The sequence below is a fragment of the Paractinoplanes hotanensis genome (assembly GCF_023717965.1).
Taxonomy (GTDB): Bacteria; Actinomycetota; Actinomycetes; order Mycobacteriales; family Micromonosporaceae; genus Actinoplanes; species Actinoplanes polyasparticus.
Map to the genome: position 1 here is coordinate 1 of NZ_JAMQOL010000029.1, position 111,154 is coordinate 111,154.

The 111,154-nt window shown below is 71.9% G+C and carries 114 protein-coding genes, 1 pseudogene and 1 riboswitch (1 of these 116 cut by a window edge); of the genes and pseudogenes, 51 read left to right on the top strand and 64 right to left on the bottom strand.

What is annotated here, in order from left to right:
• A partial coding sequence (locus LXN57_RS21025) for a TetR-like C-terminal domain-containing protein (RefSeq protein WP_251799873.1) occupies positions 1 to 471 on the top strand: 471 nt, incomplete at its 5' end.
• A gap of 213 nt (positions 472 to 684) precedes the next feature.
• On the opposite strand, the gene LXN57_RS21030 is transcribed toward LXN57_RS21025, so the two are convergent.
• The 3 genes from LXN57_RS21030 to LXN57_RS21040 all read right to left on the bottom strand — a co-directional run bounded on the left by LXN57_RS21030 (position 685) and on the right by LXN57_RS21040 (position 2,220).
• Complete coding sequence (locus LXN57_RS21030) at positions 685 to 864, bottom strand: hypothetical protein (protein ID WP_251799874.1); 180 nt, start codon at positions 862 to 864, stop codon at positions 685 to 687.
• Positions 865 to 1,020: 156 nt separating this feature from the next.
• Complete coding sequence (locus tag LXN57_RS21035) at positions 1,021 to 1,467, bottom strand: recombinase family protein (RefSeq protein WP_251799875.1); 447 nt, start codon at positions 1,465 to 1,467, stop codon at positions 1,021 to 1,023.
• Between the two features lie 60 nt (positions 1,468 to 1,527).
• The gene (locus LXN57_RS21040; RefSeq protein ID WP_251799876.1) at positions 1,528 to 2,220 is read right to left on the bottom strand and encodes a TetR/AcrR family transcriptional regulator; all 693 of its coding nucleotides are present in this window, start codon (positions 2,218 to 2,220) and stop codon (positions 1,528 to 1,530) included.
• Between the two features lie 207 nt (positions 2,221 to 2,427).
• Here LXN57_RS21040 and LXN57_RS21045 point away from each other — a divergent pair, with 207 nt between their 5' ends.
• Positions 2,428 to 3,111: an SDR family NAD(P)-dependent oxidoreductase gene (locus LXN57_RS21045; protein WP_251799877.1), complete on the top strand. Its 684-nt coding sequence runs from the start codon at positions 2,428 to 2,430 to the stop codon at positions 3,109 to 3,111.
• Between the two features lie 63 nt (positions 3,112 to 3,174).
• A complete protein-coding gene (locus LXN57_RS21050) occupies positions 3,175 to 3,378 on the top strand; it encodes a hypothetical protein (RefSeq protein ID WP_251799878.1) in 204 nt (67 codons plus the stop codon).
• Positions 3,379 to 3,664: 286 nt separating this feature from the next.
• Here LXN57_RS21050 and LXN57_RS21055 read toward each other — a convergent pair whose 3' ends face one another.
• The 3 genes from LXN57_RS21055 to LXN57_RS21065 are packed head-to-tail and all read right to left on the bottom strand — an operon-like array spanning position 3,665 to position 7,191.
• Positions 3,665 to 5,056: an aminotransferase class V-fold PLP-dependent enzyme gene (locus LXN57_RS21055; protein WP_251799879.1), complete on the bottom strand. Its 1,392-nt coding sequence runs from the start codon at positions 5,054 to 5,056 to the stop codon at positions 3,665 to 3,667.
• Positions 5,049 to 6,638, bottom strand: coding sequence for an ATP-binding cassette domain-containing protein (locus tag LXN57_RS21060; RefSeq protein WP_251799880.1), 1,590 nt, complete (start codon positions 6,636 to 6,638; stop codon positions 5,049 to 5,051). Before LXN57_RS21060 ends, LXN57_RS21055 begins: the two co-directional genes overlap by 8 nt.
• 40 nt (positions 6,639 to 6,678) lie before the next feature.
• The gene (locus LXN57_RS21065) at positions 6,679 to 7,191 is read right to left on the bottom strand and encodes a hypothetical protein (protein WP_251799881.1); all 513 of its coding nucleotides are present in this window, start codon (positions 7,189 to 7,191) and stop codon (positions 6,679 to 6,681) included.
• A gap of 43 nt (positions 7,192 to 7,234) precedes the next feature.
• On the opposite strand from LXN57_RS21065, the gene LXN57_RS21070 reads away from it, so the two are divergent.
• Positions 7,235 to 8,371 carry a winged helix-turn-helix domain-containing protein gene (locus LXN57_RS21070; protein ID WP_251799882.1) on the top strand — a complete coding sequence of 379 codons (1,137 nt, stop codon included), beginning with the start codon at positions 7,235 to 7,237 and terminating at the stop codon, positions 8,369 to 8,371.
• A gap of 14 nt (positions 8,372 to 8,385) precedes the next feature.
• Here the strand turns inward: LXN57_RS21070 and LXN57_RS21075 are convergent, their stop codons facing one another.
• On the bottom strand, positions 8,386 to 8,943 hold the full coding sequence (locus LXN57_RS21075) for a TetR/AcrR family transcriptional regulator (protein ID WP_251799883.1): 558 nt from the start codon (positions 8,941 to 8,943) through the stop codon (positions 8,386 to 8,388).
• Between the two features lie 289 nt (positions 8,944 to 9,232).
• On the opposite strand from LXN57_RS21075, the gene LXN57_RS21080 reads away from it, so the two are divergent.
• Genes LXN57_RS21080 through LXN57_RS21095 form a run of 4 tightly spaced genes read left to right on the top strand, consistent with a single transcriptional unit; the run spans position 9,233 to position 12,927 of the window.
• Positions 9,233 to 10,024 carry an alpha/beta hydrolase family protein gene (locus tag LXN57_RS21080; protein WP_251799884.1) on the top strand — a complete coding sequence of 264 codons (792 nt, stop codon included), beginning with the start codon at positions 9,233 to 9,235 and terminating at the stop codon, positions 10,022 to 10,024.
• Positions 10,021 to 10,878, top strand: coding sequence for an LLM class flavin-dependent oxidoreductase (locus LXN57_RS21085; protein ID WP_251799885.1), 858 nt, complete (start codon positions 10,021 to 10,023; stop codon positions 10,876 to 10,878). Before LXN57_RS21080 ends, LXN57_RS21085 begins: the two co-directional genes overlap by 4 nt.
• A gap of 32 nt (positions 10,879 to 10,910) precedes the next feature.
• The gene (locus LXN57_RS21090) at positions 10,911 to 12,482 is read left to right on the top strand and encodes a PP2C family protein-serine/threonine phosphatase (RefSeq protein WP_251799886.1); all 1,572 of its coding nucleotides are present in this window, start codon (positions 10,911 to 10,913) and stop codon (positions 12,480 to 12,482) included.
• Positions 12,475 to 12,927 carry a response regulator gene (locus LXN57_RS21095; protein WP_251799887.1) on the top strand — a complete coding sequence of 151 codons (453 nt, stop codon included), beginning with the start codon at positions 12,475 to 12,477 and terminating at the stop codon, positions 12,925 to 12,927. The genes LXN57_RS21090 and LXN57_RS21095 overlap by 8 nt, the downstream gene beginning before the upstream one ends.
• Here the strand turns inward: LXN57_RS21095 and LXN57_RS21100 are convergent.
• Complete coding sequence (locus tag LXN57_RS21100; RefSeq protein ID WP_251799888.1) at positions 12,852 to 15,008, bottom strand: ATP-binding protein; 2,157 nt, start codon at positions 15,006 to 15,008, stop codon at positions 12,852 to 12,854. The two genes, LXN57_RS21095 and LXN57_RS21100, sit on opposite strands and share 76 nt — an antisense overlap.
• A gap of 71 nt (positions 15,009 to 15,079) precedes the next feature.
• Here LXN57_RS21100 and LXN57_RS21105 point away from each other — a divergent pair, with 71 nt between their 5' ends.
• Positions 15,080 to 17,257 (top strand): MMPL family transporter, encoded by a 2,178-nt coding sequence (locus LXN57_RS21105; protein ID WP_251799889.1) that lies wholly within the window; start codon positions 15,080 to 15,082, stop codon positions 17,255 to 17,257.
• On the opposite strand, the gene LXN57_RS21110 is transcribed toward LXN57_RS21105, so the two are convergent.
• Entirely contained in the window at positions 17,228 to 17,752 is a 525-nt protein-coding gene (locus tag LXN57_RS21110) for a 2'-5' RNA ligase family protein (RefSeq protein WP_251799890.1), read from the bottom strand. The two genes, LXN57_RS21105 and LXN57_RS21110, sit on opposite strands and share 30 nt — an antisense overlap.
• A gap of 117 nt (positions 17,753 to 17,869) precedes the next feature.
• On the opposite strand from LXN57_RS21110, the gene LXN57_RS21115 reads away from it, so the two are divergent.
• The 5 genes from LXN57_RS21115 to LXN57_RS21135 all read left to right on the top strand — a co-directional run bounded on the left by LXN57_RS21115 (position 17,870) and on the right by LXN57_RS21135 (position 22,207).
• Positions 17,870 to 18,787 (top strand): ABC transporter ATP-binding protein, encoded by a 918-nt coding sequence (locus LXN57_RS21115; protein WP_251799891.1) that lies wholly within the window; start codon positions 17,870 to 17,872, stop codon positions 18,785 to 18,787.
• Positions 18,784 to 19,569 (top strand): ABC transporter permease, encoded by a 786-nt coding sequence (locus LXN57_RS21120; RefSeq protein ID WP_251799892.1) that lies wholly within the window; start codon positions 18,784 to 18,786, stop codon positions 19,567 to 19,569. Before LXN57_RS21115 ends, LXN57_RS21120 begins: the two co-directional genes overlap by 4 nt.
• 17 nt (positions 19,570 to 19,586) lie before the next feature.
• On the top strand, positions 19,587 to 20,651 hold the full coding sequence (locus tag LXN57_RS21125; protein ID WP_251799893.1) for a sensor histidine kinase: 1,065 nt from the start codon (positions 19,587 to 19,589) through the stop codon (positions 20,649 to 20,651).
• Positions 20,648 to 21,259 (top strand): response regulator transcription factor, encoded by a 612-nt coding sequence (locus LXN57_RS21130; RefSeq protein WP_251799894.1) that lies wholly within the window; start codon positions 20,648 to 20,650, stop codon positions 21,257 to 21,259. The genes LXN57_RS21125 and LXN57_RS21130 overlap by 4 nt, the downstream gene beginning before the upstream one ends.
• 105 nt (positions 21,260 to 21,364) lie before the next feature.
• A complete protein-coding gene (locus tag LXN57_RS21135) occupies positions 21,365 to 22,207 on the top strand; it encodes a sigma-70 family RNA polymerase sigma factor (RefSeq protein ID WP_251799895.1) in 843 nt (280 codons plus the stop codon).
• A 34-nt stretch (positions 22,208 to 22,241) separates the two neighbouring features.
• Here the strand turns inward: LXN57_RS21135 and LXN57_RS21140 are convergent, their stop codons facing one another.
• Complete coding sequence (locus tag LXN57_RS21140) at positions 22,242 to 22,988, bottom strand: alpha/beta fold hydrolase (protein WP_251799896.1); 747 nt, start codon at positions 22,986 to 22,988, stop codon at positions 22,242 to 22,244.
• 45 nt (positions 22,989 to 23,033) lie between these two features.
• Between LXN57_RS21140 and LXN57_RS21145 the strand changes: the two genes are divergently transcribed.
• Positions 23,034 to 23,984, top strand: coding sequence for a threonine ammonia-lyase (locus LXN57_RS21145; protein ID WP_251799897.1), 951 nt, complete (start codon positions 23,034 to 23,036; stop codon positions 23,982 to 23,984).
• On the opposite strand, the gene LXN57_RS21150 is transcribed toward LXN57_RS21145, so the two are convergent.
• Positions 23,973 to 24,932, bottom strand: coding sequence for an NAD-dependent epimerase/dehydratase family protein (locus LXN57_RS21150; RefSeq protein ID WP_251799898.1), 960 nt, complete (start codon positions 24,930 to 24,932; stop codon positions 23,973 to 23,975). The genes LXN57_RS21145 and LXN57_RS21150 overlap by 12 nt on opposite strands.
• 47 nt (positions 24,933 to 24,979) lie before the next feature.
• On the bottom strand, positions 24,980 to 25,441 hold the full coding sequence (locus tag LXN57_RS21155; RefSeq protein WP_251799899.1) for a heme-degrading domain-containing protein: 462 nt from the start codon (positions 25,439 to 25,441) through the stop codon (positions 24,980 to 24,982).
• 130 nt (positions 25,442 to 25,571) lie between these two features.
• On the opposite strand from LXN57_RS21155, the gene LXN57_RS21160 reads away from it, so the two are divergent.
• On the top strand, positions 25,572 to 26,348 hold the full coding sequence (locus LXN57_RS21160) for an endonuclease/exonuclease/phosphatase family protein (protein WP_251799900.1): 777 nt from the start codon (positions 25,572 to 25,574) through the stop codon (positions 26,346 to 26,348).
• On the opposite strand, the gene LXN57_RS21165 is transcribed toward LXN57_RS21160, so the two are convergent.
• The gene (locus tag LXN57_RS21165) at positions 26,330 to 26,830 is read right to left on the bottom strand and encodes a GNAT family N-acetyltransferase (RefSeq protein WP_251799901.1); all 501 of its coding nucleotides are present in this window, start codon (positions 26,828 to 26,830) and stop codon (positions 26,330 to 26,332) included. The genes LXN57_RS21160 and LXN57_RS21165 overlap by 19 nt on opposite strands.
• Before the next feature lie 80 nt (positions 26,831 to 26,910).
• On the opposite strand from LXN57_RS21165, the gene LXN57_RS21170 reads away from it, so the two are divergent.
• Together LXN57_RS21170 and LXN57_RS21175 are read left to right on the top strand one after the other, a co-directional pair.
• Positions 26,911 to 27,348: a MarR family winged helix-turn-helix transcriptional regulator gene (locus LXN57_RS21170; protein WP_251799902.1), complete on the top strand. Its 438-nt coding sequence runs from the start codon at positions 26,911 to 26,913 to the stop codon at positions 27,346 to 27,348.
• A complete protein-coding gene (locus LXN57_RS21175) occupies positions 27,345 to 27,770 on the top strand; it encodes an organic hydroperoxide resistance protein (protein WP_251799903.1) in 426 nt (141 codons plus the stop codon). Before LXN57_RS21170 ends, LXN57_RS21175 begins: the two co-directional genes overlap by 4 nt.
• Before the next feature lie 48 nt (positions 27,771 to 27,818).
• On the opposite strand, the gene LXN57_RS21180 is transcribed toward LXN57_RS21175, so the two are convergent.
• The gene (locus LXN57_RS21180; protein ID WP_251799904.1) at positions 27,819 to 30,425 is read right to left on the bottom strand and encodes an AfsR/SARP family transcriptional regulator; all 2,607 of its coding nucleotides are present in this window, start codon (positions 30,423 to 30,425) and stop codon (positions 27,819 to 27,821) included.
• A gap of 151 nt (positions 30,426 to 30,576) precedes the next feature.
• Between LXN57_RS21180 and LXN57_RS21185 the strand changes: the two genes are divergently transcribed.
• Entirely contained in the window at positions 30,577 to 31,125 is a 549-nt protein-coding gene (locus tag LXN57_RS21185) for a hypothetical protein (RefSeq protein ID WP_251799905.1), read from the top strand.
• Between the two features lie 119 nt (positions 31,126 to 31,244).
• On the opposite strand, the gene LXN57_RS21190 is transcribed toward LXN57_RS21185, so the two are convergent.
• Positions 31,245 to 32,201 (bottom strand): tyrosine-type recombinase/integrase, encoded by a 957-nt coding sequence (locus LXN57_RS21190; protein WP_251799906.1) that lies wholly within the window; start codon positions 32,199 to 32,201, stop codon positions 31,245 to 31,247.
• Positions 32,202 to 33,044: 843 nt separating this feature from the next.
• Positions 33,045 to 33,782 carry an SDR family oxidoreductase gene (locus LXN57_RS21195; RefSeq protein WP_251799907.1) on the bottom strand — a complete coding sequence of 246 codons (738 nt, stop codon included), beginning with the start codon at positions 33,780 to 33,782 and terminating at the stop codon, positions 33,045 to 33,047.
• 162 nt (positions 33,783 to 33,944) lie between these two features.
• Between LXN57_RS21195 and LXN57_RS21200 the strand changes: the two genes are divergently transcribed.
• Positions 33,945 to 34,493, top strand: a complete 549-nt coding sequence (locus LXN57_RS21200) for a TetR/AcrR family transcriptional regulator (protein ID WP_251799908.1) — start codon at positions 33,945 to 33,947, stop codon at positions 34,491 to 34,493.
• 25 nt (positions 34,494 to 34,518) lie between these two features.
• Here LXN57_RS21200 and LXN57_RS21205 read toward each other — a convergent pair whose 3' ends face one another.
• Together LXN57_RS21205 and LXN57_RS21210 are read right to left on the bottom strand one after the other, a co-directional pair.
• On the bottom strand, positions 34,519 to 34,839 hold the full coding sequence (locus LXN57_RS21205; protein ID WP_251799909.1) for a DMT family transporter: 321 nt from the start codon (positions 34,837 to 34,839) through the stop codon (positions 34,519 to 34,521).
• Positions 34,836 to 35,165, bottom strand: coding sequence for a DMT family transporter (locus LXN57_RS21210; protein ID WP_251799910.1), 330 nt, complete (start codon positions 35,163 to 35,165; stop codon positions 34,836 to 34,838). The genes LXN57_RS21205 and LXN57_RS21210 overlap by 4 nt, the downstream gene beginning before the upstream one ends.
• Positions 35,166 to 35,210: 45 nt before the next feature.
• Between LXN57_RS21210 and LXN57_RS21215 the strand changes: the two genes are divergently transcribed.
• From LXN57_RS21215 to LXN57_RS21225, 3 genes are all read left to right on the top strand, one after another.
• Complete coding sequence (locus LXN57_RS21215; RefSeq protein ID WP_251799911.1) at positions 35,211 to 35,927, top strand: VOC family protein; 717 nt, start codon at positions 35,211 to 35,213, stop codon at positions 35,925 to 35,927.
• A 92-nt stretch (positions 35,928 to 36,019) separates the two neighbouring features.
• Complete coding sequence (gene sugE, locus LXN57_RS21220) at positions 36,020 to 36,334, top strand: quaternary ammonium compound efflux SMR transporter SugE (protein WP_251799912.1); 315 nt, start codon at positions 36,020 to 36,022, stop codon at positions 36,332 to 36,334.
• Between the two features lie 245 nt (positions 36,335 to 36,579).
• Complete coding sequence (locus LXN57_RS21225; RefSeq protein WP_251799913.1) at positions 36,580 to 37,338, top strand: hypothetical protein; 759 nt, start codon at positions 36,580 to 36,582, stop codon at positions 37,336 to 37,338.
• A 49-nt stretch (positions 37,339 to 37,387) separates the two neighbouring features.
• Here LXN57_RS21225 and LXN57_RS21230 read toward each other — a convergent pair whose 3' ends face one another.
• The 3 genes from LXN57_RS21230 to LXN57_RS21240 are packed head-to-tail and all read right to left on the bottom strand — an operon-like array spanning position 37,388 to position 39,809.
• Complete coding sequence (locus LXN57_RS21230) at positions 37,388 to 38,236, bottom strand: lysophospholipid acyltransferase family protein (RefSeq protein ID WP_251799914.1); 849 nt, start codon at positions 38,234 to 38,236, stop codon at positions 37,388 to 37,390.
• Positions 38,236 to 39,129 carry a phosphotransferase enzyme family protein gene (locus LXN57_RS21235; protein ID WP_251799915.1) on the bottom strand — a complete coding sequence of 298 codons (894 nt, stop codon included), beginning with the start codon at positions 39,127 to 39,129 and terminating at the stop codon, positions 38,236 to 38,238. The genes LXN57_RS21230 and LXN57_RS21235 overlap by 1 nt, the downstream gene beginning before the upstream one ends.
• A 53-nt stretch (positions 39,130 to 39,182) precedes the next feature.
• On the bottom strand, positions 39,183 to 39,809 hold the full coding sequence (locus LXN57_RS21240; RefSeq protein WP_251799916.1) for a shikimate kinase: 627 nt from the start codon (positions 39,807 to 39,809) through the stop codon (positions 39,183 to 39,185).
• Between the two features lie 36 nt (positions 39,810 to 39,845).
• On the opposite strand from LXN57_RS21240, the gene LXN57_RS21245 reads away from it, so the two are divergent.
• A complete protein-coding gene (locus LXN57_RS21245) occupies positions 39,846 to 40,280 on the top strand; it encodes a VOC family protein (RefSeq protein ID WP_251799917.1) in 435 nt (144 codons plus the stop codon).
• 324 nt (positions 40,281 to 40,604) lie between these two features.
• Here the strand turns inward: LXN57_RS21245 and LXN57_RS21250 are convergent, their stop codons facing one another.
• Positions 40,605 to 41,591 (bottom strand): TerC family protein, encoded by a 987-nt coding sequence (locus LXN57_RS21250; RefSeq protein ID WP_251799918.1) that lies wholly within the window; start codon positions 41,589 to 41,591, stop codon positions 40,605 to 40,607.
• A gap of 304 nt (positions 41,592 to 41,895) precedes the next feature.
• On the opposite strand from LXN57_RS21250, the gene LXN57_RS21255 reads away from it, so the two are divergent.
• Entirely contained in the window at positions 41,896 to 42,216 is a 321-nt protein-coding gene (locus tag LXN57_RS21255; protein WP_251799919.1) for a helix-turn-helix transcriptional regulator, read from the top strand.
• A gap of 56 nt (positions 42,217 to 42,272) precedes the next feature.
• Here the strand turns inward: LXN57_RS21255 and LXN57_RS21260 are convergent, their stop codons facing one another.
• Both LXN57_RS21260 and LXN57_RS21265 read right to left on the bottom strand, forming a co-directional pair.
• Positions 42,273 to 42,833 (bottom strand): histidine phosphatase family protein, encoded by a 561-nt coding sequence (locus tag LXN57_RS21260; protein ID WP_251799920.1) that lies wholly within the window; start codon positions 42,831 to 42,833, stop codon positions 42,273 to 42,275.
• Between the two features lie 3 nt (positions 42,834 to 42,836).
• On the bottom strand, positions 42,837 to 43,601 hold the full coding sequence (locus LXN57_RS21265) for a maleylpyruvate isomerase family mycothiol-dependent enzyme (protein WP_251799921.1): 765 nt from the start codon (positions 43,599 to 43,601) through the stop codon (positions 42,837 to 42,839).
• 61 nt (positions 43,602 to 43,662) lie between these two features.
• Here LXN57_RS21265 and LXN57_RS21270 point away from each other — a divergent pair, with 61 nt between their 5' ends.
• Both LXN57_RS21270 and LXN57_RS21275 read left to right on the top strand, forming a co-directional pair.
• Complete coding sequence (locus LXN57_RS21270; protein ID WP_251799922.1) at positions 43,663 to 44,469, top strand: class I SAM-dependent methyltransferase; 807 nt, start codon at positions 43,663 to 43,665, stop codon at positions 44,467 to 44,469.
• Between the two features lies 1 nt (position 44,470).
• The gene (locus tag LXN57_RS21275; protein ID WP_251799923.1) at positions 44,471 to 45,298 is read left to right on the top strand and encodes an arylamine N-acetyltransferase family protein; all 828 of its coding nucleotides are present in this window, start codon (positions 44,471 to 44,473) and stop codon (positions 45,296 to 45,298) included.
• 34 nt (positions 45,299 to 45,332) lie between these two features.
• Here the strand turns inward: LXN57_RS21275 and LXN57_RS21280 are convergent, their stop codons facing one another.
• Entirely contained in the window at positions 45,333 to 45,878 is a 546-nt protein-coding gene (locus LXN57_RS21280) for a LuxR family transcriptional regulator (RefSeq protein ID WP_221377468.1), read from the bottom strand.
• Complete coding sequence (locus LXN57_RS21285; RefSeq protein ID WP_438872896.1) at positions 45,875 to 48,880, bottom strand: LuxR C-terminal-related transcriptional regulator; 3,006 nt, start codon at positions 48,878 to 48,880, stop codon at positions 45,875 to 45,877. The genes LXN57_RS21280 and LXN57_RS21285 overlap by 4 nt, the downstream gene beginning before the upstream one ends.
• A 263-nt stretch (positions 48,881 to 49,143) precedes the next feature.
• Here LXN57_RS21285 and LXN57_RS21290 point away from each other — a divergent pair, with 263 nt between their 5' ends.
• From LXN57_RS21290 to LXN57_RS21310, 5 genes are all read left to right on the top strand, one after another.
• Positions 49,144 to 50,610: a dynamin family protein gene (locus LXN57_RS21290; RefSeq protein WP_251799925.1), complete on the top strand. Its 1,467-nt coding sequence runs from the start codon at positions 49,144 to 49,146 to the stop codon at positions 50,608 to 50,610.
• Positions 50,607 to 52,403: a dynamin family protein gene (locus LXN57_RS21295; RefSeq protein WP_251799926.1), complete on the top strand. Its 1,797-nt coding sequence runs from the start codon at positions 50,607 to 50,609 to the stop codon at positions 52,401 to 52,403. The genes LXN57_RS21290 and LXN57_RS21295 overlap by 4 nt, the downstream gene beginning before the upstream one ends.
• Complete coding sequence (locus LXN57_RS21300; protein ID WP_251799927.1) at positions 52,400 to 52,891, top strand: hypothetical protein; 492 nt, start codon at positions 52,400 to 52,402, stop codon at positions 52,889 to 52,891. Before LXN57_RS21295 ends, LXN57_RS21300 begins: the two co-directional genes overlap by 4 nt.
• 78 nt (positions 52,892 to 52,969) lie before the next feature.
• Positions 52,970 to 54,346, top strand: a complete 1,377-nt coding sequence (locus tag LXN57_RS21305; RefSeq protein WP_251799928.1) for an MFS transporter — start codon at positions 52,970 to 52,972, stop codon at positions 54,344 to 54,346.
• Positions 54,346 to 54,702 carry a GntR family transcriptional regulator gene (locus LXN57_RS21310; RefSeq protein WP_251799929.1) on the top strand — a complete coding sequence of 119 codons (357 nt, stop codon included), beginning with the start codon at positions 54,346 to 54,348 and terminating at the stop codon, positions 54,700 to 54,702. The genes LXN57_RS21305 and LXN57_RS21310 overlap by 1 nt, the downstream gene beginning before the upstream one ends.
• Positions 54,703 to 54,709: 7 nt before the next feature.
• Here LXN57_RS21310 and LXN57_RS21315 read toward each other — a convergent pair whose 3' ends face one another.
• Positions 54,710 to 55,069, bottom strand: coding sequence for a VOC family protein (locus LXN57_RS21315; protein WP_251799930.1), 360 nt, complete (start codon positions 55,067 to 55,069; stop codon positions 54,710 to 54,712).
• 67 nt (positions 55,070 to 55,136) lie between these two features.
• The gene (locus LXN57_RS21320) at positions 55,137 to 55,646 is read right to left on the bottom strand and encodes an NUDIX hydrolase (RefSeq protein WP_251799931.1); all 510 of its coding nucleotides are present in this window, start codon (positions 55,644 to 55,646) and stop codon (positions 55,137 to 55,139) included.
• Between the two features lie 87 nt (positions 55,647 to 55,733).
• Here LXN57_RS21320 and LXN57_RS21325 point away from each other — a divergent pair, with 87 nt between their 5' ends.
• Positions 55,734 to 56,903 carry a hypothetical protein gene (locus LXN57_RS21325; RefSeq protein WP_251799932.1) on the top strand — a complete coding sequence of 390 codons (1,170 nt, stop codon included), beginning with the start codon at positions 55,734 to 55,736 and terminating at the stop codon, positions 56,901 to 56,903.
• A gap of 45 nt (positions 56,904 to 56,948) precedes the next feature.
• Here the strand turns inward: LXN57_RS21325 and LXN57_RS21330 are convergent, their stop codons facing one another.
• From LXN57_RS21330 to LXN57_RS21345, 4 genes are read right to left on the bottom strand one after another with little or no spacing between them, the layout of a single operon-like run.
• Complete coding sequence (locus LXN57_RS21330) at positions 56,949 to 57,878, bottom strand: DUF3626 domain-containing protein (RefSeq protein WP_251799933.1); 930 nt, start codon at positions 57,876 to 57,878, stop codon at positions 56,949 to 56,951.
• Positions 57,875 to 58,711, bottom strand: a complete 837-nt coding sequence (locus tag LXN57_RS21335) for an undecaprenyl-diphosphate phosphatase (RefSeq protein WP_251799934.1) — start codon at positions 58,709 to 58,711, stop codon at positions 57,875 to 57,877. Before LXN57_RS21335 ends, LXN57_RS21330 begins: the two co-directional genes overlap by 4 nt.
• Before the next feature lie 56 nt (positions 58,712 to 58,767).
• Positions 58,768 to 59,697, bottom strand: coding sequence for a tyrosine-type recombinase/integrase (locus LXN57_RS21340; protein ID WP_251799935.1), 930 nt, complete (start codon positions 59,695 to 59,697; stop codon positions 58,768 to 58,770).
• Positions 59,698 to 59,709: 12 nt separating this feature from the next.
• Entirely contained in the window at positions 59,710 to 61,248 is a 1,539-nt protein-coding gene (locus tag LXN57_RS21345; protein WP_251799936.1) for an ABC-F family ATP-binding cassette domain-containing protein, read from the bottom strand.
• A 457-nt stretch (positions 61,249 to 61,705) separates the two neighbouring features.
• Here LXN57_RS21345 and LXN57_RS21350 point away from each other — a divergent pair, with 457 nt between their 5' ends.
• The 3 genes from LXN57_RS21350 to LXN57_RS21360 are packed head-to-tail and all read left to right on the top strand — an operon-like array spanning position 61,706 to position 66,010.
• Positions 61,706 to 63,427 (top strand): IucA/IucC family protein, encoded by a 1,722-nt coding sequence (locus LXN57_RS21350; RefSeq protein ID WP_251799937.1) that lies wholly within the window; start codon positions 61,706 to 61,708, stop codon positions 63,425 to 63,427.
• Positions 63,424 to 64,908 (top strand): IucA/IucC family protein, encoded by a 1,485-nt coding sequence (locus tag LXN57_RS21355; protein ID WP_251799938.1) that lies wholly within the window; start codon positions 63,424 to 63,426, stop codon positions 64,906 to 64,908. Before LXN57_RS21350 ends, LXN57_RS21355 begins: the two co-directional genes overlap by 4 nt.
• A complete protein-coding gene (locus LXN57_RS21360; protein WP_251799939.1) occupies positions 64,895 to 66,010 on the top strand; it encodes an alanine racemase in 1,116 nt (371 codons plus the stop codon). Before LXN57_RS21355 ends, LXN57_RS21360 begins: the two co-directional genes overlap by 14 nt.
• A gap of 51 nt (positions 66,011 to 66,061) precedes the next feature.
• Here LXN57_RS21360 and LXN57_RS21365 read toward each other — a convergent pair whose 3' ends face one another.
• Positions 66,062 to 66,565, bottom strand: coding sequence for a nucleoside deaminase (locus tag LXN57_RS21365; protein WP_251799940.1), 504 nt, complete (start codon positions 66,563 to 66,565; stop codon positions 66,062 to 66,064).
• Here LXN57_RS21365 and LXN57_RS21370 point away from each other — a divergent pair.
• Positions 66,564 to 67,304: a VOC family protein gene (locus tag LXN57_RS21370; RefSeq protein ID WP_251799941.1), complete on the top strand. Its 741-nt coding sequence runs from the start codon at positions 66,564 to 66,566 to the stop codon at positions 67,302 to 67,304. The genes LXN57_RS21365 and LXN57_RS21370 overlap by 2 nt on opposite strands.
• 49 nt (positions 67,305 to 67,353) lie before the next feature.
• Here LXN57_RS21370 and LXN57_RS21375 read toward each other — a convergent pair whose 3' ends face one another.
• From LXN57_RS21375 to alr, 5 genes are read right to left on the bottom strand one after another with little or no spacing between them, the layout of a single operon-like run.
• Positions 67,354 to 68,028, bottom strand: coding sequence for a response regulator (locus LXN57_RS21375; protein WP_251799942.1), 675 nt, complete (start codon positions 68,026 to 68,028; stop codon positions 67,354 to 67,356).
• The gene (locus LXN57_RS21380) at positions 68,025 to 69,263 is read right to left on the bottom strand and encodes a sensor histidine kinase (RefSeq protein WP_251799943.1); all 1,239 of its coding nucleotides are present in this window, start codon (positions 69,261 to 69,263) and stop codon (positions 68,025 to 68,027) included. The genes LXN57_RS21375 and LXN57_RS21380 overlap by 4 nt, the downstream gene beginning before the upstream one ends.
• 11 nt (positions 69,264 to 69,274) lie before the next feature.
• Positions 69,275 to 70,258 carry an acyltransferase family protein gene (locus LXN57_RS21385; protein ID WP_251799944.1) on the bottom strand — a complete coding sequence of 328 codons (984 nt, stop codon included), beginning with the start codon at positions 70,256 to 70,258 and terminating at the stop codon, positions 69,275 to 69,277.
• Entirely contained in the window at positions 70,255 to 71,208 is a 954-nt protein-coding gene (locus LXN57_RS21390) for a D-alanine--D-alanine ligase family protein (RefSeq protein ID WP_251799945.1), read from the bottom strand. The genes LXN57_RS21385 and LXN57_RS21390 overlap by 4 nt, the downstream gene beginning before the upstream one ends.
• Positions 71,202 to 72,344, bottom strand: a complete 1,143-nt coding sequence (gene alr / locus LXN57_RS21395; protein WP_251799946.1) for an alanine racemase — start codon at positions 72,342 to 72,344, stop codon at positions 71,202 to 71,204. Before alr ends, LXN57_RS21390 begins: the two co-directional genes overlap by 7 nt.
• Positions 72,345 to 72,471: 127 nt before the next feature.
• Between alr and LXN57_RS21400 the strand changes: the two genes are divergently transcribed.
• Positions 72,472 to 73,137 (top strand): DUF6518 family protein, encoded by a 666-nt coding sequence (locus LXN57_RS21400; protein ID WP_251799947.1) that lies wholly within the window; start codon positions 72,472 to 72,474, stop codon positions 73,135 to 73,137.
• Positions 73,138 to 73,345: 208 nt separating this feature from the next.
• Here LXN57_RS21400 and LXN57_RS21405 read toward each other — a convergent pair whose 3' ends face one another.
• From LXN57_RS21405 to LXN57_RS21425, 5 genes are all read right to left on the bottom strand, one after another.
• A complete protein-coding gene (locus LXN57_RS21405) occupies positions 73,346 to 73,888 on the bottom strand; it encodes a histidine phosphatase family protein (protein WP_251799948.1) in 543 nt (180 codons plus the stop codon).
• A gap of 144 nt (positions 73,889 to 74,032) precedes the next feature.
• Positions 74,033 to 74,719, bottom strand: coding sequence for a TetR family transcriptional regulator (locus tag LXN57_RS21410; protein ID WP_251799949.1), 687 nt, complete (start codon positions 74,717 to 74,719; stop codon positions 74,033 to 74,035).
• A gap of 127 nt (positions 74,720 to 74,846) precedes the next feature.
• Positions 74,847 to 75,347 carry a peptide deformylase gene (def, locus tag LXN57_RS21415; protein ID WP_251799950.1) on the bottom strand — a complete coding sequence of 167 codons (501 nt, stop codon included), beginning with the start codon at positions 75,345 to 75,347 and terminating at the stop codon, positions 74,847 to 74,849.
• 27 nt (positions 75,348 to 75,374) lie between these two features.
• Entirely contained in the window at positions 75,375 to 75,869 is a 495-nt protein-coding gene (locus LXN57_RS21420; RefSeq protein ID WP_251799951.1) for a sigma-70 family RNA polymerase sigma factor, read from the bottom strand.
• Positions 75,866 to 76,732 (bottom strand): hypothetical protein, encoded by an 867-nt coding sequence (locus LXN57_RS21425; RefSeq protein WP_251799952.1) that lies wholly within the window; start codon positions 76,730 to 76,732, stop codon positions 75,866 to 75,868. Before LXN57_RS21425 ends, LXN57_RS21420 begins: the two co-directional genes overlap by 4 nt.
• 169 nt (positions 76,733 to 76,901) lie before the next feature.
• Between LXN57_RS21425 and LXN57_RS21430 the strand changes: the two genes are divergently transcribed.
• On the top strand, positions 76,902 to 77,477 hold the full coding sequence (locus LXN57_RS21430; RefSeq protein ID WP_251799953.1) for a dihydrofolate reductase family protein: 576 nt from the start codon (positions 76,902 to 76,904) through the stop codon (positions 77,475 to 77,477).
• A 195-nt stretch (positions 77,478 to 77,672) separates the two neighbouring features.
• Positions 77,673 to 77,906, top strand: a complete 234-nt coding sequence (locus LXN57_RS48605) for a hypothetical protein (protein WP_438872897.1) — start codon at positions 77,673 to 77,675, stop codon at positions 77,904 to 77,906.
• On the opposite strand, the pseudogene LXN57_RS21440 reads toward LXN57_RS48605, so the two are convergent.
• The 3 genes and pseudogenes from LXN57_RS21440 to LXN57_RS21450 all read right to left on the bottom strand — a co-directional run.
• A pseudogene (locus LXN57_RS21440) lies at positions 77,822 to 78,349 on the bottom strand (GrpB family protein); the annotation flags it as partial. The gene LXN57_RS48605 and the pseudogene LXN57_RS21440 overlap by 85 nt on opposite strands.
• A gap of 165 nt (positions 78,350 to 78,514) precedes the next feature.
• Positions 78,515 to 78,724 (bottom strand): hypothetical protein, encoded by a 210-nt coding sequence (locus LXN57_RS21445; RefSeq protein WP_251799954.1) that lies wholly within the window; start codon positions 78,722 to 78,724, stop codon positions 78,515 to 78,517.
• A 291-nt stretch (positions 78,725 to 79,015) separates the two neighbouring features.
• Positions 79,016 to 79,912 carry a chorismate-binding protein gene (locus tag LXN57_RS21450; RefSeq protein ID WP_438872895.1) on the bottom strand — a complete coding sequence of 299 codons (897 nt, stop codon included), beginning with the start codon at positions 79,910 to 79,912 and terminating at the stop codon, positions 79,016 to 79,018.
• Positions 79,913 to 80,707: 795 nt separating this feature from the next.
• Here LXN57_RS21450 and LXN57_RS21455 point away from each other — a divergent pair.
• Positions 80,708 to 80,908, top strand: coding sequence for a DUF5999 family protein (locus tag LXN57_RS21455; protein ID WP_251799955.1), 201 nt, complete (start codon positions 80,708 to 80,710; stop codon positions 80,906 to 80,908).
• Between the two features lie 99 nt (positions 80,909 to 81,007).
• Here LXN57_RS21455 and gcvP read toward each other — a convergent pair whose 3' ends face one another.
• Positions 81,008 to 83,812, bottom strand: coding sequence for an aminomethyl-transferring glycine dehydrogenase (gene gcvP, locus LXN57_RS21460; RefSeq protein WP_251799956.1), 2,805 nt, complete (start codon positions 83,810 to 83,812; stop codon positions 81,008 to 81,010).
• 90 nt (positions 83,813 to 83,902) lie between these two features.
• Positions 83,903 to 83,994: riboswitch (glycine riboswitch) on the bottom strand.
• Between the two features lie 51 nt (positions 83,995 to 84,045).
• Here gcvP and mgrA point away from each other — a divergent pair.
• The 9 genes from mgrA to LXN57_RS21505 all read left to right on the top strand — a co-directional run bounded on the left by mgrA (position 84,046) and on the right by LXN57_RS21505 (position 93,266).
• A complete protein-coding gene (mgrA, locus tag LXN57_RS21465; protein ID WP_285904653.1) occupies positions 84,046 to 85,041 on the top strand; it encodes an L-glyceraldehyde 3-phosphate reductase in 996 nt (331 codons plus the stop codon).
• Positions 85,042 to 85,044: 3 nt separating this feature from the next.
• Positions 85,045 to 85,707 carry a nucleotidyltransferase domain-containing protein gene (locus LXN57_RS21470; protein WP_251799957.1) on the top strand — a complete coding sequence of 221 codons (663 nt, stop codon included), beginning with the start codon at positions 85,045 to 85,047 and terminating at the stop codon, positions 85,705 to 85,707.
• Positions 85,704 to 86,465, top strand: coding sequence for a nucleotidyltransferase domain-containing protein (locus tag LXN57_RS21475; RefSeq protein WP_251799958.1), 762 nt, complete (start codon positions 85,704 to 85,706; stop codon positions 86,463 to 86,465). Before LXN57_RS21470 ends, LXN57_RS21475 begins: the two co-directional genes overlap by 4 nt.
• 132 nt (positions 86,466 to 86,597) lie before the next feature.
• Positions 86,598 to 86,951 carry a hypothetical protein gene (locus LXN57_RS21480; RefSeq protein ID WP_251799959.1) on the top strand — a complete coding sequence of 118 codons (354 nt, stop codon included), beginning with the start codon at positions 86,598 to 86,600 and terminating at the stop codon, positions 86,949 to 86,951.
• A 23-nt stretch (positions 86,952 to 86,974) separates the two neighbouring features.
• A complete protein-coding gene (locus tag LXN57_RS21485) occupies positions 86,975 to 87,616 on the top strand; it encodes a nucleotidyl transferase AbiEii/AbiGii toxin family protein (RefSeq protein ID WP_251799960.1) in 642 nt (213 codons plus the stop codon).
• Between the two features lie 65 nt (positions 87,617 to 87,681).
• Positions 87,682 to 90,171, top strand: coding sequence for a DEAD/DEAH box helicase (locus tag LXN57_RS21490; protein WP_251799961.1), 2,490 nt, complete (start codon positions 87,682 to 87,684; stop codon positions 90,169 to 90,171).
• Positions 90,168 to 91,646 (top strand): sensor histidine kinase, encoded by a 1,479-nt coding sequence (locus LXN57_RS21495; RefSeq protein WP_308206643.1) that lies wholly within the window; start codon positions 90,168 to 90,170, stop codon positions 91,644 to 91,646. Before LXN57_RS21490 ends, LXN57_RS21495 begins: the two co-directional genes overlap by 4 nt.
• Complete coding sequence (locus LXN57_RS21500) at positions 91,643 to 92,311, top strand: response regulator (RefSeq protein WP_251799962.1); 669 nt, start codon at positions 91,643 to 91,645, stop codon at positions 92,309 to 92,311. The genes LXN57_RS21495 and LXN57_RS21500 overlap by 4 nt, the downstream gene beginning before the upstream one ends.
• A gap of 76 nt (positions 92,312 to 92,387) precedes the next feature.
• The gene (locus LXN57_RS21505) at positions 92,388 to 93,266 is read left to right on the top strand and encodes an alpha/beta fold hydrolase (RefSeq protein ID WP_251799963.1); all 879 of its coding nucleotides are present in this window, start codon (positions 92,388 to 92,390) and stop codon (positions 93,264 to 93,266) included.
• 100 nt (positions 93,267 to 93,366) lie between these two features.
• On the opposite strand, the gene fxsT is transcribed toward LXN57_RS21505, so the two are convergent.
• The 16 genes from fxsT to LXN57_RS21585 form a co-directional block, all read right to left on the bottom strand.
• On the bottom strand, positions 93,367 to 97,236 hold the full coding sequence (gene fxsT, locus LXN57_RS21510; RefSeq protein WP_251799964.1) for an FxSxx-COOH system tetratricopeptide repeat protein: 3,870 nt from the start codon (positions 97,234 to 97,236) through the stop codon (positions 93,367 to 93,369).
• Complete coding sequence (gene fsxC, locus LXN57_RS21515) at positions 97,233 to 98,411, bottom strand: FxsC protein (RefSeq protein WP_251799965.1); 1,179 nt, start codon at positions 98,409 to 98,411, stop codon at positions 97,233 to 97,235. Before fsxC ends, fxsT begins: the two co-directional genes overlap by 4 nt.
• Positions 98,408 to 99,076, bottom strand: coding sequence for a TIR-like protein FxsC (locus LXN57_RS21520; protein WP_251799966.1), 669 nt, complete (start codon positions 99,074 to 99,076; stop codon positions 98,408 to 98,410). The genes fsxC and LXN57_RS21520 overlap by 4 nt, the downstream gene beginning before the upstream one ends.
• A 70-nt stretch (positions 99,077 to 99,146) precedes the next feature.
• Positions 99,147 to 101,372: an FxsB family cyclophane-forming radical SAM/SPASM peptide maturase gene (locus tag LXN57_RS21525; RefSeq protein ID WP_251799967.1), complete on the bottom strand. Its 2,226-nt coding sequence runs from the start codon at positions 101,370 to 101,372 to the stop codon at positions 99,147 to 99,149.
• A gap of 251 nt (positions 101,373 to 101,623) precedes the next feature.
• Positions 101,624 to 101,833, bottom strand: a complete 210-nt coding sequence (locus LXN57_RS21530) for a hypothetical protein (RefSeq protein ID WP_251799968.1) — start codon at positions 101,831 to 101,833, stop codon at positions 101,624 to 101,626.
• Between the two features lie 11 nt (positions 101,834 to 101,844).
• Positions 101,845 to 102,465, bottom strand: a complete 621-nt coding sequence (locus LXN57_RS21535) for a class I SAM-dependent methyltransferase (RefSeq protein WP_251799969.1) — start codon at positions 102,463 to 102,465, stop codon at positions 101,845 to 101,847.
• Between the two features lie 58 nt (positions 102,466 to 102,523).
• Complete coding sequence (locus LXN57_RS21540) at positions 102,524 to 103,078, bottom strand: MerR family transcriptional regulator (protein ID WP_251799970.1); 555 nt, start codon at positions 103,076 to 103,078, stop codon at positions 102,524 to 102,526.
• A gap of 179 nt (positions 103,079 to 103,257) precedes the next feature.
• The gene (locus tag LXN57_RS21545) at positions 103,258 to 103,722 is read right to left on the bottom strand and encodes a bifunctional nuclease family protein (RefSeq protein WP_221377409.1); all 465 of its coding nucleotides are present in this window, start codon (positions 103,720 to 103,722) and stop codon (positions 103,258 to 103,260) included.
• Between the two features lie 103 nt (positions 103,723 to 103,825).
• On the bottom strand, positions 103,826 to 104,494 hold the full coding sequence (gene ftsR, locus LXN57_RS21550) for a transcriptional regulator FtsR (RefSeq protein ID WP_251799971.1): 669 nt from the start codon (positions 104,492 to 104,494) through the stop codon (positions 103,826 to 103,828).
• Positions 104,495 to 104,568: 74 nt separating this feature from the next.
• Complete coding sequence (gene odhI, locus LXN57_RS21555; RefSeq protein ID WP_203813631.1) at positions 104,569 to 105,015, bottom strand: oxoglutarate dehydrogenase inhibitor Odhl; 447 nt, start codon at positions 105,013 to 105,015, stop codon at positions 104,569 to 104,571.
• A gap of 169 nt (positions 105,016 to 105,184) precedes the next feature.
• Complete coding sequence (gene gcvH, locus LXN57_RS21560; protein ID WP_251799972.1) at positions 105,185 to 105,565, bottom strand: glycine cleavage system protein GcvH; 381 nt, start codon at positions 105,563 to 105,565, stop codon at positions 105,185 to 105,187.
• Positions 105,566 to 105,603: 38 nt separating this feature from the next.
• On the bottom strand, positions 105,604 to 106,770 hold the full coding sequence (locus LXN57_RS21565; protein WP_251799973.1) for a DUF881 domain-containing protein: 1,167 nt from the start codon (positions 106,768 to 106,770) through the stop codon (positions 105,604 to 105,606).
• A gap of 5 nt (positions 106,771 to 106,775) precedes the next feature.
• Entirely contained in the window at positions 106,776 to 107,108 is a 333-nt protein-coding gene (locus tag LXN57_RS21570) for a small basic family protein (protein WP_221377406.1), read from the bottom strand.
• Positions 107,105 to 108,058, bottom strand: coding sequence for a DUF881 domain-containing protein (locus LXN57_RS21575; RefSeq protein WP_251799974.1), 954 nt, complete (start codon positions 108,056 to 108,058; stop codon positions 107,105 to 107,107). The genes LXN57_RS21570 and LXN57_RS21575 overlap by 4 nt, the downstream gene beginning before the upstream one ends.
• Positions 108,058 to 108,663: a cardiolipin synthase ClsA gene (gene clsA / locus LXN57_RS21580; RefSeq protein WP_251799975.1), complete on the bottom strand. Its 606-nt coding sequence runs from the start codon at positions 108,661 to 108,663 to the stop codon at positions 108,058 to 108,060. Before clsA ends, LXN57_RS21575 begins: the two co-directional genes overlap by 1 nt.
• A gap of 199 nt (positions 108,664 to 108,862) precedes the next feature.
• Positions 108,863 to 109,540: a nucleoside/nucleotide kinase family protein gene (locus LXN57_RS21585; protein ID WP_251799976.1), complete on the bottom strand. Its 678-nt coding sequence runs from the start codon at positions 109,538 to 109,540 to the stop codon at positions 108,863 to 108,865.
• Positions 109,541 to 109,609: 69 nt separating this feature from the next.
• Between LXN57_RS21585 and LXN57_RS21590 the strand changes: the two genes are divergently transcribed.
• Complete coding sequence (locus LXN57_RS21590) at positions 109,610 to 110,527, top strand: SDR family oxidoreductase (protein ID WP_251799977.1); 918 nt, start codon at positions 109,610 to 109,612, stop codon at positions 110,525 to 110,527.
• Here the strand turns inward: LXN57_RS21590 and LXN57_RS21595 are convergent.
• A protein-coding gene (locus tag LXN57_RS21595; RefSeq protein WP_507185053.1) for a helix-turn-helix transcriptional regulator crosses the window boundary here: on the bottom strand, positions 110,518 to 111,154 show its 3' portion. The gene runs 293 nt beyond the window's last position; only the last 637 of its 930 coding nucleotides appear in the window; its start codon lies off the right edge, out of view; its stop codon occupies positions 110,518 to 110,520. The genes LXN57_RS21590 and LXN57_RS21595 overlap by 10 nt on opposite strands.

The window sequence follows — 111,154 nt, forward strand, 5'->3', positions numbered from 1 at the left end:
AGGCACACCATCTACCGCCGCTGGGAAGGCAAGGACGAGCTGATCCTGGCCGCCATCGCCTGCACCGACTCGGCCGATCTGGGCCCGGACGGCCTGCCGGACACCGGCACACTACGCTCAGACTTCCTGGCCTTGCTGGACCCGAACTGGATGGGCGGCAACGAGCGGCGCCTGCGCATCCTGAGCAGTGTCTCGGCCATGATCACCCGCACCCCCAGGGCCGTGGACGCCGTGACCAAGGCCATCGTTGACCCGTCGACCGCCGCCTACCGGTTCCTGATCCAGCGGGCCGTCGATCGGGGCGAATACGCCCCGCCGCGCGACCTCGACGCTCTGGCACAGGTGATCCCGTCGATGGCAGCCTACCGAGCGTTCTTCATGCAGCAGGTCGTCGACGAGGAGTTCATGCTCTCGATCATCGACGGCGTCGTGCTGGCCGCACTTCGCGAACCATCCGCTGCCAACCACTGAGGAGCCATGCTGATCCACAGCAACATCTGGCCTCGACATGGCTGCTTTACGCCGCACCGGCCGTGAGGTCGACGACGGACTGGGCCAGCTCGACTCCGACCGCCGGGCCGGTTTTCCTCGCCGACCGGCGCGCCGCGGCAGCGGGACGCCGCGCGCCGGCCTTGGGCGACATCTGCCTAGATCAACTGCTTTCCGTTGTTTTTGGTCTGGAAACTACGGGCGGCCCTTCACCGCGCCGTCGTCGATCGTCTGCCACGGGCTGTACGCCACCGACGAGGTGATGCCCCACGGCGTGAGAACCCTGTCGTGGGCGGCCATCGCCCGTCGTAAGGCGGCCTGGTCCGCCGTGTCGGTGTAGCCGGCAGCGAGCGTCTTGCCCCGGTTGGCCGCCACCCGCCCGCGCGGCACCCAGTCCGGCGGCCCGCGAGCGGTAGTCCAGCGGCAAGCATGAGCAGCCCTCGACGATCGATCGCTTCGCCTGAACGCCTTCTCTCAGGATTTTCTTGCCTTCACCGGTCACGACGGCGGCTCTCAGGAAAGCCTGGCGGATTACTGGATTCCAAATAACAGCAATCCGGTAATCCAAAAACACCCCAAAGCGGGGGACACCATAATCACTGCTATGTTGTAACCGGGGGTCGCCCGGCTTCGGCACGCTCGAGCCTGCTCGACGGCATCCGGACATGCCTGGGATTTCCCGTACACGGCGAGCGCGCGGTAGATGCTGGCGACGCTGGGGTTGCGGCCGGTGCGTTTGCCGGCGGGGATGAACAGGTCGGTCTCTCCGGCGGCGCGCCGGCGCAGCACGGTGTAGAGCATGCCGGCGGTGATGACGGCGGGCCGGACGCCGTTCTTGCCTTTGCGGGCCGCTGCGTCGAGGCCTTCGAGGGTGGCCTCGCGGATGTTCTCCCGCTCGGTCTCGCCCATGGCGGCAAAGAATGCGAACAGCATGCGCGCGGAGCGGCCGGGTCGTAGAGGCCAGATGCCGGCGAGCATTTCCAGGAGGCCGTGCGCGCTGAGGTGGTCGGCCGGCGACCGGCTCGGCGATCCGGGTTGTCAGTGGGTGCTGTCGTCCGTGCCGCCGAGGCGGAGCATGGCGCGGTAGAGCTGCTCGGGGGTGAGGGGCGGCTCGGGGAGTGGGTGGGCGCGTTCGGCGCGGAAGCCGTCGAGCATCAGGTACAGGTGGCGGCGCCAGGCGTGCGGGGCGATTCCGTCGGTCGCCTCGATGATCCGGCTGTGGGACCAGATGACGAAGGCGAGGTCCTCGGGTGCCAGGTCGGGTCGGAGGTGGCCCTGTTCTTGCGCCCGTTCGACGATGCGCACGCCGAGGTCATGGATGCGGGCCTGCTGGCCGGCCAGGCAGGCGTTCTCCGGTAGCCGGATCGAGGCGAAGTCGTTGAAGCCCCGGTCGCGGGCCTGCAGTTCGCACATGGTTTCCAGGAACAGGCACAGTCCTTCCCACGCGTCGTCCATGCTCAGGGCCTGCTCGGCGGCGGCGACCCAGATCGCGAGCTTGCCGGCGAAGACCTCCTGCACCAGGTCCAGCCGAACGGGGAAGTGGTTGTAGAGCGTGCCGATGGCCACCCCTGCACGCTTGGCGACCTGCTCCAGCGATGCCTGCATCCCGTGCTCGGCGAACACGGCCCGGGCGGCGGCCAGCAGCGCGTCGCGATTGCGCTGGGCGTCGCGGCGCAGCGGCCGAGCGGGAGCGGAGGCCGCGGTCGAGGCTGGTGCGCGTTCGGGGGACATATCCCACAGCCTAGCAACTTGAGGATTGCCTCAATTACGGTGCTACGCTTGCCAACAACATGAGGGTCGCCTCATATTGTGCGGCAGTGCTGCTCTGCCAGCTGTGCGCGGCACCCTGCATGCACTCGTACGCCTCACCAACTCCCAGCGGCGCTCGGTCCGGACCGGCCCGCTGCTCACCACGCTGTTGTCATCGAAGGAGAAGCCATGCCCACCATCGCCATCATGGGTGCCGGTCCCGGAATGGGGCTCGCCATCGCCCAGACCTTCGGCAGCCAAGGCCACCAAGTCGCACTGCTGTCGCGGACCCCGGCCAAACTCGAGGCGGTCATCGCCGAACTGACCGGCCAGGGCATCGAAGCGGGGGCCTTCGCCGCCGACGTGACCGACCGGCCCTCGATCGTCGCCGGCCTCGCCGCGGTCAAACAGCGATTCGGGCCGATCGACGTCTTCGAATACTCGCCGTCCAACCCGGCGCTGCCGATGGCCTCCTCCACCGAGCTGACCCACGACAACGTGCAGATCCAGCTCGACTTCTACGTGCACGGCGCCGTGGCGGCGGTCAACCAGGTGCTCCCGGAGATGCTCGCCCGAGGCTCAGGCACGATCCTGTTCACCACCGGCGCCTCATCAGTACGCCCGGAGATGGGCCATGACATGTTCGGCAACGTCGCCCCTGCCGCAGCGTGGCTGCGCAACTGGGCCTACGGACTGCACGCCGCCGCCGCTCCCCGAGGAGTGCAGGTCGGCCACGTCGCCATCGGTGCGTGGATCGCCCGCCAGCCGGGCGCCACCGCGCCCGAAGAGATCGCGCCGCTGTACTGGGACCTGCACACCCACCACGACCAGGTCGAAAAGGTCTTCTTCCCCAGCGAGCAACCCACCTCCTGAGTACATGCCGTTGAGCCGCGTACGCCCTTCGGCTGGGCGACGAAACTGCCCCAGGAAGAAGTAGTGCAGCCCCTGCACGATCAAGGCGCGATCCGTGGCTGCGATAACGACGGCCTGTGGATTGCCGCGCTGACCGAACGGGCCGGCACTCTGCTCACCATTGCCGGCCTGATCAGCCCTCAGCCAGTCGGCCGGCGGCAGTTGCTGCTGTGCCTGAGCCGCATTCACCGGCGCCCGCCGACCTACCCTGGCGGCGGGCACCGGTGAATGCGGAGCCTGATCACCCGCGCCCGGATACCTGTCGGGAAGTCGGTGCGGGGTCCGGTCCGGTACAGGCTCAGCCGGTCCGAGGTGTGCACCACGATCGTCTTGCCAGCGCGGGCGTCGCCGAGCAGCGCGGCGCGTGGTCTGGCCGAGTTGCCGGCGGGCGCGCGGTCGCAGGCCCTGGACCGTTGGCGGGTGCTGCGCCCGCATGTTGAGGCCGGAGGAGTGCTGACAATCCATGACAACTTCAGTGATATCTGGATCTCATTCGACATCGGCGGCTTTCAGGTCAGCACCGCAGCCGAGGGGCGAGCCCGTCCGCCGACGCGGTCCGGTCGAGGTAGGTTTCTGCCACGAAGTCCAGCAGCCGTGTGACGTCGCCGGTCGTTGATGCGACTCCGAACGACACGCGGATCGCGCCCCCGGTCGGCACCCCTATGGCTTTCAGGTAGTCGTCCAGCGTGCGTACGCCCCAGCCGCGTATTCCGCGCAGCATCCGCCGGCCGATCGCGAACGCGCCTTCCCCGGCGCCGGGGTTGCAGAAGCAACCGGTTCGCAGGGACAGTCCCTCGGCCCGGGCTTCGGCAGCGACCAGGCGCTCGTCCACCACCACGCCGTACGGGTCGAGCAGGTTGAACGCGACGGTCCCGCCCCGCCCGGCGGTGCCGGGCGGCCCGTACAGGCGCACGAGTGACCGTCCGTTGCGGTGTGCCAGCGACGACAGCCCGGCCAGCACGTCGCCGGTCAGAGCCGCCACCTGCGAGCGCACCGCTTCGCGGCCGACCTGGTTGAGCCATTGCAGGCCGTACGAGACGTCCGGGATGTCGAGGAAGTTGAGGGTGCCGTCCTCGAAGGCAGTCTCGTCGGGGGCCATCTGGTGCCATTCCGATCCCACGCTGACCGCGGCGATCGTGCCGCCGGCGAACCAGGGACGCCGCAGTCTCGCCAGGGCGTCGCGCCGGGCCACCAGGCAGCCGACGCCGGTGGGGAATCCCATCACCTTGTACCAGCTGATCGGCACGAAGTCGGGTTTCACGGTGCTGAGGTCGAGCGGGTTGGTCGGCAGGAACGCGGCCACGTCGAGCAGCACGTCGTAGCCGGCGTCGTGGGCCAGCCCGATCCACTCGAGGGGATGCTGCACCCCGGTGAAGTTGCTCTGCGCCGGGAACGCGAACAGCCCTCGCCGCCGCCGGAGCGCTGTGCGCACGTCGTCGCCGGCGATCCGCAGTGACGGCGGTGTCAGCGGCACATAACGGCGGCGGGCCCCGGCGCGGCGGGCGAACTCGCGGATCCCGTTCACCGAGTTGTGGTTGTCGAAGGTCATCACCAGGTCGCGGCCGCGCCCGAACGGGTACGCCTCGCCCACCAGCCGGCACGCCCCCGAAGCGTTGGCGGTGAAGACGACCGCGTATTCGGCCGGGTCCGCGTTGAGGAACCGCAGCACGTCGCGGCGGGCCTGCTCGACCAGGGCGGTGGACGCGGCCGACGCGGGATTCTCCGAGTGCGGATTGCCGTACGCGCGGGCGGCCAGCCGCTCGTGGTGATGCCGCAGCTGCGACTGCGAATACACTCCGGCGCCGGTGTAGTCGAGGTAGACCTCACCGCCGGAGTCGAGGTGGGCGTACTCGCTCGCGCGCAGCTCGTCGAAGCCCGCACGCAGCTGGTCGGACTGCTCAGACACGGCGGCGCAGCACTCCCCAGGTCGCGGCGGTGAACACCAGGGTCATGCCGGCCAGGATGGTCCAGTCGATCCACAGCGCCCGGCTGAACGTGTCGCCGTAGGTGGCGAGCAGCGGCGGACCCAGCGGGGACGCGCCGGATGCCCACAGCTCTTCGACGCCGGCGGAGTGCCCGAGCGCCTCGAACGACCACCGGTTCGACATCGCATAGCTGATCCACCGGCCGACCGGCGCCATGACCGGCACCGGCAGGATCGCGCCGACGAACAGCACCTGCGGGAAACACAGCATGGGCAGCAGCAGTCCGACCTGCGCCACGTCCGCCACGAGGGCCGAGCACAGCAGTCCGAGGGTGAGCGCGCACGCCGACGCCAGCAGGGTCGTGAGGTAGAGGCCCGCGCCGAAGGCCGGGAGCCGGTCCAGCCAGCGCAGCACCCCGAGCAGCAGCAGGTCGACCACGGCGAGGATCGGCATGAGCAGCAGGATCTTCGCGGCCAGGTACGGTCCGCGGCGCAGGCCGGCGAACACTTCCCGGCGCAGGATCGCCAGTTCGGTGCAGATCTGCAGCAGGCCGTAGCTGAGCCCGAAGAAGAACACGCCGAACGCGATCCAGAACAGGATCATCACAGTGGTGGCGGGATCGGGCCGGGCCGGGTCGAACGCGCCGGCCTCGAACAGCATCAGGAACATCGCCAGGATCACCAGCGGCGACCCGGCCAGAATCGCCAGGGTGAGCGGGTCGGCCCGCAACATTGCGACGTTCCTGGAGGTCAGGAGCACCATCTGACCGAGTACGCCGGGAGCGTGCGTCGCCGCGTCGGATGCGCGGGTAGCGGTGACCGGCTCGGGTGGGCGGGTCCAGGCGGGAGCGTCCGCCAGCCGCCCGTAGATGCCGGCCACGTCGTCCGCGCCGAAATGGGCGGGAGCGTCGGCGGGCCGGCCCGCGAACACCAGCCGCCCACCGGGCGCGAGCACCACCACGCTGTCGCAGCGGTCCACGTCGGCCGGGTTGTGCGTGGTCAGCACCACCGGCACCCCGTCAGCGGCCAGCCGGCGCAGCACGGCGAGCAGTTCCGCGGCCGCCGCCGGATCCAGCCCCGACGTCGGCTCGTCCAGGAACAACGCACCCGGCCGGGCCAGCAGCTCCACCGCCACGCTGGCCCGTTTGCGCTCACCGCCGCTGAGATCACCCACGCGGGTGCCGGCCCGCCCGGACAGGCCCAGCACGGCGAGCACCTCGGCGACCCGCCGGTCCGCGTCGGCGGCGGGCAGGCGCAGCCGGGCTGCGTACTGAAGGGTCTTTCGCAGTGGCAGTTGCTGGTGGACGATGTCGTCCTGCGGCACATAGCCCACCGGGCCGCCGCCCCCGCCGAACCGCACCTGGCCCTCGGCCGGTGGCCGCACCCCGGACAACGCGTCGAGCAGTGTGGTCTTCCCGGCCCCGCTGGCCCCGATGATCGCCACCAGCTCGCCGGCCCGCACGCTCAGCGAGACGTCGTCGAGCGTCCGCCGGCCACCGCGGACGACCTGCCCCAGGCCGTCAGCCTCCAGGGAGAGTCCGCTCGCCGAGTCCACAAGAGGCATGCGGCCACGCTACTGGAGACATACAACAAAGTGAGTCCCGTCAGGACTGCAGATGGGTGGCCAGGTCCCGGGCGAAGGCGAGGACAGCGGCCGGGGTGGTCGCGGGGTCGGGTTCGGTCGTGATGCCGACCAGCAGGTTGCTGACCCGGAAGTAGAGGTTCGTGTCGCGGATGTAGGCCTCGTCGGCCAGGTTGGGCAGTTCGCTGAAGCCCAGGGCGGCGAACTCCTGCAGCTTGCTGCTCGCGGCGTCGGGCGCATCGCCGCGGGCGGGCGCGATCACCGCGTACGCGACGGTGATCTTCGGGGCGTCGTCGGCGCCGGGCAGCCACAGGCCGCAGTTGTTCTTGCCGTCGTCCTTCGGGACGTAGGCGGCGCCCAGCCGGGGCAGGCTCGGTTCCAGGGTGGCGCAGGCCCGGGGCTCGCTGCGGTAGCTGCCCTCGTCGTCGAAGACTCCGGCCAGGTAGGCGGTGAACCCGGCGGCCACCACGAAGACGACGGCCATGACGGCGATCAGGGCACGGCGCCGGCGGCGCGAGATCATGGGCTGTTCCACAGCGGGTCATCCTAGAGTCAGGCGGCGGCCTATCTTCTACTGCGTGGAACTGGAGATCACCGACGCGCGCCGGATCTGGCTGCGGGCGCAGCGCCTGGACGTGGACGAGCCGTTCGGGGCGGGGCCGGAAGCGGTGGCGGCGGCGGTGCGGCAGCTGGGGTATGTGCAGATCGACACGATCCATGTGATCGAGCGGGCCCACCACCACATTCTGTTCAGCCGCATCCCGGGGTACCGGCGTGCCGACCTGGCGCAGGCGCAGAGTGTCGACAAGAGCGTCTTCGAGGTGTGGACGCACGCCCTGTCGTACGCGCCGTCGGAGGATGTCCGGTTCTTCCTGCCTCGCATGCGGCAGCTGCGCACCGGGCCGTGGCTCAGCTGGCACGCGGCGGCCACCCCGCAGGACGTGCGGCGGGTGGTGGCGCGGGTGCGCGACGGCGGGCCGCTGACGATCCGCGACATCACCGACGACGTGCTGGTCGACAAGGACTGGCTGTGGGCCAGCCGGAAACCGTCCAAACTGGCGTTGGAGATCGCGGTCACGTGGGGGCTGCTCACCGTCAGCGAGCGGGCCGGCATGCTCAAGACGTACGAGCTGACGGACCGCCACTTCGGCTGGCTGAGGCGCCCGCGGCCGGCGACCGCACGCCAGGAGCTGGCCTACCGCCTCGACCGGGCGCTGCGCGCGCAAGGGGTGGTGAGCCTGCCGTCGGTGTGTTTCCACGCGCCGAAGCTGAAGCCGGCCGCGCGGGAGCTGATCGAATCCCGCGTACGCCGCAAGCAGTTGGTGCCGGTCACGGTGGCCGGCGTGGAGCATTGGGCCGCCCCGGAAACCCTCGACACCGTGCCGCCCGCGCCCGACCCGGCCACGGTGCACCTGTTGTCGCCGTTCGACCCGCTGATCATCCAGCGGGAGCGGCTCGAGCTGTTCTTCGGCTACCAGCACGTGTTCGAGGCGTACGTGCCGAAACCGAAGCGCCGGTACGGCTATTTCGCGCTGCCCGTGCTGGCCGGTGACCGCGTCGTCGCCGCGATCGACCTCAAGACCGACCGCGCCGCCCGCAGGCTGCTCGTGCAGCAGTGGACGTGGACGGGCGACGGCTCCGACGGCACGCACCGCGACGACATCGACCGGGCGTTGTCCCGCTTCGAACAGTTCCAGCTGGCCGCTGTCACATAGGGCGGGCCGGCTCGCTACGGCTGAACGCGCAGCCCGGCGATCAGCAGCTCGACCATCTTGCGGGCGTCGTAGCGCACGTCCGTCTCGGCGCCGATGCACAGATTGCCGACGCCGCGCATCAGCGTCAGCGGCTCGACGTCGCCGCGGATCTGCCCGGCCGTGGCCGCCGCGTCGAGCAGCTGCCCGCACACCGGCACCAGGCGGTCGAGGAAGTAGGCGTGCAGTGCCTCGAACCCGGCCTGGTCGGACTGCAGCGCCGCCGCCAGCCCGTGCTTGGTCACCAGGAAGTCGACGAACAGACCGATCCACCGGCCCAGAGCCACGTACGGCGTGGAGCTCGAGCCGAGCAACGCCGGCCCGGCCGCGGCGCACGCCTCCACCTGATGCCGGTAGACGGCGATGATCAAGTCGGCGCGGGTGGGGAAGTGGCGGTAGATGGTGCCCATGCCGACCCCGGCCTTGGCCGCGATGTCGCGCACCGGCGCCTCGACCCCCGCCGCCACGAACACGGCCGCCGCCGCGTCCAGCAGCGATTCCTCGTTACGCCGGGCGTCAGCCCGCTTGCCCGCCACGCACGCGCCTCCAGCCAAGATCAACCGTTCGGCCATCCCTAGCCCCCTCCCACCCGGGGCAGGGACCGAACCCTACGCGTTTCCGCCGCCGCAACGTGCCGGCTGTCCACAGGGCGTCACGCCGCCGAGCCGCAACGGCGCCGCTGTCCACAGTCAGAACATCGCTCCGTTTGTCAGCATGCCACACGTATCGAGGATCACGTCGACCGCCAACCAACTGCGCCTTGCGAATCGGAACACGGCTCCGTATGTTTGCGGAGCAACGTTCCGTTTGAAGCTGGGAGCAGCCGTGAAGACCATCGTTTCCGTCAAGCCCGTACGCCTCGGGGAGCTCCAGCTGCGCGTGTCCGCGCCGGCCGGCCCCGCCGATCTGCCGGTCGTCGTGTTCTCGCACGGCTACGGCTGGTCGATGGACGGCTACACGCCGCTCGCCGACCACTGGGCCGCCGCCGGTTTCCTGGTGGTGCAGCCCACCCACCTCGACTCGCGCACCCTGAACCTGGCCCCCGACGACCCGCGCACCCCGCACATCTGGCGCAGCCGCGCCGACGACCTGACCCGCGTGCTCGACCACCTCGACGAGATCGCCGAAGCGGTGCCGGGACGCCCCGACCACACCCGGATCGCCGTGGCCGGTCACTCCTGGGGCGCCCAGACCGCGAGCATGCTGCTCGGCGCGGGCGTCAACGGCCCCGGCAAGCCCGACCCGCGGATCAGCGCCGGCATCCTGCTGGCCGTCCCGGGCCGCGGCGGCGCCGACCTGAGCCCGTTCGCCGCCGAGCATTTCGCCTTCATGAACCCCGACTTCAGCACCATGACGACCCCGGCCCTGATCGTGGCGGGCGACAACGACCAGTCGCTGCTGACCACCCGCGGCCCGGACTGGTTCACCGACGCGTTCCACGACAGTCCCGGCCCCAAGACGCTGCTCACGCTGCCCGGCGCCGAGCACTCGCTGGGCGGCGTCGTCGGAGCCGGCGCTGCCGAGACGACCGACGAGAATCCCGAGCGGGTCGCCCTGATCCAGTGGGTCACCGTCGACTACCTGACCGGCGCGCCCACGCCGGGGGAGTCGAAGTGACGCCGACGTTCGGGATCATGACGGCGCCCATGAACGTCGGCTACGACGAGATCGTGCGGGTGTGGCGCGAGGCCGACACGGTCGAGGCGATCGACCACGCCTGGCTGTTCGACCACCTCATGCCCATCGGCGGCGACCCGGACGGGCCGGCGCTGGAGGGCTGGACCCTGCTGGCCGCCCTGGCCGCGCAGACCAGCCGGCTCGAGCTGGGCGTGCTGGTGAGCAGCAACCGGTTCCGGCCGCCGGCGGTGCTGGCCAAGATCGCCACCACGGTGGACGTGATCGCGGGCGGGCGGCTGCAGTTCGGCATCGGCGTCGGCTCGCGCCCGGACCACCCGCTCGGGCGCCGCGAGTACGACGCGCACGGCCTGCCCTTCGCCGCCACCGCGGACGCCGTCGCCGCCCTGGACGAGGCGTGCACGGTGATCCGGCGGCTGTGGACCGAGCCCGCGCCGTTCGACTTCGCCGGCGAGCAGGTGCGGCTGACCGGCGCGTTCGGCAACCCCAAGCCCGTACGCGTGCCGCCCGTGCTCATCGGCGGGCGGTCCGCGGCGACCCTGCGCGTGGCCGCCCGGCACGCCGACATCTGGAACATCCCGGGCGGCGATCACGACGACGTGGTGGCCCGCAGCGCCCTGCTCGACCGCTACTGCGAGCAGATCGGCCGCGACCCGGCCCGGATCACCCGCTCGGTGCACTTCGCCGTGGACCACGAGCACCCGCAGCGGACCCGGGACGCGATCGCCGCGGCGCTGGACGCCGGGTTCCGCCATTTCGTGCTCAGTCCGCAAGCTCCCTACCCCGCAGGAACGGCTCATTGGCTGGCTGACAGGATCATCCCCGGCGGGGGATAGTTGCTGAAAGGCAAGTGATCGGGGGCGCGGCGGTGACGGAGTGGGCAGCGGCGCTGCACCGCCTGTGGAGCGCGGCCGTCGTGATCAGCTCCCGCGAGCAGCTGGCCGATCTGGTGCTGCCCCCGCTGCGGGAGCTGCCTGGGGTGCGGGCGGTGTGGGGGCTGCGCCACGCTGTGCAGGGCGACACCGTCCTCGCGTACCGCTGGAAGGGTCTGCCCCTCACCGGTGACCTGCGGGACCTCGTCGAGCGGCTGGCGCCGGGCGAGGCCGGCCCGGCCCGGGTGATCGAGGCCGGTGACGAGTTGCGCGAGCAGGGGGTTGCCCGGGTCGTCGCGGCGCGGTTCGATCAGCCCGGCGAGGCGGGCGGCACGATCCTGGTCGCGCTGGACGACACGGGCGACGCCGCGGTGATCGGCCGGTGCCTCGAGCAGGTCATCGAGGTCACCCACGAGGCCGTACGCCGGTTGTCGGAGACCCGCGCCGACCAGGAGCAACAGGTCCGCGACGCGCTGCTGGCCGAGGCGTCGCTGCAGATGGACGCGGTGCTCGACACCGAGCAGACCATGTACCGGGTGCCGCGCATGGCCGTCCCGGCGATCGCCGAGGGCTGTCTGGTCTTCGTCCACGAGGACGGCAAGCCGGTGCTGCGCAGCGCCGTGCACGTCGACATGCGGCTGCTCGGCCGGCTGCTGCGCGACCCGGACGCGGTCCAGAGCCTGGCCGAACCAGGTGAGCACGCGCTGGAGCTGCGGGCCCGGGGCCGGGTGATCGGGACGCTGGTGTTCCTGTTCGACCGGCCGGCCGGTCGCATCCCGCCGCCGGCGTTCCTGCGCGACCTGGCCGCCCGGGCCGCCCTGGCGATCGACAACAGCACGCTGTACGAGCAGCGCCGTCAGGAGGTCGCACGGATGCAGCAGCACCTGTTGCCGACCCGGTTGCCGCGCGCCGAAGGACTCGAGCCGGCGGCCTCCTACACCGTGGGCGACCGGGTGCTGGAGGTCGGCGGCGACTTCTACGACGTGGTGGTGCGCGACGACGGCGTGGTCGCCGCGGTGATCGGCGACGTGTGCGGGCGCGGCGTGGACGCGGCCGCCCTGACCGGCATGGCCCGGCACACGCTGACCGCCCTGCTGCAGGAGGGGCTGTCGCCGGAGCGGGCGCTGACCCGGCTCAACGCACGGTTGCGGCTGGACGGCTCGTGGCGGTTCATCACCGCGGCCGTGGCGCTGCTGCGGCCGCACGACGACGGGTACGCCGTGGAATGGACCTCGGCCGGGCACCCGGCGCCCGTGATCATGCGCGGCGCCGGCGGGGCGAGCCGGGGCTCCGGGGGCGGCGTGCCGCTGGGAGTTCTCGACTCCCCGCAGTACGGCTCCTCGACGCTGCGGCTGGACCGCCACGACACGCTGGTGATGTTCACCGACGGGCTGACCGAGAGCCGCGACGGCGACGGCCGCATGTTCGAGGAGGACGGCCTGGCTAGGGCCCTCGACCGGCTGGGCGGCGTGCCGGTGCAGACCCTGGTCGACGAGTTGAGCACCAGCGCCGAGGCGTCCGACGACATCGCCCTGCTGGCGTTGAGGGTGAGGCAGAACCGTGACTGATCTCGTGCTGGTCGTCGAGGACTCCGACGAGGACATCGAGGCGATCGCCCGGGCGATCGGCCGGTCGCACCCCGAGGTGCGGCTGGAGTTCCTGCGCTCGGGCACCGGGGTGCTGCCCCGGCTCAACGACATCGGGCAGGCCCGGCCCGGGATGGTGCTGCTCGACCTGAACATGCCCGGTGAGGGCGGTCTCGACGTGATCCGGCGGGTCCGGGCGGACGCCGTGTTCGAGGCGCTGCGCGTGGTGGTGTTCACCTCCTCGGAGAACCAGGCCGAGGCGGAGGCCTGCTACGCGGCGGGCGCCGACAGCTACATCTACAAGCCGATCAACTTCGCGCTGTTCCAGAGCGTGCTCGCACAGACCCTGGACTACTGGCGGTCCCGTGGCGAGAACGTCACCCGCACCGTGGTGCCGCCGCCGGGGGACTCCTCGGCCCAGGCCTGACCGCCGTGCCGTTCGGCGATGCGGCGCACGATGGCCAGCCCGGCCCCGGAACCGTCGCGGGCCGCCTCGGGGTGCAGTCGCCGGAACAGTTGGAAAGCCTGTTCGCGCAGGTGCGACGGCATGCCGATGCCGTCGTCGCGGACGTAGAGCGCTTCAACGCCGACGCCGAACTCGCCGACGCCGACCTGGACGGCGCCGCCGCCCGGCCGGGCGTATTTCGCGGCGTTCACCAGCAGGTTGACCAGCACCTGGTCGAGCAGCAGCGGGTCGGCGTCGATCGTCGCCTCGACAAGGTCGACACGGACGCCGGCCTCGGCGAGCCGCGGGCCCGCCACGTCCAGCGCCCGCGCGAGGGCCTCGCTGACCGGGACGGAGGCACGGTTCAACGCCGCACGGCCCAGGCGCGCGTACGACAGCAGCGCGTTGAGCAGCCCGTCCATCCGGGTGGCCAGCCGCTGGATCGATTCCAGGCGGCGCGTGGTCACCTCGTCGAGCTGGCCCGCCGTGTCCTCGACGATGAACGTGGAGGTGTTGGCGATCCCGCGCAGCGGCTCCTTGAGGTCGTGGGCGGCGGCGTGCGCGAAGGCGTCCAGGTCGACGTTGGCCTCGGCCAGCTGCCGGGCGTGGGCGACGGCCACGCTCATGACGGCCCGGCCCAGCTCGACCGCCATGACCAGGTCGGTGGTCGTCCACGGCATGCTGCGCCCGCGCACCGAGGCCAGGAACACCGCGGTCGACCCGCGTGGGGTGAGCCGTTCGCCGTGCGGGCCCAGCACCACCGGCGTACGCGGGTCGGCCGCCCACCGGCGCGCCACGGTGCGCTCGCGGCGCAGCCACACGATGCAGTCGCCGCCGGAGCCGAACGGCAGCACCAGGGCGCCCGGGAACTCTCCGGGCAGCTGGTCGCTGTGCCACACCTCGCCCAGCGGTGGCACAGTCACCGAATCCGCCACGGCCTGCGTCCCGGGTGACGTGGACACCACGGCGCCGTCGCTGCGCACCAGCACCGCGTCGCAGTCGATCACCTGTTCCAGCCCGGCCGGGTCGCTCGACCACCGCATCGCCAGATCCCGGGAGTACCGCTCGAGCAGGCGGGCGATCACCGTACGGGACCTCTCGCGCGCCGCGGACTCGTCGCGCTCACGCAGGGCGGCCAGGTGCAGCGACAGCGCCACCCCGAAGAACTCGCAGGCGGCGCGGGTCTGCGGGCTGAGCACCTTGGGCTCGCGGCCGTGGCAGGCGATCAGCCCCCACAGCCGGCCGTCGTCGAGCAGCGACACCGACATCGACGAGGCGACCCCGATGTTGCGCAGATACTCCAGGTGGAACGGCGACACCGTTCGCAGCACCGACAGCGACAGGTCGAGCTGCTCGCCGCCGGGGTGCAGGCGGGCGGTGGCATCGTCGACGTCGGCGATGACCCGGATCCAGTTGCGCTCGTACAGGCGTCGGGCCTGCGGCGGGATGTCGGTGGCCGGGAACCACAGCCCCAGCCACGGTTCCCAGTCGGCGGCGACCTCTTCGGCGATCACCTCGCCCGGCCCGTCTGCCTCCTCGAAACGGTAGGCCACGACCCGGTCGTAGCCGGTCAGCTCGCGGATCTCGCGGACGGCGGCCCGGCACGCCTCGACGACGGTGCCGGCACGTTGCAGCCGGGTCAGGGCGTGGCGCACCGGCGCGTACAGGTTGCCGAACTCGGGGGTGTCCGGGGCCGGTTCGAACTCGAGCACCACGTGGGCGCCGGAGCGGTGCACGGTCACGTCGAACCGGCGCGGGCCCAGTTCCAGCGGCATCATCGCGGTCTGCCCGGCGTCGGTGTCGGCGAGCGACCACAGCAGGTCGCGCTGCTGCGGCCCGATCAGCTGCTCGATCGGCGTCCCGGTCAGGCCGCCGACGCCCAGCACGGCGGCGGCGTTCTCGCTGAGCACCGTCACCCGGTCGTTCTCGACGGCGAGCAGGGCCCCGTACGACTGGACCCCGCCGAGCCGGTGGATGGGTTCCCGCACGCAGGCGGTCAGGTCGAAGCTGGTGCCGGACTCCCGTTCGGCTGCGGCGACGCGTTCGGGCAGCCAGTCGGTCATGATCCGACCCTAGCCCGGCTTTCTGCGCAAACACGACGTGGGCGACGCCGATCGCGAGGACGGTGGAGGGCATGGCTACGTTGCTGTACCGGCTGGGCCGGTACTCGTTCCGCAACCGCCGGACGGTGCTCCTGTCCTGGCTGGGATTGCTGGTCGCGGCCCTGGCCGGGATGGTGCTGCTGCAGAAGCCCACCACGGACTCGTTCAGCATCCCGGGCACGCCCGCGCAGCAGACGATCGACCTGCTGGCCGAGCGGTTCCCGCAGGCCCGGGCGCAGACGGCCGGGGCCACCGCGCGGGTGGTGTTCGCCCAGCCCGGCGGGAACGTGCTGGACGAGGCGGCCGTGCGCCGGGCGGTGGCCTCGCTCAAGAGCTCGCCGCAGGTCGCCACGGTCAGCGACCCGGCGCAGAATCCGGACCGTACGGTCGCGTACGTGCAGGTCACCTACAGTGTGCCGCCGAGCGGCCTGACCGGCGCCGCCCGGCAGGGCCTGGACGACGTGGTCATGTGGGCGCGGGCCGAGGGGCTGATCGCCGAGGTCGGCGGCGACGCCGTGCAGGCCGCCGGGCACGCCCCGATCGGTGAGGTGTTCGGTGTCGTGATCGCCGCCCTCGTCCTGCTCGCCACGTTCGGGTCGCTGGTGGCGGCCGGCCTGCCGCTGCTGACCGCGATCATCGGGGTGGCGCTGGGCTTCGCCGGGATCGGCATCGCCACCCGCTTCACCGAGCTCTCCGGCACCACCTCGACGCTGGCGATGATGCTGGGGCTGGCCGTGGCCATCGACTACGCGCTGTTCATCGTGTCGCGTTACCGCACCGAGCTCAGGGCCGGGCGCGAGCGGTCCGAGGCCGCCGGGCGCGCGGTGGGCACAGCGGGCAACGCCGTCGTGTTCGCCGGGCTTACCGTGATCATCGCCCTGTCCGGTCTGACCGTCGCCGGCATCCCGTTCCTGAGCCAGATGGGTGTGGCGGCGGCCGGCACCGTGGCGGTGGCCGTCCTGATCGCGTTGACGCTGTTGCCGGCGCTGCTCGGGTACGCGGGCACGAAGATCACCCCGGCGCAGGTACGGGACCGGACCGCCCGCCCGGCGCTGGGTGACACCTGGGTGCGTGTGATCGCCCGTCACCCGGTGCCGGCCCTGCTGGCCGCCGTGCTGGGCCTGGGCGTGATCGCGATCCCGGCCGCCGACCTGCGCCTGGGGCTGCCGACCGACGGCAGCGCGGCCGCCGACACCAGCCCCCGCCGCGCGTACGACCAGCTGTCCGACGGGTTCGGGCCGGGCTTCAACGGCCCGCTGACCGTCGTGGTCGTGCCCGGCACCACGCTCGAAGGCCTGCCGGGGGTGGCGATGGTCAGCCCGCCGGCGACGAACGTGGCCGGCGACACGTCGATCGTCACGGTCGTCCCGGCCACCGCACCGGACGACCGGGCCACCGAGGATCTGGTGCACCGGATGCGGGACACCGAGGGCGTGCTCGGGGTCACCGGCGCCACCGCCGTCAACGTGGACATCAGCGAGAAGCTGGCCGGCGCCCTGGTGCCGTACCTGATTCTGGTTGTCGGTCTGGCGTTCGTGCTGCTGGCGCTGGTGTTCCGGTCGGTGCTGGTGCCGCTGACGGCGACCCTGGGGTTCCTGCTGTCGGTGGCGGCCACGTTCGGCGCGCTGGTGGCGGTGTTCCAGTGGGGCTGGCAGGCCGACCGGTTCGGGCTCATCCAGACCGGGCCGATCATCAGCTTCCTGCCCATCCTGCTCATCGGCATCGTGTTCGGCCTCGCCATGGATTACCAGGTTTTCCTGGTGACCCGCATGCGGGAGGCCTTCGTGCACGGCGCGAAGGCCCGGGACGCGGTGATCAGCGGCTTCCGGCACGGGGCCCGGGTCGTCACCGCGGCCGCATTCATCATGATGAGTGTGTTCTTCGGGTTCATGCTGGGCCCCGAGGCTGTCATCAAGTCGATCGGGTTCGGCCTGGGCATGGCGATCCTGTTCGACGCGGTCGTCGTCCGCATGATCCTCGTGCCGGCGGTGATGGTGCTGCTGGGCAACGCCGCCTGGTGGCTGCCCGGCCGGCTCGACCGGCTGCTGCCCGACGTCGACGTCGAGGGCGGGGCCCTGACCCGCCGCCTCGACCGGCAGCGAACCTCCGCCCAGCCCCAGCCCCAGCCCGAGCCGGAGCTGGAGCTGGATGCCGAGCCGGTGGTGACCGACGGGTCGCCGTCAGCCCAGCGCGAACTCCTCCAGAGTTGACCAGGTGGCGCCCGGGGCGGGCGTGCCGACAGCCAGGCGCATGCTGGTCACCCGGGCGTGGATGGGCAGGTGCTCGGCGACGGCGCCGGCCGCGGCCTTCAGATCGGCCGGGGGATGGTCGTGCCCGATGGTCAGGTGGGGCACCACCTCGTCGAACAGGCCGTCGTAGGGGCGGGCGGCCGGGAACCGGGCGCAGACGGCGGCCGTCAGGGCCAGGAACGGGTGCGCGGGTTCGGGGGCCAGCCACACGACCCGTTCGCCGAACCAGCCCACCCCGGTCAGGGCGCAGAAGAACGCGGGCACCCCGGCCGCGGCCTGACGCAGCCCGGCCAGCACGTGCGCGTCGATGCGGGACGGCGGCAGGAACGGGTAGCAGACCGTGATGTGCGCGGGCACCCCCCACGAGGCGGCCAGGTCGAGGCGGTCGCGGTGGACGGCCACGGCGGGCTCGGCCTCGGCGACGGCGACGATCAGGGCGCTGTGCGTCGGTTCCATCGCCGCATTCTGGTGCCCGGGGCGGCGCGGCGCCAGAGTGCGGCCCTGACGAATGTCATGCCCGGGTCGTGACGCTCAGCAGCCGGCCGGGCAGGGCCGGGCGCCCACGATGAACGCATGACCCTCACCACCGCTCTGGAGACCGCAGCGGTCGACCTGTCCGGCGTCGTCAAGCGCTACGGCGCGGTGACCGCGGTCGACGGCGTCTCCCTGACCATCCGCCCCGGCGAGGTGGTCGCCCTGCTCGGCCCCAACGGCGCCGGCAAGACCACCACCGTCGACATGCTGCTCGGCCTGCAACAGCCCGACGAGGGCAGCGTCGAGGTGTACGGGCGGGCCCCGCACGACGCGGTCGCGCTCGGCCTGGTCTCGGCCGTCATGCAGACCGGCGGGCTGCTCAAGGACTACACCGTCGAGGAGACCGTGCGCCTGACCGCGGTGCTGTTCGGCAAGCCGCGGACGGCGGTCGCCGCGACCATCGCGCGGGCCGGCCTCACCGACGTCGCGAACCGGCTGGTCGGCAAGTGCTCGGGCGGTCAGCAGCAGCGGCTGCGGTTCGCGATGGCGCTGCTGCCCGACCCGGAACTGCTGATCCTGGACGAGCCGACGACCGGCATGGACGTCGCCGGCCGGCACGACTTCTGGTCGGCGATCCGCGACGACGCGCGCCGCGGCCGCACGGTCATCTTCGCCACCCACTACCTGGAGGAGGCCGACGCGTACGCCGACCGGGTCGTGTTCGTGCGACGCGGCCGGATCGTCGCCGACGGCACCGCGGCCGAGGTCAAGGCCCTGGCTTCGGGCCGTACGGTCCGGGCCACCCTGCCCGGCGCGGCCGAGGGCGAGCTGGCGCGGATCGCCGGCGTCGACCGGGCCGAGGTGCGCGGCGACACCGTGTTCCTGCACGGCAACGACTCCGACGAGATCGCCCGCTATCTGCTCACCCGCACCGCGGCCCGGGACCTGGAGGTCACCTCCCGGAACCTGGAGGACGCGTTCCTGGCCCTGACGGCCGACGAGGAGCCGCACTCATGAGCACGGTTGCTGTACCCGTCGCCCGTTCCCTGCCCAGGTTCGGCGGGTTCACCCCCGGCATGATCGCGCTCGAGCTGCGCCGGATGATGCGCAACCGCCGCACGGTCGTCTTCACCTTCGTCATGCCGGCGGTGTTCTTCCTGCTGTTCGGCACGAGCAGCGACTACCGGACCGAACGGCTGGGCGACGGCAACGTCACCGGCTACATCCTGGTCAGCATGGCCGTGTACGGCGCGATGCTGGCGACCACCTCGGGCGGGGCGATGGTCTCGATCGAACGGGCCGCCGGGTGGAGCCGGCAGCTGCGGCTGACCCCGTTGCGCCCGGTCGCCTACGTCGCCGTGAAACTGGTCCTCGCCATGATCATCGGGGCCGTGTCGGTGGGGGTCGCGTTCGTGGTCGGCGCGTTCGCGGGGGCGCAGCTGCCGGCGTACGCGTGGGTCGTCTGCGGTGTGCTGGCCTGGGTGTGTGCCCTCGTGTTCGCCGCGTTCGGCCTGTTCATGGGCTATCTGCTGCCCAGCGAGAACGTGATGCAGATCCTCGGGCCGGTGCTGGCGGTGCTCTCGTTCGCCGGTGGCCTGTTCGTGCCGCTCGACCAGTTCGGGGCGGCGTTCGCCACGATCGCGAAGTTCACCCCCGTGTACGGGGTCGGTGAGATCGCCCGCTACCCGCTGACCCACGACGGCAACCTGTGGCTGGCCGTGCTGAACGTGGTGGTGTGGACCGCGCTGTTCGCGGCGGGCGCGATGTGGCGGTTCCGGCGGGACACCGCGCGCGTATGAGCCGTAGGTTCCTCGGTATGACGGCGACGGGCGGCCCACCACGTTTCGGCTGGGTGTTCGCCGCCGTCTGGCTGTTCTACCTCGGCGGCAACGTCGGAGCGCTGCTGAACCAGCCGAACGTGTACTGGCGGGTGACCGGGCTGATCTCGGTGGCGGTGTTCGCCGCCGGCTTCCTGTTCCTGGTGGCCCGCCGCCGCCGGCGCACCGTGCGGGTCTGGCTGGGCATCACGCTGCTGCTGGCGTTGGTCGCCCTGCAGGTGCCCGGCGCCGGCGACCACGCGCTGACCTGCCTGGTCTACGTCGCGGCCCTGGCCATGGTGAACCTGCCGATCGGCCAGTCGGCGCCGCTGGCCGCGATCCTGTTCGCCGGGGCGGAGATCCTTCCGCGGACGGTCGACGGCTGGGCCGACCGCGGCTACGGCCTGGCCGTGCTGCTGGGCTCGCTGGCCACCTACGGGATCCGGATGGCCGCCGAACGCCAGCGCCGGCTGATCGCCGCCCAGCTCGAACTGGCCGACCGGGCGGTAGCCGACGAGCGGGCCCGGATCGCGGCCGACCTGCACGACATCCTCGGGCACTCGCTGACCGTGGTCACCGTGAAGGCCGAGCTGGCGCAGCGGCTGCTCGACGTCGACATCGAACGGGCCCGCAAGGAACTGGCCGACCTGGAGACGCTGGCCCGCGACGCCCTGGCCGACGTTCGCACCACGGCGCTGGGGGTACGCGGCATCTCGCTGCCCGGTGAGATCGCCGCCGCCCGCGAAGCCCTGGCCGCGGCGAACGTCGAGGCGGACCTGCCCGGAGCCGCCGACGAGGTGCCCACCCGCAACCGGGAACTGTTCGCCTGGACGATCCGCGAGGCCGTCACCAACGTGGTGCGGCACAGCCGGGCCCGGCACGTGCGGGTGCAGCTCACCCCGGACTGCGTGGAGATCGTCGACGACGGCGCCGGCGGCGTCTTCGTGACCGGGCAGGGTTTGTCCGGCCTGCGGCGGCGGGCCGAGGGTGCGGGCGGCCGGCTGGTGGCCGGCGCCTGTGCGGACGGGCCGGGTTTCCGGGTACGCGTGGAGGTACCGAGATGATCAAGTTGCTGCTCGCCGACGACCAGGCCCTGGTCCGCGGCGCGATGGCCGCGCTGCTCGACATGGAACCCGACCTGAAGGTCGTGGCCGAGGTCGGCCGCGGCGACGAGGTGGTGGCGGCCGCCCGGGCCAGCGAGCCCGACGTGGCGCTGCTGGACGTGGAGATGCCCGGCCTCGACGGGGTGGCGGCGGCCCGGGCGCTGCACCGGGCGATGCCTTCCGTACGGGTGCTGATGGTGACGACGTTCGGCCGGGCCGGCTACCTGCGTCAGGCCATGGCAGCCGGCGCGGGCGGGTTCATCGTCAAGGACACCCCGGCCCGCCAGCTGGCCGACGCGGTGCGCCGGGTCCACGAGGGGCTGCGGGTGGTCGACCCCGGCCTGGCCGCGCAGTCCCTGGCCCAGGGCGATTCGCCGCTGACCGAGCGCGAGACCGGGGTGTTGCGGGCCGCCCGTGACGGCGGCACGGTGGCCGACATCGCCCGCGAGCTGCACCTGTCGGAAGGCACCGTGCGCAACCACCTGTCGTCGGCCATCGGCAAGACCGGCGCCCGCACCCGCGCCGAGGCCGTCCGCCTGGCCATGGAGAACGGCTGGCTGCTCACTTGAGAGTTCCGTTCCGAGCGCAACCGAGCGGCAACTGCGTGTAACCGGATCCTGCACCCGGCGCCGACAAAAGTTCCTCCCTGTCAGCAACGACAAGGGGGAACCACCATGAACGCCACCACGACCGTCACCCGCGAGCAGGAGACCCTGATCCGCGAGAACATGGCCCTGGTCGGCCACATGGTGCGCGAGACGCTGTTCAAGGTCCCGCCGCACGTGCACCGCGACGACCTGGCCTCGGCCGGCTACGCCGCGCTGGTCACCGCCGCCCAGGCCTTCGATGAGGCCCGCGGCGTCCCGTTCGGCAAGTTCGCCGCGATGCGGGTGCGCGGCGCCCTGCTCGACGAGCTGCGCGGCCTCGACTGGGCCAGCCGCTCGGTCCGGGCCCGGGCCCGCCGCGCCGAGCAGGCCCGCCAGGAACTGACCGCCCAGCTGGGCCGCACGCCCACCGACACCGAGCTCGCGCAGCTGCTGGGCGTGGCCGTCAGCGAGCTCGCCTCCGTGCAGGACGACGTGCAGCGCGCCGCCGTGCTCTCGCTGCAGGGCTTCGCCGCCGGCACCGCCGAGGAGATGCTCGCCGAGACCGCCCTCAACCCGGAGGAGATGCTGCTGCACCGCGAGCGCATCGGCTACCTGCACGACGCGGTGGCCGTCCTGCCCGAGCGGCTGCGGTTCGTCGTCGAGGAGTCCTACCTGCGCGAGCGGCCGCTGGCCGAGGTGGCCGCCGAGCTCGAGGTGACCGAGTCGCGGGTGTCGCAGCTGCGCACCGAGGCCCTGGCCCTGCTCAAGGACGGCCTGAGCACCCACCTGGAGCAGCAGCAGGCAGCCGCGGCCAAGGACGGCTGCGTGGCCCGCAAGCGCGCCGTCTACGTCGCGAAGATCGCCGCCCGGACGACCATGGCGTCGCGCCTCGCCGTGACCGACGCGCAGGGCCTGCTCGCCGCCGCCTGACCCGGTTCGAGCGCGTAGGGCGTCACGTGTGGCATCAGTGATCCGTCAGGAAGGGGAGCAGCAGGTCGTTGAGGGCGGCCGGGTCTTCCAGGTTGGGCAGGTGGCCGGCCCAGTCGAGCGGCAGGTGGGTCGCGACGGGCAGGCGGGCGGTCAGGCCCTCGGCGATGTCGCGGAAGTCGGGCAGGTCGTGCGCGCCGGAGATGAGCAGGGTGGGGGCGGTGATCGCTTCCACCGCGTACGGGACCTCGAGCTCGTCGACCTCGGGCGCCGCGAGCTGAACCTCGTAGGCGTGGCGCTGCATGACGCGGACGTGGGCGCGGGTGGCGTCGTCGGCCTGCGGGCCCACCCACGTGTCCACCATCAGCTCGGTCGCGGCCGCCACGTCGCCCGCTTCGAGCAGGGCGTTCTCCTGCGACCACAGTGCCCGCAGCTGGGCGGACGGGGTCATCTCGGGGCCGGCTGTGCACAACAGCGCCAAGGCGGTGACCCGCTGCGGCCAGCGGGCGGCGATCTCCAAGGCCACCAGGCCGCCGCCGGAGGAGCCGACGACCGCGAACTCGTCGAGGCCGTCGAGCGTCTCGATCACCAGGTCGGCCGGGTTGTACGGCGCGGACGGGACGGGGGAGTCGCCGTACCCGGGAAGGTCGACCCGCACCGCCCGAAGGCCGGCCGAGGCCAGGGCGACCATCTGGGGATCCCACATGCGGCGGTCGCAGACCGTCGAATGCAGCAGCAGCACGGGCCGCCCGGTTCCGTCGGAGTCATGGGATAGCGTCGTCATCGCAGCGCAGGCTATCGGCATCGCGGGTCGAGAGGGAAACGGCTTATGGTCACCTTGCAGGATGTGCGGGAGGCGGCCAAGCGCATCGAGGGGGTCGCCCACCACACCCCGGTGCTGCGCTCGCGCACGCTCGACGGGCGGGCCGGCTGCGAGGTCTACCTCAAGTGCGAGAACCTGCAGCGCGTCGGCGCGTTCAAGTTCCGCGGCGCCTACAACGCGATCCGCCGGCTGAGCCCCGAGCAGCTGGGGCGCGGCATCGCCGCGTACTCGTCGGGCAACCACGCCCAGGCGGTCGCGTTGTCGGCGAAGGAGCTGGGCACCACCGCCGTCATCGTCATGCCCGAGGACACACCGCGCTCGAAACTCGACGCGGTCGCCGGCTACGGGGCCGAGATCGTCACGTACGACCGGTACACCGGCGACCGCGAGCAGATCGGCGCCCGGCTGGCCGAGGAGCGCGGCCTGGCCCTGATCCCGCCCTACGAGCACCCCGACGTGATCGCCGGGCAGGGCACCGCCGCCCTCGAGCTGCTCGAAGAGGCCGGCCACCTCGACGCGATCCTGGTGCCCGTCGGTGGCGGCGGACTCATCGCGGGCAGTGCGACCGCCGCCAAGGGCCTGCAACCGGGCATCCGCGTCATCGGGGTCGAACCCGAAGAAGGCAACGACACGTTCCTGTCGCTGGCCGCGGGAAAGCGCGTGAGCATCCCCGTGCCCCGCACGATCGCCGACGGTCAGGCCGCCCCCACCCCGGGCGAGCTGACCTTCTCGATCAACAGGGAACTCGTCGACGAGATCGTGCTGGTCAGCGACGACGAGATCCGCGACGCCCTGCGCTTCGCGGTCGACCGGCTCAAGCTCGTCATGGAGCCCAGCGGCGCCACCGGTGTGGCCGCGCTGCTGGCGGGCCGCCTCGACCCGCCGCCGGCCCGGATCGGTGTGATCATCTCGGGCGGCAACGTGGGCGCGGCCCGCCTGGCCGAGCTACTCGCCTAACACCTTCGCCTCCACCGCCGGGTCCAGGCCCACCCGCGGCCGGTCGGCCCGCTGCGGCGCGTCACCGGGCAGGCTGCGCAGCCACGCCCACGTGTCCTCGACCGTCTCCCGCACCGGCCGGCAGACCAGACCCTCCCCGTACGCCTTGCTCACATCCCCGCCGTGCAGGAACTCGTGCAGGTCGCCCGGCGGCAGCCAGACCGGCAGCTGCGTCCACGGCTCGATCCCGGCCGCCTCGATCGTCGCCGGCTCGGTCCAGCGCAGCTCCGCGCGCCCGCCGGTCACCTCGGCTGCGATCTCCAGCAGCTCACCCATGGTCGTGTGACCGGACCGGCTGACCAGGTCGAACGGGCCGTCGACGCGGCGGGTGGCCGTGTCGAGCAGGAAGTTCGCCAGGTCGCGGGCGTCGATGTACTGCAGCGGGCTGTTCCGCGGGCCCGGGGCCAGGGTCGGACCGCCCCGGGCCAGCCGGTTCAGCCACCACGGCAGGCGGCCGATGTCCTCGTACGGGCCCAGGATCAGCCCGGCCCGGGCCAGCAGCACCGAACCGTCGAAAGCGGCCGCCCCCTGCTCACCGCGCAGCTTGTCCCCGGCGTACCCCTCGTCGCCGTCGTCGACCAGGGGCGCCGCCTCGGCCTTCTCGTGCTGCTCGCCCGAATAGACCGACCGGCTCGACACGTACGCGTAATGCCCGGCCCTGGTGCTGAGGAGCTCCGCCGTCCGCCGCACCGCCTCGCCCTGGGCCGACCACGTGTCGACCACCGCGTCCCAGGCGCCGGTCCCGAGCGCGGACAGGTCGCCCATCCGGTCGCCGATCAGCACGCGGACACCGGAGGGCGCCACCCGCTGCCCCCGGTTGAACACGGTCACGTCGTAGCCGCGGCGCACAGCCTCGTCGGCGACGGCCCGGCCCACGAAGCCGGACCCGCCCAGGATCAGCAATCTCATGCGCACGACCCTGCCCCGGCCCCGGGCCGCACCGGAAGGCTTTCTCGCTACGAGCGAAACGCCCGCAACGCCTCCACCACCAGCGCGTGGTCGTCGGCCTGAGGCAGACCCGACACGGTCACCACCCCGACCACCCCGACGTCACGGATGCGGATCGGGAACGCCCCGCCGTGCGCCGCGTAGTCGGCCGGGTTCACCCCCATGCCCGCGTCCAGCTCCTGCCCCTTCGCGGCCAGCCGCCGGCCCACCAGGTACGACGACGCCCCGTAGCGCTCGACCACCCGCACCTTCCGCTCGATCCACCGGTCGTTGTCGGCCACGCTGCCCGCCAGCCCGGCATGGAACAACTGCTGCGCGCCCCGCCGGATGTCGATCGCCACCGGCAGCCCCCGCCCGGTCGCCAGCTCCACCAGCAGGCTGCCCAGCCGCCACGCGTCGGCGTTGTCGAAACGGCTCAGCTCGAGCTCGCGCTCCTGCGACTCCAGCTCGGCGATCAGATCATCAGTCATGACAGGCATTATCGGCCGCGCCGGCGCTGCAACCAGATCCCGATCGCCGCGACTGCGATGAAGATCATCACTGAGCAGCAGAGCGCCTTGATGAACATCGGCTTCTCCCCGTTGGCTAGGGTCGGTACTCGTGCGCCTGGCCACGTTCAACCTCTTGCACGGCAGATCGCTGTCCGACGGCACGGTACACGCCGATCGCGTCGCCGCCGCCGTATCCGACCTCGACGCCGACGTGCTGGGCCTGCAGGAGGTCGACAAGGCCCAGCCCCGCAGCGGCCTGCTCGACCTCACCGCCATCGCCGCCGACGCCCTCGGCGCGCAGGTCCACCGCTTCGCCGCCGCCGTCGTCGGCACGCCGGGGGAGAAGTGGCAACCCTGGCGCAGCGACGACGACAACCAGCACCCGCTGTACGGCATCGCCCTGGTCAGCCGCTACCCGGTGACCCGCTGGCAGGTCACCGCCCTGCCCGGCGCGCCCATGCGCTCACCCATCTACGACCCCGACAACGGCCTGCGGCTGCTCAAGGACGAACCCCGGGTGCTGCTGGCCGCCGTACTGGAAACGCCCCAGGGCCCGATGACCGTGGCCACCACCCACCTGTCGTTCGTGCCCGGCTGGAACCTCCGGCAACTGCGCCACGCCGTACGGGCCCTGCGCGCGCTACCCGCGCCCCGGGTGCTGCTGGGGGACCTCAACATGCCGTCGCGCCCCGTCCGCGCCGTGACCGGATGGCGCACCCTGGCCCGGGCCGCCACCTTCCCCAGCCCCATGCCCCGGGCGCAGCTCGACCACATCCTGGCCGACCCCCGCGGCCTCGACGACCTCGGCCGCGTCGTGCAGGTCGCCACCAGCCGGCCCGCCGTCTCCGACCACCTGCCCCTGGTCGTTCAGCTCGACCGCAGATAGACGTCCTCGAGCCCGTCCTCCGGGTCCCACTGCTCGCCCACCTTGCGGAACCCGAACCCGGCGATGGTCGCCCGCGAGCCCACATTGTCCGGACGGATGCTCGCCCGCACCGCCGTCACCCGCGGGTCGGCGTCGGCCCGTTCCAGCAGCGAGCGCAGCATCGCCTTGGCGTAACCCTTGCGGCGATGCTCGGGCGCCACCGAGTACGCCACCTCGACCACTCCCTCGGCGTCCGGCGGACCGTGAAACCCACCGTGACCGACCGTTACACCCTCCGGCTCGGCCACCGCGGCCCGCGCGATCCACTCGGCCGCCGCCGGATCAGCCTCGATGTCGGCCAGCCGGATGCGCCACAACCAGGCCTCATCCACCAGGTACGGGCTCAGGGAGGCGCCCGCCGCCGCACTCGCGGCAGCCAGGTCGCCGTCGATCAGCGCGGCCAGCGCCGCGGGGGAGAGCTGTACGAATCGGATGTCCGCCACGCGAGCGATGATCACACACCGTTGCGGCCGTCGCCACATTCCCATTGCGCACAATTCAGTTGTGCACTACCGTTCTCACCATGGTCGACAGCACCGGACTCGAACAGATGGTCTGCTTCCAGCTCTACGCGGCCAGCCGCAGCATGACCGCCGTCTACCGGCCCGCCCTCGACCCCCACGGCCTCACCTACCCCCAATACCTGGCCCTGCGCGTCCTCTGGCACCGCGGCCCCACCACCGTCCGCGACCTCGGCAGACTCCTCGACCTCGACAGCGGCACCCTCTCCCCACTGCTCAAAAGACTCGAAACCGCCGGCCACGTACGCCGCGAGCGCGGCGCCGCCGACGAACGCACCGTCGAGATCCACCTCACCGACAGCGGCCACCGCCTCCGCGACGACCTCGCCGACCTCCCACGCCGCATCGCCTGCGCCGTCGACCTCACCGAGAACGAATTCCTCCAACTGCACAACCTGCTGAGCCGCATCCGCGGCACCCAAGGAAAGGGCACACCATGACGGCGATCTACACCGCCAGCGCCACCGCCTCCGGCGACGGCCGCAGCGGCCACGTCCGCTCCAGCGACGGCGTCCTCGACTTCGACCTCGCCGTCCCCAAGGAGATGGGCGGCCCCGGCGGCGCCCACAGCAACCCCGAACAACTGTTCGCCGCCGGCTACGCCGCCTGCTTCCACAGCGCCGTCAAGCTCGTCGCCCGCAGCCGGAAGATCGACCTCGCCGACACCGCCATCACCGTCGACGTCGGCATCGGCCCCAAATCCGATGGCACCCCCGGCTTCCAGCTCAACGCCACCATCGAAGCCGAACTCAGCGGCGTCGACCAGGACACCGCCCAGCAGCTCCTCGAAGCCGCCCACCAGGTCTGCCCCTACAGCAACGCCACCCGCGGCAACATCGACGTCCAGCTCAGCGTCGCCTGACTCCGCACGCCTGACGGCGGCGCGCGACCCAGGAGCCGCGCGCCGCCGTCACCGATGGCCGCCCTTGCCCCGGCCCGCACCCCGGTCAACCGGCCCGCGCCCCTGACCGGAGACCCCGGCCGGCCGGGTGCGACCCAGATCCTGCAGCACGTCGGCGGCAGCCGGGTGGCCCAGACCGGTCAGGATGGCGGCGGCCCTCCGCCAAGCCTCGCGGCCCTCGGCCGGCGCGCCCGAGCCGATCAGGGACGCCCCCAGCCGGCGCAGGGTCTCCGCCTCCTGGAAGCGGTCGCCACAGTTGCGGAAGGCCGTCAGGGCCTGCTCGAAATGGGTGATCGCCGCCGCATGGTCGCCGCGGAGATGGTAGGCGAACCCCAGCGTGTCCCGGGTCAGGCCGCGGCCCAGCTCGTCGTCCAGCCGCTCGTGCAGGGCCAGGGCGGCCGTGCAGCGGTCGACCGCGACCTCCGGCCGGCCCAGGTGGGCATGGTGCCAGCCGATCGCGTTGAGGACCGTCGCCTGGCCCGCCACGTGGCCCAGGCTCACGTACAGAAGCAGAGACTGCTCGTCGTGCACCAGCGCGTCCGCGTGGCGGTGCTGGCGGGCATGCAACGCGGCGGTCGTCCGGTGGGCCCCAGCCAGGCCCGCCCGGTCACAGGCCGACATGAACAGGCGGCGCGCGACGGCCAGCTGTTCGGCCGCCGGGCCGTACGCCCGCAGGCAGATCTGCGCCGCGGCCAGCCCCCGCCGCGCACCTGCCTCGGCGCCCCGGTCACCCAGCCGCACCGCGGCCCGGATCGCCGCCTCCTGCACAGTCACCCTGTCGTGCCAGCGGCCACTGCGGTTCAGGTAGTCCGACATCTCCCCGGCCAGGGCCACCACCTGCCGCGGGCCGCCGAGCTCGACACAGGACAGCAGCACCTCGTGCTCGTCCTCGAACCACGAGTGACCAGCCGCCTGCGCCGCTCGCACGTAGTGGTCGATCAGGCGGGAGCGGACCGGACCCGGGTCGCCGCCGAGCTCGGCCGCATAGAGCCGCACCAGGTCGTGCATACGGTAGCGGCCCATCCGGTGCTCCTCGACCAGATGCACGTCGATCAGCTCCCGCAGCGACAGCATCAGCGCCGCGCGATCCGGACCGGCCAGGAGCCCCAGGGCGGCCGCCCCGATATCCGGCCCAGGCGCATGGCCGAGCCGGGCGAACAGCTCGGCCGCGGCCGGGCGCACCGCGGCCACCGACGCGGCCAACACCGCCCGCAGACCATCCAGCCCGTCGAGCCGAGCCGCCGACAGATCAGCGGCCAGCGCGGCCAAGGGCAACGCGGGAGCCAGCGCCGCCCGGCCGGCCACCACCCCCAACGCGAGCGGCAACCCCGCGCAATCGCGAACCAGCGAGGCCACCGCCCGCGGTTCGGCCGCCACCTTGACCGGGCCGAGGTGACTGGTCAGGACCAGAGCAGACTCACCCGGGGAAAAGGTGCCCAGGGGCACCGGGCGAGCGCCGTGCCTGACGACCAGCCCGACCAGACCGCTACGGCTGGTGATCAGCGTGGCGCAGCCGGCCGCGCCGGGCAGCAGCGGTTCCACCTGGTCCACCGTGCGGGCATCGTCGAGCACGAGCAGCACCCGGCGCTCCGCCAAAAGGCTGCGATAGAGCATGACCTGCGAATCCGGATCGGGCGGCAGCGCGGCCGGCGAGACGCCGAGCCCGTACAACAATCCCCGGATCGCCGCGCCCGCCGGGACCGGTGAGGGGTCGAAGCCCCGCAGGTTGACGTACAGCTGACCATCCGGATAACGATGCGCGTGGTGGTGCGCCCAGCAGGAGGCGAGCCACGTCTTTCCCACGCCACCCGGCCCGTGGACGACCGCCACCCGGCCCGGCAGCAGCACGCTGTCGAGCGCGGCCAAGGCCTCCGCCCGGCCGGTGAAGGCGGCAGGCCTCGGCGGCAGCTGCCGGGGCACCACGGCGTCACCCTCGACGATGCGGCGGAACAGGCGCTGCAGGGCCGATGACGGGTCGATGCCCAGCTCGTCGGCCAACCGGCGGCGCAACCGCGCAAAGTGCGACAGCGCGTCGGCCCGCCGGTCACCGCGATGCAACGCGAGCATGAGCTGCCCGGCCAGGCGCTCGTCGAACGGGTCGGCCTCGGCGCGGGCGATCAACGTGCCGATCATCTCGCCGTGCCGGCCGTCGGCCAGCAGCAGGTCGACGTGCGCATGCTCGGCCTCCTTGCGTTCTCGCGCGAGCGAGGCCCGGACCTGCGTCGACCAGTCGGTGTCGAGCCGGCCCAACGGCTCACCGCGCCACAGATCCAGGGCCGACGCGTACGCGGACTCGGTCCGGGCCGTCGCGACCAGGTGCCGGAACCGGTGCACGTCAACCGTCAGCGGATCGGCCGCGAGCATGTACCCGGCCGCCCGCCGGACGATCGGGGTGTCCAGAGCCTGCCGGAGGCGGCACAGGTAAGCGCGCATGGTGTCCTTGGCGCCGCGTGGGGCACCGGCGCCCCACACGCGTTCGACCAGCGTGTCGGCCGGGACGCTGCGGCCGGCGTCCACGGCCAGCGCGGCCAGCACGTACCGCTGCTTGGTGTGCCCGATGTCAACCTCGCGGCCGTCGGCGCACACCTCGATCTCGCCGAGCAGCCGGAACTCCATGCCGATCAGTGTCCGCGGCGACCACCACCCGGACTGTCGGGCAGCGGACCCGCGATTCAACGACTATCCAACAGTTGCTCAGCGGCCCCGATCCACCGTGGTTCCCATCGGCCGGCCGGCCCGGCGGGCCACCCTCCGAAAGGACCAACAGATGCGTTACGTATTCGCAGCCGCGGCCGCCGTCAGCACCGTGCTGGCCCTCAGCACGGCGCCGTCGTCGGCCGCCCCGGCCGAACCGGTGGCCAACCACTGCATGGCCGAGATCGGCAAGCCGGCCTCCGAGGAGTGCTTCGCCACCTTCCCGGAGGCGCGCGAGCACTTCGTGGCCATGGGCGGACAAATCGGCGAGCCCAAGAGCGGAGCGCCGGCGGCCAAAGCGGCCCAGGCCGGTCTCAGCCTCATCCCGACGCTGATCGAGATCGCCTACGACTGGAACTACCGGAACCCGCTCGGCGGCACCTACTGGTTCTACGCCTACAACGGCGGCTGCACCAACACCCTGGCCGACCTGGACTACACCCAGGACCCGATGCCGAACGGCTGGGTGAACCGCGTCTCCTCGTCCACGCTGCTCTCGAACTGCTGGGCGAAGCACTTCGAGGACCCCGGCTTCGGCGGGGCGTTCGACGGATATCGCGGCTCGGCCAGCAACCTGAACGTGGGGACGAACGACAAGGTCTCGTCGATCAAGTGGTCCTAGCGGCCGGCGAAGGCCATCCACGGTCGATCGTCCGGCGGCGGCGCCGGACGATCGGCCTTCTTTCCGCACCGACACGAGGCAGGTGATCACCGAGGCGACGTACGCCCGCCCGGGCGACCTCAGGCGAGCTTGCCCAAGGCGCGGTTCGTACGGTTCGCCCGCACGGCCGCGCGCTGCTGCTCCGCCGTCACCTCGATGTAGTTCTGCGACGTAGCCAACGACGCATGCCCCAGCAACCGCATGATCTCGCTGGCGTTGGCGCCGTCCTCAGCCAGCCGCGTAGCGAAGGTGTGCCGCAAAGCGTGCAGCTGAGCACCCCGAGGCACCCGGTCATTGACACCCGCCCGCCGATAACAGGAGCTCACCAGATACTGCAGACCACCACGCTGCAGGGGAGCGCCCTTGCGATCCACCATCAACGCGTCACTCGCCCCCACCCGCCCGAACCGCAGCCGACGACTCTCCACATAACGCTCGACCACAGCATCCAGCTCGGGCTCAACAGGTACGGTCCGCGGCCGCCCGCCCTTACCCGCCACCTCGACCCGCCGCTCACCCGGACGCCCCAGAAACGATCCCACCCGCAGAGCCAGCAGCTCGGACAGCCGCAACCCCGCACACAGAGCCAGCGCCAGCACCGCCACATCCCGCTCCGGCCACGGATCCCGCACCCGGTCATCCACCCTGCTCACAGCATCGAGAAGCTGCTCCGGAGTGTCCTCACCACGCAGCGGCTTGGGGGAGTGGAGCGCCTGCTTCGGCTTGTCGACCGCCGACATCGGATTGCCCGCCACCACCTGCTCGGTCACCAGAAACGTGAAGAACGCGTTCCAGCTCGACCAGGCCCGCGCCACCGAAGCCGGCGCCCGAGATCGCGCAAAAGCCGCAAACGCCGCCCGCAGCGAACGAGGGGAGAGGTCACCCAAAGTGACCGGACCTTCGCCCATGTGCATGACAACCGAGTTCAGATCACGCTCGTACGCCGCCAACGTATGAACCGACAGCTTGCGCACGGCCCGGGCCGCGAGAAAGTCTTGAATGAGCGTGCTGACCGAAATGCTGCGCTCGTCATGCATATGAGATATTATACAGCACGTTCGTACGGATGTGCGGAGATGTCGGTCGGCATGCTGCGTGCCGGACATCCTCGGGGATCGACCGCCTGAAGTGAACGACACCGCCGAACGGGCCAGCGGTGGCGCCCGTCGCGATCAATTGCTGCTCCGGGCCGCCCAAAGGAACGGGGCAGCCATGCTGTCGACGTCATCCGTAGCGGGTCGCGGCTCGCGAAGCTTTGGCGGCCCGGATGCAACTGCCGGGCTGTTTGCTTTGACAGGCTCGGACTGTGCCCAGGCCAGCCGAGCTACAACACCGTCAGATCAAGGCGTCGGCCGACGCGCCCCACGTCGTCGGTCACAGGTCTGCAAAACCATCGACAGCCCGGGGGGGCTGCCCAGGGAACGGTGGAAGGAACGCAGCGCGCATCCTTCAGTGGCCCCCGTCCCGAGCTAGGTTGACATAACGTCGATTCTCGACCTGGGATATCGTCGATGGCTTTCCTCGGGATCAGCGGTGTGACGGCATCTTTGCGCCTAGCTCCGGTCCCGCGGCCGCTGTCGCCCCCGTCCTTTTTTGTCGTGAGCGCGGCTTGATTACCGAGAAGCGCGTCGGGTCGGTCTGTGCAGCCCGACCCGCGCCCGAGGGCATCAGGGTCTCTATCGGCGCGTCCGGATGAGGAGCAGCGCTCGTGGCGTGGAGACAAAGTATGGAGTGTGGCCGGTCTCCCCCATGCTTCGTCCGCATACCTCAGCGAGTCCAGCGGTGGGCGGCATACCCTGACCACGCTCGATGCCGCCGACCGCCGTGCTCTTGCTGAGCGAGTGAGCGCGGGTCTCGCCGTCACCGTCAGTTCGCCGATTTCAGGCTTGCGCGGTGGGGCGCACGACGATCTCGCTGATGTCGACGCCGTCGGGCTGTTCGACGGCATAGCTGATGGCCGAGGCGACGGCGGAGGGCGGCATCGCGATCTCGTCGCGCTGCCGAGTCATCGCTGCCGCGATCTCGGGATCCGCTCCCTTGCCGATGCCTTCGGTGTTGGTGAAGCCGGGAGAGACGAGGGTGACGCGCAGGTCAGGCCCCGATTCCTGCCGCAGGCCTTCGGTGAGCACCTTGACCGCTGTCTTGGTGGCCGCGTAGACGGCTTGGGGTGTTTTGACGACGTACGCCGCGGTGGAGGCGACGTTGACGAAGTGGCCGGAACGCTGCCGGCGGAAGATCGGCAGGGCGGCCCCGATGCCGTTGAGCAGGCCGGTGATGTGGGTGGCGACCATGGCGTCCCAGTCGTCCTGGCGGAGGTCGTCGAACGGTGAGACAGCCATCGTGCCCGCGTTGGAGACGAGGACATCGAGCCGGCCGTACCTGTCCATGGCCGTGTCCGCCATGCGTTGCAGGTCCTCTCGCCGTGTGACATCGACGACGAGTCCGGTGGCCGTGCCGCTCTCTGCGGTGATGTGGTTGACGACATCGGTCAGCCTGTCCTCGCGGCGGGCTCCGACGACGAGGCGGGCGCCCTTGCGGGCGAGGTGGATCGCTGTCGTCTCACCGATGCCGCTGCTGGCGCCCGTGATGGCGATGACCTTTCCGCTGATGCCTGACATGGTCGGCTCCTTTCCTGGGAAGTGCGCAGGCGCGTGGTGCCCTACAGTCAATCGGAGGCGCCTCCACTTCGTCAGCGTAAGTGGAGGCACCGCCACTTAGCAACTCGTGGTCTATCAGGAAGGAGCGGCAAGGACCTCATGAGAGATGCAACGTCCCGGCCCTTGCGGGCCGACGCTCGGCGAAACAGGGAAAAGATCCTGGCGACCGCCGCGCAGATGTTCGCGGCGGAAGGGCTGGAGGTCCACCTCGAGCGCATCGCCAAGGAAGCGGGTGTGGGCACCGGGACTCTGTACCGCAACTTCCCCACGCGCGAGACGCTGGTCGAGGCGGTCTACCGCAACGAGGTGGCGCAACTGTGCGACGCCGCTCCGGCTCTGCTTCTCCGGCACGCCCCGGACGAGGCCCTCCGCGCATGGATGCGCCTCTTCCTGGACTACGCCACCGCCAAGCACGGCATGATCGACGCCCTGCGTGCCATCGCCGCGACGGGGAACAACCCGTACGGCCACAGCCGGGAACTGATTCAGGCCGCTGTCGCTTCGCTCATGAGCGCATGTGCGGCGGACGGGATGATCCGCACCGATATCCAGCCCTCCGACATCGGCGCCGCCTTGGAGGGCATCGCTCTCACCTCGGCGCGTCCTGAGCTCCGCCGGCAGGCGGAGCGTCTGCTGGACCTCACCCTGGACGGTCTGATGATCCGCCGGTGAAGCATGCGGCGCTTGAAGGGCTGCCTCAGTGGCTGCCGAGTTCGACGAGCAGGACGCCGATGATGACGAGGGTGATGCCGGCGGCCATCTTTTTGGTGAGGGGGTCGTTGAAGGCGGCCTTCGCGATGATGGCGGTGCCGGCGATGCCGATGGCGGACCAGATGCCGTAGGCGATGCCGATGGGCATGCCTTCCTGCAGGGCCAGGGAGAGCAGGGTGAAGGAGACGGTGTAGCCGGCGAGGATGGGGGCGATCCATTTCTTGACGCGCAGGCCGTCGGAGACGCGCAGGGCCATGGTGGCGCTGATCTCCAGGGTGATGGCGAGGGCGAGGTAGAGGTAACTCATCGGGCCTCTTCCGGCCGCGAGCCCGTTTCGATGAGCAGGACGCCGCCGATGATGGCGGCGAAGCCGACGGTCATGAGCCAGGTGAGCGGGTCGCCGAAGATGACCGCGGCGGCGAGGGCGGTGAGGGCGACGCCGCTGGCGGCCCAGATGCCGTAGGCGACGCCGATGGGTATGCCTTGGCGCAGCAGCAGGGACATGAGGATGAACGCGGCGATGTAGCCGGCGACGACCAGGGTGTACCAGGCGGGGTGGTCGACGGCGGCGCGCAGGGCGAGGCTGGCGCTGACTTCTGAGATGATCGCGCTGCCGAGGGTTATCCACTTCATCGCATGCTCCTTCGATGTGGATGAATTTTGACAGGGGGCGATCTTGTGGAGGTCAGGTGGGTCACGGGGTTCCTGGATTCGCCGGCGCGTGAGGTCGAGGGGTTCTGGCTGGCGGTGACGGGTTCGACGTTGTCGGCGCGGCGCGGGGATTTCGCGACGTTGCTGCCGGCGGACGGGGATGCGTATCTGCGGGTGCAGGTTCTCGGGTCCTCTCCCCCGCGTACGCACCTGGATCTGCATGTCTTGTCGGTGCGGGCGGCGGCCGGTGAGGCGGTGCCGCTGGGGGCTTCGGTGTTGCTCGACGAGGGTGACCTGGTGGTGTTGCGCTCCCCCGCGGGTGCGGTGTTCTGCCTGGTGCCTTGGGATGGCGAGGTCGCGCGGCCGTCGCCGGTGGCGTGGCCGGGCGGGTCGGTCAGCGCGGTGGATCAGGTGTGTGTCGACGTACCGGGGAATGCTTTTGATCGTGAGGTGGGGTTCTGGTCGTCGTTGACGGGGTGGGCGCGCAGGCCGTCGGATTTACCGGAGTTCGAGCACCTGGAGCGGGGCGAGGGCCTGCCGTTGAAGCTGTTGATGCAGCGTGTGGGGTCGTCGCGGGCGGGGATGCACCTGGATCTGGCGTGTGACGACGTGGATCGTGAGGTGGCGCGGCACGTGGGTCTGGGGGCGGCCGTGGTGCGGCGGGTCGAGGGTGATTGGACGACGTTGCGTGATCCTTCGGGCCGGGAGTATTGCGTCACCGGGCGATCGCCGTCTGTTTGCTAACGTGGGTTGCGGTACCGCAGGAGCGGATATCCCGGACGAGGACGTGTCGTACCCGGCAGGCAAAGACGACCGCGTGAGGGTGGTGCGTCGTCGTGGCCTGGGTCGTTCTGGTGATCTCTGGTGTGCTCGAGTCGGTGTGGGCAGTGGCCCTCGGTCGTTCGCAGGGCTTTTCCCGGCTCGTGCCCAGTGTGATCTTCGTGGTGGCGCTGGTGGCGTCGATGGTCGGGCTCGGTTACAGCCTGCGGAGCATTCCGATCGGCACGGGGTACGCGGTGTGGGTGGGCATCGGCGCGGTGGGCACGGCTCTGGCCGGGATGCTGTTTCTGGGCGAGTCGGCCGGCGTGCTGCGGATTTTGTCGTTGCTGCTGGTCGTGGCCGGGGTTATCGGGCTCAAGTTGTTCCACTGATCTGGGCGGTCGTCTCGGCGGGGCGTTCGAGGTGGACCTGGCGGAAGTCGTTATTCAGCGCGTCACGGCACATGCCGGCGTAGCCGGGTGGAACTGGCTCGGAGCGTAGCGCTACGACCAGGGTCGTAGGCGTGCCGGCGGGGTTGTCCTCTGTGCCGTCCGCGCGGGGTCTGCGCGCGGGAATGTCGGTGGCACCTGGTAGAAGTGTCATACAAACGTTCGAAGGCGTGTGGAGGGCTGGGGCGATGGCTGGGCTGAGCACCGACGAGTTGCAGACGATCCGTGACGGGCTGGCGGCCGGGCGCAAGCCGCGGGTCCAGTTCACCGATGCCGCCGGGCAGATGGCCGGGCAGCTCGGGCAGGTGGTCGGGCTGGGTGATCCGGCCGAGTCCGACGAGTGGGTGGTGGTGCGGTTCGGGCGTGACGAGTTGCCCTTCTCCCCCGGTGATCTGCTGGTGGCGCCCCGGGGTGCGGTGGCGAAGAAGGCGGCTCCGGTTCCTGCCGCGGCTGAGCCGGTGGCGCCGCCGGGGCCGGCGTTCGTGCTCGATCAGCCGGCGCCGGGGGCGAAGAAGGCCCGGGCCGCGGCGGAGGCGAACGGCGGGTCGCAGGCGGCAGTCAAGGCGGCCGGCGGCGAGGACAGGGCGGGCGCGCCCGCGCCGCGGAAGGGTGGGGATGACGTGACGGCGGCTCCTGGGCCTCGGAAGGCGGCGGGGCGTTCGGCCAAGCCGAAGCCTCCGCCCGCCTTGACGGTCACGCTGGCTTACGGCGAGGGCGAGTGGACGGTGGCGGCTTCGCAGGGTTCCAAGGTGCTGGCGAAGCCGTACGTGGTGCGCCCGGCCGAGGCGTTGCGGATGGTGGCGCTGGTCGACGTGCCCGGGGTGCACGAGGCGGTGGAGCAGATCCTGTCGGCCGAGCGGTCCGAGGCCGAGGAACAGGCGCGGCGGCTGCGGGCCGAGCTGGCTGAGGTCGAGGCTCGCCTGGCCGAGTTGACCGAGAAGCCGTGAGGCCGGGGTGGGCCTATGTGGTCGCGCGGGGGCTCCTAACGAGGTGACGTCATCGCTGGGTGATGCTGTCGTCGGTGCGGCGGCGTAGGCGCAGGCGGTGCCGTGGCGTGCGGGCGACGGGCACGGCGGGCTGATCGGTGGCGGGGCGGCGGGGGCGGACCCGGGACAGGTCGACGGCGCGGGTGCGGTCGACGAAGTGCGGGGTTTCCAGTTCGCCGGGGCGCAGCGGGATCAGCGTGTCGTGGATGCCGTCCATGATCTGACGGGTGGCCTGCATGGCCTGGGCGCCGGCGGTTCCGGAGAGTCCGGTCAGGTCGACGGGGGCGCCGAAGCGGACGTGGACGACCGGTCGGTGGCGGAGGGCTCGGAGCACGGAACGCAGCATGTGCTTCGGGGTGTCGTACGGCAGGACGGCGTGCGCGCCCCACTGCGCGACCGGCAGCACGGGGGCGCCGGAGGCGGCGGCCATGCGGGCGACGCCGGTCTTGCCGCGTTCGGGCCACATCCACGGGTCGAGGCCGATGCGGCCCTCCGGGTAGACCAGCACGAGCGCGCTGTCCTTCAGGGCCTGGACGGCTGCGGGCAGGGCGTCGGCGACGTGGGCGGTGTTGCGGTCCACGCGGATGTGCCCGGCGGCGCGCATGGCGGCGCCGAACACGGGGGCCGTGAACAGGCCGCCGGTGGCCAGGATGCGCGGGGCGATGCCGGCCTTGTGACAGGCGGCGGTCATCACCGCCGGGTCGAACGGGCTGACGTGGTTGGCCGCGAGGATCAGCGGGCCGGCCCGCAGCTCGGCCGGAATGTCGCCGGAGACGCGCAGCCGGCACAGCGGGAACACGACCACGCGGGACAGCGCGAGCATGAAACGCCACATGAGGGGGACGGGGTTGCTGGTCATCAGGCCGACAATGGTCGCACGGCCCATCCGGGCGGCCGATCTCCGTCCAGGCCTGATTCGGCGACGGTCAGCCAGTGCTCGACTGTCGTTTCGTCGTGGTGGCGGATGGACCAGTCGACCATGCGCAGGCTGATGTGGGCCCAGTAGGCGTCGCGGCGGCGCCGGGAGATGCCGTCGAGGCGCCGGTCGATCGGGGCGAGCAGCTCGTCGTGCCGGCCGGTGAGCCAGAACCGCAGGGTGACCAGGTCGAAGTGGCGGTCGCCGCGGGTCGCGCCGTCCCAGTCGATCAGGCCGGTGACGCGGCCGGCGTCGACCAGCACGTTGCCGGGGTGGAAGTCGAAGTGCACCAGGTCGTCGCCGATCATGGCCGAGCCGTAGGCGGCGCCGACGGCGTGGACGCGCGCGAGCAGGGCGGCCGAGCGGGCGCTGTGCTCGGCCAGGGGCTGATGCAGGCAGAACCCGGGGCCGTCGGCGGTCAGGTAGAGATCGCTGGGCTTCGGCGCGGGCACGTCGAGCAGCAGGCCGGCCAGCCGGTCGTTGAGAGCGAGAAGCTGGCGTACGAGGGTCTGGTCCATCCGGTCGGGCGGTGCGCCCGGCAGCCGCTGCTGAACGATGACGCGGGCGCCGTCGACGTGGGCGGCCAGCTCGTGGCGGGCGGTGGGGATGCCGGCCTGGCGGGCACGGTCGACCAACGGGCCGCTGCGGGACCGGCCCTCGGTCAGCACGGATCGCCGCCCGTCGGGCCAGCGCACGTAGGCCGCGCCGACCTCGCCGCCCGGCGCCGGGCCCTCCAGGATCAGCCGGACGCCGGTGATGTCGGCTATCCGGTCGATGATCTGCGGGGCATCCAGGCGCGCGGTCCGGGGCCACGCACGGTCGACCGCTTCGGTCACTTCGGCCCCCGCCCGGGTGACGTCCAACGCATAGCGGCCAGAACCTTATCGCCCTAAGCCTTTCGATGGTGTCCGGGATCCGACTCTTTCAGGCCGAGCGCGTCTTCGACGAGCGCGGTCAGGTCGTCCTCGCTCAGGCCGGGCTCGACGTCGATCGCGGTCAGGCCCTGCTCGCGGGTGGTGGCACGCAGCCGGTCGGTGAACAGGCCGTCGCGTTCCAGCAGGCCGGCCAGGGCCCGCTCCGGGTCGCTCGTGCGCGCGGCGATACGCCAGGTCGAACCGCGGCTGTCGAACGCCGCCCGCCGGAACTGCGGGGTGGGCAGCAGCCACACGGCTCGACCCGGGTGCGGTACGAGACCGGGCAGCAGCCGGAAACCCTCGGCGATCACCGGCGGGCCGTCGGGCAGCGCGGCGAGGTCGTCCAGGATCAGGTCGAACGCCTCGCCGCGGAACCAGTGGAACGTGTCCAGCATGACCCGCGGTGGCCGCAGCCACCGCTGGTCCATGCTCATCGCCAGGAACGCGGCCAGGTGCGGGCTGGTGGCCGGGTCGCTGCGGCGCGCGTGCTCGGTCATGACGGCGTCGGTGTCGTACAGGCGCAGGCCGTGACGTGCGGCCAGCCGCCGGGCGACGGTGCTCTTGCCGGCGCCGCTGCCCCCGCCGATCCAGTAGACGTCCATCGCAGAAGTGTCGTACCCCCGGAGAAGGATCGCCGCATGAATGACATCCCCGCACGGCTGACGGTCGTGACTCTCGGCGCCCGCGATGTGGGCGCCCTGCGTTCCTTCTACCGTTCCCTGGGCTGGCCCGAGGCTCCCGGCAGCGACGACACCTGGGCCGGTTTCCTGCTCGGCGGTGTGCTGCTGGCGCTGTATCCGCTCGGCGAGCTGACCGCCGAGGCCGGGGCGGGCGGGCCACCCGGCTCGTGGTCGGGCGTGACGCTGGCCTGCAACGTCGACACCCGCGACGAGGTCGACGCCGCCTTCGCCGCCGCGCTGGCCGCCGGCGCCGCCGGTGTCGCCGCGCCGGTCGACCGGGAATGGGGTGGCCGGTCGGGCTACATCGCCGACCCCGAGGGCAACCGGTGGGAGGTCGCGTGGGCGGGTTCGGCCCGGTTCGACTCCCGGGGTGCGCTCGTGTCGTTCGGCTGAGGCCGGCAGCCCGCGCTGTCAGGTCTCGAGGGCGGCCTGGACGTCGGCGGGCACCGGCAAATGATCGGGGTCGGCCGGTCGCAGGCGGCACGCCACCACGTCGCCGGCCCGGGCACCGTGCCTGCGCGGCGCCGACGTACAGGCACGGGCGCAGGTTGACTTCGGCCTTGTTTACCCCCAGATCGACTTCGACGCGCCGGGTGGCCTCCGCGACGACAGCTTCTTGAAGTCGAGTACGTGCGCACCCGCTCGTCCCCTGGCGTCGTCGGTGCGGAAGGTGCGCTGGTCGATCCAGACCTCGTGCCACGGCAGGGTCAGCGTGGGTCAGTGCGCCGTGCTGGTCGGGGAACCGGCCGTGTCGCGGCCCCCGCCGTCCCCCGCATCGGGGTCCGGGGTGATGCTGCGGGTGCTGCGCAGGCTCCACACGATCGAGACGGTGATCGTGACGACGATGACGCCGAGGGTGACCGGGATGGGCAGCTTGCCGACCGGGGTCTCCGACAGGATGAGCTTGACGCCGGCGAAGGCGAGCAGGACGGCCAGGCCGTAGTGCAGGTGGACGAAGCGGCGCAGCAGCCCGGCGAGGCAGAAGTACAGGCTGCGCAGTCCCAGGATGGCGAACGCGTTGGCTGTCCAGACGATGAACGTGCTGGTGGTGATGGCCAGGATCGCGGCCACGGAGTCGATGGCGAAGATCAGGTCGGTGGCCTCGACCGCGATGAGCACGACGAACAGCAGGGTGGCGACGCGTTTGCCGTTGATCCGGGCGAAGAACTTGTCGCCGTGGTAGGCCGGGTCGGTCGGGATGACCTTGCGGACCAGGCGGACGACGGGGTTACGGTCGGGCGGGGTCTGCTCGCCGTGGCGGAACGCCATCTTGTAGCCGGTGTAGATCAGGAAGGCGCCGAACACGTAGGCGGTCCAGAAGAAGGTCTCGAGCAGTTCGGCGCCGACGAAGATGAACACCAGCCGGAGGACCAGGGCGCCGATGACGCCCCAGAACAGCACCTTGTGCTGCAACGCGGCGGGGACGGCGAAGTAGGTGAAGATCAGCGCGAAGACGAAGACGTTGTCGATCGACAGGGCCTTCTCGATCAGGTAGCCGGCGTAGTAGGTGCCGGCCACGTCACCGCCCTGCCAGGCCCACAGGATGACGCCGAACAGCAGTCCGGCGGCGATCCAGACACCGGACCAGATCGCGGCCTCGCGGAAGCCGATGACGTGGTGGTCGCGGTGCAGGAACAAGTCGACGGCCAGCATCGCCGCGATCGCCAGCATGAGCACGGCCCAGACCCACCAGGACACAGACATGGTGAAGGGGAGTCCTTTCGTCCTGGCCGAACCTGCTCGGGGCACAGAGGTGAGGTTCGGCGTTGCTGGACGAAGGTCTCCCCGGGCCACTGCCTCAGTGGCTGCACCACCGGGATCCGGATGGGCCGGCCCGTAATGACGGCGATGCGTGGATCGTCGGGTACTCCCCCTCGAACTGCGATCAAGTATTCACGAAGCACCGTTCGTACGTCAAGCGCTTCGGCGCCCGAAGCGCGATGCTGATTTCGTGTGTCACGGAACGTATATTGAGGCGACGACCCCCACATCCCCACGGAGGCGCCGGATGTCTCTGGCAGCTCGACCGACCACCACGCCGGCGCCGCGGGCGTGGACGTTCCTCACCAACCACGCCCACGTCCTGCTGGCCCTCGCCCGCGAGCCGACCGCCCGGCTGCGCGACGTCGCCACGTCTGTCGGCATCACCGAACGCGCCGCGCAGGCCATCGTGGCCGACCTCGAAGCTGCCGGCTACCTGCACCGCGAACGCGTCGGACGCCGCAACGAATACACGATCAACACGGCCGGCAGTTTCCGGCACCCCGCCGAGGCCGACCACCGCATCGGCGAGCTCATCACCCTGTTCACCGGCACGCAGGAGACCTGAGCGATCACCTTTTCGGTTCGAGCAGGCGACATCCCCGAAGCCCTGGGGGCGGTCCGTCAAGGCAGGTCGACGGTGACCACGTCGGGGAAGGCCAGCGCGGCCCAGAACGAGCCGGGCGGGCCGGTGATCAGCTGGTGGGCGGCCAGCCACGTGGTCAGGGCCATGCCGTGGGTGCCGACCACCAGGGGACCGCCGCCGGCACGGGCGGCGTGCCGGGCGACCGCCGCGGTGAAACGGGCAGCGACCTGCTGCCGGGGCTCCCAGCCCGCAGGAGTGGCGCCTTCGACGTACGCGCGGGCACGTTCCCGGTGGTCGTCGCGCCACTCGTGGGGGCGGCGCACCTCGTCGAAACCCGCGTCCTCAAGCACATGGCCGCCCGCGGTCGCCACCTGCAGGGTCTCGGCGGCCTTCGGCTCGGTGCTGGCCACCAGCCAGGCGCCGGGCGGCAGCGAGAGCGCCCGGGCCCCGGCCGCTCCAGACGCGCCGAGGCGCCAGAGGTGCGGCGGCCGAGCCGGGTCGGCCTCGGGCATGGCGTGCCGCACCAGGATCACTCGCATCGCCACCGCCACCGCCCACCGCGCCGGCCGGGAAGCCCGCGGGTCAGTCCCACCGGACACGCATCACACGCTCGGGTCCCAGGCGATGATCTGGTCGAAGACGCGGGCGTCGCCCTCCAGCTTCAGCGCGTCCAGCGGGATGCGGTCGTAGAAGAGCAGCACCAGCTCACCGGCCGTGCCCGAGGCAGCCGCCGTGGCGGGGGTGCCGTCGGCGGGCGCGCGCCCGGTCCGGGCGCCCGCGGGCGAGAGCTCCACGCGCCAGGAGCGGCCCTCGGTGGCGTGGTAGTCGATCGTGGCGGGTTCGTGCGGCCACGCGGCTGTCGTCGCGCAGCAGGTGGACAGGAAATCCTCGACGCCGTCGAGGGCCACGTCGACCGGCAGCGGCTGCGCCTGACCCGCCGCGAGCTGCGCGTCGTAGGTGTGCACCGCGACCTCCTGCAGCTGGTGCCGGGCGACGGCGGCGCTGTTCTGCGGGGACTGGGAGTCACCCCACCAGGTCCAGCAGCCACGATCGGGGCCGGCCTCCCGCAGCGCGTCGAGCAGCAGCTGGGTCGACGAAGCCAGCCAGGCCGTCAGCGCTTCGCGATCGCGGGGCGCGGACGGGCCGCCGGGCGGGGCCTTCGACGTCGCACCCGGGCCCGCGGCGACGGTGGCGGCCCAGGACTGCCGCCCCTCCCCCAGGTGCCGCGCCAGGTCGAACAACGTCCATTCGGGGCACGACGGCACTGTCACGTCGAGGCTGGGCGCTGCGGCGACGGCCGTCCGGAAGGCTGCCGACCGCTCGTCGATCAGCGTCACCAGGTCGGGGAACTCGAGTGTTCTTCGCACCCGCGCTGTCTACCATCGGGACCCGGTTGCCGGACAGCGATTTCCTGCGAGGAGTTCCGCGATGACGACAGGCCCCTACACCGGACTGGCCGCCACCTTCGACACGGCCGCGGAGCTGTACGAGCAGGTCCGCCCCGGGTATCCCGGGGAGCTGTTCGACGACCTCGCGCGGCTGAGCGGGCAGCCGGGCCCCGGCGCCCGGGTGCTGGAGATCGGGACCGGCACCGGTCAGGCCACCCGCAGTCTGCTCGACCGGGGGTGGACCGTGGTGACTCTGGAACCGGGACGGGAACTGGCTGCGGTGGCGCGCCGGGTCCTGGCCGGGCGGGGCGCCGCCGAGGTCGTCGAGTCGCCGTTCGAGCGGTGGGACGCCGGCGGACGGGAACCGTTCGACCTCGTCCTGGCGGCGACGTCGTGGCACTGGCTGGATCCTCACGTCGCCTTCCGGCGGGCCGCGGAGTTGCTGCGTCCCGGCGGGCACCTGGCGATCGTCGCCACCACGCACGTGTGCCCGGCCGGCGGCGACGACTTCTTCAACCAGGTCCAGCCCGTGTACGAACGACTCGGCCTGGGCGACGGCGGCGACGGCCCGGAACCGCCCGAGGCGTTCACCGACCCCGACGTCGAGGCGATCACCGGCAGCGGGCTCTTCGGCCCGCCGGTCGTGCGCCGCTACGTCTGGTCCCAGGAGTACACGGCCGACCAGTACCTGGCGCTGCTGTCGACCTACTCCGGGCACATCGCCGCGTCGCCCGGGCAGCGGGAGGCGTTGTTCGCCGAGATCCGCCGCATGATCGCGGCCCGGCCGTCGGGGACCGTCCGCAAGCACTACCTCAACATGCTGCAGACAGCCCGGCGTACCGACTGAAGTGGACACCTATCTGCGGCGGCTCGGGCTGAGCCACCTGGCCGGTGCGCCGCCCAGCGCCGACGGGCTGCGCGCCCTGCACCGGGCGCACACGGAGCGGGTTCCGTACGAGTGCCTGGACATCTGGCTCGGCCGGGCCACCACCGTGGACCCGGTGGAGTCGGTCGGGCGGATTCTGCGCGGGCGCGGCGGGTACTGCTTCCATCTCAACGGGGCGTTCGCGGTGCTGCTCGAGAGCCTCGGCTACCGGGTCACGCGGCACGTCGGCGGGGTCCAGCGTCGGGGCGGGGCCGCAGCGGGCGCGAGCGGCGACCATCTCGCCCTGACCGTCGAGCTGGCAGGCGGTCGGTGGCTGGTCGACGTCGGTCTCGGTGACGCGCTGTACGAACCGTTGCCGCTGACCGAGGGTGAACATCGACAGGGACCGTTCACCTACGGTCTGCGGGCGTCCGAAGCGGAGCGTGGTGGCTGGCGGTTCGACCACGACCGGCGGGGCGGGTTCGCCGGCATGGACTTCCGGACCCCGGCCGTACCGATGGAAGCCTTCGCCGCCATGCACGAACACATGTGGACCTCGCCGGATTCGGGCTTCGTGCGGACGGCGACGGTGCAGCGCCGGGATGCGGGCGGCGCCGACGTGTTGCGGGGCCTGACGCTGACGCGGGTCGCGGAGACGATCACCCGTACGGTCGTGGACGAGCCGGCGGACTACTTCACAGCTCTGGGTGATCTGTTCGGGCTCACTCTCGGCGAGGTGACCGGGGCCGAGCGGGCCGCGTTGTGGCGGCGCCTGGTGACTGCTCACGAACGGTGGTCGAGCGGGGCGTGACGGGCTCGTTGGCGGCCGAGCCGTCGCGTCTGTCTCAGTGCTGCCGCGGTGGTGCGCCGCGCTGGCGCAGATAGGCCAGGACGGCTTCGCGGGTGGTGCGGACGCCGAACATGGCCCGGGCCTCGGCGATTCGGCGGTTGGCGGTACGCAGGGACAGGAACTCGGCGGCGGCCGCGGCGGCGATCGTGTCACCCGCGGCCAGACGGTCGAGCAGGGCCCGCTGCTCGGGGACCAGGTCGGCCACCGAGTTCTGGTCGCCGGCCGGCTCGGCGACACCCTGGTTGACCGGTCCCAGGCGGCCCAGGTCGTCGATCAGGGCCCGGCCCAGCTGCGACTCGGCGTCGCAGACGGCGACGATGCCGGCGCCGCGGGCGGCGGCCAGCACCGCCAGTTGCAGGGTGTCAGGATCACCTACCCGGCCGTGCAGGACCAGGCGACTGCCCGTGACGTCCCACGCGGGGTCGGGCAGGGCGAACCCGTCGCGCGGCACCCAGCCGTCCCGGGTGAGCCGGCGTATCACGGTGTCGGCGTCGCCGTGATTGGCGACGACGTGGCGAGGAGCGTCGGGCTGTCTGGTCACCGGCCATCCTTGTGCGAGTCATTCGTGTCATTCGTATCGGTTTCTGATGGGTGGGTGGCGAAGGCCAGGGCGGCTGCTTCGGTACGGGTCCGTGCGCCGAGCTTGCGCATGCCGGCACGGATGTGGGTGTCGACCGTCTCGGCCGAGATGCCGAGCTGGCCCGCTATCCGGCGAGTGGGTTCACCGGCGGCGACCAGCCGCAGCACGTCGTTCTCGCGGCGGGTCAGCTGGTCGCCCGACCGCGGGCTGCGGGTGTCGCGGTGCACGTGGTGGCGGCGCAGACCGCGGCGGGCCCGGCCGGCCAGCACGGTCAGCCCGGCCGCGTCGGCGAGTTGCTCGGCGGAGAGCAGCGCGGCGACCGCCCGGGCGGGGTCGGTGTCGGTCACCCCGGCGGCGAGCAGGCACCGGATCCGCTCCCGCAGGGCGACAGGCCGCCAGCTCTCCGCGGCGGCGGTGAAGCCGGTGCCGGTGGCCCAGGCGGTCAGCGTACGCCGGGCGGCAGCCGGAAGCCCGCCCGGAAGCGGCTGGGTGGAAAGCTCCCCCAGATCGTGGGCCGCCCACTGCGCGGTGATCGCGTGCAGCCCGGCGAGCAACCCGGCCGCCCCCGGCGCGGCGCTCTGCGCGGCCCGTTCCGGTTGCCCGTCGAGCCACGCCGTCTCCTGAGCGACCCACGCGGTCGCCGGATGCGCCGTCCCCGCCGCGTCCAGATGTGCCCGCGCCGCCGCCAGCAACCCGGTGTCGGCCTCGATCAGCGCCGCCGCCGCGGTCGCATACCCGCGCGCCTCGTCCGGCAGTGCCCGGTCGGTCAGGTTCGAAGCCCGCTTCAGTACGCCGTCAGCCCCGTCCCACATCCGTGCCGCCACCGCCGAACCGGCCGCCACGCCTCCCCCGGCCCGCGCTCCTGGAAGACCGGCCGCCTCGTGTGAGCCGTAGGCCGCAGCGCCCGGCTCAAAGGGGCCCGTCGGGCCGGTGCTCGGGTAGGGCGACGATGTGGCGGCCGGATCCGATGCTGGGCCCGGAGATGCGGCGGGATCGACCGAGTGGGCGACCAGGTCGCCGGGCAGCGAGCCGTGCAGGGCCAGGGCCCAGTCGGCGGCCGCGGTGAAGCGGGTCTGCCAGCCGTAGGCCAGGGCGGCGGCGCTGTCGCGGGCGGCGGCCAGGGCGGCGCCGGCCGCGTCGGTGAGCCGGCCGTCGGCGCCCAGTTGCTCCACGAGCAACCACGCCGACCAGCGGGCGATCAGCGGGTCGCCGCTGCGGGCGGCCGCGGCCAGGGCGACGTCCCAGCCGGGAGTGCGGAAATGGGCCTGCACGGCGGCCAGCGCGGCCGCCACGCCCGGCGACGGCTTCGGATGGCGGGCGTTGACCTTGCCGGCCAGGTCCTGGGCGGCCGACGGGTCGGCGGCCAGTTCGGCCAGCAGCAGCACCCGGTCGCGGGCGGCCAGCACCGGGCCGGTGGCGGCGTCGGGCACCGACCGGACCGCGGCGCGGGCCCCGGCCGGGTCGCCCGCCTGCAACAGGGCCTCGCCGCGCAGCACGTCGGCCTCGGGGCCGAGCGGTTCGCCGGTCTGCAGCACCCGGGCCGCGGCCGCCGGGCGCCCGGCGGTCAGGGCCGCGTCGGCCGCCGCCAGCCGCACCCGCGCGTCTATCGGCACGTCCAGTTCGCAGGCGAACAGCAGCAGCGCCGCCCGGTCACCACCCGAGGCCAGGTCGGCAGCCACCAGCGCTCGCCGGTGTGCCCCCATGAGGTCCCCGGCCGCCGCGAGATGGCGGGCCGCCTCGGCCGGCGGGGTCAGCTCGGCCAGCCGGGTGTGCAGCTCGACCCGGGCGGCCGCGTCGAGCAGCCCGGCCGCGGTCTCGGCCACATAGGACGACACCGGCAGCAACAGCTCGCCGCCGGCCCCCGGCCGCGCGTCCGCGGGCGACGGGCGCCGGTCGCCGGGAACCACGCCACCGACGCCACCGCCCGGCGACGACGACGGATCGCCGCCGGCAGCGGGGGCGCTCCCCGGCGATGACCAAGGGTCATCGCCGGCCACGCCGGAAGACCGGGCGGAAGCGGTAGCGGCGTCCCGCGACGACGCTGGGTCGCCGGCGGAGGACCGGGGCGAGGCGGGAACCACACCGGACGCCTCACCGTCGGCGGCACCAGCCGAGCGGGCGAGACCGGGAGCAGCGGCCGCCGAGGGCGAGGCACCGCCGGCAAGCACAGCGCCGGCCGACGGAGACCGCGGGCCCGGCGACGGCAGAGCATCACCGGAGGCGGCGCCGAGCAGGACGGAGGCCGGGGCGATCAGGCCGGCTGCGAGCAGGTCGGTGGCGCCGGGGCCGAGCAGGGCGGCGGGGGCGGGGCGGCCGAGCAGGCCGAGCGCGGCCAGCGCGGTGCGGGCCGGGCGGGGCAGGTCGGCCAGGGCGGCGGCGATCGCGTACGCCACCTGGTCGATGTCGGGGCCGGACGCGGCGCGGCCCGCGGCGGCCTGGCGGGCCAGCGCTGTCACCGCGAGGGGGTTGCCGCCGGCCCGGTCGGTCACCGCGGCCACGGTCGCCTCGTCGAGGTGGCCGGCGCTGCGGCGGGCCAGGTCGAGCGCGGCCGCACGGTCGAGCGGCGGCACCTCGATCCACGCGGTCGCCGCCGTTCGGAGCGCTTCGACGGCCGCCGCGGGCAGGCGGTGCGGTGTGCGCACGGCGGTGAGCACCCGGCAGCGGGCGGCCAGCAGCGGCAGCGCGGCCAGGGTGGCCGGGTCGGCGTAGTGCAGGTCGTCGAGAACCAGCAGCCCGCCCCGCACCCGGGAGCGGACCGCCTCGGCCAGCAGGTGCACGTCGTCGGCGGGCAGCCGGGCACGCACGGCCCGCGACAGGGCGAGCGCGGGCACGGTCTGCAGCATCGCTAGCCCGCCGCCGGCGTGCACGGGCCCGGGCACCGAGGCGGCGATCTCGCGCAGCGCCGTGCTCCGGCCGCAGCCGGGCGGGCCGGTCAGCACGACGAGACCGGGGCGTTGCAGCATGGCGGCGGGCTGACGCAGCGCTTCCGCCACCTGACCCCCTCCCCCCGAATAGATCCGGCGTGGCACGAACACGGGATCCCCTGCTCATGCGCTGTCCGTAGGCTGTTCCTGCGGCGGGTGACCTTTGCGGCCCGCCCCGACACGCAGGGAGGGCCGGCCGTGACACCCGCCGTGGTCTGCACATTCTCTCCGACAGTGTGCCCGGCTGACGAGTCGTGGTGAGCGGCCCGCTGAGCGCCAGCGTAGCGACGCTCTGTGACGAAATGGCGCCTCGCGTCGGGAAAGAAGCCGGTGGCCAGCTCATACAGATCCGCGATCGACTCGGCGAGCCGCTACGCGTTGCTATCGCGGGCCGTCTGAAAGCCGGAAAGTCGACACTCGTCAACGCGTTGATCGGGCGCCGGGTGGCCCCGACGGCGGTCGGCGAGTGCACCCGGGTGGTCACCCGGTTCCGTTACGGGCCGGCCGACCGGGTCGATGTGGTGTGCCGCGACGGGGTACGCCGCAGCCTGCCGCTGGACGACGACGGCATGATCCCGCAGCGGCTCGGGGTGCCCGCGTCCCGGGTGGCGTACGTGGATGTCACCCTCACCAGTGAGAAGCTGCGCGACCTGACGGTGGTCGACACCCCGGGCCTGGCGTCGACCGACACGGTGGTCAGCGCCCGCGCCGAGGAGGCCGTCGGCGTGTCCACCGCCCCGTTCGACGCCGACATCGACGCCGACTCGGCCGGTGAGGTCGCCGCGGCCGAGGCCGTCGTCTACGTGTTCACCCAGGCCGTGCGGGCCGACGACCTGCGCGCCCTGGAGGCGTTCCGCGACGCCTCGTCCCGGCTGACGTCGAGCCCGATCAACGCGCTGGGCGTGTTCGGCAAGGCCGACACCCTGGTCGGCGGGGCCGGCGACCCGTGGCCGGTGGCCGCGCCGCTGGCCGAGCAGCAGGCCACCCTGCTGGCCCGCACGGTCTCCGACGTCGTGCCGGTGGTGGGGCTGCTGGCCGAGACCGGCGAGTCGGGCCGGTTGACCGGGGCCGACCGCGACGCGTTGCAGCGGCTGTCCGAGCTGCCCGCAGCCGAGCTGCGCCTCCTCACCGCGTCGGCCGACCTGTTCCGCACCCGGCCCGGCCCGGTCGGCGCCGAGCAGCGGGAACGGCTGCTGACCCTGCTCGACCTGTACGGCATCGGCTTCGCCCTGGCCCAGCTGGCGGCCGATCAGAAACTGTCCACCGGGGAACTGGTGCGCCGCCTGGTCGCCGCGTCCGGCTTCCCGCGGCTGCGGCACACCCTGCAGGAGACGTTCCGCTGGCGCTCGGACGCGATCAAGGCCGGGTGGGCGCTGGCGCGGCTCGAGCGGCTGGCCGGGCACACCCGCGACGAGAGCGACCGCGAGCGCCTGCGTGACGCCGTCGAACGGCTGCTGCGCGATCCCGCCTATCACCGGCTGCGGCTGCTCGACGCGGCGCAGCGGGTGGCGACCGGGTCGGTGCCGATGCCGGTGCAGTGGGAACAGGAACTGACCCGGCTGGCCACCTCGGAGGACCCGCGCTGGATCCTGCGGCTGCCCGAGGCCACCACCGACGAGCTGGCCGCCGCCGCGGTGGCCGCGGCCAACCGGTGGCGCGTCTACGCGGTGGCCGGGGCCGGACCGGCACAGTCCCGGGTCGCGCAGATCGCCCAGCGCGGCTTCCACATCCTGTCCCAGCAGCTGCGCAGCCCGCAGGCGCAGCGATGACCGACCTGACCGCGGCGCTCGACACCGCCGTCAAGGACACCCTGGCGTACGTGCGGACCCACGACCCCGACGCGGGCGCCGAACTGGCCGAGCTGCGCCGCCGCCGGCTGACCCGGCCCCAGGTGGTGATCGTCGGGGAGACCAAGCGCGGCAAGAGCTCACTGATCAACGCGCTGCTCGGCGTGCCCGGCCTGTCCCCGGTCGACGCGGCCGTCGCCACCGCCACCTACCTGCAGTTCGTGCCCGGGCAGCCGGGCGCGCGGGCGTGGCTGCCCGGTTCGGCCGAGCCGATCGTCATCGACGGGCTCGCCGGGTGGGCCACCGGCGAGCAGCGGGCCCGCCGCATCGAGGTCACCCACCCGGCGCCGCTGCTGCGCTACGTGAGCCTGCTCGACACCCCGGGCGTGGGCGGGCTCGACCCGGCCCACACCGCGGTCGCGCTGGCCGCCGTGGAACGGGCCACCGCGCTGATGTTCGTGGCCGACGCGTCGGCGCCGCTCTCGCGCCCCGAGCTCGACTTCCTGGTCGCCGCCAGCGAACGGGTCGACGCCGTCGTCTTCGCCCTCACCAAGGTCGACGCCTATCCGGGGTGGCGGCGCATCCTCGACGACAACAAGGCGCTGCTGCAGGCCCACGCGCCCCGGTTCGCCGAGGCGGCCTGGTTCGCTGTCTCCTCGACGCTGGCCGAGCTGGCCGTCGACGCCGGGCCGGACGACCAGGCCGCCCTCGTCGAGGCGTCCCGGATAGCCGGGTTGCAGCACGCGCTGGTCGAACTGGCCGGCCGCGGGCACCAGCTGCAACTGGCCAACGTGCTGCGCGCCGCCCGGGGCGACCTGCTCCGGCTCGAATCGGGCGCCCTCGACCGCGTACGCGCCGTGGAAGCCGACCCCGCCCGCACCGCTCAGCTGCGCGCCGAGCGGGCCGCCCTGGCCGCCCGCAAACGCACCGAGTCCCGGCAGTGGACGCTGCTGCTGAGCACCGAGACCCAGCGCGCCCGGGTCGAGACCGTCGGCCACCTGCGCACCCGGATCGCCGCCGTCCAGCAGGACTTCTCCGAACGCATCGACACCGGGCGCGGGGAAGCCCTGGCCCAGCTGCCCGACCAGCTGGACGCCGAGCTGCAGGCCGTCGCCGTGCAGCTGTCCGAGCGTCTGGAGGAGACATTCGGACTGGTCGGCGAGAAGGTGCTGGCATCGGTGTTCGACGACAAGGAACGGGCCGAGATGCTGGGCCGGCTCAACGCGACCCTGCGCCACGCCATGGCCGCCGCCCCGCCCCGCGACGGCTCCGCCGACAACGTGCTCATCGCCCTGTCGGCCGGCGGCATCGCGTTCATGGCGGGCCGGGGCGCCATGCTCGGCGCGTCCGTGCTCGCGGTCGGCGGCGGCCTGCTCATCCCGGTCGCCGGGATCGGACTGGGGCTGGCCGCCGGCGGGTACGTGCTCTACCGCCGCCGGGTGCAGACCGACCGGCAGCAGGCCCGGATCTGGCTGCGCGACGTGCTCGGCGAGGCCCGAGCCGCCCTGGCCGACGAGATCGCCAACCGGTTCACCGACCTGCAGTACGCCCTGAGCGTGGCCGTCGACGACGCCGTCGAGAAACGCCTCCGGGACCTGGACGCCCACATCGCCGAGATCGACGCGGCCGCCGCCGAGGACGCGGCCGGCCGCACCCGCCGCCGCGCCGCCGCGCAACAAGAGCTCGACGGGGTGCGCGCGAGACTGCGCGCCGCCGACGCGGCACTGTCCCAGGCCCGGTCGCTGACGCCCGTGCCGCACGAGGAGGACCGATGACCGACCATCATCACGATTTCGGCGACCCCGACGACTTCCCGATTTTCGAGGAGCCGCACGCCGACCACTACGAACCGCCCCCGTTCGACGATCATCACGAGCTGTACGAGCCGGACGACGATCACGGCGCGGCCGCTCCGCCCGTCGAGGACCACGACGATGTGTCGTACTCCGAACCGCTCGTCGAGGACCACCCGGCGCTGACCGACGCCGCCGCGGTCACCGAGGACCCGGTCGACGTGTTCCCGCCGGCAGTCGACGTCGGTGAGCTGCCGGAACCGGTCGACGGGTTCCCGTGGATCGACACCGGCAGCCTCGGTGTCGTGCCCGCCGCCGCCCTGGCCGAGACCTCCGATCCCGTACGCCCGGAAGAGCTCGCCGAGTACGCCGGCGTCGACCTTCCCCCGGCGCAGGACCCGTGGGCCGCGCTCGCCGAGTCCGACGACCCGGCCACGAGCGCCCTCGCGAAGTGGTGGAGCGAAAACTGAGTACGCGGCCCCTCCCCTTCGCCCGCACCCAGGTGACATAGTTTCGGCGCCAACGATCGACTTCTGGAGCCGAAACCCATGGCCGCACCCGGCACCGACCTGACCCCGGCGACCGCACGCCGGGAACGCACCGGCTGGTACTTCTACGACTGGGCCAACTCGGCCTTCTCGACGACCGTCCTGACCGTCTTCCTCGGCCCGTTCCTCACCACGGTCACCGAGATCGCCGCCGGCTGCCCGCTGGGCACCGACGACTGCACCGGCCGGGTCCACCCGTTCGGGATCACCGTCGCCGCCGGCTCCTTCTACCCGTACGTCGTGTCGCTGTCGGTGCTGCTCACCGTGTTCGTCCTGCCCATCATGGGGGCCATCGCCGACCGCGCCCCGCGCAAGAAGCCGCTGCTGGCCGGGGCTGCGTTCCTGGGCGCCGGCGCCACCGTCGCCATGGTGTTCGTGACCGGCGACCGCTATCTGCTCGGCGGGTTGCTGTTCCTGATCGCCAACATCGCGTTCGGCGCGGCCGTGGTCGTCTACAACTCGTTCCTGCCCCAACTGGCCGCCCCCGACGACCGGGACAAGGTGTCGTCGCGCGGGTGGGCGCTGGGCTACCTGGGCGGCGGGCTGCTGCTGGCCGCGAACCTGGTCGCCGTGATGCTGCTGTCGGTCGACGGCGACGACCAGCGCACCCTGGACATCGCCCGGTTCTGCATCGTCAGCGCCGGCGTGTGGTGGGCCGTCTTCACCCTCGTCCCGCTGCGCTGGCTCAAGGAACACCCGGCCGCCGGGGCCGCCACGACCCGCGGCAACGTGCTCACCGACGGCTTCAAGCAGCTCGGCCACACGCTGCGCAGCCTGAAGGCGTACCCGTTGACGTTGTTCTTCCTGCTGGCCTATCTCATCTACAACGACGGCATCCAGACCGTCATCGCGCTGGCCGCCCAGTTCGGCAGCGAGGAACTCGATCTCGAGCAGTCCACCCTGATCGTGACCATCCTGATCGTGCAGTTCCTGGCCTTCGGCGGCGCGCTGGCCCTGGGCGCTCTGGCCGCCCGCATCGGCGCCCGCAAGACGGTCCTGCTCAGCCTGGCCCTGTGGCTGGTGGTCATCGTCGCCGCGTACTGGCTGCCGGCCGGCGAACCCCTGCCGTTCATGCTGCTCGGCGCGGGCATCGGCATCGTCCTGGGCGGCAGCCAGGCGCTCAGCCGCAGCCTGTTCTCCCAGCTCATCCCCCACGGCAAGGAGGGCGAGTACTACGGCTTCTACGAGATCAGCGACAAGGGCACCAGCTGGCTCGGCCCGCTGCTGTTCGGCCTGATCTTCCAGCTCACGAACAGCTACCGGCTCGGCATCATCTCGCTGATCGTGTTCTTCGTGGTCGGCGGCGTCCTGCTGGCCTTCGTGCCGATCCGCCGCGCCATCACCGCCGTCGGCAACACACCCCCCAGACTGCTCTGATGGACATCACCATCGACGCCGGCTCGGCCACCCCACCGTACGAGCAGGTGCGGTTGCGCATCGCCGCTCTGGCCGCGTCCGGCGACCTCGCCGCGGGGGAAAAGCTTCCCCCCGTACGAGCCTTGGCCGCGGACCTGGGTCTGGCGGCGAACACGGTGGCCCGGGCGTACCGGGAACTCGAACTGGCCGGCCTCGTGGAGACACGGGGCCGGCTCGGCACGGTCGTCACCGCCCGTGCGGCCGGCACCTCGGTCCAGGCTCAGAAGGCCGCCCAGGCGTACGCCGAGAAGGTGGCGGGCCTGGGCGTGCCACCCGAGACAGCGCTGGCGCTGGTGCGGGCGGCCCTGGGCCTTTAGCCACGCCTCAGAGCCACCGGGTCAGGTTGAGCATGTTGCCGTCGGGGTCGTGGACGTGGGCGACCCGCTGACCCCACGGCATGTCGTGGGGTTGTCCGGGCACGGTGCCACCGGCCGACTCGACCGTGGGCAGCAGCGCGTCGACGTCCTCGACGTCGGCGCTGAGGAGGATCCGCACCGGAGCGCCGATCTCGGTCTTCTCCTCCTGCACGATGCCTAGCGTGCTCGTGCCGATCCGCAGCTCGACGTAGAACTCGGCGCCCTGCTCGGGTACGCGCAGGGATTGCGTGGCGCCGAGCACCGTCTCGTAGAAGGCGCGCAGCCGGGGCAGGTCGGGTGTGCTGGCGATGGGTTGGATCGAGGTCATGGCTCTCCTTCAGGCAGACGGTCTCCTGGGGTAGACCGTGCGCCCTCCGGAAACTCATCGGCCGTCGTCAGAGTCCGTGAGTACCGCCGAACTCCTCGTGCGTATCGCCGGGCTCGGCGTACCAGGCCGGGGCGTCCGGGTCGGCGGTCGTGCGGATGCGCAGCCTGGTCAGCCCGCCCACCGGGGGCAACTCGTCCGGGGCGAACCAGCCCACGTCCAGGGACTCGTCACCGTCGGGGCGGGCCTCGCCGCCGACCGCACGGCAGCGGAACCACACGGCCAGGTACGAGCACTGGTCGCCGTTGGGATACTCGGTCTCGTGCACGGCCACGCCGGCCAGGCGCTCGATCTCGGCGACGATCCCCGTCTCCTCGGTGATCTCGCGCAGGATGGCCTCGGCCGGCTGTTCGCCCGGTTCGATCATGCCGGCCGGAAGCGACCACTGACCGTTGTCGGAGCGCTGGAGCAGCAGGACGCGGCCCTGGTCGTCGCGGACCACGGCGCCGGCGCCGGGCAGCAGGAGCAGGTCGTGTCCGATGTGCTTGCGCATCCGTGTCACGTATTCGGGAACTGGCATGCCGCAAACGCTAGATGATCATCGCAAACCGGTCTCACCCTAACGGGCTATGGCCGGGCGTCACCGCCCGTCGGTACGCTGCCGCGCGTGCTTCGCCTGATCAGCGCCGCGGCCGCCGTCGCCGCCACTGTCGCCCTCGTCCCGGCTGCGGCCCACGCCGCCGCGCCTGTGGCCGGATTCAGTCTGTCCGCACCCGACCTCGGGTTCTCGACCACGGGCGCCTACCTGCCGATCGTGCTGCGCACCCACCACGTCAAGCCGAAACAGATCACCAACGTGCGGATCATCCTGGACGCGACCGGAATCGAGGGGTTGGGCACGGTCGCCGTGCCCGGCGTGTGCGGCACCACCGGCCGGCCCGTCGCCTGCGAGGTGGGCACGCTCGACGCGCCCGACGGGTACGCCCTGCCGCAGCTTCTCCTGCAGGCCACCGAGGGCGTCGCCGCGAGCCGGTCCGGCAAACTGAAGATCACCGTCACCGGCGACGGGCTGGGCACGCTGGTCACCACTCCGACGGTCACCGTCGACGAGGTCCGCCTGATCGTGCGGTGGCGCGACAGCAGCACCGAGAAGCCCGGCTCCCTGCTCGAAGCGCCGATCCGGATCTCCAACGCCGGCCCCGAAGCGGTCCGCGGGGCCGTGGTGCGTTTCGACGCCGACCCGGCAGCCCTGCGGTGGCTGCTCGGCTACGAGAACTGCTGGCCCGTGGCCGGCGGCACCGTGGTGTGCGAACTGCGCGACGTCGTACTCAGCTCGATCCCTTACCAGGAGCTGTCCGAACCTGCCCTGAAGGTCGACGACGACGCCCGCAACGGCCGCTACCTGGCTCGCACGACCTGGTGGGCCGGCAGCAGCGCCGACAACGTGGCCCGGGTCCTGATCCCCGACGCCGAGGCCAGGCCCGGACGGCCGGCGCTGAAACTGACCACGCCCCCGCAGGACGACTGCTGCGGCACCCCCACCTCGCCCCCGACCGCCGGCATGTCATGGACCTCCACCGCCGAGATGCGGGTGCAGGTCGAAGGCGGCACCGAAAGCCCGGGCACACCGACCTCGACGCCCACCTCGCCGGTGGAGACCCCGCCCGGCCGGCCCGGCGACGACATCGGCGCGCCCACGCCGGCGCCCGGCCAAGGCGGTGGCCTGCCGATCACCGGCGCCAACACCGTGCCGACCGGCGCCGCCGGTGGGGTGCTCCTGGCCGCCGGTGTGCTCGCGTTCGCCTGGACCCGTCGCCGCACCCGGTTCACTGCCTGACGTGGACGAATCACCCGCCTACGCGGACATCCCCACGGAATTCGCCTAGCCGAGCATCACCAGGATGTGCCACGCGTACTTGAGCAGTTGCAGCACCTCGGCCTGGGTGCCGAACGCCGCCCACGTGTGCGGCTCGTGGGTGGCCCGGCCCACCACGGCGGCATCCAGCACGTCGCGGTCGTAGTGGTCGGCCACCGCACGAGCCAGCGGGGGCAGCTCGGGGCCCTTCAGGTCGGCCGGGAAGTCATCGGCGGGCAGCGCGAAACCGGGAGCCCACCGCAACTCCGGGCCCAAGGCGCGCAGTTGCGCCTCCACCGCCGTACCGCGGAAGGAAGGGTCGGCCACGACGGCCGCGACATCCTCGCTCAGGGTGACGCCGCCGTGGATCTGGGCCTCCACGTAATGGTCCATCGCCCGCCCGGGCTCCGAACGGCCGGCGGCCAGCGCGCGCACCCACTCGGCCGGCGACACCGCGGACAGGTTGAGCGCGCTGCCGGTGCGGGACACCTCGTCCAGCAGGGCCGCCCACACCGCACCGAACGTGGCCGACGTGCCGAACACCGTCGGCTCGGTGAAGCTGTCGCCGTGACTGAACGTCGCCCGCGCCGCCACGTGCGGAGCCAGCACCAGATGGCAGCTGCCGAACCGCGGGGACGCCCCGTCCGGATAACCGGCCAGGTTCAGCGCGCCGTAGACCGGACGGCCCGCGTCACCGGAGTACACACCCGGGAACATGCGCTGCTCCCACACGTCACGGTCACCACCCGCGTACGCGGTCAGACCGCCGTTGGAGATGCGCGTCTCGAACTGCGAGCGGTACACGCCCTCCGCCGCCAGATGCTCGGCGACCGTACGCCCGTCGGCCAGCAACCTGTCCGGGTGGAAATTCACCGTGACCGGCGCACCGAGCTCCGGCCCCGCCTCGGGAAACAACTCCCGCACGTACGCCAGAGCCCGCCGCGCCGCCGGGGTCACTTCGGCTCGATCGTGTTCGTCGCCAGCAGCACCATCAGGATCACGCCCAGCGCCACCCGGTAGTAGATGAAAACGCTGTACGAGTGCCGCGACACGAACCGCAGCAGCCAGTTCACCGAGAAGTAGGCCACCACGAAACTCACGGCCGTCGCGATCAGCGTGTTCGTCCAGCCCACACCGGCCGAGATGTTGCCGGCCTCCTCATAACCCTGCAGGATCGACGCGCCCAGCAACGCCGGGATCGACAGGAAGAACGACAGCTTCGTCACCGTCACCCGGTCGAAGTCACGCAGCAGACCGGCCGACATCGTCGCCCCCGACCGGGACACGCCCGGAATCAGCGCCATGCACTGCACCACGCCGATGATCAGCGAATCCTTCCAGGTCACGTCCTCCTCGTGACGCACCTGGGTGGCCGCGTGGTCGGCGAACGCCATCACCCCGGACCACAGGATCAGCGCCCCCGCCACGAACCACAGGCTGCGCAGCGTCGTCTCCACCTGATCCTTGAACAACAGGGCCACGATCACGATCGGGATGGCGCCCAGCAACACCGCCCACCCGAACCGGAAATCCGCGTTGTCCCGCTTCGCCTTGTTGAACATCCCGGCCAGGAACGCCGGCACCACCCGCGCGATGTCCTTGCGCAGGAAGATGATCGTCGCCAGCACCGCGCCCGACTGGATGATCACCGTGAACGCCGTGATCGCCGGATCGTCGATCCGGTACCCCAGCAGCTTCTCCAGAATCGTCAGGTGGCCGGTGCTCGACACGGGCAGGAACTCGGTGAAGCCCTCAACGGCGCCGAGCAGCACCGCTTCGAAGATGTTCAAACCCCGACCGCCTCTTTCATCCGCCTTTTTACCGCGGCCGAGCATAGGCGGCGCCGTCATCCCCCGGCGCGGCGGGCACGCGCCGCGGCGATCATGTAGGCCGGATCACGGTCCAGGTTGTGCCGGTCCCGATCGTACCGGCGGGTCGTCCGAGGATCGGCGTGACCCATCGCGTCCTGCACATCCTCCAGCGGCACACCCTCGGCCCGGGCCGCCGTGGCGAACGCGTGCCGCAACGAGTGCGGCGACAACCTGTCCGCCTCCGGGATACCCGCCTCGGCCGCCAGGCGCCGCAACAGCCGGAACACCGCATGCCGATCCAAACGCCCACCGGTCGACGTCCGGAACACCGGCCCGTCGGAATCCCCGCGCACCGCCAGATAGGCGTCCAGCGCCTGCGACGCGGCCGGGGTCAGCGCCCGCCGCCGCGCCTTCCCGCCCTTACCGACGAACCGCACCGTCCGGTGCCCCCGCTCCCAGCCCAGATCACCCAGATCCAGGCCGACCAGCTCACCGACCCGCAGACCCAGATCAGCCAGGATCGTCATCACCGCGTGGTGCCGCGGACCCGCCGCCCGCGCCCGATCGAGCAGCGCGTCGACCTCCTCCGGCGACAGCCCCAACGTCGCCGAATGATCCCGCGACACGTAGGGCCGGTCCGCGCCCGCCACCGGATTCGCGTCGAGCGCCCGGATCTTCATCAGGAAGTCGTACCAACTCGACAGCGCCGACAACTTACGGGCCACCGTCGACGGCGCCAGGCTCTGCGCCTCCAACCCCCGCGCGTACGCGTTCACGTCGAGAAACGACACCCGCAGCGGATCCGCGCCCCGCTCGGCACACCACGCCAGCCACCCCGACACATCCCGCCGGTACGCCGCCCGCGTGTGCTCCGACAACCGGCGGTTCGCCAGCCACGCCTCGGTGACCTGCTCCGCCGGCCCACCGACCGACAGCTCCCCACCCTGCCTCGGCACCAGCTGCATGCGCCCATCGTGTCAGCTTTCGATCACCGCGCCGTCCGCGACATGCCAGCGCCGCCCGAACCCGACCGACTCCGCGAAGAACCGGTCGTGCGTCACCACCAGCAACGTCCCCTGGTACCGGCGCAACGCCTCCTCGATCACGTCCAGCGCGTCCAGATCCAGGAAGTTCGTCGGCTCGTCCAGCAACAACACCCGCGCCGGACTGTTCACCAGCACGGCCAGCAGCAACCGCCGCAACTCCCCCGCCGACAAACTGGCCAGCCGCGCGTCCCACTGATCCGGCCCGAACTGATGCCCCGCCAGGAGCCTCTCGGCGTCGTCCAGATACACCGGCACCCGCGACCGGAAGAACTCCATCACCGTCGCCGCGGAGCGCAGCCCGTCGGTCGTCTGCGGCAACACAGCCGTGTCATCGCTCTCCAACGCCCGCAGCAACGTCGTCTTCCCCGCCCCGTTACGCCCGGTGATCAAAATGCGGTCACCGCGCCGCACCTCCACATCCACCCGGTCAAGCAGCACCCGGTCACCGGCCGTCCTGCACAGCCCGCGAGCCTTCAGCACCACCTCACCCGGATCCGCCTGATCAGCCGGAAAAGCCAAAGTCAGAGGCGGGCGCGTACGAGGCTCGGCGATCCACTGCACCGACTCCATCTGCCGCCGCAGCCGCCGCTCCCGCACCTTCGCCTTACGCGCCACCAACCGCGCCACCCGCCGCAGATGCGGACCGGCCACCCCCAGCCCCGAAGCGTTCTCGACACCCCGCGAGAACTCCTTCGTCCGCTCGATGTCCGCCTCCCACCGCCGGCGGTCCTTCTCCTGCGCCACGAAATCCAGCAGCAACCGCTCCCACCGCCGCTGCTTCTCCGCCCGGTACGCCGAATAGCCGCCACCCGGATAGTCCTGCACCTCGGTGTCGATGCCGTCCAACTCCAGCACCCGCGACACCACAGCATCCAGAAACGCCCGGTCGTGACTGACGGTCAGAACCCCGCCCGCGTACGCCTGCAGCCAGCCCTGCAACCAGGCCACACCCTCGGCATCCAGGTGATTGGTCGGCTCGTCGAGCAACAGCACATCCGGCTCGTCCAGCAGCGCCCGCGCCAGCAACAACCGCGCCTGCTCACCGCCGCTGACCTCAGCCAGCGTCAGATCATCGGGCAACTCCGCGATGTCCAGCCGCTGCCGGATCTCCGCGATCCGAGCCTCCGCCGACCAGCCCTCCAGAGCAGTCCACCGCTCCTGCGCCACCCCGAACTCGGCCAGCACGTCATCACCGTCAGCCAGACGCGGCTCGAGCTGCCGCATCGTCCGCGTCACCACCGCCAGCTCACCGAGACCCCCGGTCAGGAACTCGCCGACCGAACCCCGCGGATCAGGCATCTGCTGCGCCACATAGCCGATCCGGCTGCCCGGACCGTACGTCACACTGCCCGACTGCGGCCGCAACTCCCCGGCCAGCACCCGCAACAACGTCGACTTGCCCGCGCCGTTCGGCCCGACGATCCCGATCCGGTCACCGTCGGAGACCACCAGATCGAACCCGGCGAACAACGGATCACCGTCATGGGAACAACTGAGATTGACAGCCTTCAACAAGGGGCCCTCCACGGGCGAGACACCGACAGGGACACATCACCCGCACATCAGCGGGGCGATTCACCAAGGTCGGGTCGCTATCACATGAAGAAGGCACTCCCAGCAAACGGCAACAGGTCCGACGCCCACAATGCCCCGCCCCCGCCACCCCCGCAACCGAAATAGCCCCGCGGTCACCGACTTCCGGCTGCGGACCTACCTCGGACCTACTTCGGCACGACGAGGCCGGCCGAATCGAAGTGGGGATGTCGTTGATTCCTTTTGGTTTTCAGGGTTTTGGCTGGTGGGGTGCGCCGGTGTCGAGGCGCACATCGCGTAAGCCGTCCTAGGATGGTGCTGTGGTTACTGCGTTCTCGCTCACGCCGGGCCGCCCCGAGGAGATCTTGCCGGCGCGGTGCGGAGAATTGACGGCGTGCCGCGATCCTCTGGAAGCGCCGCGCCGTACCGGCACACCGCCGGTCCGCATCGGACACGTCAGGACCTTGCCGTCCTCCGGCCCGATCTGGTCGCGCGCTACGACGCCGAACTGCCCGGTGCGCGCGCGGCCGTTCTCGCCCGGCTGCTCGGCGCTGTCGACCGCGAGCCTCTCCCCGGCCTGACCGTCCGCCGTCCCGGTGAGGCGACCTTCGCCGTTGCCCTTCCGAGCGCGACGACGACCACGGGCGGCGACGTCGTGGCGACGCAGAGCGTGCTCAGTGACATGGAGACCCCCGACGGCGCTGGTGCGGTCGCCGCGCAGCTCAGGGCAGCCGTTCCTGCCCCGGCTGTCGTGACTGTGCGCTACCCGGCCGAGGCCGCGCGCCCGTTCGCCGTCGCGACGGTCGGCCTCGCGGCCGAGGTCACGATCAACGCGCCGGCCAACGCCCGTGCAGACGAACACACCGGCATCCGGACAAGCGTGGTTGCGGATCCGGCGGATCTCGTACGGCTGTTGTGGGCTGACGTGCCCCTGGTCGCCGAGATCGACAACAGCGTCGCCAACCTGGCGCTGGCACGGGCCGACCGGCCGGAGCAACGCCTGCCCGCGCCGGGTGGCGCCGACGCGCTCGGCCGCACCGAGCAGCTCGTCACCGACGGGCACCCCCTGCACCCCTGCTGCCGCACCCGTGGCGGCATGAGTGTGGCCGACGTCCTCGCGTACGCCCCGGAACACTCCCCCGTCATCCGCCTGCGACGCCTGCGCGTGCCCCGGGACCGCTGGTACGGCACCGCCGCGCCCATCCTCTTCGCGCACCCCTGGCAGGCGGCCCGGCTGGTCGACCGTTACCCGTGGCTCACCCCGGACGGCTGGTCCGATCCCGTCCGGCCGTTGATGTCGTTGCGTACCGTCGCGCCCGTGGACGGGGGCCCGCACATCAAGACCGCGGTCGGCGTGCAGATGACCAGCGCGGTACGGACCGTCTCGGCGGCCGCCGTGCACAACGGGCCCGTTCTGTCGCGGCTGTTGCGGCGGCTCACGGCCGACCAGCCGATCGAGATCCTGGCCGAGATCGCCGCCGGGGCGGTCGTCGTCGACGGCGTCCCGCAGCGCCACCTCGCCCACGTCATCCGGGAGGCTCCGCAGCTCGGGCCGGGTGAGCTGGCGGTGCCACTGGCCGTGCTGGCGGCCGTGCCGGTGCCGGTCGGGGATCCGTACGCGTGGTGGGAAAGGTTCTCCGGCCTGTTCTTCGGGCCGGTGACCCGGGTGCTGGCACGCGGCGTCGCGCTGGAGGCGCACGGCCAGAACACGCTGGTCGTGCTGGCGGGCAACCAGCCGACCCGCATCCTCTACCGCGACCTCGGGGGCGTGCGGGTCAGCGCCTCGCGACTGCGCGCCTCCGGCCTGGAACCGCCCGCGCTGCTCGGCGACCTGCCCAGCGACGACCCGGCCGAGCTGCGCACGAAGCTGGCCGCGTCCGCGTTCGGCACCGTCGCGGCCGAGCTGATCGCCATGTTCACCCGCACGCTGGAAACCGATCCGGACCGGCTGTGGGGCATTGCCGCCCGGGCCGTCCGCGCCACCGGTAGCGAGGACGTCCCGCACCTGCTTCGCGACCCCCTGCCCGTGAAGGCCACGACCGCGATGCGGCTGGCCACCGATCCGCTCGACGACCGATGGGCCCTGCTCCCCAACCCGATGGCGGCACACGCATGAACAAGACCCTGCGCCCGGAACGGATCGCGCACACCGAGGCCGCCCTGGCCGTCCACGCCCCGCACCTGGTGCCCGGCTTCCTGGCGGCGTTACCCGAGGCGGCCGACACGGTGGGGCGGCGGCTGCGCGGCGCTCTCGTCCGCGAGGGGCTGCGGGACATGGGCCCGGGCGAGCGGCACGGCTTCGGCCGCGTCGAGTATCCGAGCGCGGGCGCCGGCGACCCGGTCGAGCTGCTGGGCGACATCGACGCCCCCGGGTTCGTGGCCGAGCTGCGCAACGCGGTGATGAACCTGGCCATCGCGATGGCCCGGCCCCGCCCGCCGGTCGGCGACGACCCGGACGAGCAGGCCATCGGCCTGGAACGGCTGGCCGTGGCCGGGCACAACCTGCACCCCTGCGGGCGTACGCGGCTCGGCTGGGACACCGGCGACGTCCTCGCGCACGACCTGGAGACGGAGAAGACCCGCATCGGTTTCGTGGCCGTCCGCGAACGGCTGCTCGTCGGCGACGACGTCTTCCCCGAGGTCGCCAAGCCCGCCGGATACGCGGTGCAGCCCGTCCACGCCTGGCAGCGCGACAACGTGCTGGCCGAGCGCTACAGCGACCTGCTGCGCAGCAAGGACCTGGTCATCCTGGACGAGGAGCGCGACGCCGTCCCCACCGCGGCCCTGCGCACCCTGCTGCTGCCGGGCACCGGGCAGTACCTGAAGGTGTCGCTCGACATCCAGGTCACCTCGACCCGGCGCAGCATCAGCGTGGCCAGCACCCGCAACGGCCCGGCCGTGTCGGCCCTGCTGCACCGGCTGACCGCCGGTGAGGAACGGCTGCTCCTGATGGCCGAGACCGCGGGCGCGGCCGTGCCCGTCGGGTCCGGGCGCGACCTGTCGGCCATCCGCCGCGACGGCCTCGCCGGGCGGCTCCAGCCCGGCGAGCGTGCCATCCCGGGCGGGGCGCTGCCGCTGCTGCTCGGCGAACTGGTCACCGGGGATCCGGGCGAGTGGCTCCGGTCGTACGCGGAACTGGTCGTGCCGCCCCTGATGCGGCTCACCGCGCAGGGCGTCGCGCTCGAGGCCCACCTGCAGAACTGCCTGCCCACGTTCCTCGGCGGGCGCCCGCACCGGCTGGCCCTGCGCGACTTCGCCGGTCTGCGCCTGCACCGGCCCCGGCTCGCCGCGGGCGGCCACGAGATCGACCTCTGGCCCGGCTCGGTGGTGGGCGCCGACGACCTCGACGTGTTCCGCGCCAAGATCGGCTACACGCTGTTCCAGGCCCACCTTGGCGAACTGGTGCTGCGGCTCGACCTCGACGAGGACCGGGCGTGGCGGATCATCCGGTCCGTCCTCGACGAGCACACGGCCGGCGACGACCACGCCGCGTTCACCGCGCCCACCGCCCTGCACAAGGCCCTCGTGCGGATGCGGCTGGCCGGCGAGGGCGACATCTACGTGCCCGTGCGGAACCCGCTGCATGCGCCCGCCTGACCACGTCGTCCGGGCGCTGCTCGAGCTGCCCCGCCCGGTCTGCGCCTACGTCTACGACACGGCCGCGCTGCGCGCGAGAACGGCGACGGTCCGGGCGAGCCTCCCGGTTCCAGCTTCCCTTCTGTACGCGGTGAAGGCGAACGGACATCCGGCGGTGCTCACCACCCTGGCCGCCGACGCCGACGGGCTGGAAGTGGCCTCCGGCGGCGAGCTGAACCTCGCGCTGGCAGCCGGCGCGCGCCGCATCGTGTTCGGCGGCCCGGCCAAGACCGACGCCGAGCTGAGCGCCGCCCTCGACGCCGGGGTGCAGATCAACGCCGAGAGCGTCCACGAACTGCACCGCATCGCCGCACTGCGCCCCGGCGCCGAGGTCGTGCTGCGCGTCAACCGGCCCGGCCACGCCCTGACCGGCAGCCACACGATGACCGGCGTGCCCACCCCGTTCGGCGTCGACGAGGCCCAGCTGCCGGCCGCGCTGGCGGTCCCCGGCGTCCGCATCATCGGGTTCCACCTGCACGCCGTCTCCAACAACCTCGACGGCCAGGCCCACGCCGCCTTCGTGCGGGAGTCCCTGCGCTGGTCGCTGGCCACCGGCATCAACCCGCGCGTGGTCAACGTGGGCGGCGGCTTCGGCGTCGACTACCTGTCCGACGCCACCATCGACCTCACGCCGCTGCGGTCGATCACCGTACCGGCCGGTGTGGACCTCGTCTTCGAACCCGGCCGCCTGCTCGCCGCCGACGCCGGCTGGTACGCGGCCACCGTCATCGACGTGAAGACCAACCACGGCCGCACCTTCGCCGTGCTCCGCGGCGGCACCCACCACTTCCGCCTGCCCGCCGCGTGGGGCTACGACCACCCGTTCACCGTCGTCCCGGTCGACGACTGGCCCCACCCCTACCCGCGCCCCGCCGCCACCGACACGGCCGTGGACGCCGTCGGCGAACTCTGCACCCCGCGCGACGTCCTCAGCCGCGGGCAGCACGTCGCCTCGGTCCGCGCCCGCGACCTGCTCGTCTTCGGCCGCACCGGCGCCTACGGCTGGGACATCTCCCACCACGACTTCCTGCGCCACGACCCGCCCGAGTTCGTCATCCTGTAAGCCTCGCCGCCCACCGTTCGTCATGCCGCGAGCGTCGCCGCTCCCCGTTGGTCACCCCGCGAGCGTCGCCGCCCACCGGCGGAATCCCGACTCGGGCGCGCGGTCGCAGTAGCGGCGGAACTGGTCGCGCACCTCGTCGCGGCGCAGACCGCCGACGATGACCGGCGGGCGGTACCAGGGCAGATCGGCGCTCACCGGCCGAGCCGCCACCGCGGCGCTCCCGCCGTCCGCGGGTGACTCCAGCCCGTAGTACACCTCGTCGACCTTCAACGCCATCGCCGCGCCCAGACACATCAGGCACGGCTCCAGATTGACGGCCAGGCGCAGGGGGTGCTTTCGCGGCCGCCAGCCCAGCGCCTCGTCGGCCGCGGTCATCGCCAGCAGGTCGGCGTGCACGAGCCGCCGCCCCAGCGAGACGTCGCGGGTGTACGCGCTCGCGATGATCTCGCCGCCCGTCTCGACCACGGCGCCGATCGGCAACTCCCCGGCCGCCATGCCCGCCTCGGCGACCTCGATCGCGGCGGCCAGCAGAGTGGACCCTAAGGTGGACGGCATGGCGATGCGACTCCCTCAGGTGAACTTCAAGGCCAGGGACAACGTGGCGCTCGGCCAATTCTGGGCCGACGCCCTCGGCTGGGTCACCTCCCAGGAAGAAGGACCCGGCGTCACCAACGTCACGCCCGCGAACTTCGACTGGCCCGACCCCAGCGCCGTCTGCATCGACTTCGTCATCGTCGAAGACCCGGAACCGATTCGCTACCGCGTGCACCTCGACCTCGCCACCCGCTCCGAGGCGCATCAGGCCGAGCTGGTCGCCCGCCTCCGGGAGCTCGGCGCGACACCGGCCGACATCGGCCAGGGCGACGTGCCGTGGGTTGTGCTGGCCGACCCCGAAGGCAACCTGTTCTGCGTGCTGGAACCCCGGGAGAACTACCCCTACGACCAGACCGGTCCGATCGCCGCGGTCGTCGTCAACTGTGCCGACCCGCGCGCCCAGGCCCGGTTCTGGGGCGAGGCCACCGCCTGGACCACGCACGCGGCCAACGACGACTTCGCGTCGTTGCGCTCCGCCCAGGGCGTCGGGCCCTACCTGGAATTCATCCGCACCACCGGCGAGCCCGGCCGCGTCCACCTCGACCTGCTGCCGTACCGCGCCGAGGACCAGCCGGCCGAGATCGCCCGGCTCGAAGCCCTCGGCGCGAGACCGGCCGACGTCGGCCAGGGCGACGTCGCGTGGGCCGTCATGGCCGATCCGGAAGGCAACCCGTTCTGCGTCCTGAGGCCGGCTTCGTAGCTACGCCGCGAGCAGCTCGTCGGTCGTGGGCGATCGGCCGCACACCCCCTCAGTTGCCCTTGTGGACCAAGCCGTGTTCATGCGCGAACACCACGATCTGTACGCGATCACGCAGGGACAGCTTGCGCAGAATCGCCCCGACGTGGGTTTTGACCGTGGACTCGCCGGCGAACACGTGTGCGGCGATCTCGACGTTGGACAGGCCTTTCGCCACGGCAACAAATATCGCGCGTTCCTTCTCGGTCAGGCTGAGGTAGGCGTCGGGGACCGGTGAGTGTGCCGGGAACTGCGCCTCTATCAACGTCGACAGTTCCGCGGGGGCGAGCACGGCGTTGCCGATGTGCACGCTGCGGATCGCGTCGCGGAGCATGGCCGGTGTCGCGTCCTTGAGCAGGAATCCACTGGCGCCGTACCGGATGGCGGCCGCTGCCCGGTCGTCGAGGTCGAAGGTGGTGAGAATGAGGACGCGCACGACATGCTGCCGTTCCTCGGTCCGCTGCGGCGACAGGATCTGCCGGGTTGCTTCGACGCCGTCGACGGCCGGCATGCGCACATCCATCAGAACGACGTCCGGGTGCAGTTCGTCGGTCCGGCGCACGGCCTCGGCGCCGTCGGCGGCCTCACCGACGACGGTCATGCCGTCCTGCGCATCGATGATGACTTTGAGACCGGCGCGGAAGAGTTCCTGATCGTCTGCCAGCAGGACGCGGATGGGCGGTGTCACGGCTGCCTGCTCACGGGGATCCGGGCGGTGACGGCGAAGACGTCGCCGCGTCTCTCGGCCTCCAGCCGCCCGCCGACGGCCTGCAGGCGTTCGCGCATGCCGGTGAGTCCGCGCCCGGGGCTGAACGGCGTATCCGCTTCCGCGCCGTTGCGGACCTCGATGCTCAGATCGGTTTCGCCGGGCCGGTGCGGCCAGTGCCGGTGGACGACGATCGCGCCGCCCCGACGGCCGTGCCTGATGGCGTTGGTCAGCATCTCCTGCAAGGCACGGACGGCGGCGGTGGCCTGATGCGGCGCCAGCGGCAACGGCGTACCGGCCTGGGTCGAGATGATGTCCAGTCCGCCCGAGGCGAGGTCGTCGATCAGCCGGTCCAGTTCCCCGGCGGCTGGCACGTCGCGGGTGGCGGTGAGCACCTCACGGATGTCGTGCAGGGATCGGCGCGCGGAGGTGGCGACCGTGGCGAAGGTGGTCTTGAGTGCGGCCGGGTCATCGGGCAGGTACTGCGCCGACTCCGCCTGGGCGAGGATCACGGTCAAGGAGTGCCCCACCACGTCATGCACGTCGCGGGCCAGGCGGGCCTGTTGCTCGCGGAGTTCGGCGATCTGCTGGGCCTGCGCGCGGCCCGCCTCGGCCCGGACGATCTCGGTGTGCGCCGACGCGGCCCGGGTACGGGCATCCTGCGAGATCCGCACGGCGAGGCCCAGCAACCACGGCACGAAGAGCACCAGGGTGAGCACGCCGGTGGCGCTCAGCCGCCAGTCCTCGCCGAGGAGGCTGAGCCCGTCGGCCAGCCGGTCCAGATCGGTCACCCCGAAGAGCGCGTCGACGATGGCGTTGTCGAGGAACCGCACGGCGATGTACGCGCCGACAGTCAGCGACAGTCCGCTGAACACCAGCGTCATGGAACCACCCCACCGCGCGGCGCCGAAGATGATGACGAGCACGGCCGCCTGGGTGAGCAGGACCGGAGCGGTGACGCTGTCGCGCAGCACGGCCCACAGCTGAAGGCTTACCGTTGCCCACACCAGCAGGACGGCCGGCCCCGGCGCCCGCCGGATCGCGCCGATCGCGGCCGCGGTGCCCGCCGCCACGGCGAGACCGTCGGGAGCCACTCCCACCGAGGGTGGCCGGCTCCCCACCAGCTCGGCCACCGCCAGCAGGAACACGACCAGGCCCGCCGTCAGATCCGGCAGCAACCCGCGCATCATGCCGGAGCCCGCCGTCAGATCCGCCAACCACCGGCGCATCATGCCGGGGTCCGCCGCCGCAGGCGCATGACGGGCCGCTCGACGAGGTGCCAACTGAGGGCCGCGGCCAGGATCGTCCCGCTGATCGCGAGGATGGCTGCGACCGGCCCGCCCAGCGGCCGCAGCAGCAGCGTGAGCGGATAGTTCCACAGGTACGCGCCGTAGGAGACGGTGCCTAGCCACACCAGCGGGCGCAGCGCAGTGTGGTGCACGCTGGTCCACCGGCGCCAGTGCAGCACCAGGGCCCCCGTGAGCGCGGCGATGACCGGACCTCCCAGCAGATAGGTGAGAACGTGACCCCGCAATGGAAGCATGCTGAGCACGGCCAGGGCGGCAAGAGCCACCGCCGGGGCCCATCCGGGTACGCAGAGCCGGGCCTGGTGGATCCGTACCGCCGAACCGGAGAGGAAGCACGCCGCCCAGGTCGTCGGCAGCGAGTAGGCGGCATCGGGCGCAGTGTGCAGCCAGGCCACGGTCAGCGCGCATGTCAGTAGCGCAACGATGGTGGCGGCCACCAACAGCCGGGTCAGGCTGCCCCGTCGCCAGGCCACGGCGACCAGCACGGGCCACAGCAGGTAGAACTGCTCCTCGACGGCGAGGGTCCAGAGGTGGAAGGTGGCGTCGCTACCATGCCCGAACGGGAGATCGCCGGTGAAGGTCAACGCGGCCAGCACCGTACGGTGCAGCAGCGCCCGGTCGCCGAACGGATCGACCACGATGGTGACCACGGCGACAGCCGTCACCAGCACGACCAGCGCGGGCACCAGCCTCCGGGCCCGGCGCAGGTAGAAGCGCCGCAACCGCACCCTGCCGTGACGGGCCAGGTCGCGCTCCAGCACGCCGGTGATGAGGTAGCCGCTGAGCGCGAAGAACATCACCACTCCGGTCACCCCCGCACCGGTGAACACGCCCGGCCAGGTGTGTCGCAGGATGACCAGAGCGACCGCGATACCGCGCAACAGATCCAGTCCGTCGCTCCTCACGACCGCCCGGCCAGCGCGTCACCGACGAGCAGGTCGAGCAACATCGGGTACGCCGTCCCGGCCGCGGCGAACATTCTCGGCACCTGCGAGTGCTCGGTGAATCCCGGCGCGGTGTTGACCTCGTTGAGCACCGGCCCGGCCGGCGTCAGGAAGAAGTCGATCCGGGCGACACCGCCGCAGCCCAGCGCTTCGTACATCAACAGCGCCGCGTGTTCCAGCGCCGCCCGCTCGTCCGTCGTCAGCGGCGCGGGTACGAGGAACCGCGCGGATCCGTCGTACTTCGCTGTGTAGTCGAAGAAGCCGTCGACCGCGATCTCCAGCGCCGGTGACACCACCCGGGTCCCGTCCGCGCGGCCGAGTACCGCCACGTCGATCTCCCGGCCCGTGATCACGTCCTCCACCAGGATCCGATCGTCGAACGACAGCGCTGACCGCACCGCCGGGCCCAGACCGGCCGGCTCGGACACCAGGGTGACCCCCTGACTGGACCCGGCGGCGACCGGCTTGACCACGACCGGGCCGGTCCATCGGTACTGCTCGGCGGTGGCCGCGGTCAGCACCACTCCAGGGGCTGTCGCGATGCCCTCAGCCTCGGCGATCACCTTCGTGGCCCACTTGTCCATGGCGAGGGCACCGGCCTGCACCCCGGAACCCGCGTAGGGCACGCCGGCGAACTCCAGGAGCGCCGCGAGACTGCCGTCCTCGCCCCGCAGGCCGTGGACCATGGGCACAGCCACGTCGCAGCCGGCCAGCACCTTGACCGCCGCGGCCAGATTCACGACCGGACCCGCGCCCTCCCGCCACCGGCCGTCGCGCTCGATGGTGAGCCGAACGACGTCGTAGCGACCGGGGTCGAGGGCGTTGGCGACGGCGGCCGCCGACGCCAGGGAGACGTCGTGCTCCCCGCTGCGGCCGCCACCGATGACCGCGACCCGGATCGGCGTCACCACGCCGCCAGCTCGCGTGCTGTGCGGCGGACCCGGCTGCCGACGCCCGTCACGACCTCGTGCTCGATGGTGCCCGCCCAGCGCGCCCAGTCCGCCACGGTCGGCTCGCCGGCATCCCCCGGCCCGAACACGGTGACGACCTCTCCGGGTATCACCGCCGTCTCCCCCACGTCAGTCTCCCCCACGTCGACGACGAACTGGTCCATCGACATCCGGCCGACGATCGGCCGGCGTTCACCGCGGACGAGCACCTGCCCGCCCGGAACAGCGGCTCGGGGAAGCCCATCGGCGTAGCCGATCGGCACCAGTGCGAGCGTGGTCCGCCGGGGCGCCCGCCACGTGTGGCCGTACCCCACCGGTGTGCCGGCCGTCACCTCGCGCACTGCCACGACGGGTGCCGTCAAGGTCATCGCGGGCCGTAGCGCCGTCCGGCCGGACGGATCGATGCCGACGAGCCCGGCGCCCACCCGGACCAGTTCGAAGTGACTGGCCGGATCCGTCAGTGCGGCAGCCGTCGCAGCGAGATGCCGCAGCGACGGGCGCAGGCCGTGACGGTGCGCGAGCGCGCAACCACGCAGGAATGCCGCTCTGCCCGCGCGGTTGGCCGCATCCGCCGGATCGTCGGCACATGCCAGGTGACCCATCACCCCGACGACGCGGACGTGGCCTGCGATCTCGGCGCGCCGCAGCGACGCGCACAGCGCATCCCAGTCCGCCGGTGGCGCACCGTCGCGGGCCAGCCCGGTGTCCAGATGCAGGTGTACCCGCGCCCGGCCGCCGTGAGCGGCGATACGGTCCAGGTGGGCGACGCTCGCGACGGTCAGGTCGATGTCATGGTGTACGGCGGCGGCGACGTCCACCTCGACGGGATTGAGCCAGCTCAACACGGGTGCCCGCAGACCCGCTTCGCGCAGCGGCATCGCCTCGGCCAGACTCGTCACGCCGAGCCAGGTGGCACCGCCGTCCAGTGCGGCGCGGGCCACGTCCACCGCGTCGTGACCGAAACCATCCGCCTTCACCACCGCCATGACCTGAGCTCGGGTCCGGCTGCGCACGATCTGGACATTGGCGGCTATCGCTGCGGGATCCACCGTCAGCGACGCGGCGTGCCGCACCGCGGTTTCCAACACATCGACCATGATCCGATGATCGACTCGGGACCCGGGCGGCGGCCTCCTCCTCAGGTGCCGGCAACCGGTTCTCAGGTATCGCGATGATGGCCTCAAGATCGATGTCGTGTGCGGTGCGGTTTGACAGTCTGTCCTCATGACGACAATCGACCATGAGGTACGACGGCCGCACCGCGGCCTGACCGCCACGGTCCTGACCACGGTGGCCTGCGGGATTCTGCTCGGCGTGGTAGACCTGCTGCTCCAGCGCAGTCTGCCGTATCCCTGGGCGAACCTGGCGAACTCCAGTGCCGTCTGGGCGCTCGGCGCGTTCGGCATCGGCCGGTGGCTACGCGCCGGCTGGTGGCGGTCCGCTCTCGCCGGAATCGTGCTGCTGGTCGTCGCCGTCGAGGCGTACTACCTCGCGGCGGTCGTCCTGCTGAACGACAACGCCCAGATCCTGTGGTCCCCGACGGCGAGGATGTGGCTGTTCCTCGGAGTCCTCGCCGGCGCTCTCTTCGGCGCAGCCGGTGGGCTGAGCCGCGACGCGCGACCGTGGCTGCGGGTCGTCGCCATTGCCATGCCTGGCGCGGTGCTGCTCGCCGAAGCGGCCATGCTCGTCAACCGCAGCGACAACCCCGGCGGCGGACCACACTACCGGACCGACAGCCTGCAGACCGCCGCGATCGAGGCCGTCCTCGGCGTCACCCTGATCCTGCTCATCGCACCAACCCACCGGGTGCGGCTCCAGGCGCTCGCCGCCGCGACGGCGCTCGCCGCGATCGGCTTCGCCGGGTTCACCGTCGCGGGCTTCGGCAACTGACCCGCCGGCGAGCCGACCGGCTCGTCGCCGGCGGAGTGGGCCTGTACGAGGTTCGGTGTTGAGGGCGGCCCGCAGGGTCGCTCTTCCGCTGTGCCTTCGATCTCGGCGCGCCAAGCATCCTAGGATGGATCCCGTTTCTCTCTTCGCACCGAGGGCGGCGCCTCAGTCTGGTTGGACGCTCAGAACCCTTGCCGATCCGGGGGTCCGGTTACGGCGACTGCAGCTGGTACTCCCAGCCTTCGCGCCAGCCGAAATCGGCCGCGATGAGCTGCTCCAGCGGAATCCCGTCGATCAGGTGGTCCAGTGCCCAGCGGGTCGCGACGTGGCCGATGACCAGAATGCGCTCGCCCTCCCAGCGGGTCGGCACGTCGGTCAGGAAGCGGCCGACGCGTTCGACCGCCTGCCGCCAGCTCTCCCCACCGGGATACGCCTGGTCCAGGTACCACTCGCGGTGCTCGTGCAGTTCGGCGCCCGGCATGCCGTTGCCCGTGCCGTAGTCGCACTCGCGGAGCCGCCAATCGTGGAGGACCGGGATCGCGCTGCCCGCGAACGCGATCTCCGCGGTCTCGGCCGCCCGGCGCAGGTCGGAGGTGAAGACCGCCGCGATGCCGTCGTCGCGCCGGCGTTGCCCCAGTTCGGTGGCCAGCTGCCGGCCACGTTCCGACAACCGGCCGGGCAGCCAGCCGGTTGCGATCCCGCGGTCGTTGTCCTCGCTCCAGGAGTGGGTCTCGAAGACGATCCCGGTCGGCATCGGCACAGGATAGGCCACGCGCTACCGACGGTCCGGGGGGACAGGAAGCGATACCGGCGTCGGCAGCCGGTCGGTGCACCGAGGAGAGGGCAGACGACCTGATCGGTGAGCCGGCGGTCAGGAAGAGGTCAACGACCTGATCGGTCAGGCGGCTGTCAGGGCGCCACCCAGGAAGAGGTCGATGACCTGGCCGGGTGACAGGGGCGACCTGTCTTTCTCCCGGGTCGGCGCTGCCATCTGGCACAGCATGAGGAAGGCCTCGGCGAGGGCTATGACGGGCAGCCGCAGGCGTTCGGCCTCCGGCTGCAGCAGCCGCGCCACGGCCCGCCGGGCTTCTGGCTGGGCGCTCATGAACCGGATGTTTTCATCGGCCGACGACCGGGCGCCGGCCGCGACGGCGGTTGCCGTGCCCGCGCGGATGCCCTCTTCGAAGGCAGCCATCTCGGCCCGGACGCGGCGGTGGTAGTCGTCGATGACGCCGAGCACCTCGGCCAGGCGATCGGCCAGCGGCTGATCCACGCGGATCGCGTCCAGCCTCGCCAACTCCGCGGTGGCGTCGAACATCGCGCTCATCTGCGCCGTCATCATGGCCACACAGGCCCGCAGGACCGCTTCCTTGTCGGGGAAGACGGCCAGCAACTCGGCCTCGCCGATGCCCGCCGCCTCCGCTATCCGCGCGGTGGTCAACGTGTCGTACTCGCCGATCAGAGGCATGGTGGCGAGCACAACGGACTGACGCAGCTGGTCGGTGCTGGTGTCGTACTCGCCGATCAGAGGCATGGTGGCGAGCACAACGGACTGACGCAGCTGGTCGGTGCTGGTGTCGTCCATCGGACCCCCTCGGTGCGCCGGGCCCCCACCGTACGAGGTCCACGCTTGCCGCCGGGCTGCTGATCGTTCTCCGGTCGCCCCGCCGGGATGACCGGCCAGGTTCAGGGCACCCGCACGCCGCGAGCGGTCAGCGGGCGGGCGGGGCGGGACGGACCCGGCGCAGCTCGCGCAGGGCCTGGCGGCGGACGTCGCCGGTGAGGGTGTCGATGTAGAGAGTGCCGTTCAGGTGGTCCGTCTCGTGCTGCAGGGCGCGGGCCAGGAAGCCGGTGCCGTGGATGGTCAGCGGCTCACCGTTGCGGTCGAAGCCGGTCGCGGTCACCGACAGGGCCCGCTTCGTCGGGAAGTACAGGCCGGGGATGGACAGGCAGCCCTCGTCGTCGTCCTGCTCGCCCTCGAACTCGGTCAGCGCCGGGTTGATCAGGTGGCCGATGACGCCGTCGACGTTGTACGAGAAGGCCCGCAGGCTCACGCCGATCTGGGGCGCGGCGACGCCGGCCCGGCCGGGCTCGCGAACCGTGTCCTCGAGGTCGTCGATCAGGGCTCGCAACCCGGCGTCGAACGAGGTGACCGGGTCGGCCTCGGTGCGCAGGACCGGGTCGCCGAAGATTCTGATGGGCCGCACTGACATGCGGAAAAGGCTATCCGGCCGGGTTGCTCAACCGGCGAAGAGGGCCAGTTGGTCCTCGGCCAGCAACTCGCGCAGCTTGGCCAGGGAACGGCGGGTCTGACTCTTGACGACGCTGACCGGCAGTTCGAGGACGTCGGCCACGCGGTCGACGCTGTAGTCCTCGAAGTAGCGCAGGACCACGATCGCGCGGTCGCGTTCGGGCAGGTGGGCCAAGGCGTCCAGCATGGTGAGCCGGAGCTCGGGGCTCTCACGGTAGGCCGGCTCGTGCATGACCGCCGTCGTGGACTCGCTGGACGAGCGGCGGCGGCGGTGGTCGAGGAAGACCCGGAGCAGGATCTTCTGCGCGTACGCCATCAGGTTGTCGGCCTGCACGGCGCGGAGCCAGCTCAGGAACAGCTTGGTGAGCGCGGTCTGGGTCAGGTCCTGGGCCAGGTGCCAGTCGCGGCAGAGCATGAACGCGGTGGTGCGCAGGCGTTCGGCGTGAGCGTGGGCGAACTCGGCGAACTGCTCGTCGTCGGTCACGAGCCGAACACCGGGACCCGGCCGAAGCGGGCGTTGCCGGCCTTGACCAGGCCCGCGTCCATCGTGACGCCCCACCGCGGGTCGGCCGCGATCCGGGCGGCCTCGTCGGCGGACAGGACGGGCCGGCCGGGCGGGTTGGTGCGGCCGTCACCGGCCAGGCAGGACGCGACGTCGAGCTGCACGGCGGTGCCGTCGGGCCAGCGCGAGACCGCCACCGTGTCCTGCAGGCAGTTGCCGGGGACGTGCTCGATCGACACCGTCGCCGTGCCGCCGCGGGGCGGGCGGGCGCCCTCGGCCGGAAGCTGCCCGACCACGAGCCGCACCATGCCGGGACCGTCGCCGCGGTCGAGGTAGAGCTGCACGTACCGGTCGCCGGTGCCGGACGCGGCCGCGTTGCTCAACCGCCCCGCCGGCAACAACTGCGTCAAGAGATGAAGCATGGCCCCCGTTGTCGCTTTCTCGCGCGCTCCCGCGGCCCGTTCGACGCCGCTGTGGATCGCCAACGTACGCCCGGGGGCCCGGGTCGTGGGGGCGGTCGGGCTGACTGGCACAGATCCGGGAGACGCCGCGGCCTTCTGGGCGGCATGCCCCAGCGGAACGGGAACCGAGGTCGCAGCCGGTGACGCCGCCGCCACGGAATCGGCCGCCGGTATCGACCGGCGAGGTTCCGAATAGGCGGCCACCCCGCCGGCCAGCACCACCGCGAGCACGCCCACGGAGCCCGCCGCCACCGACCTCACGCGGCGCCGGCGACGCTGCGCCCGGCGCCCGTCGCGCAGCGCGGCGCCCACCACGTCGCCCAGCGGCGGCGGCCGCTCGTTGTTCAGTTCGGCCCGCAGCAACGCACGCAGGTCTTCGGTCACCGGCTCAACCCTCTCCGCACCCCGTCTCACTAGCTAGACGTGCTGACCAGGCCGTCCGGTGACCGTGGCGGAGGACCTCGAACGGGGAAGACCCATGGTGCCCGCTGCGCCCCGCTCCAGCCAACCGGACCGGCCGTTTCTGTCACACCCGGGTGGCATCGTGCCGAGCATGCCGAAGACGCAGTACTACACCGCCACCTCCATCGACGGCTACATCGCCGACGAGCACAACTCGCTCGACTGGCTCTTCGAGACCGGCGACGGCCGCGACGACGAGAACGGCGCGCAGCCCTTCGCCACGTTCTTCGCCGACGTCGGCGCGTTCGCGATGGGCGCCACCACCTACGAGTGGGTGTTCGCCCACGAGAAACTGGGCGACCAGCCCCAGAAGTGGCGTGACTACTACGGCGACGTCTCGTCCTGGGTGTTCACCCACCGGCAGTTGCCGCCCCTGACCGGCTCCACGGTGCACTTCGTGCAGGGCGACGTCCGCCCGATCCACGCCGCGATGACGGAGGCCGCGGCCGGCAGGAACATCTGGATCGTCGGCGGCGGCGAACTGGCCGGCGCGTTCGCCGACGCCGGCCTGCTCGACGAGGTCATCCTCGGCGTCGCCCCGGTGACCCTCGGCGCGGGCGCCCCGGTCCTCCCCCGCCGCCTCACGTCATCCCGCCTGACCCTGACGGCCCTGGAACGCCGCGGCCCGTTCGCCTACCTCACGTACTCGGTGGCGCCGCCCCACTGACCGATCGCCGGCTGGCTTCGTTCGCGAGTTTGGGGCTCTGGCGCGAACTGTGTGATGGACGCGGGGCGATGAGTCGTTGTCCGGCTGTGTGACGCCGTCGAGCAACTTGTTCCTCATCTGGCCGGCATCGAGATCGAAGCGGTGTGTCTCGACGATGATCTGGTCCTCACGGCTGCTGTGCGCGGCGACGTGGGCGTGTGTCCTGCGTGCTTGAAGTCGTCGTCTCGAGTTCATTCGCGGTATCGGCTGACGGTGACCGACACGCCGGTGGCGGGACCGTGCGTGCGGATCTTCCTGAGGGTGCGGCGATTCGTCAGCGAGAACCCGGAATCATCGAGAATCGCCGTCACGACCGCGGTCTTGCCGTCGGTATATGCCCTCCGGTCGACGGGTCTCCGCTCAGCCAACCCCCGTTTCACCGCTTCATAGCGTTCCCGGGCCTGCGAACTGCGACGAAGGACCTCCCGAAAGCGCAGGTACGCTCGCCACTGATCGCCGTCGTGGTCAACGACGTGCAGATGGGCGACTCGATGCCACGGCCGGCACTCAAGAACGAAAACGCGACCTCCTTGATCGCCTGCGTCACCCCGATAGATCCACCCCGCGGCCTCCAGCCTTGCCGTCACCGACGACATCGACTGCTCGGCGGTGAGGCCGACAGCGAGATCAATGATCGGCTTGGCAAGCAGACCGAGAACCGACGAGGAGCCGACAAGCTCCACCTGCGAGTCGAGACCATCGAGGGCTTCCGCCACATGCCTTTTCAGCTCACCACCGGCGTCCAGCCACGCTTGGGTCGTCCTGCCGAATCGCAGATCGCTGTAGTCGAGCCCCAGCCCGACCGCCGTCAGAAAATCCACGGGCCGGACCATCGCACGAGAGCGGTGGCACAGCCGCGCATGTGCCAGAGCACCCGAAGCTCGAAACCCTGCCAGCAAGGCTTCACGAAACACGCGCCGGAGCCGAGTTTGGGCGCCAGATGTTCGCGATCTGCGGCCCCTCGTTCCCCAGCGCGGCCTGCCGAGAGGGCGCGACGCTCAAGATTCGCCGCGGGCATTCCTTCGCGGCGCGATGAAGACGGCCCAGGCGGCCACACCCACGGCCGGGCCCAGCCCGACACCGAGACCGACGTTGTCCAGGAAAACCCCGGCGAGGAGGCCGGCGGCGGCGCCGAATGCGATCCAGATCCCGAGATTTCCCCACATCCCGAGACCTGCCGCGCCCGCGGGCGTGTCGTTGCTCGTCATCGCATCTCTCCCAGGACCCAGGCGAAAGACTGACAATCTGGCGGCCCACCGCGACGGATGCGGAACCACCTTCCCTCCCAAGCTATCACCGAACATCGAAGCCAATCCTCGTCGAGGAGTCGGCCACCCCGCCGGTGCCTTCCCGCCGGCCACCCGCTTGCCAAGATCAGGCGTCAGGTCTGTCGGCCCCGCGCGCGGGGGATGGCCGGCGCGGCCTTGATCGCGGCGGCGAGACCCAGCTGACCGGCGCGACGGCGTAGCTGCCCGACCAGCCCACGACGCGGTGGTTCGTCAGTCGGTGGGCGGGGGTGGGCCGGCCAGCGCGGCCTTGATGGGGGCCAGTTTGGCGGCGGCTTCGGCGACTTCGGCTTCGGGGTCGCTGTCCCAGACGATGCCGCCGCCGGCCCAGGCGTGCACGTGGGCGCCGTCGACGGCGACGGTGCGGATGGTCAGGCCCAGGTCGAGGTGGTCGTGGCCGATCCAGCCGACCGCGGCCATGCTCACGCCGCGGCCGACCGGTTCCAGGCGGGCGATCTGGGACAGGGCGGCGACCTTCGGGGCGCCGGTCACGGAACCTCCGGGGACCAGGGCACGCAGCAGGGACGCCAGGTCGAGCTCGCCGGTGATGGGGGCCGACACGACGGACTCGGCCTGCCAGAGGCCGGACCAGCGGCGTACGGCGAACAGCTCCTCGACCTCGACCGGGCCCACGCCGGGCAGGCGGGACAGGTCGTTGCGCGACAGGTCGACGATCATGACGTGCTCGGCCCGTTCCTTGGCCGAGGCGAGCAGCTCTCGGCGGCCCTCGGCGGTGGCCGGGCGGGTGCCCTTGATCGGACGGGTGATGACCCGGCCGTCGCGCACCTCGACCAGCGTCTCGGGCGACGCGGTGGCCAGCGCCCAGCCGTCGCCGGCCAGGACGCCGCCGTAGCGCGCCCCCGGCAACGCGGCCACCCGGCCCAGGGCCGGGAACGGATCTCCCGTGTACGGCGCCCTGGTGTGCCCGACGACGTTGACCTGATAGACGTCGCCGCGCCCGATGGCCGCCCGCACCTGCGACACCGCGGCCGCGTGCTCCTCCGGCGTCCAGCTGGGCGTCCACTCCCCCAACACCCAGGCGTCGGCGGCCGACGACGATCCGCCCGGCACGGCGGCAGCGCCCTCCCCCCGCGCCCAGCGCTCCGCCATCCCGGCAATGGGCTCGGACAGCTCCCGGCCACCCGACGATCTGGCAGCGCGCTCCGACGCCCCCCGGCCATCCGACGCTTCGGCAGCGCGCTCTCCCGACCGCCGGTGTTCCGGCACCCCGGAGGTGCGCTCAGACGGCTGCCGGCCCTCCGGCGATTCGGCAGCACGCTCCGACGGCGCCCAGCCCTCCAGCACCCCCGCAGCGCGCTCAGACGGCTCCCTGCCCTCCGGCGTCCAGAAACCCGGCGGCCCGGAGGCGGCACCCGGTGACCAGGCGTTAGCGGGTTGCGACGGCGAGTCATCATCGAAGGGAACATGTTCGTAGACCACGACGAAGACGTCGGGGATCGACGGGACCGGGGACGGGGCGGCGAGGGCGGCGCCCGCCATCACGGAACCGGTGTCGGCGGACACGTACAGTGCCGCTCCGCAGACTGAGCCAGCGCCGATCGGGCGGACGTCGGTAGCCGTTCGGCCAATGTTTCGCACGCGTAGTCCGTTGTCCGCGAGGTAGTCGGAGACAAGCTCTGCAGGGTCGCCACCGTCGGACCTGGACCAGCGGAACCATGTTGACGCACGGTGACGGCCCTGGCAGGACGCCGGAGCACCCGGCGGAGCGACGAGGGGAGGTGTCGGGAAGTGGCCGAACGACCGGCTTCCGTGGAGCATGGAAGGCGAGGATTCTGTCAATGGCGACACCGTCACCGGCTCGAACCGTCGTCGTTCGATTTGAGGTAACGTCCGTCACCGTCGTTGTGAGTCATCACACAAGCCCCCCGACCGGAGAAACACCTGATGTGCCAGCACACGAACCCCTGTCCCACCGCCGAAGCCGTCGACCGTGAGGCCGCGCGGACCGTTGCGACATGCCGCGAGCAGGGCTGGAGCCTGCTCTGCAACGGCGTGATCGTCTTCGAGGACACCGGCGAGATCCTGCCCGACGGCACGATGATCGAACCGCACCGCGGGCCGGCCCGTCACGCCCTTGCGGCCTGACTGAAAAACAGCTGAAAGCCGACGCTGCCGTCGGCACCGATTCGCTACACACAGTAGCGGAGAGCGCGCCCCCCGACGACGAAGGGCGCGCACCCCGGCTCAGTCCTCGAACGCCTCGGGCGACGGGCACGAGCAGACCAGGTTCCGGTCGCCGTAGGCCCCGTCGATGCGCCGCACCGGCGGCCAGTACTTCGCCGTCCGGTCCACTCCCACCGGGAAACCGGCCACCGACCGCGGGTAGGCGTGCTCCCACTCGTCGGCCGTCACCGCCGACGCGGTGTGCGGGGCGTTGCGGAGCGGGTTGTCGTCCTTGGGCCACGTCCCGGCCGCGACCTGGTCGATCTCGCCCTTGATGGCGATCATCGCGGCCACGAAGCGGTCGAGCTCGGCCAGATCCTCGCTCTCGGTCGGCTCCACCATCAGCGTGCCGGCCACCGGGAACGACATCGTCGGCGCGTGGAAGCCGTAGTCGATCAGCCGCTTGGCCACGTCGTCGACCGAGACGCCGGTCGCCTTCGTGATCGGCCGCAGATCGAGGATGCACTCGTGCGCCACCAGGCCGCCGCTGCCGGTGTAGAGCACCGGGTAGTGCTCGCGCAGCCGCGAGGCCACGTAGTTCGCCGCCAGCACGGCCGTGCCGGTCGCCGCGGCCAGCCCGTCCGGGCCCATCATCCGCAGGTACGCCCACGAGATCGGCAGGATGCCGGCCGAGCCGTGTGCCGCCGCCGACACCGCGTGGTGGTCGCCCGGCTCGAGCGGGTCGCCCGGCAGGAACTCGGCCAGGTGCGCGCGGACGGCGACCGGGCCGACGCCGGGACCGCCGCCACCGTGCGGGATGCAGAACGTCTTGTGCAGGTTCAGGTGCGACACGTCGGCGCCGAACTTGCCGGGCCGGGCGAAACCGACCAGCGCGTTCAGGTTGGCCCCGTCGACGTAGACCTGGCCGCCGGCCTCGTGCACGGCCGCGCACAGGTCGGCGATCGAGGTCTCGTACACGCCGTGGGTCGACGGGTAGGTCACCATGATCGCCGCGAGGTTCGCCGCATGGGTCTCGATCTTGGCGTGCAGGTCGGACAGGTCGACGTTGCCGGCGTCGTCGCAGGCCACCACGACCACGCGCATGCCGGCCATGACGGCGCTGGCCGCGTTCGTACCGTGCGCGCTCGACGGGATCAGGCACACGTCGCGGTGCTCGTCGCCGCGGGAGCGGTGGTAGCCGCGGATGGCCAGCAGGCCGGCCAGCTCACCCTGGGAACCGGCATTGGGCTGCACGCTCACCGCGTCGTACCCGGTGATCTCGGCCAGCCAGCCCTCGAGCGTCGACACGAGCTCCTCGTAGCCGGACGTGTTGGACGCGGGCGCGTACGGGTGGATGTTCGCGAACTCGGGCCAGGTGACCGGTTCCATCTCGGTCGTGGCGTTGAGCTTCATCGTGCACGACCCCAGCGGGATCATGCCGCGGTCGAGCGCGTAGTCCTTGTCCGACAGCTTGCGCAGGTAGCGCAGCATGCTGGTCTCGGAGTGATGCGAGCTGAACACCGGGTGGGTCAGGTACTCGCTGGACCGCGCGAGGGGCTGGGCGCCGCATTCGGCGGCCTCGGAAGCAGGGACACCGAAGGCGTCGAGCACGGCCGCGACGTGGGCGTCGGTCGTCGTCTCATCCGTGGCGACCGACACCCGGTCGGCGTCGACCAGGCGGAGGTCGACACCGGCGGCGGCCGCGGCCGCGACGATCCCGGCGGCCCGGCCCGGCACCACGGCGGTCACGGTGTCGAAGAAGGCGGCGTGCGCGACCTCGACGCCCCCGGCAGCGAGGCTGCCGGCCACGGTCAGGGCGTGGTTGTGGGTGCGCTTGGCGATCTCCCGCAGCCCCTTCGGACCGTGGTAGACGGCGTACATGCCGGCCATGACGGCGAGCAGGACCTGCGCCGTACAGATGTTGCTCGTCGCCTTCTCGCGGCGGATGTGCTGCTCACGGGTCTGCAGGGCGAGACGGTAGGCGGGGGCGCCGTCCACGTCCTTCGACACGCCCACGAGCCGGCCGGGCAGCGACCGCTCGAGCCCGGCCCGCACGGCCAGGTAGCCGGCGTGCGGCCCGCCGAAGGCCAGCGGAACACCGAACCGCTGGGTGGTGCCGGCCGCGATGTCGGCGCCGATCTCGCCCGGCGCGCGCAACAGCGTGAGCGCCAGCAGGTCGGCGGCCACTGTCACCAGGGCACCCTGGCGGTGGGCAGCTTCGATCAAAGGCGCGTGGTCCCGTACGGCGCCCGAGGCCCCCGGGTACTGCAGGTGCAGCCCGAAGAACTCATCGGGCAGCGAAGCACCCGCGTCGAGGTCGACCAGCGCGAGCCGGATGCCGAGCGGCTCGGCCCGGGTCCGCAGCACGGCGAGAGTCTGCGGCAGCGTGTCCGCGTCCACCGCGTACACCTGGGACTTGGACTTGGAAGCCCGCTTGGCCAGCGTCATCGCCTCGGCGACGGCGGTGCCCTCGTCCAGCATCGAGGCGTTGGCCGTGGTCAGCCCGGTGAGGTCGGTCACCATGGTCTGGAAGTTGAGCAGCGCCTCGAGCCGGCCCTGGCTGATCTCCGGCTGGTACGGGGTGTACGCCGTGTACCAGGCCGGGTTCTCCAGCACGTTCCGCTTGATCACGGCCGGGGTGTGCGTGCCGTAGTAGCCCAGGCCGATCATCGACGTGGTCACCCGGTTGCGCGAGGCGATCGCGCGCAGCTCGGCGATCGTCTCCTCCTCGGAGGCGGCCGCGGGCAGGTTCAGCGACCCGTGCCAGCGGATCACCTCGGGGATCGCGGCGTCCATCAGGGCGTCCAGCGACGCGTACCCGATGGCTTTGAGCATGTGGGTCTGCTCGTCGGTGTCCGGCCCGATGTGCCGGTTCGCGAACGTCATGACGGCTCCTCAGAGAGGTCGACTAGTCGGCCTCCCCCTCTGTCACCGCCGCGCGGGCCCAACCGCAGGCGCACGGATGCTTCAGAGTCGTCTGCCCACGCGGTCCTTTTGCCTGAGAGGTTCCGGGGAGGATTTGCCCCTTCGGCGCCGAGGTCGACCTCGGTCTCTCCCGCGTGGCTGGCAACCAACCTACCAGCGGACACGTTTCCACCGCGTGTCTCTAGGGTGGGGTTGTGATCTACACCCCCGCGGGCAACCGCTACGACACCATGCCCTACCGGCGGACCGGACGCAGCGGCCTGCGCCTGCCCGTCGTCTCGCTCGGCCTGTGGCACAACTTCGGGCACGAGCGTCCCTGGCAGCGCCAGCGCGACATCGTGCGCCGCGCGTTCGACCTCGGTGTGACCCACTTCGACCTGGCCAACAACTACGGGCCGCCGCCGGGCAGCGCCGAGGAGAACTTCGGCCGCGTCCTCGCCACCGACTTCCAGGCCCACCGCGACGAGATCGTCGTCTCGACCAAGGCCGGGTACGACATGTGGCCCGGGCCCTACGGCGACTTCGGCTCCCGGAAATACCTGGTCAGCTCGCTCGACCAGTCGCTGAAGCGGCTCGGGCTCGACTACGTGGACATCTTCTACCACCACCGGCCCGACCCGGAGACGCCGCTCGAGGAGACCATGGGCGCGCTCGACGCCGTGGTCCGCGCGGGCAAGGCCCAGTACGTCGGCCTGTCGAACTACACCTCTGAGCAGACCGCCGCGGCGGCGGCCATCCTGCGGGATCTCGGCACGCCGCTGCTGATCCACCAGCCGTCGTACTCGATCCTCAACCGCTGGATCGAGAAGGACAACCTGCTCGACACGCTGTCCGCCGCCGGCGCCGGTTGCATCGCGTACAGCCCGCTCCAGCAGGGCCTGCTCACCGACCGCTACCTCGGCGGCATCCCGGACGACTCGCGGGTGCGCACCAGCCGCTTCCTCAACGAGGAAGCCCTGGACAGCCAGACGCTGGGCCGCATCCACGCGCTCAACGACATCGCGAAGCGCCGCGGCCAGTCGCTGGCCCAGACGGCCCTGGCCTGGGCGCTGCGCGACGAGCGGATGACCAGCGTCATCATCGGGGCCAGCAGCGTCGAGCAGCTCGAGAACAACGTCGCGACGATCGGCAACCTGGCCCTCAGCGAGGCCGAGATCGGCGACATCGACGGCACCGTGCTGGATCTGTAGACCGTGATCGAGCGCACGATCCTCGGGGTCGTGGTCGGATCGCGCGCCTACGGACTCGACGGGCCCGGCTCCGACCACGACCGCCGGGGCGTGTACGCGGCGCCGACCCGGGCGTTCTGGTCGCTGGACAAGCCGCCGACCCACTTCGACGGGCCGCTGCCCGAGCAGTTCACCTGGGAGATCGAGCGGTTCTGCGTGCTCGCGCTGCAGGCCAACCCGACCGTGCTCGAGGTGCTCTGGTCCCCCATCGTCGAAACCCTGACGCCGGACGGCCGGGAGCTGCTGGCGGTGCGGCAGGCGTTCCTCTCCAGCAAGGTGGCGGCGACGTACGGCGAGTACGCGCGCGACCAGCTCAACCGGGTCTCCGCCCGCCGGGAGCGCACCGGCGAGACCAACTGGAAGCAGGCCATGCACATGATCCGTTTGCTGCTGGCCGGCGCCCACGTGCTGCGCACCGGCGACGTGCTCGTCGAGGTGCGGTCGCTGCGCCCCCGGCTGCTCGAGGTCAGGAGCGGGTCGGTGCCGTGGAATTCGGTGGTGGCCTGGGCCGGCGACCTGCAGCATGATCTTGCGTCGGCCCGGGCGGCGACCGGTCTGCCCGAGTCGCCTGAGCGCCGCACGATAGATCAGCTGCTGGCCGGCGTACGGGAAAGGAACTTGACGTGACGACTGTCGTGCCCGCCTGGTCGGCCGAGGTGGTCGCCGAGCTGCCGTACCCGGTGATCTTCGCGACGGTGAGCGGGGCGCACCTCTACGGCTTCGCGTCCGTCGACTCCGACCTGGACCTGCGCGCTGCCCACCTGCTGCCGGTCAGCGAGCTCGTGGGCCTGCGCCTCGGCCCCGAGACGCTCTCGACCAGCGGATGGCGCGACGGCGTGGAACTCGACGTGGTCAGCCACGACCTGCGCAAGTTCGCCCGGCTGCTCAACAGCCGCAACGGCTACGTGCTGGAACAGCTGCTGTCGCCGCTGGTCGTGACGACCGGCCCGCTGCATGCCACCCTGATCGAGCTGGCCCCGTCGTTCATCACCTCCGGGCACGCCCAGCACTACCTGGGCTTCGCCGCCTCGCAGCAGAGGCTGTTCGACAAGACCGGCTCGCTGAAGTCCGCGCTGTACTGGCTGCGCGTCCTGCTGACCGGGCAGCACCTGATGCGCACCGGCGAACTCGAGACCGACCTGGCGGTGCTGGGCACATCCCTGCCGTACGTGCCGGAGCTGATCGCCCTGAAGCGGTCCGCCGAGAAGGGCCCCTTCCCCGCCGCACTCGAACAAGCGCTGCGCACCGACACCGCGGCGCTGCGAACCGCCCTGGAAGAGGCCCGGGACACCTCTCCCCTGCCCCCGTATCCCGACCCGGCCGCGGTGGACGCGCTGCACGAGATCATCGTGGAAACACGGCTGGCGACGCCGAAGCAAGCATGACCCACGCCGACGTCGAGATCACCGCGGACCTGGTCGGCCGGCTGGTGCGCGCCCAGGACCCGGCTCTGCCGCTGAGGCATCCTAGGAGGCTAGGAACTCGGTTTGTGAAGCGTGTCGGTTTACGCTGATCGCATGCCCACCGCTGCTCGTGTCGCTGTCCACCTGGCTCGGCCCCATCGGCCGGTGCTGGTGGCGGGCACGCTGAGCGAGCTCAGCGGTCCTACGACGGGCCTGGTCGAACTTCCGTTGCGGTTGTGGTGGGGTCCGCAGCGGGCGTTCGATCTCGACGAGCCGACGATGCTCGCCTGGATGTACGAGAACGTGCTGCGCGAGGCGATCCGCGTCGACGAGCTGCGCGCCTACCTGCACGGCCCCACCCTCGTGCGGGTCTGGCCCGAGCTGAACCTGCCTCGCGGCGTCCGCGCGGCCTGGGAGGTCCGCCACGCCCACCTGCGCGCCGCCTCGCGCCTGGTCGCCGCGCGCTAGGGCGGGGCCGATAGCCTGGGCCGGTGGCGAGCGTCGACGATTTCTACTCCGATGTCGCTCGCATCGCGCTCGCCGTGGCCACCAAGCACGGCTTCGTGCTCGGCGGTGGGTTCGCGTGGCTGGTCAACGGGCTGGTCCAGCGGCCCACCGAGGATGTCGACCTGTTCACCGACACGGCCGGCGGGGTCGCGGCGGCGGCCGGCGAGGTGTCGTCGGCCCTGCGGGAAGCCGACTACCGGGTCGTACGGGAAGAGGGTGACGAGCTCTTCGAGGGGATGGACGAGGACCTGCAGGAGTTCCTGGTCGCCACCGAGACGCGGGCGCTGCGGCTGACGCTGTGCCGGCTCGACCGGTCGCAGAAGCCGGTCGTCATGGAGCTCGGGCCGGTCATGCACCTCGACGACCTGGTCGCGACCAAGGTAGCCGCGCTGGTCAACCGGCGGGAGGTGCGCGACTACATCGACGTCGCGGCCGCCCTCGAGCGCTACCCCCTCGACGTGCTGCTGGAACTGGGCCGTACGGCGGACCCCGCGCTCGACCCGGAAGATGTGGCCGACGCCGGGCGTTATCTCGATCGGCTGCACGACGCGCGGTTCGCGCTCTACGGCCTTTCCGTCCACCAGATCGCCGAGCTGCGGCAACGCCTCGCGCCATGGCCCCGTTGAGTGATCCATATGATGAACCCCGTCCAACCGCCCCACCCGCCGCCCAAAAACGGACTAAAGGCCATATGACGCTGACCGACCGCCTCCCCCGGAACAACGAGCCCGACGCCGTCTTCGACGCCTTCCAGAAATGGGCGAGCGAGCAGGGCCTGGCCCTCTACACCCACCAGGAAGAGGCGCTCATCGAGATCGCCACGGGGGCGAACGTCATCCTGAACACCCCGACCGGGTCGGGCAAGAGCCTGGTCGCCACGGGCGCGCACTTCGTGGCCCTGGCCGACGGGCGCACCACCTTCTACACCGCCCCGATCAAGGCGCTGGTCAGCGAGAAGTTCTTCGCGCTGTGCGCGGTCTTCGGCGCCCACAACGTCGGCATGCTGACCGGCGACGCCAGCGTCAACGCGGACGCGCCGATCATCTGCTGCACGGCCGAGGTGCTGGCCAACCTGGCCCTGCGCGAGGGCGCGGACGCCGACGTCGGCCAGGTCGTGATGGACGAGTTCCACTTCTACGCCGAGCCCGACCGCGGCTGGGCCTGGCAGGTGCCGATCATCGAGCTGCCCCAGGCGCAGTTCATCCTCATGTCGGCGACCCTCGGCGACACCACGCGCTTCGTCGACGACCTGTCCCGGCGCACGGGCCGGCCGACCGCCGTCGTGGCCAGCGTCGAGCGGCCGGTCCCGCTCCTTTTCTCGTACGCCATGACGCCGTTGCACGAGACGATCGAGGAGCTGCTGCAGACCAAGCAGGCGCCCGTCTACATCGTGCACTTCACGCAGGCGGCGGCCCTGGAGCGGGCGCAGTCGCTGATGAGCATCAACATGGCCACCCGCGACGAGAAGGACAAGATCGCGGCCGCCATCGGGAACTTCCGGTTCACCGCGGGCTTCGGCAAGCAGCTGTCCCGGCTCGTGCGGCACGGCATCGGCGTCCACCACGCCGGCATGCTGCCCAAGTACCGCCGCCTCGTCGAGACGCTGGCCCAGGCCGGGCTGCTGAAGGTCATCTGCGGCACCGACACGCTCGGCGTCGGCATCAACGTGCCCATTCGCACGGTGCTGTTCACCGGCCTGTCCAAGTACGACGGTGTGAAGACCCGCCTGCTCAAGGCGCGCGAGTTCCACCAGATCGCCGGCCGCGCGGGCCGGGCCGGGTTCGACACCCTGGGCACGGTCATCGTGCAGGCGCCCGAGCACGTCATCGACAACGAGCGGGCCCTGGCCAAGGCGGGCGACGACCCGAAGAAGCGCCGCAAGGTGGTGCGCAAGAAGCCGCCGGAGGGTTCGATCGGCTGGGGCCAGCCCACGTTCGACCGGCTGGTGTCGGCCGACCCCGAACCGCTGACCTCGTCGTTCCAGGTGTCGCACGCGATGCTGCTCAACGTGCTGGCGCGCGGCGGCGACCCGTTCTCGGCCATGCGCCACCTGCTCACCGACAACCACGAGGAGCCGGCCGCTCAGCGCCGGCACATCCGCCGGGCCATCGCCATCGCCCGCGCGCTGGTGGCGGGCGGGGTCATCGAGCGTACGGAGGAAGGGGTCTACCGCCTCACCGAGGACCTGCAGCTCGACTTCGCGCTCAACCAGGCGCTCTCACCGTTCGCCCTGGCCAGCCTGGAGCTGCTGGACCGGGAGGCGCCCGACTACCCGCTCGACGTGGTGTCGGTGATCGAGTCGACGCTCGAGGACCCGCGGCAGGTGCTCTCCGCCCAGCGCCAGAAGGCCCGCGGCGAGGCTGTCAACGCGATGAAGTCCGAGGGCATCGAGTACGAGGAGCGGATGACGCTGCTCGAGGACGTGACCCATCCGCGCCCTCTGCTCGAGCTGCTCGAAGGCGCGTACGAGACCTACCGGCGGGGTCACCCGTGGGTCGCCGACTACGAGCTCAAGCCCAAGTCGGTCGTCCGCGACATGTACGAGCGGGCGATGACCTTCACCGAGTACGTGTCGTTCTACGGCCTGTCCCGCTCGGAGGGTCTGGTGCTGCGCTACCTGGCCGACGCGTTCCGCGCGCTGCGCCAGACCGTGCCCGAGGACGCCCGCACCGAGGAGCTCACCGACCTCATCGAGTGGCTGGGCGAACTGGTGCGCCAGGTCGACTCCAGCCTGCTCGACGAGTGGGAACGGCTGCGCAACCCCGGTGCCGTCGTCGAAGAGGTACGCATCGACGACAAGCCGCCCGCGGTCACCCGCAACACCCGCGCGTTCCGGGTGCTCGTGCGCAACGCCCTGTTCCGCCGGGTCGAACTGGCCGCGCTGCGCCGCTGGGACCTGCTGGGCGAGCTGGACGCCGAGTCCGGCTGGACCGCCGAGCGCTGGCAGGACGCGATCCTCGACTACTTCGACGAGTACGACGCGCTCGGCACCGGCCCGGCCGCGCGCGGTCCGGCCTTCCTGCACATCGAGGCCGGCCCGACGGCCTGGGTCGTCCGGCAGGTCTTCGAGGACCCGCAGGGCGACCACGACTGGGGCATCGAGGCCACGGTCGACCTGGCCGCGTCGGACGAGATCGGCGCGGCGGCGATCGTCGTGACCTCGGTCGGTCCTCACGAATGAGCCGCCGGCGCGTCGCCGCCGCCTTCGCCGTCGCGCTGCTCGGGCTGCCGGCGCTGGCGTGGGCGGCCCACGCGGCGCGGCTGGAGCTCACCGACGGGGTGCTGCTGTTCCTGGCGGCCGTGGTCGGGGTGGCGCTGCTGGGCGGGCTGTGGCCGGCGCTGCTGGCCGCGGTCGGCGGGTTCCTGCTGCTGAACTACTACTTCACAGCGCCCGTACGCAGCCTCGACATCAGCACAACGCGGGGCGCCCTCGCGCTGGCCGTGTTCGTGCTGGTCGCGCTCGCGGTGTCGTGGATCGTCGACCTGGCCGCGCGCCGGACCCGGCAGGCCGCGGCAGCCGCCGCCGACGCACACACCCTGGGGGCCGTGGCCGGCGCCGTACTGGCCGGGCCGGACCCGCTGCGGGGTTTGCTCAGTGAGCTGCGGGAGCTGTTCGGCCTGTCCTCGGTGACGCTGCTGGAGCGAACGGCCGAAGGCTGGCAGCCCGCCGCAGTTTCCGACTTGTCCGGCTTTTCGGATTCACGTGAAACGTGGCGTTACCGGGTCGCCACCGCCTCCCCCGCCCTCATGGGTGGGCCGAAACGTACCGCGCGCAAAACGGGCGAAACGACTTGTCCACAGCCGGCGGCCGAAGCCGAATTCGCACCCTACGGCGAAACCCGGGTGCCGGCCGACGACGGGCTGGTCCTCGCCCTCCGCGGCCGCGAGCTCGACGCCAACGAGATGACGATCGCCCGCGCTTTCGGCGCTCAGGCCGCCGTCGCCCTGCGCCAGCAACGCCTGACCGCCGCGGCCGAGGGCGACCGCGTCCGCTCCGCCCTGCTGGCCGCCGTCAGCCACGACCTGCGCACCCCCCTGGCCTCGGCCAAGGCGGCCGTGGCGGGCCTGCGCAGCGACGAGGTCCACTTCGACGAGCACGACCGCCGCGAACTCCTGGCGACCGCCGACGAGTCGCTCGACCGCCTGTCCGCGCTGCTGGCCAACCTGCTCGACATGAGCCGCCTGCAGGCCGGCGCCCTGGCGGTGCACCTCACCGACGTCGGCCTCGAGGACGTCGTCCCGGCCGCGCTGGACGAGCTCGGCCCGGCCGGGCGGCAGATCACCGTACGGCTGCCCGAGGACCTGCCCGCCGCCCACGCCGACCCCGGCCTGCTCGACCGGGTGCTGGTGAACGTCGTCGGCAACGCCCTGCGCTACAGCCCGGCCGACCGGCCGCCCGAGATCACCGGCCGGGCCCGCGACGGCCGCCTCGAGCTGCGGGTGGTCGACCACGGGCCGGGCGTCCCGCCGGGTGACCGCGAGCGGATCTTCCAGGCGTTCCAGCGGCTGGGCGACCGTGACAACCACACCGGCGTCGGTCTGGGTCTGGCGCTCGCGCGCGGCCTGACCGAGGCGATGGACGGCACACTGATCCCCGAGGACACCGCCGGAGGAGGGCTCACCATGGTCCTGACGTTGCCGATGGGCAAGCCGTGACCCGGATCCTCGTGGTCGACGACGACCCCCAGATCCTGCGGGCGCTGCGGATCAACCTGCGCGCCCGCGAGTACGAGGTGGACGTGGCGTCCGACGGCGCCGGCGCGCTCAAGGCGGCGGCCGCCCATGCGCCCGACCTGGTCGTACTCGATCTGGGCCTGCCCGATCTGGACGGCACCGAGGTCATCCGCGGGCTGCGGGGCTGGACCAGCGTGCCGATCATCGTGCTCTCCGGCCGGGCCGAGGGCGCGGACAAGGTGGCCGCGCTCGACGCCGGCGCCGACGACTACGTGACCAAGCCGTTCGGCGTCGACGAGTTGCTGGCCCGCATCCGCGCGGTCACCCGGCGCGTGCAGCCGTCGGACGCTCCGCCCGCTCCGGTGACGGTCGGGAAGTACACGGTCGACCTGGCCGGCCACACGATCACCCCGGAGCAACGGCTCACGCCGACCGAGTGGCAGCTGCTGGAACAGCTGCTGCGCAACCCGGGCAAGCTGATCACCCAGCGCAGCCTGCTGCACGACGTGTGGGGTCCGCAATACGGCACCGAGACGAACTATCTGCGTCAGTACATGGCGCGGCTGCGGCGTAAACTCGAGGACGACCCGACCCGGCCACGGCACCTGATCACCGAACCCGGCATGGGCTACCGTTTTCAGCCGTAAGGGGTCCCGTCGGCTACTGGCCCCGGCCCGCGGGGATCAGTACGGTGACGGCACGACCGATGCGCAGGAGTGGCCAGTGTCCCACAGCGACGTGTTCACGACCGGCGGTCGCCGGTTGCGCTACGAGGTGTCCGGCGCCCGTGACGGGGTTCCCGTGTTCCTGCTGCACGGCACGCCCGGCAGCCGCATCGGTCCCAAGCCCCGCGCCGGCGTGCTCTACCGCCTCGGCGTCCGGCTGATCAGCTACGACCGGCCCGGCTACGGCGGCTCCGACCGGCACCGCGGCCGCACGGTGGCCGACTGCGCGGCCGACGTGGCCGCCATCGCCGGCGACCTCGGTCTCGACACGTTCACTGTGGTCGGCCGGTCCGGCGGCGGGCCGCACGCGCTGGCCACCGCCGCCCTGCTGCCCGACCGCGTCACCCGCGCCGCCGTGCTGGTCAGCCTGGCCCCGCACGACGCCGAGATCGACTGGTTCGGCGGCATGATGCCGTCCAACGTGGAGGAGTTCGGCGCCGCCTCGCAGGACGAGCCCCGCCTGGTCGAGAGCCTGCGGCTGCAGGCCGACCGCACCCGGCGCAGCCCGGTCAGCCTGCTCGACTCGCTGCGCCGCGAGATCGCCGGCCCCGACCTGCAGGTCGTCCGCGATCTGATGATGCAGCAGCTCCTGGTCGAGACCTACGCCGAGGCGACCCGCGGCGGCCCGTACGGGTGGATCGACGACGTGCTGGCCGCGCGCCGCGACTGGGGGTTCGACCTGGGCGATATCCACCAGCGCGTCCGCGTATGGCACGGCGCGGAAGACAACTGCGTCCCGCCCGCGCACGCCCGCTGGCTCGCCGAGCGCATCCCCGGCGCCGAGCTCACCGTGCAGACCGGCACCGCTCACTTCGGCGCGATGGAGATCCTGCCCGAGATCCTCTCCTGGCTGGCCGAGCCCGCGCTGGTCGCCTGACCCCGCACTAGAGGTCGTCGCCGGCGTGCCGGGGGAAGACGTGCACGTTGGTAGTGCCATGTCCTGGTTGCCGGCCGGTGCCGAGCACGGCGCCAGTGGCTCAGAACGGGTGCGGGTCGAGGGTGCGGTGGACGTAGCGGCCCTCGCGCAGGGCCTCGACGGCGGGGTGGTTGTCGCCCAGGAGGTCGCGCAGGCGGCGGACGGCCTCGCGTTCCACCGCCGGGTCGTGGCCCTCGACGTCGGCCTTGATCAGGGAGAGGTTGACTTCGGCGCGGGCCGTGTCGGGGTGGCTGTGGCCCAGCAGGCGTTCGATGCCGGCCACGACGGGCACGATCATGTCGTACGCGTCGGGGACCGCGCCCCACTCGGCCGTGAAGATGGCCAGGTTCATGCGGGCGGCCAGGGTGTACGGGTGGTCGCGGCCCAGCCTGCGGTCGAAGCCCTCGGCCGCCTCGCGCGCCAGCCGCCGTGCCGTGCCCAGGTCGCTCAGGGCGCGGGCCACCGTCGCGCGGTTGTTCAGGCAGGTCAGGGTGTGCGGGTGGGAGGCGCCCAGGCGGGTGCGGTACGAGCGCTCGACGCGGGCCATCTCGTCGCCGGCCGTGTCCGGTTCGCCGGTGGCCAGCAGGTTCACCGCGCGGGACAGGCGGCAGGCCAGGGTCTCCGGGCCGTCCGGGCCGAGCAGGCGGTTCAGGTTGTCGTAGGCCAGGTCGAGGCGGTTCGCGGCCTCGCGGGTGCGGCCGGCGCTGCGTTCGGAGACGGCGAGGTTGGTCATCGTGCTGTACGTCTTGGGGGCGTTGTCGCCGAACGCGCGGCGGTGCCGGGCCAGGACGTCCTGGAGCAAGGTGATCGACTCGACGTACTCGCCGGCCTCGCGCAGGTCGCGGCCGTAGTTGTTGCCGACCTGCAGGGTCAGGATGTGGTTCTCGCCCAGCACCAGGGTGCAGCGCTCGTACAGGCGCCGCTCGCGGTCGCGGGCCTCGCGCACCCGGCCCGACAGGCGCAGGGAACTGGCCAGGTTGTTCATCGCCATCATCGTGCGCAGCTGGTCCTCGCCGAAGTTCTCGACCCAGGCCGCCGTCGTCCGCTCGTCGAGGCGCAGCGCGTCGGCGTACAGGCCCAGCGCGCGCAGGCTGGCGCCCAGGCCGCCGGCCGTGGTCAGCGTGTGCGGGTGGGTCTCGCCCAGCAGGTCGCGCTGCTCGGTCAGCACCTGCTCGTCCAGGGCACGGGCCTCGGCGAAGTCGGCCCGGTCGCGGACGATGTTGCCCAGGTTGAAGCGCAGATAGAGCAGCTGCCGGCTGAGCGAGTCGCGCTCGGCCGGGTCGGTGAGCTGGTCGCGCAGCTCGGTCCAGCGGCGCACGTACTCCTCGGCCAGGCGGCGGCCGTCGTTGTAGCCGCCGGACTGCCACACGTAGCGGACCCGGTCGATGATCAGGCGCCGGACCGGTTCCTCGCGGGACAGGTACGCCCGGGAGACCTCCAGGTGCGGCCAGAGCTGCCGGAACCGCGGCCAGTTCTCCGGATCGTCGACCTCGCCGGTGGGCCGGGCCGCGGCCAGCACGAGGTGCACCTGACGGCGGGCCTCCTCGATCTGCTCGGGCGTCATCCGCTGGCGCACCACGTGCTGCACGATGCGGTGCACGTGGATCTGGCCGCCGCCGACGTCCAGCTTGAGCAGGGCGAGCCGGTTGATCTGCTGGATCAGCGAGCCGCGGTACATGGCGTCGGTGACCATCGGGTCGAGCGGGCGGAGCAGGTCGGCCATCCGGTCGCTGTAGATCAGGTCGAGGGCGATCTGGGGCGCCAGCACCGAGCACAGGGTGAGCAGCCGGTAGGCCGCGGCCGAGCGCTCCTCGAGCCGCTTGAGCGACAGGTCCCACACCGATTCGAGGTTGGCCGGGCCGTACTGGTCGATGTGGCGCAGATAGTCCTCGACCGGGGCGCCGGTGTCGGCCAGCCAGGCGCCCGCGGCGGCCACGGCGATCGGCAGGTCGCCCAGCAGCTCGGCCAGGCGGGACGCGTCGTCGGCGCGCAGGCTGGGCACCCGCCGCCGCAGGTGGGCGATGCTCTCGCGGCGGTCGAAGACGTCGACCGGCACGGTCTGGGCGTGTTCACCCCAGCCGGCGTCGCGCGAGGTGACGATGACATGGCCGCCGGGGCCGCTGGGCAGGAAGCGGCTGACCACCGCGATGTCCTCGGCGTTGTCGAAGATGACCAGCCAGCGGCTCAGCGTGCGGCCGCGGCGCAGCGCGCTCAGCACGGCCTGGGCCTGGTCGGCGATGCCGCCGTCGGGGGCCAGGCCGAGTTCGCGGGCGAGGTCGGACAGCTGGGTGTCGACGAAGGTCACCGGGTCGGCGTCGATCCACCAGACGAAGTCGTACGCGTTGCGGAACCGGTGCGCGTACTCCATCGCCACCTGGGTCTTGCCGATGCCGCCCATGCCCTGCAACGCCACCGGCGACGCTCCCGAGAGCACCACCGGGCTGCCGCTGGCCAGCAGCTTGGCCCGCAGGTCCTGCAGGTCCTTCTCGCGGCCGGTGAACTGGACGTTGCGGATGGGGGCGTTGAACAGCACGGTGGAGCGGCCGGGGTAGCGCAACCCGATGCGGCTGCGGTCGAAGTCGTCGACCGGGTGCCCGACCAGCCGCAGCAGCCGGGTGACGGCGACCTCCTCGGCCTGGCCGGACAGGAAGGCCGAGTCGCTCTCGGGCTGCCCGCGCAGCGCGCTCACGTCGGAGACGTAGGCGACCAGCGGCGTACGGGGATCGCTGCGGTCGCGGGGGACGCGGGCCCGCTCGGCGAGCGCGTTGGCCGCCGACACCACGGTGAGGACGCGTCCCGCGGGCGTGCGGGCGTTGTCGGCGTCCGGGTCGACGGCGACCGCGTTGACGGTGACGCCCGCGGTCTCGAGTACCTTGCCGATCCATTCGGCCCACACCCGGTCGTCGGGCGCGTAGCGCAGCGCGATCGTCGACTCGGGCAGGATCGTCGGGCGCACGAACCGGGCCGCCGTGCGCTCGCGCAGCGACTCCTCCATGGGGGGCAGCGAGGTGATCTCGCCGCCGGTGATGTACCCGGTCAGCGTCTCGTAGGCGGCCAGCATGGAGCTGCGCGAGCCGGGCCGGTCGCCGAAGGTGGCCAGGGTCTCCTCGTACGCGTAGAAGGGCACGTACGGCACCTCGACGGTGGACCAGTAGGCGTCGCGCTCGGCCGTCGACATGCCGCCGGGGAGCCCGGTGAACCGCTGCCGGGCGGCGACCCGGCCCGCGTCGGCCCGCTTCAGCTCGGCCAGGTCGACCCGCATGGGCACCGGCAGGATCCTGATCTGCCGGCGGCCCTGCTGCGACGAGACGTTGGCCGCCACCGTGGCGGCGCCGTCGATGCCCTGCTCGCTGAACGTGAAGCAGTCGATCAGCACGTCCGGCATGTGCACCGTGCAGATGCCCGCGACGTCGCTCCACCCGGTGCGGGAATCGATGAGGGCGTAGTCGTAGTGCCGTTTCATGTCGTCGCGCAGCGCGTCGAACAGCTGGCCGCCGCCCAGCCGCTCGTAGAACTCGTCCCAGTCGCGCTCGTAGACGCTGCGCGCGTAGTCCTGGTTCTGGCTGCCCGCCGCCAGGAAGTCGAGGGTGCCGCCGTCCGGGAACCGGTCCCAGCCGATCGTGAAGGCGTGCCGGCTGACCCGGGCGTAGTCGCGGTGCCAGTCGTCGTCGCGCTCCACGTCCTGCAGGGTGGCCTGCTCGTAGCCGCGGACCAGTTCGATCACGCCACCGGAGCCGGCCAGCGCCTCGGGGTCGATGAACGGCCGGAAGAAGCGGTGCAGGCCGGGCGATTCGAGGTCCCAGTCGGCCACCAGCACCCGCTTGCCGTTGGCGGCCAGAATCCAGGCCACATTGGCCAGGGCCATCGTGCGCCCGGTGCCACCCTTGTACGAATAGAACGTGACGACCTTGCCGTCGCGGCCGTCCGTCATGCTGGTTCCCCCGTGATCCTGGGCAGGGTCGAGTCGGCGCCCTTGGGCAGGAACACCGGTGCGTTCCGGCGGTACGCGGTGCAGGCCTGGTCGATGATGGACGGCATCCGTTCGACCAGGCGGTCGGCGTCGCGCAGCAGCGTGATCCGGCTGCGGGCCACCCCGGCCGTGACGAGGGTATCGGCCACGGTGGCGTGCAGGGTGGCGCCGCGCGCGGCGTACTCGGGATCGGAACGGTCGGCCACCAGCAGCACGGTCGCCCACTCGGGGATGCGCCCGGCCAGCCCGGCCAGCCGTTCCGCACCGTCGGGGGCGGCAGCCGTCCACGGGTCGATCAGCACCAGCGCCGCGCCCTGCCCGAGCTCGGCCAGGTCGCCCGGCCGGTCGATGATGCGGGTGGGCTGGCCGAGCCGTTCGGCCACATTGGCGACGTACTCGGCGACCGGGAAGTGCTGCAGGTCCCGGTACGGGGTCCAGGCGCGCGCCGTCGTGCCGTAGGACCCGGCCGAGCGGCCCGCCGGCAGGTCGGCCCGCCCCGGGGCGAGCACGGCCACGGTGAAGACGATCTCGCTGGCCGCGGTCGGTTCCGCGCTGACCTCGTCGATGGCGACGGCCAGGGGGGCAGGGCGCGGGGCGTCGGCGGCCAGGGTGACGATCCGGTAGGCCAGCCGCCGGACGATCGTGCGGTACTGCCGGCGGTAGAGGCTGAGCCTCGACATGGCCTGCAGGCCCTCCTCGGCGTACTCGGGAATGCCCGCGCCGAGCCGCAGCGCCGCGCCCTTCTCGCGCTCGTGCTCCCAGGGCGGCCAGGGCACCCAGAGCACCGGCACCAGGAAGCGCTCGGCCATCGCCGGGTCGGCGTAGCGGCTGATGAACGAGGCCCGCTCCCGCAGCGGCCACGACTTGTTGAAGTACCCCGGAGACAGCAGCGAGACGAAGACGTCGGTGCTGCTCAGCACGTCGGCCAGCGCGGTCTTCCAGTCGGCCATGGGCTGCACGAGGTCGTCGTAGTAGCCGACGGGGGTGCGCCGGTCGGCGCCGACCAGCCGGGCCACCTCGGCCGACAGCTCGGTGAACAGCTGGCCGGCCCAGTGGTCGGTGTCGGGACGGTCGTCGGCGCGCAGCCGCACCGAGTGGCCGTAGCTGAGGTAGAAGTAGTAGCGCGGCTGCGTCATCGGCCACCCCTTTCGAAGGTGGTGCGCAGGTCACCGGGCCCGGGCACGTGCAGCGGCTCGACCCGGTAGTGCCGGCGGACGCGTTCGACGTGCTGCGCGATGCGCCAGACGATGGCCTGGTAGATCGGTTCCTTGCCGGTGCGCAGCAGGCCCAGGAGCCCCTCAGCCTGGTAGTCGGCGCGGAAGTCGTCGCGCAGCCGGGTCGGCATGAACAGGTTGACGCCGGCGACGGCCGGCGGCAGCGGATCGGTCAGCGGCGTCCACAGCACGGGGACCATCGCGCTCTCGTCGTGCGCCGCGGGGCCCTGCCGGGGCACCACCTGCCGGCGCGAGAACAGGTCCCATTCCCGCGCGCACCATTCGCTGCCCGACAGGTACGGGCTCGAGAGCAGACAGATGAAGACCTGGCAGGTGCCGGCCGCGTGCAGCAGCCGCCGCTCCCACAGTTCGCCCCCGCCGCGGGTGACGTCGAGGAAACCCGGGTCGCGCCCGGGCACCGAGCCGATCAGGTTGTTGACGTCCTCGGTGAGGTCGTCGAAGAAGCGCATGACGAACCGGTTGGCCTCGCGCGGCGGGCCGGCCCCGAACGCCGGCGGATCGGGCCGCCAGTAGCTCAGGAAGAAGACCGGCGCCGCGGGATCCTCCCGCTCGGCCGCCTCTGCCACGCTCACATCCTGTGCCACAAGACGCTCAGTCAACCATGTGATCGCAACCTCCACGAGGGACAGTGGCGGATCAGGCGCCCCAGCCGTTCACGGTGTCGGCCATGCGGGCCACGAAGCGGGACCCGGCCGGGGTGAGGCGGTCGCCGGAGCGCAGCGCGTCGATGGCTTCGGCGGTCCAGTCGCGGTACATCCGGAACAGCTCGCGGTTGTCGCGGCGCCGCCAGATGTCGGCCACGGCCAGATGGGCGTACGCCCCCTGCAGGGCCGCCTCGACCGGGCGGGGGTCGGACCGCCAGCCGACGCGCAGCCGCTCGGCCACGGCGTCCTCGGGCACCAGGTCGATCAGGTCGAGCACCGCGCCCAGCTTGGTGTGCTGGAACTCGTGGACGAGCAGCACGGCCACCGCGGCCGGGTCGTCGGCGCGGGCCAGCCCGAGGGCGCCGAACGCGTGCCGCGATGTGGCGCTGCGCAGGGTGCCGTCGGGCGCGGGAGCCAGCGGGACGATCGCCCGCACGCCCTGGCGCAGACCGCCGAGCTGCTCGGGGGCGTCGGCGGCGAGGTGGCCCCAGGCCCGCTCGAGCACGGCCGACCAGCCGCCGGCGGCCTCGGCGTCGAGGTGCCCGGCCGCGGCGTGCTCCAGGCGGTCGCGGTAGGGGTCGGCGTCCTCGAGCAGGATCCGCGCGCCGTCGACCGTGACCCACCGGGCGGCGTGCCAGCCGTTCCGGTTCCCCGGCACCTGCGTCCGGCCGCCGGGCCAGCGCAGCGTGAACCCGCCCGGCCCGGGGACCACCGTGACCTCGGCCGCCGGCGCGGCGAAGAACCCGACTGTGGGCAGGTGGATGCGCCCGCCGTGGGCCCGCACCGGCACCTCGACCTCGATGCCGGCCCGCACGGCGACGGCCGCCGCGATCGCGGCCGCCCAGTCCGGGTCGCAGTCCGACCCGCCGCCGTCGAGGCAGCTGACCGCCCACGACCGCACGAACGGATGCCGCAGCACCTCGTCGAAGACCTCGGGCGCGCGCCGTTCCAGCTCGGCCAGCAGCTGCCCGCCGGCCGCCGTCTCCCCCACCACCTCGCCCAGCAGGGCCCGGTTGACGGCCAGCTCGGCGTCGGCCAGCAGCGCGACCGTGGCCGCGTCGCCGTAGCCGTAACCCAGACCGTCGAAGGCGTCCGCCGGGAGCGCGCCGAGGTCGCCCGCGACCGGACCGGGATGCTCGTTGATCGCGATGATGAGCTCCTTCAGGTCGTCGCAGTACACCGAGGGGTTGTCGAAGCCGTTGCGCGCGCTCCAACGGTGGGCGGTCAGGCCGCCGCCGCACTGGCCCACGACCTCGCAGGCCCGGCAGGTGGCCGACAGCGCCGCCAGTCCGGACCGGCGGCGGCGCATCGCGGGCAGCTCGGTCACGTCGTCGGCCGATGCGTCGAACACGGTCAGCCCGGTGGCGCCGCCGCCGGGCTCGGTGGTCTTCATCGAGTCGGGTTCCTCCCACGCCCCGTCCGTCTCGATCACCACCACGTCGCCGTCGTCCAGGCCGACCGCCTCGGTGCCGGACGGGCCGCCCAGGCCCAGGGACCGGATCGAGTCGAACAGCCGGACCGGGACCGGGCGGCCGTCGGCGGCCCAGCGCTCGTGGAAGGCGCGCAGCCACGAGCCCACCGGCGCCGGGGGCTGATCCCAGGTGGCGTGCGGCAGCAGCAGGTCGACGCGGGGCGGGCGCTCGGCCAGCAGCGCCTCGTAGACCGCCTCGGGCTCATTGGCCGGGTCGACCGTGCACAACAGACCGGCGTAGAGCGGGCGGTACCGGGGCCGGCGCAGCAGTTGCAGGGCATCGAGCACCCGCGTGTGGCTGGAGGCGCCGTTGCGGTAGCGCCGGTGCCGGTCGTTGTCGGCCCGGCCGCCGTCGAGCGACACCCCGACCCGCACCTGGTGCTCGAGCAGCAGCTCGCAGGTCGCGGCGTCCAGCCGTACGCCGTTGGTCTGCATCCGCAGGTCGAGCTCGCACACACTGGTGATCGTGCCGCGCAGCTCCTCGAGGACGCCGCGCAGCCGCCGGACGCCGAGCAACAGAGGCTCGCCGCCGTGCAGAACCACGCCCACCCGGGCCAGGCCGTGCCGCGCGGCGTGCTGGGCGATGCGGCCGGCCGCGGCGCGCACCGTCTCCGGCGCCATCGCGACGGGCCGCCCGCGCCAGGACTGGTCGGCGTGCTCGTAGATGTAGCAGTGATCGCACGCGAGATCGCAGCGGCTGTGGACCTTCAGCACGAAGTGGCGCAGCGGGCGCCACAGGCCGTCCACCTGAGGGTCAGATCCCCGACGAGAAGGGCGTCACCTCGGAACGGTCCCTGGACCGATCCAGCTGGACTATGCGCCGCACGATGGTCGCGGAGGCGGCGCGTCCGATCTGGTCGATGGGGCTCCGGCGGGCCTCGTCGAGCGGGCGCGGAGCGGGTGATTTCGCGGTAGGCAGCGGCACGTCACGTCCCCCAGATCCCGGGCTTCAGGCACCCGAAGCATAGACAACACCTGAGGTCATGTCACGGGCACGCTCAGTGCCGACTGGAGCCCAGCACGCGATAGACGGAGGTCTTCTCGAGGACGCGCGGCTCTTCCACATCGCCGTCGCACAGCAGGGCCACCGGCTGGCGGGGCAGCCCGGAGACCGTATCCGGCATCCAGCCGACGACCAGCCAGACCTTGTCGTCGGCCGGAGAGGCGCCGAGTTCGCGCAGATAGAGCGGAAAGTGCTGCGGGATCACGCCTACCGACGCTACAGCTTCTCCCGGGCCCGGCGGCGAAGTTTCACCGTGTTGTCCGAGCGTTCGTGCGCGACCCCGTCGATGATGTGCTCGCGCGGGTGCACCTCGGACAGCAGCACGTCCCAGCCCTCGTCCAGCTCGAGCCGTTCGATCACCTGGTCCGGCCCAGGCAGGTCGGGCGCGTTCTGGTGCTCGGGGCGGCGCACCGGCCCGGTGTCCATGTGCCCCTCGATCAGCAGGATGCCGCCCGGCGCCACCGCGGCCGCCGCCCGGCGCAGGATGCTCTCCCGGTCGAACGCGCCCCAGAAGTGCAGGAACTGCGCGCTGACCAGGTCGTACGTCCCGTCCGGGAAGTCGTTGAGCAGGTCGTGCTTGCGCCACTCGACGCTGACCCCGGCATCATCGGCGTGCTCCTGGGCCCGGGCGAGAGCCACCCCCGAGATGTCCACGGCGGTCACCCGCCAGCCCCGCTTCGCCAGCCAGATCGCGTCGCCGCCCTCGCCGCACCCCAGGTCGAGGGCCGTGCCGGGCGGCAGGTCACCGACCTCGCGCACCAGCACGACATTCGGCTTGCCGCTCCAGATGTGGGTGTTCTCGTGGTACCGGGCGTCCCACGCTTGTTCGTCGCTCATGCGCCCAGCCTGCGGCACACCCCGGAACACGCCAACCAAACTTGCCGGAACGGCAAGGTCACCCGGCGCGGCGGCGGGCCCGTCGCGCCGCCAGCTCGTCGCCGGCGGCCGGCTCGGGCTCGGCGCCGAGCGGCACCGGGCCGCCCGCGGGCTCGGCCGGCAGGTGGGACAGCGAACCCTGGATCTCCTTGAAGGCGCCGCCGATGGCGATGCCGAACACGCCCTGACCGCCCTGGAGCAGGTCGACGACCTCTTCCGGCGAGCGGCACTCGTAGACCGTGGTGCCGTCGGAGATCAGCGTGATGCCGGCCAGGTCGTCGACGCCGCGCGAGCGCAGCGCCTCGATCGCCCGGCGGATGTTCTGCAGCGAGACCCCGGCGTCGAGCAGGCGCTTGACCACCTTGAGGACCACGAGGTCGCGGAACGAGTAGAGCCGCTGGGTGCCCGAGCCCGACGCGTCGCGGATGCTCGGGACCACGAGCGTCGTACGCGCCCAGTAGTCGAGCTGGCGGTAGCTGATGCCCACCGCCTGACACGCCGTGACTCCGCGATATCCGACCGAGCCGTCCTCGCCGACGAGGGGACCATCTTGTTCAAGAGGCTGCTCGTGCACGCGACCACCTCCCCGCTGCGCGGTGCCGCCGCTTCACCTGGACTTCACGAGCGTATATCTCAGCGCCCGCGGAAACAGAGAAGTAACGCGGCGACACGCCGCGCGGGAGCGAGGCAGTTGTCGATCACTCAGGTGGTTTCTGGCCGCTTCTGATCAGACGCGAAGATCGACAGCGAGGATCAGCCGGCGAAGTCTTCGGGGCGCACCTGGTCGAGGAACTCGCGGAACTTCTCGACCTCGTCCTCCTGCTCGTCGGGGATGACGATGCCGGCCTCGGTGAGCACCTGCTCGGCGCAGCGGATCGGCGCGCCGACCCGCAGCGCGAGCGCGATCGAGTCGCTCGGGCGGGCCGAGACCCGCACGTCCTCACCGATCAGCAGGTCGGCGTAGAAGACGTTGTCCTTGAGCTCGGTGATCTCGACCGCGGTCAGCGGCGCCTCGAGCGCCGTCAGGATGTCGCGCAGCAGATCGTGTGTCAGCGGCCGGGCCGGTTTGACACCCTGTTGCTCGTACGCGATGGCGGTCGCCTCGACGGCGCCGATCCAGATGGGCAGGTAGCGATCGCCGTCCACCTCCCGCAGCAGGACGATCGGCTGGTTGCTGGGTAGCTCCACCCGAACTCCGACCACGCTAAGCTCGCGCACAGCCCCGCCTCCGTGTCGTTCTCGCCCCGCATTTGCACCTCACCTGCACGTTACACGCACGGAGTGAGCTTCCCACCGCTGCGGCATACCCCTAAAAAGCGCCTCAACGCCCGAGTTCGCCGCGCAGTCCGGCCCGGACCAGAGCGGCGTGCAGACGCTGCGAGAGCGCCTGCAGTTCGCGGGCGGTCTCGTTGGCCCGGGCACGCGCCGCCGGGTCGCTCTGCCGCACCAGAGGCGCCAGCAACTGCGTGAACAGGCCGACCTCGCGGTCCGAGGCGGCCCGGAAACCTCGCAGGTGGCGCAATTCCAGCCCGTACCGGGTCAGACCGACGACCACCTCGACGATGACCACGGCGTCGCCGTCGTACCATCCCGGCGGCCGCGCCGTGACCAGGCCCATCCGCTCGAGCTCGTCGAGCACCTCGGCGGAGGCGCCCGTGCGTTCCATCACATCCTCCCGGGGAACCCGGGTGTCGGACGGATCGGCCGCCTTCTCGGCGCCCACGGCGACCAGAGCCGGGCGGCTGGGCGCCACCGGCTCGGACTCCATCTGTTCCAACTGCTCGCGGATGACCCGCAACGGGAGGTACTGGTCGCGCTGCGCCGTCAGCACGAAACGCAGGCGCGCGATGTCGTTCCACGAGTACTTGCGGTACCCGGAGGCGGTGCGCTGGGGATCGACCAGACCCTCCGCCTCCAGGAACCGCAATTTGGAGATCGTGGTGTCGGGGAACTCGGTGCGCAGATGGGCCAGCACCTCCCCGATGCTCATCAGCGCTTGCTCACGCCCGCCCTGGGGGCGCGAGGCCCCCGGGTCGCGTGCCGCCGCCCCCGACGCGTTCACTGCTAGTTGCCCTCTCCCTCGGGCCGCGGGCCGGCGATGAACACCAGCCGGAACTTGCCGATCTGGACCTCGTCGCCGTTGCTGAGCGTGGCCGCCTCGACCCGCTCGCGGTTGACGTACGTGCCGTTCAGCGAGCCCACGTCGCGCACCGTGAAGGTGCCGCCGTCGCGGTGGAACTCGGCGTGGCGGCGGGACACCGTCACGTCGTCGAGGAAGATGTCACTGTCAGGATGCCGTCCACTTGTCGTCACGTCGTGGTCGAGCAGGAAGCGTGCACCCGCATTGGGACCCCGGCGCACCACCAGCAGCGCCATCCCGGGCGGGAGCGAGCCGGACATACGGCTCGGCACCACGTCGGTGTCGGGACCCTCGAGCACCTCGTCGAGGGCTCCGAGGTTCAGCGTGGACGTGACGTCGAGTGGGGGGAACTCGTCGTCTGGGCGCGTCATGGACCACCTCGCGGATCAGTTGGTCGTCGCCTCGCGGCACGGGTCTCCCCCGCCGCAGCCGGAAGGCTTGGACGCACGACTATCGGTTTTCTATAGGCATAACAAACGTGGTGCCCCGCGAGCCTAGTCAGCGCCAATATCGCGGGGCAACCGGACACACTGACTTGCGTCAGCTCTCCGTCAAAGCTTTGTATGCGTTCGCGTCAAGCAGCTGCGCGACCGCATCCGGATCGGCCGGCGCGATTTCCACCAGCCACCCGGCCGCATAGGGCTCGGCGTTGATGAGCTCCGGCTCGTCGCCCAGCGAAGCGTTCTTGGACACGACCGTGCCGGAGATCGGCGCGTAGAGCTCGGAGACGCTCTTGGTCGACTCGACCTCGCCGAACGTCTCGCCCGCCGTCACCTCGGCGCCCTCCTCGGGCAGGTCGACGAAGACGATGTCGCCCAGCGCGTCCTGCGCGAAGTGGGTGATGCCCACGCGCACGGGCCCGCTGCCGTCTCCGGCCACCCACTCGTGTTCAGCCGTGTACCGCAGGTCCTCAGGAATCACGCGTTCTCTCCCGTTTTTATCAATCCCCGGCGCACCTTTCAGGACGCCGGCCGTGCGTATTGCAATGTCGTGGCGTCACGCACCGCGGTCACTTCGACCAAGGTCCGTTGTTCCAACGTCACGCTACCGCCGCCGGAGTTCACCGACGCGACCACCCCGCCGGGGATCTGCAACGCGGTCTGCATGACCTGAGGCACCCCGATCACGGTCAGCACGTACGGCCCGGGCAGCTGGTCGCCGTCCACGATGATGCCGCCGCCCTCGGCGTCCACGAAGTAGCTGGACGCCACGATCCGGACGGCCTTGCCCCCGGCCCCGGCGATCTGCATGACCTCGCCGCCGGCGCCGCGCAGCTCCTGCACGGTGTTGAGGATCGCCGAGGCCTTCACCCCGTCGATCACGATCCGCAGACCCGGCCCGCGGCCGGCGACCGTGCCGGCCAGCAGTCCCAGCTCGTCGGCCCGCTTCTCGGCCTCGGCGAGCGCCGCCTGGCGGCCCGCCACCCCGGAGGTCAGCTGGCGCTGGCTGGTCTCCAGGGCGCTGATCTCGCTCTGCAGCCGGCTGTCGCGCGCCTCCAGATCGCTCAGGATCCGGACGAGATCCTCCTGCCGGGCGCTGGCCAGCCCGTCGTCGCCGTCGTTGCTGCGCAGCTGCACCACCAGCGTGAACCCGAACAACGCCAGCAACGCCAGGATCAGCAGGCCCGCAGGACTCGACGGGCGCTTGCCGAGCAGGCGCAGGATGCCCGCCTTCGGTGGCGGAGCTTTTTCTGGTACGACTTCTGGCCGCTCAGCCCTCGGCGGTGCGTCCCCCCGCAGGTCGTCACCCGCCGCTGCGTCCATCGGCGCACTCTCGTGCATGTCACGGGTCGTCGCCGCCGTGGGCATGTCGTCCGCCGGCGCCGTCGTGGGCGGTGGATTCACGCGTGCGTCGTCGGCCGGTGTCGCCGTGGGCGGGATGGCCTCGGCCGGTGTCACCGGTTCGGGTGACGGCGCCGGCAGGGACAGCCGCCGCGTCGGCCCGTCGAGATCGACCGTCGTCGGGTCGAGCAGGGCCTTGCGCGGCGTCTCCACCGTCGGCCCCTCGCTGTCGGCGCCCAGCAGCTGGGTGACCTCGTCGGCCTCGTTCTCGACGGGCAGCGGCCGGCGACCGGCCGTGGGCATGCCCGGCTCGGCGTCGTGGTCGTGGTCGTTCTTGTCGGTCATGCCACTCACGCCCGGAACAGGTGCCGGCGGATCGCCGCCACATTGCCGAAGATGCGGACGCCGAGCACGACGACGACGCCGGTGGACAGTTGCGTGCCCACCCCGAGCTGGTCGCCGAGATAGACGATGAGGGCCGCCACCAGCACGTTCGAGATGAACGAGACGACGAACTGCTTGTCGTCGAAGATGCCGTCGAGTTTGGCCCGCACCCCGCCGAACACCGCGTCCAGGGCCGCCACCACCGCGATCGGCAGGTACGGCGCCAGCTCGGGCGGCACGGTGGGATGGAACACGATGCCCAGGGCGACACCGGCTATCAGGGCAAGTACGGCGATCATCGGCCGCCTTCCGACGATGGGCGGGACGACCCGGCCGGGGTGGACGGCGAGCCGGAGGGAAAGGTGGAGGGTGCGGACGGCGGGGCCGACGGCGCGACGGACGGTTCGGCGACCCGCAGCTTGAGCTCGGTCGCCGCCTCCAGCCGCAGGTCCTCGGCCGGGCGGGCGTCGAACGACATCCCGTACTTGGCCGCGAGCTGCTCGAAGAACCGGCCCGCGTAGCTGTCGTGGAAGTCGCGCGCGAGCTCGTCGGGGCCGATCGCCGACACCTCGTACGGCGTGGTGACGGGGCTCAGGTCGACCAGGATCGCCTCACCGGCCTGCCGGATCGTCGACGTCGCGGTCAGCCGCTGCCCGTTGACCGCTATCGCCTCGGCCCCCAGCGACCACAGGGCGTTGGCGGCCAGCTGCAGGTCGGAGTCCTTGACCCGGGCCGCGGTGTTGCGCTCGCCGGTGACCGGGTTGATCGGGGTCGGCCCGTCGGCCACGGTGATCTTGGCGCCCGAGCCCCGCACCGGCGCCAGCCCCGTCGCGGCCTCGGTGTCCTCGATCTTCCGGGCCGCCTCGCCGCCGAGTTCGCGTTCCCGCAGCTGCGACACCTCGTCGGCCAGCCGGTCGGCGCGCTCCTGCAGCTCGGTGGTGGTCTCGCGACGGTTCTTGACCTGGTCGATCAGCTCGGCGCGGGCCGTGGTGCGGGCCGGCTCCTCCGCGACGGTCTGCTGATACGCCACGACCAGCAGGAAGCCGAGCACCACGAGGGCGACCGCGAGGGACGCGCTGCGCAGCGCCTTGGGCGTGCCGGTGGGCTCGCCCTCACGCTGCTTGCGGGCCGCGGCGTCGGCGTAGCCGGGGTCGAGCGGGTTGCGGAACAACTCGGTGAGGAAGTCGGGCGCGAAGACCCGCTTCGGCGGCTGCACCTCTTCGCCCTTCTCGCCGGGCGGGTCGGTCATCAGGCCGCCACCCGGGAGGCCCGCACCAGCCGGGTCGCCTGCAGCAGATACAGCACGCCGGCAGCCCAGTACAGCCCGAGGGCCCACCAGGCGAGCCCCCAGCCGAGGGGTCCGGCCCACGGGTCGATCGACGGCACGGCACGGGCCAGCAGGATCACCGGGAACGCCGCCAGCAGCACGAACGTGCCGGTCTTGCCGACGTAGTGGACGGGCGGCGGGCCGTACCCGTGGCGCCGCAGCACCAGCAGCGCGATGCCCAGCACCAGCTCGCGCAGCAACAGAGCGCCGGTCAGCCAGTACGGCACCACGCCGCGCACGGTGAAGCCGATCAGCGTGGCCAGGATGTAGAGGCGGTCGGCGAACGGGTCGAGCAGCTCACCGAGCCGGCTGACCGAGTTCATCCGCCGGGCCACGAAGCCGTCGACCCAGTCGGTCGTGCCGCCGACGGCCAGCACGATCACCGCGGCCACGTCGTGCTGCGGACCGAGCAGCAGATAGAGGAAGAGCGGCACGCCCAGCAGCCGGATGAAGCTGATGACGTTGGGAATCGTCCAGATCCGGTTGGAAGGAGCGGAAACAGTGGACGGCGCAGGCTGCTGCGACATCGCGACTTCCTCTCCCCCTCAGGCGCCGGGCTTCCCGGCCGCATCCCCGGCGAGCCGCACGGCACTGCCCGGATGCATGCGTCCCCCGACGCCCGGACCCCCGACCGGCCACTCGCGGAGCAACTATAACGAGCTTCAGAATCACCGTCGCGGACCCGTCACGTGTCGCACACCGCGTGCGCCGTCCTAGGAACCTAGTTCATTGCTGCCGGACTTCCCAGCGCGGTTGCTCCGGCGTGTCGTTGTGGACGACGACATCGGCCCGCTCGGCCGGGCGGACCGTGTCGAGGTAGTGCTGCTGCGAGGGACGGTACCGGTGGTGGAACCGCCGCTCGACCACCGTCGTCGAGCCGTATTCGGCCTGGTCGCGGATCCGCGCACGGTCGAGCGTGACCTCGAACGAGGTGGACACGAGCAGCCGCAGGTCCCACTGGTCGTCCAGCTCCGGGCGCATGAGGAACACCCCGTCGAACACCAGCACGGCATCCGGCGCGGACTCCCGGAACGGCAGGTTCACCGGGACATCGGTGGCCCGGTCCCGGATCGCCGGCTGATAGCGCCGGTCACCACCGGGGCCGAGCGGTCCGAGCAGCAGCCGGTGCAGGGCGTCGAAGTCGAAGGAGTCCTGGTAGTTGCTCTCGACCGAGAACTCGCCGCGCCGATAGCGCTCGGCCCGGGGCCGCAGGAAGCTGTCGATCGACGTCCGGATCACCTCGCGGCCCCGCGCGCGCAGCACCCCGGCCAGTTCATCGGCCAGCGTGGTCTTGCCCGCCGCGGGCCGTCCGTCGACCGCGACCCGCGCCGGGTGCGGCCGGGTCACCGCTCCGGCGAGGTCGGCCAGGTGGGTGAGCAACTCGTCCCGCGTGCCGCTGATCATGCCGCGCAGCTTAGGTTCCCCGGTAAAGGGTGCCACCGGTTGTCAGGTTTTGCCGCGAGCATGGCTCGCATGGCAGAACAACCTTTGCAGGGCAAGGTGGCGCTCGTCGCCGGGGCGACCCGGGGCGCCGGGCGTCAGATCGCGGTGCAGCTCGGAGCGGCCGGCGCGACCGTGTACGCGACCGGGCGCAGCACCCGGGGCAAGCGCTCGGAGATGGACCGCCCGGAGACCATCGAGGAGACGGCCGACCTCGTCACGGCGGCCGGCGGGCAGGGCATCGGGGTGGCCGTCGACCATCTGGCGCCCGAGCAGGTCGACGCGCTCGTCCGGCGGATCGACCGCGAGCAGGGAAGACTCGACGTGCTGGTCAACGATGTGTGGGGCGGCGATCCGCTGGCCACCTGGCACAAGCCGGTGTGGGAGCAGTCGCTCGAGAAGGGTTTCCGGCTGCTGCGGCTGGCCGTCGACACGCACATCGTCACCGCCCATTACGCGATGCCGCTGCTCATCCGCCAGCCGGGCGGCCTCGTCATCGAGATGGGCGACGGCACGACCGCGTACAACGAGAAGAACTACCGCCTGTCGGTCTTCTACGACCTGGCCAAGTCGAGCGTCAACCGGCTGGCGTTCGCGTGGTCGCAGGAGCTGGCGCCGCACGGCGGAACCGCGGTCGCGCTGACGCCGGGCTGGTTGCGCTCGGAGATGATGCTCGACGGCTTCGGCGTCACCGAGGAGAACTGGCGTGACGCCACCGCCAAGGAGCCGCACTTCGCGATCTCCGAATCCCCGGCGTACGTCGGACGGGCCGTGGCCGCCCTCGCCGGCGACGCCGGCAAGGCCCGGTGGAACGGCAAGTCCGTCTCGAGCGGCGAACTGGCTCAGGTGTACGGCTTCACCGACCTCGACGGCAGCCGGCCCGACGCCTGGCGCTACCTGGTCGAGGTGCAGGACCCCGGCAAACCGGCTGACGTGACCGGTTACCGGTAGAGCGCGCTCGTCTTCTCCGCGGCGGAAGCCATCCGCGACCGCAGTGACGGAGGTGACAGCACCTCGACCTCCGGTCCGAGCCGCAACATGTAGGTGTAGGCCACGTCGAGCGATTCCACGGGGAGCCGGGTCCGGACCCAACCGTCCGGGCCGGGCTCGTCCGTCACCGCCGCTTGCACCGCGACCTCTTCCACCGCGAACCGCAGCAGGCGCAGCCCGTCGGGCGACAGCCGGATCGTGATCTCGTCCCGCAGCATCTGCCGGACGAACTCGACCGCCCGGGCCGCCCAGAACGACGGCAGGTCGAACCCGGGGTCGCGCTCGAACGTCCGCCCGGTCGGCGTCACCTCGGTGATCCTGTCCACACGGTAGGAGCGCAGGCTCTCCCCCACCCGGCCGACCAGGTACCAGACGCCGTTCTTCAACACCAGGCCGTACGGTTCGACCGTCCGCGTCACCTCGTCGTGGCGCTTGTACCGCATGGTGAGTTCCAGGTCCTGCCACACGGCCTGGGCCAGTTCGCCCAGCACGGGCGGTGTCCGCGGGTCGTGGAACCAGCCGGGGGCGTCGAGGTGGAACCGCTGCCCGGCGATCGACGACGCGTCGCGCAACCCGGGCGGCAGGGCC

What these genes read in the sequence shown, in the direction of transcription:
- LXN57_RS21100 (WP_251799888.1), bottom strand. Translation starts at nt 15,008, where the DNA reads ATGACCGACTGGCTGCCCGAACGCGTCGCCGCAGCCGAACGGGAGTCC.
- LXN57_RS21060 (WP_251799880.1), bottom strand. Translation starts at nt 6,638, where the DNA reads ATGCCTCTTGTGGACTCGGCGAGCGGACTCTCCCTGGAGGCTGACGGC.
- LXN57_RS21145 (WP_251799897.1), top strand. Translation starts at nt 23,034, where the DNA reads ATGGTCACCTTGCAGGATGTGCGGGAGGCGGCCAAGCGCATCGAGGGG.
- def (WP_251799950.1), bottom strand. Translation starts at nt 75,347, where the DNA reads ATGTCAGTGCGGCCCATCAGAATCTTCGGCGACCCGGTCCTGCGCACC.
- LXN57_RS21245 (WP_251799917.1), top strand. Translation starts at nt 39,846, where the DNA reads ATGAATGACATCCCCGCACGGCTGACGGTCGTGACTCTCGGCGCCCGC.
- LXN57_RS21040 (WP_251799876.1), bottom strand. Translation starts at nt 2,220, where the DNA reads ATGTCCCCCGAACGCGCACCAGCCTCGACCGCGGCCTCCGCTCCCGCT.
- LXN57_RS21570 (WP_221377406.1), bottom strand. Translation starts at nt 107,108, where the DNA reads ATGATCGCCGTACTTGCCCTGATAGCCGGTGTCGCCCTGGGCATCGTG.
- LXN57_RS21105 (WP_251799889.1), top strand. Translation starts at nt 15,080, where the DNA reads ATGGCTACGTTGCTGTACCGGCTGGGCCGGTACTCGTTCCGCAACCGC.
- LXN57_RS21445 (WP_251799954.1), bottom strand. Translation starts at nt 78,724, where the DNA reads ATGACGAGCAACGACACGCCCGCGGGCGCGGCAGGTCTCGGGATGTGG.
- fsxC (WP_251799965.1), bottom strand. Translation starts at nt 98,411, where the DNA reads ATGACGCAGCCGCGCTACTACTTCTACCTCAGCTACGGCCACTCGGTG.
- alr (WP_251799946.1), bottom strand. Translation starts at nt 72,344, where the DNA reads ATGGTCGATGTGTTGGAAACCGCGGTGCGGCACGCCGCGTCGCTGACG.
- LXN57_RS21255 (WP_251799919.1), top strand. Translation starts at nt 41,896, where the DNA reads ATGTCTCTGGCAGCTCGACCGACCACCACGCCGGCGCCGCGGGCGTGG.
- LXN57_RS21320 (WP_251799931.1), bottom strand. Translation starts at nt 55,646, where the DNA reads ATGCCAGTTCCCGAATACGTGACACGGATGCGCAAGCACATCGGACAC.
- LXN57_RS21340 (WP_251799935.1), bottom strand. Translation starts at nt 59,697, where the DNA reads ATGCAGCTGGTGCCGAGGCAGGGTGGGGAGCTGTCGGTCGGTGGGCCG.
- LXN57_RS21130 (WP_251799894.1), top strand. Translation starts at nt 20,648, where the DNA reads ATGATCAAGTTGCTGCTCGCCGACGACCAGGCCCTGGTCCGCGGCGCG.
- LXN57_RS21150 (WP_251799898.1), bottom strand. Translation starts at nt 24,932, where the DNA reads ATGAGATTGCTGATCCTGGGCGGGTCCGGCTTCGTGGGCCGGGCCGTC.
- LXN57_RS21305 (WP_251799928.1), top strand. Translation starts at nt 52,970, where the DNA reads ATGGCCGCACCCGGCACCGACCTGACCCCGGCGACCGCACGCCGGGAA.
- LXN57_RS21590 (WP_251799977.1), top strand. Translation starts at nt 109,610, where the DNA reads ATGGCAGAACAACCTTTGCAGGGCAAGGTGGCGCTCGTCGCCGGGGCG.
- LXN57_RS21585 (WP_251799976.1), bottom strand. Translation starts at nt 109,540, where the DNA reads ATGATCAGCGGCACGCGGGACGAGTTGCTCACCCACCTGGCCGACCTC.
- LXN57_RS21195 (WP_251799907.1), bottom strand. Translation starts at nt 33,782, where the DNA reads ATGTCAGGCATCAGCGGAAAGGTCATCGCCATCACGGGCGCCAGCAGC.
- LXN57_RS21120 (WP_251799892.1), top strand. Translation starts at nt 18,784, where the DNA reads ATGAGCACGGTTGCTGTACCCGTCGCCCGTTCCCTGCCCAGGTTCGGC.
- LXN57_RS21140 (WP_251799896.1), bottom strand. Translation starts at nt 22,988, where the DNA reads ATGACGACGCTATCCCATGACTCCGACGGAACCGGGCGGCCCGTGCTG.
- LXN57_RS21175 (WP_251799903.1), top strand. Translation starts at nt 27,345, where the DNA reads ATGACGGCGATCTACACCGCCAGCGCCACCGCCTCCGGCGACGGCCGC.
- LXN57_RS21565 (WP_251799973.1), bottom strand. Translation starts at nt 106,770, where the DNA reads ATGACCGACAAGAACGACCACGACCACGACGCCGAGCCGGGCATGCCC.
- LXN57_RS21170 (WP_251799902.1), top strand. Translation starts at nt 26,911, where the DNA reads ATGGTCGACAGCACCGGACTCGAACAGATGGTCTGCTTCCAGCTCTAC.
- LXN57_RS21295 (WP_251799926.1), top strand. Translation starts at nt 50,607, where the DNA reads ATGACCGACCTGACCGCGGCGCTCGACACCGCCGTCAAGGACACCCTG.
- gcvP (WP_251799956.1), bottom strand. Translation starts at nt 83,812, where the DNA reads ATGACGTTCGCGAACCGGCACATCGGGCCGGACACCGACGAGCAGACC.
- LXN57_RS21300 (WP_251799927.1), top strand. Translation starts at nt 52,400, where the DNA reads ATGACCGACCATCATCACGATTTCGGCGACCCCGACGACTTCCCGATT.
- LXN57_RS21535 (WP_251799969.1), bottom strand. Translation starts at nt 102,465, where the DNA reads ATGAGCGACGAACAAGCGTGGGACGCCCGGTACCACGAGAACACCCAC.
- LXN57_RS21135 (WP_251799895.1), top strand. Translation starts at nt 21,365, where the DNA reads ATGAACGCCACCACGACCGTCACCCGCGAGCAGGAGACCCTGATCCGC.
- LXN57_RS21115 (WP_251799891.1), top strand. Translation starts at nt 17,870, where the DNA reads ATGACCCTCACCACCGCTCTGGAGACCGCAGCGGTCGACCTGTCCGGC.
- LXN57_RS21155 (WP_251799899.1), bottom strand. Translation starts at nt 25,441, where the DNA reads ATGACTGATGATCTGATCGCCGAGCTGGAGTCGCAGGAGCGCGAGCTC.
- fxsT (WP_251799964.1), bottom strand. Translation starts at nt 97,236, where the DNA reads ATGACGGACGGCCGCGACGGCAAGGTCGTCACGTTCTATTCGTACAAG.
- LXN57_RS21125 (WP_251799893.1), top strand. Translation starts at nt 19,587, where the DNA reads ATGACGGCGACGGGCGGCCCACCACGTTTCGGCTGGGTGTTCGCCGCC.
- LXN57_RS21575 (WP_251799974.1), bottom strand. Translation starts at nt 108,058, where the DNA reads ATGACCGACCCGCCCGGCGAGAAGGGCGAAGAGGTGCAGCCGCCGAAG.
- LXN57_RS21400 (WP_251799947.1), top strand. Translation starts at nt 72,472, where the DNA reads ATGACGACAATCGACCATGAGGTACGACGGCCGCACCGCGGCCTGACC.
- LXN57_RS21180 (WP_251799904.1), bottom strand. Translation starts at nt 30,425, where the DNA reads ATGGAGTTCCGGCTGCTCGGCGAGATCGAGGTGTGCGCCGACGGCCGC.
- LXN57_RS21430 (WP_251799953.1), top strand. Translation starts at nt 76,902, where the DNA reads ATGCCGAAGACGCAGTACTACACCGCCACCTCCATCGACGGCTACATC.
- LXN57_RS21370 (WP_251799941.1), top strand. Translation starts at nt 66,564, where the DNA reads ATGGCGATGCGACTCCCTCAGGTGAACTTCAAGGCCAGGGACAACGTG.
- LXN57_RS21290 (WP_251799925.1), top strand. Translation starts at nt 49,144, where the DNA reads ATGGCGCCTCGCGTCGGGAAAGAAGCCGGTGGCCAGCTCATACAGATC.
- LXN57_RS21230 (WP_251799914.1), bottom strand. Translation starts at nt 38,236, where the DNA reads ATGACCAGCAACCCCGTCCCCCTCATGTGGCGTTTCATGCTCGCGCTG.
- LXN57_RS21110 (WP_251799890.1), bottom strand. Translation starts at nt 17,752, where the DNA reads ATGGAACCGACGCACAGCGCCCTGATCGTCGCCGTCGCCGAGGCCGAG.
- LXN57_RS21225 (WP_251799913.1), top strand. Translation starts at nt 36,580, where the DNA reads ATGGCTGGGCTGAGCACCGACGAGTTGCAGACGATCCGTGACGGGCTG.
- LXN57_RS21205 (WP_251799909.1), bottom strand. Translation starts at nt 34,839, where the DNA reads ATGAGTTACCTCTACCTCGCCCTCGCCATCACCCTGGAGATCAGCGCC.
- LXN57_RS21360 (WP_251799939.1), top strand. Translation starts at nt 64,895, where the DNA reads ATGCGCCCGCCTGACCACGTCGTCCGGGCGCTGCTCGAGCTGCCCCGC.
- LXN57_RS21355 (WP_251799938.1), top strand. Translation starts at nt 63,424, where the DNA reads ATGAACAAGACCCTGCGCCCGGAACGGATCGCGCACACCGAGGCCGCC.
- LXN57_RS21285 (WP_438872896.1), bottom strand. Translation starts at nt 48,880, where the DNA reads ATGCTGCAACGCCCCGGTCTCGTCGTGCTGACCGGCCCGCCCGGCTGC.
- LXN57_RS21490 (WP_251799961.1), top strand. Translation starts at nt 87,682, where the DNA reads ATGACGCTGACCGACCGCCTCCCCCGGAACAACGAGCCCGACGCCGTC.
- LXN57_RS21250 (WP_251799918.1), bottom strand. Translation starts at nt 41,591, where the DNA reads ATGTCTGTGTCCTGGTGGGTCTGGGCCGTGCTCATGCTGGCGATCGCG.
- LXN57_RS21480 (WP_251799959.1), top strand. Translation starts at nt 86,598, where the DNA reads ATGCCCACCGCTGCTCGTGTCGCTGTCCACCTGGCTCGGCCCCATCGG.
- LXN57_RS21450 (WP_438872895.1), bottom strand. Translation starts at nt 79,912, where the DNA reads ATGGCGGAGCGCTGGGCGCGGGGGGAGGGCGCTGCCGCCGTGCCGGGC.
- LXN57_RS21410 (WP_251799949.1), bottom strand. Translation starts at nt 74,719, where the DNA reads ATGGACGACACCAGCACCGACCAGCTGCGTCAGTCCGTTGTGCTCGCC.
- LXN57_RS21495 (WP_308206643.1), top strand. Translation starts at nt 90,168, where the DNA reads ATGAGCCGCCGGCGCGTCGCCGCCGCCTTCGCCGTCGCGCTGCTCGGG.
- LXN57_RS21210 (WP_251799910.1), bottom strand. Translation starts at nt 35,165, where the DNA reads ATGAAGTGGATAACCCTCGGCAGCGCGATCATCTCAGAAGTCAGCGCC.
- LXN57_RS21270 (WP_251799922.1), top strand. Translation starts at nt 43,663, where the DNA reads ATGACGACAGGCCCCTACACCGGACTGGCCGCCACCTTCGACACGGCC.
- LXN57_RS21035 (WP_251799875.1), bottom strand. Translation starts at nt 1,467, where the DNA reads ATGCTCGCCGGCATCTGGCCTCTACGACCCGGCCGCTCCGCGCGCATG.
- LXN57_RS21185 (WP_251799905.1), top strand. Translation starts at nt 30,577, where the DNA reads ATGCGTTACGTATTCGCAGCCGCGGCCGCCGTCAGCACCGTGCTGGCC.
- LXN57_RS21365 (WP_251799940.1), bottom strand. Translation starts at nt 66,565, where the DNA reads ATGCCGTCCACCTTAGGGTCCACTCTGCTGGCCGCCGCGATCGAGGTC.
- clsA (WP_251799975.1), bottom strand. Translation starts at nt 108,663, where the DNA reads ATGTCGCAGCAGCCTGCGCCGTCCACTGTTTCCGCTCCTTCCAACCGG.
- LXN57_RS21190 (WP_251799906.1), bottom strand. Translation starts at nt 32,201, where the DNA reads ATGCATGACGAGCGCAGCATTTCGGTCAGCACGCTCATTCAAGACTTT.
- LXN57_RS21405 (WP_251799948.1), bottom strand. Translation starts at nt 73,888, where the DNA reads ATGCCGACCGGGATCGTCTTCGAGACCCACTCCTGGAGCGAGGACAAC.
- LXN57_RS21310 (WP_251799929.1), top strand. Translation starts at nt 54,346, where the DNA reads ATGGACATCACCATCGACGCCGGCTCGGCCACCCCACCGTACGAGCAG.
- LXN57_RS21455 (WP_251799955.1), top strand. Translation starts at nt 80,708, where the DNA reads ATGTGCCAGCACACGAACCCCTGTCCCACCGCCGAAGCCGTCGACCGT.
- LXN57_RS21045 (WP_251799877.1), top strand. Translation starts at nt 2,428, where the DNA reads ATGCCCACCATCGCCATCATGGGTGCCGGTCCCGGAATGGGGCTCGCC.
- LXN57_RS21315 (WP_251799930.1), bottom strand. Translation starts at nt 55,069, where the DNA reads ATGACCTCGATCCAACCCATCGCCAGCACACCCGACCTGCCCCGGCTG.
- LXN57_RS21240 (WP_251799916.1), bottom strand. Translation starts at nt 39,809, where the DNA reads ATGGACGTCTACTGGATCGGCGGGGGCAGCGGCGCCGGCAAGAGCACC.
- odhI (WP_203813631.1), bottom strand. Translation starts at nt 105,015, where the DNA reads ATGACGCGCCCAGACGACGAGTTCCCCCCACTCGACGTCACGTCCACG.
- ftsR (WP_251799971.1), bottom strand. Translation starts at nt 104,494, where the DNA reads ATGAGCATCGGGGAGGTGCTGGCCCATCTGCGCACCGAGTTCCCCGAC.